We start from the raw sequence: 107,698 nt of genomic DNA on the forward strand, positions 1-107,698 counted from the left end.
TCTTTTACCCATTTAGCAGCAGTAATAACTTGTTTTGCTAACGCTTCATTGATGGTTAGCGCTGTGTTTGCGGCAATATTGGCTTCAAAACGTAGATTACATTCCACTTTACCGCGAGCAAGACGTTTACGGAAACGCTCACGTAATACTGGTTCTAAGCTACGGAATTGCTCAGGCATACGAATGTAGGTTTCAAGATAACGTTGATTTACTGAGCGGATCTCCCACACAGCAGTGCCCCAATCGCCTTTAATTTCGCGACGGGCATAAGCAGTCATACTATGGATCATGGCTTTTGGCCTTTTAGTTGAGAATGGTGCGACGACTAACTTACCGTTACCCACGATAAGTCTTAATTATTCATAACAGGTGCGTCGTTACCGGGTGTTGAGATTATATGCGATATTGGCCTCAAGGGGCTACTGTTTGTCAGCTTACGTTATCGTTTTCTCGTGCACTGAGATTGAGTTATCGCTATAATCGCCGGTTAATATCATCCAGCCAAAGGGAAATCCCGATGCGTCCAAGCGGAAGAAGTGCGACTCAAGTTCGTCCAATCACTATTACTCGTCAATATACAGCTCACGCTGAAGGTTCAGTACTGGTTGAGTTTGGTAATACCAAGGTTATTTGTACCGCGAGTGTAGAAGAAAATGTTCCGCGCTGGTTAAAAGGCAAGGGCCAAGGTTGGGTGACGGCTGAATATGGCATGCTACCTCGTGCTACGCATACGCGTAACCGTCGAGAAGCTGCGAGTGGCAAGCAAGGCGGACGTACGATGGAAATCCAACGTCTTATTGCACGTAGCTTGCGTGCTGCGGTTGATTTAAAAGTATTAGGCGAGCAGATGATCACCGTTGACTGTGATGTTATTCAGGCTGATGGTGGCACACGTACCGCATCTATTACCGGTGCGATGGTGGCACTGGTTGATGCAATTAATTACATGCTAGAAAAAGGCATGATTAAGAAAAGCCCACTGAAAGGTATGGTCGCTGCGGTATCTGTGGGTATCTATAAAGGCGAACCTATTTGCGATTTGGAATATCTTGAAGATTCAGCGGCTGAAACCGACATGAATGTGGTGATGACAGAAGAAGGCAAGATGATTGAAATCCAAGGTACTGCCGAGGGTGAAGCCTTTAGCCATGAAGAATTACTGGCAATGCTGGCTCTGGCGAAAGACGGTATAACCGATATTATTTCGATGCAGAAGCAAGCGTTAGCAAATTGATATTAAGCGGTTCCTATTGGGAGCCGCTTTTTTTTAGCTAAAACTGAATATCAAGTGGAGTACTTGTTGGTTTTAGTTGTTACCTGATGAGTGTTAGGTAACAGGTACATTGTTAAAACACAGAGAAGTAGTTTAAGGAGACACAATGAAAGCATATCAGCGTCAGTTTATTGAATTTGCCCTAGAGAAAGGTGTATTAAAATTTGGTGAGTTCACATTGAAATCCGGTCGTAAGAGTCCGTACTTCTTTAATGCTGGCTTATTTAATACCGGTCGTGATTTAGCACGTCTTGGTCGTTTTTATGCTGAAGCTTTGGTTGATGCCAAGATTGAATTTGATGTGTTGTTTGGCCCAGCGTATAAAGGGATCCCGATTGCAACCACAACGGCAGTTGCCCTTGCTGATCACCATGATGTTGATACGCCATATTGCTTTAACCGTAAAGAAGCAAAAAATCATGGTGAAGGTGGCAATTTAGTCGGCAGCGCACTAGACGGTCGTATTATGTTAGTTGATGATGTGATCACGGCAGGTACGGCGATTCGTGAGTCAATGGAAATCATTAAAGCGAATGGCGCAGATTTAGCTGGCGTTTTAGTGGCGATTGATCGTCAAGAAAAAGGGCAAGGTGAATTATCTGCGATTCAAGAAGTTGAACGTGACTTTGGTTGTGCGGTTATTTCAATTGTCTCGCTAGGCGATGTGGTGACCTACCTTTCTGAGCAAGCAGGCATGGAACAACATCTTGAAGCGGTAAAAGCGTACCGTGCCGAGTATGGTGTATAAGTACGGCTTAAGAAAAAAGAGATAATAAAAAAGCGAGGGCTGAGGCTCTCGCTTTTTTGTGTCCGTCAACTAAGTATTAGCCTAATTGCGCACTTAATAGCTCCCAGTATTCATCAAAGTTTGCCGTTGGCTTGTATTTGAAGTTAGAGCGAACATAGCGGTTTAAACTGCCTTCTACTTGACCTAGAAGTTGTGCTGCTAAAACTGACTCATCAACAGGAAAGCCTTTACCCTCACGAATTTTACGCTCTTTTAAGATCTGGCGAAGTTGCGATTCAACACGTTCGAACAGTTGATTAATACGAGATTGAAGACGATCTTGTTCAAACATCAGAGCATGGCCAGTCATGATACGAGTTAAACCTGGGTTACGCTCAGCAAACATGAGGATGAACTGCATCACCATACGTAAACGGTTCAGTGTATCTTTTTCATCATCTAAAATGCGGTTAATACGCGTGGTAATTGAATCTTCAATAAATTCAATTAACCCTTCAAACATACGCGCTTTGCTTGGGAAGTGGCGGTAGAGTGCAGCTTCTGAAACTCCAACATTCGCGGCTAGCATTTTGGTCGTGATGCGTTGACTGCCTTGGTTGGACTCCAGCATATGCGCTAAGCACTGAAGTATTTCCTCGCGGCGATTGTTCTTTTTGGTGCCTGCCATGAATTATCGTTCCTTTACAAAATGAGACTGTCCATGGACAGTATGAAACCCGCCTATCTTAGCGATGCCTTGGCGTTGTGAAAAGTAGCGCAATCGAAATGTACGTATTTTTATTCGCAAAAAAAGCGCAAGCTGAAGAGGTTGCGCTTTGCTTTAATATGTTGCCTTTATTTTATCATCAAAATTGATAATACATGGCTAATTAGATCACGCTTTTTTAACATCAATAGCGATTAGCTACGGCCTGAATGACCAAAACCACCTTCGCCACGATCTGTGCTATTAAAATTTTCAACGATATTAAACTGCGCTTGTACCACAGGTAAGAAAACCAATTGAGCAATACGATCACCTGGTTCAATAGTAAATGTGGTTTCACCTCGGTTCCACACCGACACCATTAATTGACCTTGGTAATCAGAGTCGATAAGGCCAACAAGATTTCCCAAAACAATGCCGTGTTTATGGCCAAGGCCTGAGCGAGGCAGGATGGTTGCCGCAAGATTTGAATCGCCAATATGGATCGCAAGACCTGTTGGTACAAGATGGGTCTCACCCGGTGCGACGGTTAATGCTTCATCTAAACAAGCGCGTAAATCTAAACCAGCAGAACCTTCGGTTGCATACGCTGGGAGTGGGAATTCATTGCCAACTCGTGGGTCAAGAATCTTCAGATCAATACTATTCATATTTTGCTCTATTGTTTCGCTTGTTGGTAAAGGTTAATAATTTCATTGACTAATTGCAGCCCAAGCTCTGATTTGGCAGCAAGAGGTAGTGCTTTATCACCGTTAGACCAGTAAAGGTGTAGCGCGTTGTTATCACTATTAAAGCCTTGGTCTTGTACCGACACATCGTTGGCGCAAATCATATCAAGGTTTTTCTTTGCCAGTTTACCACGTGCATATTGCTCAACATCTTGTGTCTCTGCTGCAAACCCGACCGTAAATGGGCGGTTTTCTGTTAAGGCCGCTACGCTGGCAACAATATCAGGGTTTTTCACTAACTGAATCACCATCTCATCATTACCGTCTTGTTTTTTCATCTTTTGAGTTGCGAGATGAGCTGGACGGAAATCTGCAACGGCAGCACAAGCAATAAAAATGTGGTGATTAACGGCATGTTCAAGTGCCGCTTGGTGCATCTCTTGGGCACTACTGACATTAATACGCGTTACACCATCAGGTGTGGTTAAATTTACTGGGCCACTGATTAGGGTGACGTTTGCACCACGCTTTGCTGCTGCTTGAGCAATGGCGTAGCCCATTTTTCCTGAGCTGTAGTTACTTAGATAACGTACTGGATCAATCGCTTCTCGTGTAGGACCTGCCGTTACCACAATATTTAGACCACTAAGGTCTTGTGGCTGAAAAAAGTCTTCGCAGCAATGTACCAGTTGCATGGGTTCTAGCATACGACCAGGGCCTACATCACCACAGGCTTGCTCACCACTTGCAGGTCCCCAAATACGGCAGCCGCGACGTTGTAAGGTGGCAATATTCTCTTGTGTTGCGATATTGCGGTACATTTGCTGATTCATCGCAGGGCTAACAGCGATTGGTGCATCGGTTGCGAGACACAGTGTTGTCAGTAAGTCATTGCCCATCCCCGCACTCATTCGAGCAATCAGATCCGCGGTCGCAGGAGCTAAGAGAACTAAATCTGCCCATTTAGCTAATTCAATATGACCCATGGACGCTTCTGCGGAAGGATCTAGCAAGCTATCTGAAATGGGGTGGCCTGACACGGCTTGCATGGTGAGTGGGGTTATAAACTCTTTTGCAGCTGTGGTCATGACAATGCGCACTTGCGCCCCACGTTCAATAAGTCGTCGGGTGAGCTCTGCACATTTGTAAGCAGCGATACCGCCGCTAATGCCGAGAAGAATTTTTTTTCCTGCCAGTGTTTGCATTCGTCTGCCTGTGTCTTGGGCTTATAAATTGGCAACAAGATACCACCAAAGTAATTTTTGATCATCGATTCGGATCAACTCTGAATTGAATGGGAAGTTGTATGCCTCGCATTTTGAGTACTGAATATTTTATTGATTACTTTTTCGCTGTGACTGTTTTCTAAAAAAGCGTCTTGTTAGGTTGTGATAATGGTGTCGGCTGTTTTGCTAGTGGCATATCAATGGGAGGGATTATGTCATTAAAGCAATTACCAGCCGCATCGCGACCGCGAGAAAAATTATTATCTCATGGCTCTGATGCATTAACCGATGCTGAATTATTAGCCATTTTTTTACGCACCGGTACTCAAGGAATGAATGCACTGGAATTAGCGACCCATTTACTGGATGAGTTTGGATCTCTTCGAGCACTGCTTGGTGCTGAAAAACAGATATTTTGTCAGGTTAAAGGTTTGGGACCGGCAAAATTTGCACAATTGCAGGCAGTTTTAGCACTGAATGAGCGGTATCTAGAAGAAACTTTAAAAAAAGATGATGTCCTCACAAGCCCGCAAAATACCCGTCGATATTTAGCGAGAAAATTACGTGATAAACAGCGTGAAGCCTTTTATATCCTGTTTTTAGATAACCAGCACCGAGTGATCACAGGAGAGGTTTTATTTGAAGGAACGATCGATTGTGCGAGCGTTTATCCACGTGAAGTTGTAAAAAGATCACTAGAACTTAATGCAGCAGCGCTCATTTTAGCGCATAATCACCCATCAGGCGTCGCTGAACCTAGTCAGGCTGACCGTCGAATAACGCGCAAAATCAGTGATTCGCTGGCTTTGGTCGATATTCGTGTTCTGGATCATTTTGTTGTTGGTGATGGAGAGATTGTTTCTTTCACCGAGCGTGGTTGGCTATAAAATAGCCGATTTTTCGATAAAAAAGTGAGAAAGGATCTGCTCGGGACTTGAGCAACTGGTTTTGACTTAGTATAATGCGCGACCTTTGATAGCTGTGGTTATCTGTGAAAATTATTTTTACAGTGAATTTCTACAGTAGATATCGAGCTGAAACGATTTGGAGAAGACAGTAATGTCCCGAGTATGCCAAGTAACTGGTAAGCGTCCTGTAACGGGTAACAACCGTTCACACGCACGTAATGCCACCAAGCGTCGTTTTCTGCCGAACCTGCAAACTCATCGTTTCTGGGTAGAAAGCGAAAAACGCTTCGTTAAACTACGCCTTTCTGCGAAAGGCATGCGTATCATCGATAAGAAAGGCATTGATGTCGTTCTTGGTGAAATGCGTGCTCGCGGCGAGAACGTTTAAGAGGATTTAAAGAATGGCTAAAGGCATTCGTGAGAAGATCCGTCTAGTATCATCTGCTGGTACAGGCCACTTCTACACTACCGACAAGAACAAGCGCAACATGCCAGGCAAATTTGAGATCAAGAAATTTGATCCAGTAGTTCGCCAGCACGTGCTTTACAAAGAAGCTAAAATCAAGTAATTGGTTTTATCAATCTTTGATAAAAACCCAGCCTAGCTGGGTTTTTTTATATCTATTACTTTTCTATTTAACACCGCTGACTTCCTTTTTGTTACTTATTTATCTGCCAATGGTGCAATGACCTTACCAGTGTTATCTTTATTCTCATTAAGATAAGACAGGAATGGATGAATGCGCTTAACTCGACGTGGCTGGAATAACATTATCATCATTGGTGTATTGTGCTTTATCGCGATAATTAAATTGCCCGATTTACTTCGCGAACGATTTACCCCCAAAGAAGCGGTGACACAAACTGTTACCGAGCAAGTAAATAATATTCCCAATACTGTTTTTGTCCTCTCGCCAGATCTTTTGATTCAGCGGGTTGTTTTTCCACATTTTACGCTTAAGCAAAGTAACGGGCAGTGGCAAAGCTCGTCTAAGTTATCGATTTCAGCCAGTGAGTTAATACAACGTTGGCAACATCTACAAGGCACTGTGGTGGATGAAGCAACAATATCAAAGTTAAGTTTACAGTTACCGCCTCCACAGACGATAGAAGTTTTGGGGGAGCAACAAATAGAACCGATTCGATTAACAGTTTATGCCTTACCTAAATTTTGGTTGTTCAATAATGGTCAACAATGGGTTGCTGTGTCTGTTGCTGCGGATTATCTGTTTCCGACGTCTGTATCAAATAACCAATAAAAACGAGATTGAGTCATGCCTGAATTACCAGAAGTAGAAGTGAGTCGAATGGGGATATCTCCTCATGTCATCGATCAAACGGTAAAACAAATTATTATCCGTAATCCTCGATTGCGCTGGCCTATTCCTGAAGCGATTAAAGCGATAGAAGGGCAAGTGATTCGTGGGGTGACACGTCGCGCTAAATACTTGTTACTAGAAACGGATGTCGGTTATGCGATTGTACATTTAGGGATGTCAGGCAGCTTACGCGTTTTACCCGTCGGAACCCCGGTTGAAAAACACGATCACGTTGATTTGGTTCTGACTAGTGGTGAAGTGCTACGCTATAACGATCCTAGGCGCTTTGGCGCGTGGTTATGGGAAGAGAAAGGGGTAATACACCCTGTGCTTGAGAAAATGGGCCCAGAGCCGCTGAGCGACGATTTTAACGTAGAATATCTACATGAAAAAGCACAGGGAAAACGGACAGCAATAAAACAATTTATTATGGATAATCATGTGGTTGTTGGTGTGGGTAATATTTATGCCAATGAATCTCTGTTTGCGGCTGGTATTCACCCTAAACGTGCGGCTGGCAAAATCTCACTTGCTCGTATGACGAAGCTGGTGGCAGAGATCAAATCGGTATTAGCCTTTGCCATTCAACAGGGCGGTACGACATTAAAAGATTTTAAAAACGCAGACGGAAAACCGGGATATTTTGCACAGGAGCTGCAGGTGTATGGTAAAGCAGGTAAACCTTGCCCTAAATGCGGTAAGGCTTTAAGTGAAGCCAAAATAGGTCAACGCGCGACAGTGTTCTGCAGTGATTGCCAGAAGTAGGTTCGATAATAATTAACCTAGGTATCATTATTATTGAGTCAGTTGGTTTGGGATTAACCTTTGTTGATTGTTCTAAAATGGTATTATGCCCACAGTATTTAGGTTGAGTAGCGCATAATGAAGCGTTATTGAGGATAGAAAAATGAAATATCTCATCACTGGTGTTGCTGGTTTTATTGGTAGTGCAATCACCGAACGTTTATGTGCTCAAGGCCATCAAGTCATTGGTATCGATAATCTTAATGATTACTACGATGTATCACTTAAACAAGCGCGTTTAGCTCGTATTGCTCATCCAAGTTTTACTTTTATCGAATTAGATCTAGCGGATCGTGAGGGTATTGCTAACTTATTTGCAGAGCAGCAATTTAACCGCGTTATCCACTTAGCGGCACAAGCAGGCGTACGTTACTCGATTGATAATCCATTGGCCTATGCTGATAGTAACTTGGTGGGACATCTCACGATTTTAGAAGGTTGTCGTCATAATAAGGTTGAGCATCTGGTTTATGCGTCTTCAAGCTCAGTGTATGGCTTAAATCATAAGACACCGTTTAATACGGCAGATAGCGTTGACCATCCCATTTCACTTTATGCTGCAACTAAAAAATCTAATGAGTTGATGGCACATACCTATTCGCATCTTTACGGTGTTCCAACGACGGGCTTACGCTTCTTTACTGTTTATGGCCCATGGGGGCGTCCAGATATGGCATTGTTTAAATTCACCAATGCGATCATGGAAGGTAAAGAGATCGATGTGTATAACCATGGCGATATGCGCCGCGATTTCACTTATATCGATGATATAGTTGAAGGTGTGATGCGTATTCAGGATGTGATCCCACAGCCCAATGCTGATTGGACAGTAGAAACTGGCTCACCAGCAACCAGCTCTGCCCCATACCGCGTGTATAACATCGGTCACGGCAGCCCTGTAAAACTGATGGATTATATTGAAGCGTTGGAAGAGGCATTGGGCATTGAAGCGAAGAAAAACTTCATGGACATGCAACCGGGTGATGTTTACATGACGTACGCAGATACAGACGATTTATTTAAAACGACGGGCTATAAGCCTGAAGTGAAAGTCAAAGAAGGTGTAAAAGCCTTTGTTGATTGGTATCGCGAGTTTTACAACAAATAAGGAAAGGCGCATAAAGCGCCTTTTTTAATGTCTATTTTACAAACTTTTCTAATAATGCTTCAGTAATGAGTGGATCAACAAACTGACTGACATCCCCTTTGTGTAATGCGACTTCTTTAACAATGGTTGAAGAAATGAAGGAATTTTCTTCTGCTGGGGTTAAGAAGACAGTTTCTAGTTCTGGCATCAAACGACGATTCATATTGGCGAGCTGAAATTCATACTCGAAATCGGATACTGCACGCAGACCACGGACTAGAATGTTGGCGTTGCGCTCTTTAGCAAAATCAACCAACAGCCCTGAAAAACCAACAATCTCTACATTATCTAGGTGTTTGGTAATTTTACCTGCTAGTTCTACGCGTTCATTAAGATCAAACAGTGGCTTTTTACTTGGGTTAAAAGCAACGCCAACAATCACATGATCAAACATTGCAGCTGCACGCTCAATTAAGTCTAAATGACCGTTGGTAATAGGATCGAAAGTGCCAGGATAAATTACTCGAGTTGTCATAATTGTCGTTACTTCTTGTGCTTTAGGTGAAGACCTAAGTATTTATTTAGGACGTATTGGGCGTTTATACAAGCAATAATAAACCCATGCTTACCGTCTAGAAACCCAGCTTTAAGAATGTAAGTTCGAATAAAGCTAAACATAGAGTGGATAACAGCAGAGGCAATAGATGATTTTTTGCCTTTTAAAAACTTTTCTTCAGCCCAAAGCTCTGCATACTTTTGTTGTTTGCGCTGAAACTCAAAGAAATCTTCAAAAGTGTAATGTTCTAAATTACCCGTTAGTTTTTCGACTTTGCCATTAGCAGGGATCACAATAGACTCATGTACTTTGACGTCATTATATTGGGTTTCATTGCGACGATGTAAACGCGAGATCCAATCTGGATGCCAACCAGAATGATGAATAAATTTACCAAATGCTGTGCTGAGTCTATTAACTTGATAAACCGTATTGATGTGATTGCTTGCGACAGCTTGTTGAATCGATAGACGTAGCTCTGGCGTTACTCGTTCGTCAGCATCAAGCCATAAAATATAATCGCTCTCAACATATTGTTGAGCACGTTGACGTTGCATACCAAAACCAGGCCAATCATGACTGACAAAAAATTTGTCAGTATATTGGCGTGCAATGGCTTCTGTTGTATCGCTACTGCCAGAATCAAGGATCACGATCTCATCAACCCAATCTTTTACTGAGTTTAAACATGCCGCCAGATGCTTGGCTTCATTTTTGACAATCAGTGCAACAGCAAGGCTTGGTTTGGTGTTTTGCTGGTTCATTGTTTTCTCACTGTGATTGGGTCAAAGTTAAGGGGTCGATGATGGTATCAAGTTGGGTGATAACATCCTCAACAGAAATTGCAGCCATAATATCACTGCCTTTCACTCGTGCTCCCCAAGGAAGTTCTGAGACAGGTTTGCCATAATGCTTTTCTGCAAATTGTTGATACACACTGACGACATATTGTTGGCTAAGATAAGGGCCTGTGCGTGTTGGATTACTATGCCCGTACAAACCGATCACTGGAGTGCCCTGTGTGGTTGCTAAATGGGCTGGACCTGAGTCGGGAGCGATAACAACCGTTGCGTATTTTAGTAATGCGGTTAACTGGATCAGGCTTGTTTTACCAATAAGGTTAGTAATAGGGTGATGGCAATGTTGTATGATCTTCTCACCTAACGTTTGCTCACGTTGTGTCGGTGAACCACATAGGATGACATTTAATCCTTTGCTAACGGCATGATCTGCAACGGCAGCATAGCGCTCTATAAGCCAGTTACGCTCATCTTTACTAGCAGCCGGTGAGATGATCAATGTTGGTTTGTTAGTATATTGCTGAGCAAAGGCCATATCTTCACTTGATAATGGGATCTGCCAATCTGGAGTTGTAAAAGGTACGCCTATGTAGCGAGCAAACTCAGCAAAGTTATCAAGTACATGAGAAGCATTTGTTTGTGGCAGCTTTCTATTCGTAAAGAGCCATTGTCCCTCTTTGGCTCTTTGGCGTGAAAAGCCAACTTTATAACGTGCTTTAATTCCTAAAGATAATAGGCTTGCGCGTAGCGCTACTTGCATGTCGAGTAAGGCATCAAACTTTTGATCTTTCAAGGTATTCCAAACTTCCTTGATCCCTTGCCAGCCTGCTTTTTTATCAAAACTAACCACCTTAACATTAGGCAGTGTACCCACAAGCTGAGCTTCTGTTTTGCCCACTACCCATGTAATACTGGTTTCTGGCCAATGTTTTTGGATAGCTTGTACTACAGCGATCGCATGACACACATCACCAATAGCGGATAGCCGTAAAATACAGATGGATTGAGGCGCAGTGGTAAACAAAGCCATAGTGATACCTAATAAAAAGTGGTTAGCGAATTATGCAGTTAGCGCTGGTAATTGTAAAATAAACCAAAATAAACAGGAGAAAGACAACAGTGCAGAAAATTAGCCATGAACAGCAAATGATATGGTTTGATGACAATTATTTAACTGTTGATCCGCATTGTTGCTTTGAGATTGATTTTTGGCGTCAACAAAATGCAATTGTCGGTTCGGCGCAAGGACGGGGCACGACTTGGTTCGTTGCTGGCGATAAAATGGAAATGGCATTGCGTCATTATCGTCGTGGTGGCCTATTTGGTAAGTTGGTGAGTGACAGTTATTGGTTTACTGGTTGGGATAAGACCCGGAGTTATGCTGAATTGATGCTGCTAAAAGTCTTACGAGAAGGTGGGGTAAATGTTCCTCGTCCTGTGGCCGCAAAAGCGGAAAAGAAGGGCTGTGTTTATCGCGCAGATATTTTGGTTGAGAAAATTCCTAATAGCCGTGATCTCGTTGCGCTACTTATCAAGTCATCTTTGCCAAGTTCGGTTTGGCGTCAAATTGGTATTATGATCCGTAAGATGCATGATCTGCAGGTTTGCCACACCGACTTAAATGCCCACAACATCTTGCTTGATATGAAGCAGCAAGTTTGGTTGATTGACTTTGATAAATGCTATCAGCAACAGGGTGAAAGTTGGAAAAAAGATAACTTAGCCCGTTTAGAGCGCTCATTTATCAAAGAAGTGAAGAAGCGTAATATTCAATGGCAAGCTCAAGATTGGCAAGCGTTATGCGATGGCTATCAGCAAGGTTAGGGATGAAGTAGCGATGAGTGTGGGCTCTCATCGCTATAAATTTAATGCAGGTAGTCAGTAATGCTATCAATGGTGCGTTGCACTGCGCCCTGATTTTGCTCTACCACTTTTTTAGCGTTTTCTCCCATCACTCGCTGACGTTCTGGGTTATCAAATAACTCAATCACTTGCTGTGCTAGCTCGGTGCTATCTTGGCAGACTTCTATCGCGTTAGCTTGCAGTAGTTGCTCTGTAATATCGATAAAGTTGTAGTAGCTGGGGCCTGTGATAGCAGGTTTTCCTACTGCGGCAGGTTCGAGTAGGTTATGTCCACCGACTTTATCACCGATCAAACTTCCCCCGATAAATGCCACATCACTACTAGCAAGAAGTAATAGCATCTCACCCATGGTATCGGCTAAATACACTTGGGTTTGTGACGTAAATTCAGTGTTATTAGTACGACGATGAACGGACAATTGAAATTGCTGTTTTGCCAATATTTCAACATCATTGAAGCGTTCAGGGTGACGAGGAACGATGATGAGTAATGCATTTTCGTTGTGCTGCAATATCGTCTTAAAAGCCGTAAATACCTGCTCATCTTCACCTTTGTGAGTACTCGCAGCAATGAACACAGGGCGATCTTGACCCAGTTGTGAACGTAATTGTGCTGCGTGCTCAAAGACCGTTGGCGTAATAGTAAGATCGTATTTAATCGAGCCTGTTACCGTAACCTTCTCTTTGGCCGCTCCAATATCGATAAAGCGTTTTGCATCGTCTTGATGAAGACAAAGAATGCTATCGACATTATTGAGTAGTGGTTGGGTAAAAAACGCTGCCGATTGATAACGTTGAGCAGAGCGTTCTGATAAGCGAGCATTAGCTATTACAATTGGAATCTGCTGTTTTTTAACAGTTGCTAGCGTATTGAGCCAGAGTTCTTTTTCAACAATCAACATTAGTTTAGGTTGCACCGCTTTGAGAAAGCCTCGTACACACCAAGCAAAATCAATCGGCATGTAGCGGTGTTCAACCAAATCACCTAGCTTGGCTATTTGCTCGGCGCCAGTACTCGTTGTTGTCGTAACCACGATAGCTTGTGCTGGATATTGCTCTTTTAGCGCTTTGATTAGCGGCGTGATGGCAATCGATTCACCAACCGATGCGGCATGGACCCAAATAGGTTTCTGACCATTAACTGCTGGCGTAAAACCAAAGTGCTCTTTCCAACGCTTACCAAAACGAGGTTTCCCCAGCTTTTGTTTGTATAGCCCAAACAGAAGTAACGGGGAAGCCAGAGCAAGCAGTAAGGTATAAACGATTCTCAGTAACATATTCACTTACGCTTGTTGTAACTTATTGATCGCAGCAACCACTAAATCAGGTGTTAGCTCTGTTAAACACTTCAAATGACCTAATGGACACTCGCGCTTAAAGCATGGGCGACAACTGATATCGGTATTTAATACTTCAACATGCTTAGCTAGCGGTGGGGTATAACCCGGTGATGTTGAGCCGTATAACGCCACGATATTACAGCCAACAGCGGCTGAAATATGCATCAGGCCAGAGTCATTGCTAACGACGGTTTTACAGGCGGAAAGTAAATCAATTGCCTCGATTAAAGACGTATTACCAGCAAGATTTTGGCAATGCGTTTGCATTTCCTGCGGCAGGCTGGCTTTTATTTTATCGGTCACTTCACGATCTTTTGCTGAGCCGAATAACCATACTTGGTTACCTTGCTCTATCAGCGTTGCGGCAGCTTTTGCAAAATGTTGCTCCGGCCAACGTTTTGCTGGACCAAATTCAGCACCTGGACATAAGCCAATCACGGTTCTTTCTTTGTTTAAGCCGAATTTAGTTATCGCTTCATTTTGAGTTGTGGCGTCGATGGTAAGCTTTGGATGTGGCATATCAGTTAAACAGCCCGAGCCTGTCATTTCCGTTGCCGGATGCGCGAGTGCAATATAGCGTTCAATCATCAAATTGAATGATTTTTTGTTATTGCGCAGATCATTAAGTAAACCGTAACGCATCTCACCTTTCCAGCCGGTACGAACTGGGATCTTGGCAAATAAGGGGATTAATGCTGATTTGGCTGAATTAGGTAAAACATACGCATGATCATAGTTGTCATCGCGAAGAATTTTACCTAATTGATAGCGAGCAAACAGATTGAGATCGCCATGGCCAAGCGGCATTTCAATCGCTTGATTGACCTCAGGCATGCGTTCAAGCACGGGCTTACACCAGCCGGGCGCCATCACATTAATGATAGCGTCAGGGTGAAGCTTTTTAAGCTCGGTATAAAGACATTGCGACATTACCATATCGCCAACCCATGATGGGCCAATAATTAATATTTTCACATTACAACCGTTGGTTTATACGCTTTGAAAGAAGTTCAGCTGCTGCTTTGTTGTTTCTTGGATTGAAAAATGGGCTTTTAATCGTTGTTGTGCATTCTGTCCCATTTCAACGCGTACTGTTTTAGATTCTGCTAATTGTTTAATTTTATCAGCTAATGCTTGAGGATTATTGGTTTCAACCACAAATCCGGTTTTACCTTCTTCTACTAACTCTTTACTGCCGCCAGTAGTTGTGACAACGGACGGTTTTGCCATTGCCATCGCTTCGATAATTGTTTTGGGTAGACCTTCACCGCTAATAGATGGCTGCACTTGGATATCGGATGTCGCCATGATTTCAGGTACATCAGAGCGATAACCTAAAAAGTGAATACGATCCTGCATGCCACTGTTTGCTGCTAGTTGATCATTTTCTTCCGTATCCATATCACGACCAACGAGTACCAGGTGTAGATTGTCGATATCGGCTAATTGCTTAGCTGCATCAAGCAGAACATGCACGCCTTTGGATTTACGTGCATTGGCGACACAGGTAACAATAATATCATCATCGGTTAAGCCGATTTGCTCACGTGGCAGAGCATCTGCTTGATACCAAGCTAAGTCATGACCTTTGTAAATGGTTTGAACTTTTTCAGGTGCTAGCTTAACAACGCTTCGTACAGACTCTGTAACCGCTTCTGCGACGCAAGAAATACCATTCACGCGAGGATGAAGATGGGTTAAATATGATGATGGGTCATGACGGTAAATACCACCAACAGTGCCACGGTAGCTAATAAGTTTTGTATCCGGAAAACCAATACAAGCAAACGCAGCGTTAGGGATAGTTTTAGAGTTAAGCGCATACACCACATCATAATGGTGTTGGCGTAGTTCATGACGAATTGTTTTTATTGTGTTGAAGCAAATTTTACGACTTGGGTAGCAATCGATAACCGTTATTCCAGCTTCACGAAAACGCTCGACATAAGGCGCATCACCTTGGGTGATAATCGTGACTTCGTGACCTTGTTTGACCATCTCGATACACATTTCGGCTTCTGGTCTAACGCTGTTCCAAGCATCCATATAGGAGCTTATTATCATTATTCTCATTATTTTGCTCAGTCGATTTAAATGTTTATCAAAATAAACGAGTAGGTTTATATTCTACAAGCTTTAAAGTCATCATACTCACTAGGGATGCCACAAAAGATAACATCTTCGCGCTCGATTAGGTGGTAGTGAATTGATTGATTGTTCTTGATGAGAAAATTGTACATCGGGGCAATATAAAGCTCTCCCTTTTCCCATTCCTCTTGTGGCAAAGCAAGATAGTGCTGATAGGCCGTTTCAAAATCTTGCTGGTGGGCAAAATGATAAAGACCAGTACAGCATAAATTAGAGATTGCTCGTTTCTCTGCTGTTTCGACAACTTCAGTTGAGTGTGTTGAACGAGGCTTGGCAAAAGACCAGTTATCGCCGCTACCTTTAAATACTTCGAGATAGCCTTGACCTAATAAAGATAAATCGGGGTAAATGAAATCAGGTCTGAAGGTATCGATATTAAATATAGTGATTGGCTGGCTTTTATCTTGCTCAATTTGTTGTAAGCCAAGGTAGACGGTCTCCGCTTGCCCTCGGGTTTCTTGTGTCAAAGTCACGATGGAGAAAGATTGTATCCCTAGAGCTTTCGCACGTTGTTCCACAAAAATGGGTGTTTGGTAAACATCACGCACAATAAATAAAAAAGTCTCTGTTGAAAAATAGGCTTTGAAGCTGGTTACAGCATGGTCAAAAAGAGACATACCATGCGCATCTAGCATGTATTTAGGCTGCGTGTATCCAGCCTTAAAAAAGCGAGAGCTTAAGCCTGCCATCGGAATGATTATCATTGGGCATACCTTTTCAATATTTGGTAAAGTCTAAATGCGTTAGCAAAAAGTGCATCTTGGCGCTGCTGATCATCACTATGTAGCGGCAACATTGATAAAAATAATTGGATTTGCATCGCATACAAATTCATAGGGGTAAGATTAAATTTCTTTCCTACAATCTCAATGAATAGTTGTTGTAAATCTTGCTGTCTCTGAGTGCTTGGGATGTGCAGAGTAATATCTTTATTCGTTATATCAACGTGATAGTAGCCAGCGATGATCCAATCATAGAGTCCTAGTACCGAGTGGCTTAACTTTGCAATATCGTAACGAGTATCCCCATAAATGGTGAGCTCATTATTCGGTGTCAATCCTCGTGGATCGATGGTTTTTATTCGATTGGTTCTAAAATCATATAAAATATTGCTAAAACAAAAGTCGCCATGCATGACTGATGGTTGCGATTTATCTGTTGGTAGCCATTGTGATGAGGTGCTGAGAATATCATTTAATGTGATTTCTTCTCCATCAAACAACCAAGTATCTTCGAGTGATATGTGTCGGCTGGCACAGAACTCAATTAGTCTACTTGCTGTTTTCTCGCCAAAGAGATCATCTAGCGAAGAACAAGTGACGTCATGCGGTGCGGGAAATTCTTGGCACTGAGATATAAAGTTAATACAACTGTTAAAGATGTTGTTCCAAACAATTGTCGGTAATTCAGAAAAAACATACAGCTCATTTAATGCCGTGTGGTGTAAATATTCTAAACGATATTTATAGCGTCCTTGGCTTTCTTGTGATCCCATAAACTGAGGGATAAAGTGGCGCATCTCGAAAGGTAATAGTTCAAACCACTTTGCTTCGGCTTTAATCTTTATATTTTTTGAGCTTGATTTTTCAATCCAGTCTGGAGTGATGAGCAATTCGTTAAAAGCTCTTTGCGTCGTGAACTTTGCTTTTGAGCGGTAATACGTATTAACGTGTCCGAAATCAAGCCAATGATAAGTACTGATTGTTTGTAAGCCAATTTGGTTGTGGTAACGATTGAGAGCCTCAAGAAAGTCCCAATGACTTTGGGTGATAAGTCGAATTAATTGTCGCGGCTGATTAAATTTAAAATAGCCACAAACCATTTGATTACTCGATGTAAAGGTATTTTTTGCTGATAACCATGGAGAGTTCGGGCTATTGTTAATTGTGGCCCAATTATAACCGTCTTCTACCTCAGTGATTGCAACGAGATTATTACCGAGTGGTAATTGAGTAATTAGCGTATCGCCAAATAATACATGTAGAGGACTGTCGAAATTATCTTCGATAAGACTTATGGCAGCAACGAGCGATGCACCGAGCGATAAACCGTCAGGCGTTGATAATATCGTGAAGTTATTTTCTTCTAGCCAAGTCGCATCCGTTGGAGATATTGAATATGATTCAGGAAGTGAAATATATTTCTTTATACCTTGGGGAATAACAGTGTTTTGATGTTGAAATAAACGACGGTTACCAAGCGGAAGAAAACTTGGGGGAAGAGCACCAAACTCAGATTGTAATTCCATATCAACATAGGCCGCTGACATGATTAAGAACATACTTTCTCCTTTGCAATTAATGCATTGATTTCGTCGTGAGAGAGGGCTGCAAATTCAGACGGGCGAATTGCGCGATCATCAATATAAAAGCCGTCATGACCACACCAAGGCTTACCAACAATTATTTCATCGTAAGGAACATTGTATCTATCTAGCCATTCGATGATAAGTGGTAAAGTATGGATATTAATTTTACCGATATTCCCATTATGCGTACGCATATTGCGGGCAGTGAAAATAACGATTTCAAAGCCTTTTTCTTTGTAAGTGTATAAATTGTCGATAATTTCTTGTCGAGGTTTTACATTCCTATAATCAGAGGTATCAGCTTGCGTTAAGGTGCCATCTAAATCAACAACCAGTCTTTTCATTTTAGGTCAATCTTCATGTAGAATGTTTGCCCAATAGTTTATCTGATTAATATAATGAAGTCTTTTTTTGTCATAAATGATGACGAGGTATCCCTATTTTGGACTTGGGTTTAAAAATTAATAACAATTCTATACCGTTTGAAGAAATTACTGTCGTTGTTCAAGGACCGGTTCAGACATTTGCGGATAGACAACAAGAAGATGGCATAACCCAGCGTTGTTTAAGGTCAGTGCGACAGATGCTACCTGGCGCTCATATCATACTGTCGACATGGAAGGATCAAGATTTAGCGGGCTTAGATTATGATCAATTAGTCATAAGTGAAGATCCTGGCCCCAATACTCGATATTACAAGAAAAATGGAACTCCACAGTATTATAACAATAACCGTCAAATAGTATCGACGCTAGCTGGATTAAAGCAAGTACAAACCAAATATGCGGTAAAGCTGAGAAGTGATAATTACCTCGAATCGAATGATTTTATAAATATTCAACAGCAATATAAAAGTCGTTGCGATGCGTTTAAGTTTTTAAAAGAGCGGGTTGTTGTGCCAAATATTTTTACACGCAAATATGCGAAGGGGCATCGAGTCGCTTTTCATGTTAGTGATTTCTTTTATTTTGGTTTAACCGAAGATGTTTTGGCGCTGTGGCAGTTTGAATTAATTCCTGAATTTACCTTAACCAAGCCGGGGATGTTAAATGATGGCTATCCAGACTACCCTGTTGATTGTACACAATTACTCTTTCTTAATGCCTTAAAACAGTTTGATCCAACTATTCACTTAAATGGACTGCTAGATAATAACAAACATACCATTTATCAATCAGAGTTATGCATGGCGAATAATTTAGTTGTTGCTTCTGCAGAAGATATTGGTTTAGGACTATGTAAGAAATTTAAAGAAAAGGTGAGAGTTTCTAAGCCGAAAGGGAAGTGTGCTCATTATCAATATAGAGAGTGGCAGGAGCTCTATAAAAAATATTGTGATGCTAGATTTGATGTAAACTACCCTTTAAAAGAAAAGCTGGGTCTATTTTTTGAACGTTGTTTATACGTCTTTCCTGTGTATTTTGAAACGAAGATTAATTTATGTAGGCGTACTAAATTTTTTTTAAAAATAATAAGTTAAACTAAGTGTTCGGTTGAATTAACTGATGTGTTTGGTGTTGATAATATTGTCGCATTAATAGAATGAAGATATCGAATATCGTCATTGTATTTATGAAAAATGTTTAGTAAAGGTTATCAGATGAATTTGATTAAGCGACTAAAAGCAAAGTGGCGCACCGTTCGAAATACACAAAAAGCGATAAAACTTAAAGCGGCTTGTGCGCTTTATGATCATCGGGACTGTTCCGATGTTTTTTGCGCAGAAGATGTGAAGCATATAGTTATATTTCGTTGGGATGATAAGCTTGGTGATTGTATTATGGCTGGCATTCTTATCAATAACCTGCGTTTACATCGCCCAGACATAAAAATTACCGTTATATGTCGTAAAACAACTAAGTTATGGTTAAATAAAGTTTCTTTTATCGATGAATATATTTTATTAGGCAAGCATAATTTACGTAAAACATTACAGCCTTATAAAAATAAATATGACGTATTTGTTGATGTGTCAAATGGTTTTTCTTACAAAGAAATATTTATTGCGAAATACATAAATGCTAAACATTATTTAGGGTTCAGTGCGGATAGATTTAATATCATTGATGTTTCTATTGACAGTAATCAGATGCATTTTTATCAACGATATATTAATGCGACAAAAATTTTAACGAATAAAGATTGTTTGACTTCTGAAAAACCTCCTGTACCAAACTATAATAAAGAGCTTGAATTTCTTGACTCATTAATAATAGATAAAGATTATAAAAATATAGTTGGTATTAACTTTTTTGGTTCAGGTAAATATAGACGATTCAGTTTTGAAAAAGCAGCATCTTTGATGAAATATTGGTTGGAGAAGCATCCTGAAGACTTGTTGGTTTTATTACCAACGCCAGGTGAAGAGAAATTTTTAACGAAGCTGAACAGCCAATTTTCTTCGTCTAATTTGCTCTTACCGACAGATAAAGCGAGCCTTGAAATGTCTTTAGCTATTATCGATAAGGCTGATTTTACATTTACTCCTGATACCGCAGTAGTACACATGGCTTCGGCATTAGATAAACCTGTAATTGGTATATATCGTGAAAATAGAATGAACTATGAAGAGTGGAAACCATTAGGTAGACATTCTCAGACCATCTTTAATCGAGAGCCTATTTGCGATAATGATAGTGTATATGTATATGAGTTCGGATATGAGCAACTAGAAGAAGCCAGAGCAAATATATTGAAGGCAATACAATGAGAATTGGATTTTTTTTACGAGATCTGAAGGTTGAAGGGGTTCAGGTTGTCACTTTACGTCTTGCTGAAACTTTAACAGCAATGGGGCATCGTTGCGATTTAATAACATTAAATAGTGATCAAGAGTTACTATTACCTAAAAATGTTCAGTGTCATAATATGGCAATAGAAAAATATATTCCTTATAAAGATGCCAATAAATATACGAAATATTTATTATCATTCTTAAATAAAATTGAGAGTGATGAACCATTTAGGGCTGTGTTTTCTGTTCATGGTGAAACTAACGATATTATTTCATTCATTAATGATAAGCGTTTTGTTCATTGCATTCACAATTCTGATGAGCATTCTTACAATAATAAAGGTTGGGTTAAAAAGCTTAAATTTAAAAGAAAACTTAAACGAAAAATCAAAGATAAACATGTTTTATGTGTATCTCAAGGAATAAGAAAATTTGTTAAAGAACATGCTGCTAGCAGTTATTCTTCTCTCTCGACAATTTATAATTCATTTAATATAGAAAAGATTAATAGATTAGCAGGAAGTGAGTCTGTTTATCCACTGCCTAATGATTACATTGTTTTTGTTGGACGTCTTGAAAAACAAAAAAACTTATTATTACTTTTAGATGTCTTATTAAAAATGAAGAGTAATATTCCTCTGATTATTATTGGTCAGGGGAGACTCGAAGAAGCCATAATGAAAAGAGCAAGAGAGCTTGGAATTCAGGAACGTGTTGTCATTTATCCGTTTTGTCAAAACCCTTATCCAATAATAAAAAAAGCAAAAATACTTGTTTTAACCTCATTGCATGAGGGGCTCCCAACCGTTTTAATTGAAGCTCTAATTCTTGGTACTCCTGTTTTGAGCACAAATTGTCCAACAGGGCCATCTGAGATACTGGTTGATGATTTAAAAAAATATCTGGTAGATAGCTATGATGCAGAAATAATTGCCAAACGAGTTGATGATTTATTGTTAGATAATATTAATATTAATAAAGAAGTAATAAGAAATAAATTTGGTTCGGACTCTATCGGGAAAGAATATATATCATTTATTGAAGGAAAGGGGCTATAAAGCCCCTTTTTTATGACTCAAACTTCTCTCTGCTAAGAAATATTCCAATACATAAAAAATAGATTATAAATATTTGTTTATGGAAGAAAGGCACATCAGTTAGTCCCGACAATATCAATATAGATATAAAAGAATAGATACAGATGGCATTTAATGAAGATTTATTCCTAACAAAGAAAATGGGGATAAATATTAGGACTAATAAAAAAGCCAAGCCGAAAAGGCCACATTTTACAGCAATATCTATAAACTGGTTATGGAAGTGTGGTGGTTTATAATTAGCAGCAGCCTGAATAATAACTTTTTCTTTTGCTAACTGGTTTAATTGAGAATAGTAATTTTGACCATAACCAACAAACGGTGACTGTTCAATTAAGTTAATTCCTGCTATCCAAAAGTTTAATCTTAATCCTATAGAAGTATCAGTATTACCATCGTCTATTTGTGTGATCTCTTGTTGGGTTTGAATTATTCTATCTTTAATTATTGGATAGATCGCAGTAAAGATTAGAGTGATGCTTATTAAGCTAATAACAATGCTTTTCTTTAACGTTTTTCGTTGATATGCATAATAGAAATAAATGCTTATTAGTGTTGGTAATAATGCAACAAGAGCACCACGAGTTTCTGTTATAGCTAGACTCATGATAGAAATTATTAACGTTAAAGTAAGAGCGAATTTTTCTTTAACCGTCTTACTTGTGAGTAATAAGATGAATACAATAGCTGAAATAAAACAAATATAAGTAGCAAATGGGATTGCATTAATAGGCCAGAAACCTCTATTTACTGGATCTATATACGTAAAGTGAACAACAAAAAACAATGCATTAATACAACCAATAAAGCATGAGAATATTAAAACTTTTCTAGTGATTAATTGACAAGGTAAAAAGGTTAAAAATACACAGAGAATTGCAATAGCTCTTATATTTATTGGGTTATATAAATTTAGAATATCTGCGGTTATTGATATAAATAAAAGGCTGTACATTAACCAGACATATTTACTTTTTATGTTGATAACAATAGCCGATTTTTTATACTTAATAACTGATGCCAATGCTGAAATAAGCGTTAACACAACCAGAATTTTATCGCCATTATATAAATGGAATAAACCGGTAAAGCTCCAAAAAATCGGAAGTAAAATTAGAAAGTCGGCTAATTTATTAAAGAATTTATTACTATTCATACGGGTTCTCATCACTATTAGGTCGTGTCTTTAATAAACGCAGAATCCACATGTATTGTTCTGGACGCTCACTCACGTATTGCTCGATACATTCGTTCATCATGCGGGCATCTTGCTCTTCAGTGTCACTAGGGAAAGGCAGAGCAGGGTAGAAATCTAATTCATATTTACCTGATTCACTGTTGTACATCGCAAAAAGCGGTACGATCTTTGCGCGACTTAATTTAGACAGTCGGCCAAGACCTGACATTGTTGCTTTGGTGGTAGCAAAGAAATCGACAAATACGCTGTGCTCAGGGCCAAGATCTTCATCGGGTAAGTAGTAACCTAAGTACCCTTCGCGAATCGATTTAATAAACGGTTTAATACCACCACTGCGTTCATAAACACGGCCGCCGTATTGCACACGTTGACGATGCATCAACCAGTCTGAGACTGGGTTTTTCTGCTTTTTCGCCATTGCAGAAACAGGTAAACCGCGTGATGCAAGCAGTACCGCAGGAATATCAATCGCCCAAGTGTGAGGGACTAACAAAATCACGCTTTGCTGCTGATCGGTGAGAGTGGTGAGGTTCTCCATCCCGCGGATCACGGTATTATCTTCTAACCAAAATTTGCTACGTACACTTAACGATGCAAACCCCAGCAAGAATGTACCTGCGGTGGTGATACTTTGCAGTAGAATATCTTCACGTTCAGCATCGGTTTTGTCAGGAAAGCACATCTGTAAGTTTACGCGCGCACGACGGTTTGATTTGCTATTTAACTTGATAGCTTGTTTAGCAAAGGTACTCGCAATTGCGCGGCGTGCTTTATGGGGCAGCAAGCAAAATAGAGAAGCGAGGATAACGGCAAGCCATGTCCCCCAATATTTAGGTGCTAGAAAAGACCATTCAAATTGTGGGTTATAAGCTTGTTTATCGTAATGGTTATCAATCATATCGTTATTATTTGTTTAGGATTGTCATGTATTCTGCAACGCCTTCTGCAACAGATTTAAACGTTTCTGTATAGCCTGCAGCGCGCACTTTAGTCAGATCTGCTTGGGTGTAAGTTTGGTAACGACCTTTTAGGTGCTCAGGGAAGGGAACTGACTCAACTTCACCTTTGCCATGATATTTAACGACAGCATCAGCTACTGCTTGGAAAGATTCAGCATTGCCTGTACCACAGTTAAAAATACCGGATACACTATTTGCTAAGAACCATAGGTTCATTTTGCATACATCGCCAACATAAACAAAATCACGCTTAAAGGTTTCAGAGCCTTCAAATAGTTTTGGGTTGCCACCTGCGTTAATTTGAGTGTTTAGGTGAAAGGCGACAGAGGCCATACTACCTTTGTGTTGCTCACGCGGGCCGTACACATTGAAATAACGGAAGCCAGTAATTTGCGATAGTTTCTCACCATGTGCTTCAGCATCTTGCCAAATACGGCGAACATAGTTATCAAATTGTTGTTTCGAATAACCATAAACGTTCAGTGCACCTTCGTATGGCTTTTCTTCGATGAAGTCATGATCGCGACCACCATAGGTTGCTGCAGATGAAGCATAAAGGAACGGGATTTGGCGCTCTAAACAGTAATGTAATAGCTCTTTTGAGTACTCATAGTTATTGAGCATCATGTATTTACCGTCCCACTCAGTGGTTGCTGAGCAAGCACCTTCATGGAAAATGGCTTCAATATTTCCGAACTCATCTCCCGCCATAATCTGGGTGATGAAGTCTTCTTTGTCCATGTAATCGGCAATGTCTAAATCGACAAGGTTGGCAAATTTAGTCCCGTCTTTGAGGTTATCCACCACTAAAATATCGTTACAACCTTGCTCGTTAAGGGCTTTTACGATGTTGCTGCCGATCATGCCGGCGCCGCCAGTAACAATTATCATGGGAGAAAATCCTTCATTGATGAAATAACAACTTGTAGCTATGGCGCTACAGAGCAAAAAAAACGTTAACTTATGATACATTATATGTAGAAGAAGGGCGAAGGAAGTCAATCAAATGAAAACCCGAGACAGAATTATTCATGCCGCTTTAGCGTTATTTAATGAGCGTGGAGAGCCAAACGTAACGACGAACCATATCGCCGCCGATCTCGCGATCAGTCCGGGTAATCTTTATTATCATTTTAGAAATAAAGAACAGATCATCCACAGTATTTTTGATTTATATGCCACTGACTTACAAGTGAGCTTTCAACCGCGTAGTGAAGCGGAAACGACAGAAAGTCTGTTGAGTTACCTTGATGCTGTATTTTTGCTGATGTGGCGCTATCGTTTTTTCTACGCAAATTTGCCTGATATTTTACGTCGTGATCCTGAATTACAGCTTAAATATCTCGAAGCACAGGCGCAACTTCGCAGTAATATCGCGATATTGATGCAAAGCTTAAAAGAAGGTGGATTGGTTGATATCGATGATGAAGATTTGAAAACCTTGGCTGAGACGTTGTTGATGGTAGCATCAAGTTGGATTAGCTATCAAACGACCCAAGTCGCTGGTGCTAAAATAACCCCAACGGTTATCTATAAAGGTGTTATTCAGATACTTAATATTGTAAGGCCGCTGGCAACACCGTTAGGCTGCGAACGTGTAGAAGCATTGAAACAGTATTACGAGCAACAGGAACAGCAAGCAAAGCGTTAAAAATCCGTTGCGAAAGAAGCGATATTAAAAAAGGTTGGGATAATAACTATCACCAACCTTTTTATTTTAAGTATTAGAGTGGAGCTTAATCAAGCCAAGGTTTAGGATCTATTGGCTGGCCTTTACGGCGGATCTCAAAGTAGAGTCCGGGTTGGGTTTGGCCACCACTGTCACCGACTAAGGCTATTGGCTCTCCAGCTTGGACCGTATCACCGACTTTCTTCAGTAGTGTTTGGTTATAGCCATAGAAACTCATGTCACCTTTACCGTGATCAATACCAATCATCAAACCATAGCCACGTAGCCAGTCTGCAAAAATAATGCGACCAGAATAAATAGCTTTTACTTGGCTCCCCATTGGCGTGCTAAATACCATGCCTTTCCAGCGTAATTGCCCTTGCTGGTGCGAGCCGTAATTATGCAAAATAGTCCCTTTTACTGGCCAGTATAGTTTGCCTTTATGGCGAGCAAGGCCGTCCATCGGCACACGTGCCTGTTGGTTTGCATATTGTTTGTCAATCTCACGTGCTTCAGCTTCAGCTGCAGCACGCGCTTTGGCTTCTTTTGCCGCTTTTATGCGTGCTTGAGCTGCCGCTTTTTCACGAGCAATTCTTGCCGCTTCTTCACGGGCTCTTCGTTCCGCTTCCGCTTTCGCTTTGGCAATGGCAGCGAGCATTTGTCTTTCGTTGGCTTGTAGTTCAGCTAAATCTTCACTGCTGCTATCGATTTGACTTTTAATGCTAGATAGTGTTTTTTGACGTGATTGCTGCTGTTGATCGAGTGTTTGTTTTTGCTGTTTAAGAGTGTTGAGTGCTTGTTGCTGCTCTGTTTTTTGCTCGTTGAGCTGGTGCACTTTCATTTGAATTTCAGTTTGCGTGGCATCAAGGGCATCGATGGCATTAACACGGGCTTTACTGATGTACTCAGCATAGGTTGTCATTCGATCAAGGCGTGTTGAATCCTCACCGCTTAATAAACTGGCGATATCACTGTCTTGGCCTTGGCGAAATTGGGCATTTAATAGAGATGCAACAACGGCCTTTTGTTGTTTCTGTTTTTGTTCTAGTGCTGTTTGTTCCGTATTTAACTTATCAATAGCGCGTTTAATGGTTGCTAATTGATTGTTTGTCGCATGAATATCATTCGCAGCTTTGGCAATGTTCAGTTCGTGTTGTTTTAGATCTTGTTGCAAGCTGTTGTATTTCTTTTGCTTGCTTGCCAGTTGATTTTTTTGACGTGAGATTTCCTGTTTTACGCCATCGAGCTGGTTTTGACTGGACGCTGCACATGGAACGGCAAATGTCATGCATAAAAGAACGCCAGTGCATAATGCACTGGCGCGGATTTTTTTGTTTAGATGTTTTCTAATCATATCTCGCATGGAGATAATTATTTCAGATTGTATAGCACCTGACCAGACATCTCTGCAGGGATTTCCATATCTGTTAGTGAAAGCATCGTTGGCGCAAGATCTGACAGCTTACCACCTGACTTAAGTTCTAAGTCTTTGCTACCTACGTAGATAAGTGGCACTGGTAGATTAGTGTGTGCTGTGTGGATACCACCGGTTGATGGGTCAACCATCATCTCGGCATTACCGTGGTCGGCAGTGATCAGTAACTGACCGTCCATTTCTTTAATCGCTGCAACGACTTTACCTAGGCAAGTATCTAGTGCTTCACACGCTTTCACTGCAGCGTCGTAAACACCAGTATGGCCAACCATATCACCGTTAGGGTAGTTACAGATGATCATATCGAACTCACCACCTTTGATTGCAGCAACAAGCTTATCAGTTAGCTCTGGTGCACTCATTTCAGGTTGAAGATCGTAAGTGGCTACTTTTGGTGAAGCAACAAGTTGACGTGATTCACCATCAAACTCATCTTCTTTACCGCCATTGAAGAAGAAGGTTACGTGCGCGTATTTTTCTGTTTCAGAAATACGTAGCTGTTTTTTGCCTTTCTTCGATAGCCATTCGCCTAATGTATTGTCTAGGCTTGCTGGTTTGAATGCTGTTGTTAGTTCAATATCTGCTGCATATTGCGTTAGCATTACAAAGTCAGATAATTGTGGGAATTGTGCACGCGCAAAATCGGTAAAACCTGGCTCAAATGCACGTGTGATTTCACGCGCACGGTCAGCACGGTAGTTCATGAAAATAACGCTATCGCCATCTGCCACGATTGCAGCTTCTTGACCTTCAGCACGTACTTCTGTTGCTTGTACAAATTCGTCATTTTCATCACGCTCGTAAGCCGCAGCTAGACCGTCAACGGCATTAGCGACTGTGAACTCAGCTTTAGCGGCAGTGATAAGATCGTAAGCTTTTTCAACGCGATCCCAGTTATTATCGCGATCCATTGCGTAGTAACGACCAATCAGTGATGCGGTACGTCCTTTGCCTAGCTTGGCAAATAGTTCATTAAAACGAACCAGTGAATTCTTCGCGCTACGAGGTGGCGTATCACGGCCATCTAGGAATGCGTGAAGGTAGATTTTCTCTGCGCCACGTTTTGCTGCCATTTCAATTGCAGAAGCAATGTGATCTTCGTGGCTGTGTACGCCACCAGGAGATAGAAGACCTAAGATATGAACCGCTTTACCTGCGTTTACTGCTTTGTCGATAGCCGTTACAAGTGCTTCATTTTCGAAAAACTCACCATCGCTGATCGCTTTAGTAATACGAGTAAGATCTTGGTATACCACACGGCCTGCACCGATATTAGTATGACCTACTTCAGAGTTACCCATTTGACCGTCAGGTAGACCAACATCAATACCAGAAGCTGAAATTAGTGTGTTAGGGTTTTGAGCAAGCAGCCCATCCATTACTGGTGTTTGAGCGTTAGCAATGGCGTTATCCGCATTGTCTTCGCGGTAGCCCCAACCATCTAAAATAACAAGTGCAAGTGGTTTCTTCGCAGACATGTTCTGTCCCTCTTCGAATAAATGAAAATCTATATCAATTGCCTTAACTGCTTAATATAAAAGCATTTTTAAGGTAATTGTAATATCCATTAATGTGATTTTACTACAGAAAGTATTGAAAGCAGTAGGAGAAGTTCAAACTTACTGTCGAGCGTATTGTGACCTATTCGACAAAATATATGCATTTATTGTCTTGAGTGTAAGCCCTAGATCACAGTTTTTCTCTATTTCATTAATAGGTAAGTGCGAGATTCGCTTTTATACTGGGTGGTGCGCATCACTTATTAATAGCAACAAGTGAGTTAAAGCGCGGAATGAATACCCGTTGCTGTACATGATAGGTAACAACGGTATACTCAAAACCTTTAAAAATCCCGTTAATCTTGGCTGCCATTTAGCCATGAAACAGAGCGAAGCAAATGCAACAATATATTGAATTTTTAACCAGTAACCCTATTTTATCTCTAGTTTGGATCGGTTTAGTTGTGGCTATCATCGGTTCTATGGTCAAAGAGAAAACTGCAACGTATAAAACTATTGGTATTAACGATGCAACAGTTTTAGTCAATCGTGAAGAAGGAGTGTTTGTTGATATTCGCTCTCGTGACGAATACCGTAAGGGTCATATTGCAGGCTCACTTCACGCTTTACCAAGCCAAATTAAAGAACAAAACATTACAGAGCTTGAAAAACATAAAACAGCCCCAATCATTGTGGTATGTAAGACAGGTCAAACCGCTCAAACAACCGCAAATGATTTGAGTAAAGCGGGTTTTACCAATGTTAATGTACTAAAAGACGGTCTGATTGCTTGGAACGAAGCAAACCTGCCGTTAGTAAAAAGCAAAGGTAAAAAATAACGCATTGTTTGATGTGCGGTACGCGTAGTCATACCGCTGTCTATTTATTCAATACAGCCTGTGGTTAGCACTGTGCTGGCGCATTAAGTCTCGTAATAGCGAGCATCAAAAAGGACTCAGGAAATGGCTGAAGCAGCAAATACAGAAGCACAACAAAACTTTCAAATTCAACGTATCTTCCTAAAAGACGTTTCTTTTGAAGCGCCTAATTCACCTGATATGTTCCAAAAAGAATGGAACCCAGATGTGAAATTGGATCTTGATACTCAAAGCCGCGAACTAGCTGAAGGTGTGTATGAAGTTGTACTTCGTCTGACTGTTACAGTTAAGAATGAAGAAGAGAATGCATTCCTTTGTGAAGTTCAGCAGGGTGGTATCTTCTCTGTTGCAGGTATGGAAGCACCACAACTAGCGCATTGCCTAGGTGCATTCTGCCCGAACATCCTATTCCCGTACGCGCGTGAAACAATTTCAAGCTTAGTCGTTAAGGGTACATTCCCACAATTGAACCTAGCACCAGTAAACTTTGATGCATTGTTCATGAACTACTTACAAAACCAAGCAGAAGCAAACGCTGAAGCTTAATAAGCAAAGTAACAATTATGACTAAGAACGCAAATAATACGATTTCAATGGCAGTATTAGGTGCTGGCTCTTACGGCACAGCACTTGCTATTGCGTTATCCAGAAATGGTGCCAATGTTATTTTATGGGGCCATGACCCAGAACATATTGCACAATTGGAAATTGATCGTGCCAATGAAGCGTTTCTTCCTGGTGTGCACTTTCCTGAATCGTTAATTGTAACGTCAAACTTACAAGATGCTGTTGAAGGTAGCCGCGATTTACTTGTTGTTGTACCAAGTCATGTATTTGGTCAAGTATTATCACAAGTAAAACCTTTCTTACGCTCAGATTCACGTGTCTGTTGGGCGACCAAAGGGTTAGAACCAGAAACTGGACGCCTGTTAAAAGATGTCGCAGTCGATGCTTTAGGTAATGATATTCCACTTGCAGTGTTATCAGGCCCTACCTTTGCCCAAGAACTGGCTGCGGGTTTACCGACGGCTATTTCTGTTGCATCACCGGATGCGGAGTTTGTTGCTGATCTTCAAGAAAAGATTCATTGTGATAAAACCTTTAGAGTTTATAGCAATAATGATTTTACGGGGATGCAACTAGGCGGCGCGGTAAAAAATGTGATTGCGATTGGTGCAGGTATGTCTGACGGTATTGGCTTTGGTGCCAATGCACGTACAGCGTTGATCACCCGCGGTCTTGCGGAAATGTGTCGTCTTGGCGCGGCATTAGGTGCACAGCCTGAAACCTTTATGGGGATGGCTGGATTGGGTGACTTAGTACTCACATGTACCGATAACCAATCCCGTAACCGTCGTTTTGGTTTAGCACTAGGTGCAGGTAAAAGTGTAGAGCAAGCACAGCAGGAAATTGGTCAAGTTGTTGAAGGTTATCGTAATACCAAAGAGGTTTGGCAACTAGCGAAACGTTATGGTGTTGAGATGCCGATCTCTGAGCAAATTTATCAAGTACTTTATCAAGGTAAAGATGCTCGTGAGGCTGCTAAAGAATTACTCGCACGCGAGAAAAAATATGAATAACAGTAAGATATAAAGCTAACAACCTTATTATCTTCTGTTTCAACAACGCGAGCCTTGGCTCGCGTTGTTTTTTTTTGCAATCAGGTTAAAGTAATACCTGACTAATTAAGTATAGTTATAAGAAGAATAGATAAGTAAGCAGAGGATGACGTGAAGCAATGTCAACAACACCAGCTTTGGCCAGCGATCAAGCAGGAAGCACGAGAGCAGTCAGAGCATGAACCAATGCTTGCGAGTTTTTATCATGCCACGATTATTAAGCATGATGATCTTGCTGCTGCATTGAGTTATATACTTGCCAATAAATTGGCGACACCATCGATGCCAGCGATGGCTGTTCGTGAGGTCATCGAAGAAGCGTATGCTAGCGATTGTTCGATAGTTGAATCGGCAGCACGTGATATTTGTGCTGTTGTTGAACGTGATCCTGCTATTGAGATGTATTCTATTCCATTACTTTATCTTAAAGGTTGTCACGCTCTTCAAGGATATCGTGTGGCTAACTGGTTGTGGAAACAAGATCGAAAAGCCTTAGCGGTTTATCTACAAAACCAAATCTCGGTAGCTTGCCAAGTCGATGTGCATCCTGCGGCAAAAATCGGTCAAGGGATCATGTTTGATCACGCGACCGGTATTGTGATTGGTGAAACCGCTGTCATTGAAAATGATGTTTCAATTCTTCAGGACGTCACATTAGGTGGTACGGGGAAAGAGAGTGGCGATCGTCACCCGAAGATCCGTGAAGGGGTGATGATAGGTGCTGGCGCTAAAGTGTTAGGCAATATCGAAGTCGGTGAAGGGGCGAAAATAGGCTCTTGTTCGGTAGTGTTAAATTCTGTACCTCCCCATACCACTGTCGCTGGTATTCCTGCCAAAGTGGTTGGGCGACCAAATTCTGATAAACCATCGATGGATATGGATCAGCAATTTAATGGTAACTCGCAAACGTTTATTGAAGGTGATGGTATTTAGCCATCGTTATGTTCAATAAAAGACATATTGAATGTGAAAAAAGGCGATCATTGATCGCCTTTTTCTGTTTTATACCGCGCCGTTAAAATCCATTTGTCGCCATGCTTCAAACGCAATAATCGCAACTGCATTGGAAAGGTTTAAGCTGCGGCTATCGGGTTGCATTGGAATACGTAAGCGTTGCTCAAGGGGCTGGCTGGCAATAAATTCAGCCGGTAGGCCACGAGTTTCTGGGCCAAAAAGTAACACATCACCTTGCTTAAATTTCGCATTAGTATGGAAATTAGTGGTTTTGGTGGTGCAGGCAAAAATACGACGTCCTTCCATTGCTTGCATGAAAGCAGCAAAATCTTTATGACGATGGACATGCGCTAAATCATGATAATCCAAACCAGCACGGCGTACTTTTTTCTCGTCTAAATCAAATCCTAATGGTTCAATCAGATGCAAGTTAGCACCACAGTTCGCACTGAGGCGAATAATGTTACCCGTATTGGGGGCAATTTCAGGTTCATATAACGCAATATCAAACATAATTTATCGCTTTATTAGCAGCTAAAGATAACACATTGTGACAAGCTCAGTATAAACAAGCAAATGGCCTGAGCATAAAGATTATTTCCACTAAGAGTGTGTCTGTTTTTAGCTTTGTATATTGATCTGGACGATTTTAAGTCAATCAATGATCAATATGGTCATGCCAATGGAGATAGAGTATGAAAGCCTCGTTACTTTAATGACATGCAACGTTTTCGGCTCAAAAGTGTCGCTGGTTTATCAAGAGTATCTCTTTAATGGTGTTAACAGGCCAGAGGCAGAGTAATAGTAATATTCAATCCGCCAAGGGAGCTATTATTCGCTTTAATTGTTCCTCTATGTTGTCGAATCGCACTTTCTGTAATAGCTAAACCAAGCCCAGTGCCTCCGCTGTCACGATCTCGTGCGGTGGAGACGCGGTAAAAGGGCCGGAAGATATCATCTAATTCCGCCTCAGGCACACCGTCACCATTGTCATCAATCGTGATGGTGAGCAGGTACTGTTGAACCGTAAACTGTATTTCAATGACGTCATTGCCGTATTTAATCGCGTTACGTATTACGTTCTCTAGTGCGCTGATCAATAGGTTAGGATTGCCATTAATCGGCCAATCTTGCAGCGCGTTATAACGTAAAGTTTTATGGCATTGTTCAGCTTCAAAGCGAGCATCTTCAAGCATCTCATACCATAGTGTTTGGCTATCAAGCCTTTCATTTTGTTGATGGCTATCGACTTGCATTCTAGATAATTCAAGTAATTCGCCAATCATGGTTTCTAATCGTTCAGCCTCAGTATCAACGCGGGTTAGCTCACGGCTTTCCCCTTGTTTGCGTTGAGCTAATGCGGTAGCCATCCGTAAACGAGTGAGTGGTGAGCGTAACTCATGCGAAATATCTGACAGTAAACGTTGCTGTCCACTGATCATGGTATTTAATGCCCCTACCATTTGGTTAAAGCTTGCGCCAGCTTGTTTAAATTCTCGTGGTCCGGTTTCTAAATTTGGATCGGCGGTAAACTCACCTTGTGCGACACGCTCTGCGGCTTGTTGTAAACGTCTTGCTGGGCGTGTGACTGCCCAAGCGAGCCAGAGTAAAAAGGGTGTGCTGACTAGCATTGTCACGAGTAGGAGCTTAAATGGCTTATCCAAAATTTGAATGATAAAAGGGGAAGGGCCACGCCATACTTGGCCGCTATACATATAAATATCACCCTTCGGTGTATTGATCGTAAAGGGGCCAGCCATCATCCAGCGACCATATAAACGTTGCTTAGGGGCACTTGGGTTATCAGCAATAGTAATAAAGTTACGCAATGCTTTAGTGTGTTTTTGTGGTGAGATAATGTCGCCATCAAGAGTCGTAAAATAAATCTGGATATCATGATTATTTTTACGTTTTGTTAAGCGTTTGAGTTTTTGTTCTAGCTGCAATCTTTTAACGGTTTCGTTTCGTGGGGTGTTGAGCTTTTGGTTAATATTTTCTGCGGTATATTCTAGGCGTTTAAGGTGAGGCTCTGGGATCGCTTGCCCTGTTCGAGGATCGAGTTGAAATAATAAAACGATTGTCACGACGACAACAAAAAGGGTAAACCAGAAAATGGCAAAAATACGGCCATAAAGGCTAGTGAGCCCCGGAAATTTCATTATGCTTCCTCAACTAATAAGTAACCTTTACCGCGTAAGGTTTTAATCCTTGGCTTACCATCTAAGCGCTCTGGCAACTTTTTACGAATATTGGATACATGCATATCAATGGCGCGATCAAAACGAGCTAAACGTTTACCGAGTACATCTAGGCTTAAGGATTCTTTGGCAATAATCTGACCTGGGCGTTGAATAAAATAGCTTAATAAAGCGAGCTCTGTGCCCGTCATTTCGATTGGAATTTCCTGACAAAGCACCTCTTGTCGTCCGGGATAAATCGTAATGTCTTGATAGGTGAGTAGGTCTGATTTTTCAGTGGTTTTTTCATTCGTGGTTTGAGTACGGCGCAATACTGCGCGTATACGCGCTAACAACTCTCGGTCGCTAAAAGGTTTAGGCAGGTAATCATCAGCGCCGAGTTCAAGACCAAGCACACGATCAATTTCATCACCTTTAGCGGTTAACATCATCACAGGTGTTGAATGGGACTCTCGTAAGCGACGTAGCATTTCAGTGCCGTTCATTACTGGCATCATGACATCAAGTAAAATCAGATCGATACTGCTATCTACCTTTTCTAATCCTTGCTGGCCATTATTGGCTTCAATCACATCAAAGCCTTCTAGCTCTAGAATATCTTTTAATAATGCTGTGAGCTCAATGTCGTCATCGACAAGTAAAATTTTCGCCATGGTCAAACCTATGCAAAGATAAAGAGAGTGATGAAGTCTTGAGCCTAGTATCGCTAATGTCAGCGTGAACGCCAAGTTTCGTTATCATTGATTTACGTAGCTTTACGTTTACTCGACAACGCTTTACTTGTGATCCGTTATTATGATTACCAAGCACAATGGCACAGGTTGCCGCACCCAAATAGTTGGAGATACAAGCATGAAAATGTTCAAAAAAACAATGATGATGGCGATTGCAGTACCAATGGTATTAGGTTCGATGTCAGTAATGGCAGCTCCGAACTCACATGGTATGAAAGGGCATCATGGTGAGCGTGGCCTGTTTAAACAGCTAGAGTTGACTGATACACAAAAAGCCGAAATGAAAACCTTACGAGAGAAAGATCGTGAAGCGATGAAAGCGGAGCGACAGGCTAATCGCACTGAAATGCAAACAGATCACAAAGCACTCGATAAATTAGTACTGGCAGATAATTTTGATGAGCAAGCGGTACGTCAATTGGTCGATCGTATGTCAGAGAAACAAGCCGAGCACCGTGTTGAGCGATTAAAACAGCGCCATCAAATGTTGAATATTTTGACCCCAGAGCAAAAAGCAAAATATGTGGAATTAAAGCAACAGCATGCCGAAAAGCGATTTATGAAACTTGAGAAAAAAACACACTGAGTGTTTGGGTAATAAAGACAAAAAAAGAAAGCCATAACTTCTGTTGTGGCTTTTTTTTGATTTTTTACTCAGGAGTTAGAGCCCTCATAAAAAAATCACCTCGATGATCGTATTTTCTCGTAGGTTTTGTTATTAATTGTCATCATAAAACGGCTATACTGCGTGATATTGAACACACCATAGGCATATGGATCATCAAGTACACGAAAAATCGGGCTGATTATGTAGCAACGTCAGCTTAAAACGAAAGAGATAAGGTTAATTTTTGTGTAAAAAGAAGCTTGATTGAATCCCGACCTTGCGTGATATGAATCAACTAAATATTTTTGCAAACTTGTAATACTCCTACGTAAGTAGAAAAGTTTCAGTTTTTACACGCACAGCACGGGTGTTGCTGTGATATCGAGCAGGGGAACCTCGGTATAATCGTGTCGGATTTGATTTTCAATTCCCAAAGTCAGAGGGTAACCATGATTAAGAAGATTGGTGTTTTGACCAGTGGTGGTGACGCACCTGGTATGAATGCAGCAGTTCGCGGCGTAGTTCGAGCAGCGTTAACTGAAGGTCTAGAAGTGTACGGTATTTATGATGGCTACCAAGGTCTTTATAACAACTGTATCGAAAAGCTAGATCGTAAAAGTGTATCTGATGTGATCAACAAAGGCGGTACATTCCTAGGCTCTGCGCGTTTTCCTGAATTCCGAGAAGTGGAAGTGCGTGAAAAAGCGATTGAGAACCTAAAACTGCATGGCATTGATGCATTAGTAGTTATTGGTGGTGACGGTTCATACATGGGCGCGAAGAAGTTAACTGAGATGGGTTACCCATGTATCGGTCTTCCTGGCACTATCGATAATGACGTTGCAGGTACTGATTACACTATCGGTTACATGACAGCAATGAATACGGTTATCGATGCAATTGACCGTTTACGTGATACATCCTCTTCACACCAACGTATCTCTATTGTAGAAGTGATGGGTCGTCATTGTGGTGACTTAACCCTAATGTCTGCGATTGCTGGTGGTTGTGAGTACATCATCACACCTGAAACTGGTCTAGATAAAGAAAAATTACTAACGCATATCCGTGAAGGTATTGCTAAAGGTAAAAAACACGCAATTATTGCTATCACAGAGCTAATGACTGATGTTAATGAACTGGCTAAGTTCATTGAAGCAGAAACAGGTCGTGAAACTCGCGCAACAGTATTGGGTCACATTCAGCGTGGTGGTCAACCAACAGCGTTTGACCGTGTACTTGCTTCTCGTATGGGCGCATACGCAGTTGATCTTCTTCAAAAAGGAGAAGGTGGTCGTTGTGTAGGTATTCAGTGTGAGCAACTTGTTCACCACGATATCATCGATGCAATTGAAAATATGCGTCGTCCTGTTCGTAACGATCTTTATGAGTTAGCTGAGAAGTTATTCTAAGAGATTTATCGAGCGGTAAGAGAGAAAGAAGGTCGATTATTATCGGCCTTTTTTATTACCTTGAAATCGGTAAAGAGCAGTTTTTTTGGCGGTAAAAACAAAAAGGCCACCCGTAGGTGACCTCTTAGGCTAATCAAAAAGAATGATTAGTTTTTCGCTTCAGCTGCTGCTTTAGCGATAGCTGCGAAGCTTTCAGCATCAAGTGCTGCGCCACCAACTAGAGCACCGTCGATGTCTGGTTGTGCGAAGTATGCAGCTGCGTTTTCTGGCTTAACAGAACCGCCGTATTGGATAACAACGTTCTTAGCGACTTCTTCACTCTTCTCAGCGATGTGAGCACGGATAGCAGCGTGGATGCGTTGTGCATCGTCAGCAGTTGCTGCTTTACCTGTACCGATAGCCCAGATTGGTTCGTAAGCGATGATTGCGCCGTTCAGTGCTTCAACACCTTGAGTGTTGATAACAGCGTCAAGTTGACGTGCACATACAGCTACTGTTTCGCCAGCTTCGTTTTGTGCTTCTGACTCACCAATACAAAGAACTGGCGTTAGGCCATTTTCTTTTAGGAATGCGAATTTTTGAGCAACAAACTCATCTGATTCGTTGTGGTATTCACGACGCTCAGAGTGACCGATGATGATATGGCTAGCACCGAATTCTTTAAGCATTGCAGGAGAGATATCACCTGTGAATGCGCCGTTGTTGTGTAGATCAACGTTTTGAGAACCAAGGATGATTTTGCTGTTTGCTTTGCTTAGTAGCTGCTCAGCTAGATCCAAGTACATTACTGGTGGAGCGATGGCTACATCAACACCTTCAACACCGTTAAGTGCTGCATCAAGACCTTTGATAAGGCCAGAGACCATTTCCTTGCTACCGTTTAGCTTCCAGTTACCCATAACCACAGGATGGCGCATAGCTTTTCTCCAAATTTAAATGATGTAATTAACTTAACTTGATGTAGTAAAAATATACCAAGAATGGTTCATTTTTACTGTCCAAAATCATTAATGAGCTCGGTTGTACCTTTTTCAAGGTAAAAAGTGAACTCATAATTTCAAAATATTTCAAAATATAGTTAATTTCTTGCAGGAAACTGCGTTAGAAAGAGTTTTTCTCTGTGTTTTCGGATTGTTTGGGATGAGATGAAATCGGCGTGATCTCAGCATTTTCTTGGTTATAGGGGTGTTGGAGGGTTTCGGCAAAGCGAACTAATTGGCGCTGTAACTCATTTCGTAACAACATGGTGGTGTGAAGTGGGTTTTTTCCACGACTAATAATCAGATCGATATGACTTTGTTGTGCTTTTAGGCGTGGTTGCATGCTGTCATGTGCTTGGTTTATTGCGTCTTCTATTAATTGTTGACGTAGTTGTTCGAATTGTTCTGGATCTTCTTTTGCCATTTTTGCCATATCATCAAAATTGGGTAGCGTATCCATCGTCAACTCCATCCGTACAACTACCTTTAGTATATGAAAAGATAACGGGTATGGCGTCTTAGAGGTGAGATTAGTAGGAGATAAAGTGACAACTTTATGCATATATCTCCTATTTGATACAACTAAGCGGGTGTTAATAACTACCAGTAATGCTCCATAGTTATCTGTCCCGGTTTTCGACGTAAATTTTTAGCAAATCCTCGCGCTTCTAGCACACTTTTAGTCTCTTTTACCATTTCAGGGTTACCACACAACATAATTTGGCTTTGCTCTGGATGTAATGTTAGCCCGACATGGCGCTCTAGTTGTCCATCTGCAAGGGCTTGAGTGATCCTTCCTGTCAGGCAAAGAGGAGACGGTTCTCGGCTGACAAAAGGCTGGACGATAAGTTGATCGCCATATTGCTGCTTTAATTGTGTGATTTCTGCTTGATAACTTAAATCTGCGGCAAAACGAACCGCATGAACTAAGACGATTTTTCTAAACCGATGCCAGACATCGCCTTGCTGCAAAATAGACAGGTAAGGACCGATAGCCGTTCCTGTTGCAAGTAGCCAAAGGTGATCGCCTTGTGGAACCTCATCAAGAGTAAAAAAGCCATTGGCGCGTGCAGAGATCAAGACTGTATCGCCTTCTTCTAATTGGTGGAGTCGTGGTGACAATAACCCGTCTTGAACCCTTGTGGCGTAAATATCGATGGTTGGCTGCTGGGGAGGGTTAACAAAAGAATAGGCGCGTTGAACCATTTGGCCATCAATCTCTAAGCCGAGCTTGGTAAATTGCCCTGCTTTAAAAGGCTCGATGTTTGCCGCTAATGACAAACTGAATAAATTATTATTCCAGTGGCGGTTTGCAATAACTTGAGCAGGAATCCAATCAGCCATTATGGCCTCCTAATTCTATGATGTTATTCGATAAGTGCAGCGCCTTTGACCTGAAATGATATGTTCTTCACGTTCAATACGGATGTTTTCTCCAAGAAGGCGTTTAAATACCGTAAGTTCCGAGAGACATAGCGCAGGACAATGTTGTGCTGCTCGACAAATAGGGCAGTGATTTTCAACTAAGGTATACCCATCGTGCGTTGTTATAAGCTCTGCCATATACCCATCTTGTGTACGTAATTGAGCGAGGTGTTCGAGCTTTTCTTTGAGTGTTTCGCACGTTTGTAATGTTTGTTGATACTGTTCGTAAGTCTGCTGTTCGCGTTTTGCGATAACTTGCTCAAGCCCTGATGTTCCGAACAGATCTTCAACTGACTCTAACATGTGTACGGCTAAATCATGATGACGATCAGTAAAACGACGATGTCCTTGCTCTGTTAATTGCCAATGACGGGTAGGACGTCCGACTTTGACTTTGACATCGTTAAAATCAACCAGCCCTTCATCTTCTAAGCTTTGTAAGTGCTGACGAATTCCCATGGTAGTAACGGAGAACTTTTCAGCCAATACTTTTGCCGTGACAGGACCTTCATTTTTTAAGTGATAGAGGATTTTCTCGATGGTTTTCATAGCTACCTATATATTCATTTCTCTAGGTATTATGGGATCAGCTCATTAAATAAAGCAATCTCTTTACCATTCTAACGGGTTGCGTTGATTTTGCTTCTTAGGAGTGAGAGGTGGGAAAAAAAGCGTACCGAAGTACGCTTTATTACATGTGAATATCGTAATTAGATGATGTGCGATTTTACAATGTCATCTTTACGATCAAGGTAATGGGTCGACTTAATACGACGAATAGTACGGCATTGACCACGGATCAATAAGGTTTCCGTTGTCGCTATATTACCTTGACGATGAATGCCTTCTAGTAAGTCACCTTTGGTTATACCTGTTCCTGCAAAAATCACGTTATCGCTTTTTGCCATATCTTCAATACGCAATAATGTGTTGGTTTTAATACCCATTTCGTGGCAACGACGAATTTCAATTTCACCGAGTTCGCGGTTTTCTACGGTATCCCCTTTGACCTCATGACGAGGAAGTAAACGCGCCTGCATGTCACCGCCTAATGCACGGATCGCGGCGGCGGAAACAACACCTTCTGGCGCACCACCGATACAGTACATCACGTCGACTTCACTATCTGGCATGCAAGTTAGAATAGACGCCGCCACATCGCCATCAGGCACGGCAAAGACACGAATACCGATTGCTTGCATTTGCTTAATCGTTTCATCGTGGCGAGGCTTGGCAAGGGTGATCACCACTAAATCTTGCAATGATTTACCCAGAGCATTAGCAATAGCCGTCAAGTTATCAACAAGTGGCTTCTCAAGATCAATCACGCCTTTTGCTGCAGGGCCAACCACCAGTTTTTCCATGTACATATCAGGCGCCTTTAGAAAGCTTCCTTTTTCACCCGCGGCTAATACAGCGAGGGCATTATTTTGTCCCATCGCTGTCATGCGTGTTCCTTCAATGGGATCGACTGCAATATCAACAGCATCGCCACCGCAACCCACCTTTTCACCGATGTAGAGCATTGGCGCTTCATCAATTTCGCCTTCACCAATTACGATTTCGCCATTGATTTCAGTTTGATTAAGTAGAATACGCATCACTTCTACCGCAGCATTATCAGCAGCATTTTTATCGCCACGACCAAGCCATTTATGGCCTGCTAGTGCCGCCCCTTCTGTAACCCGTGAGAATGCCATTGCTAAATCGCGTTTCATGATAACTCCAGATATATAAAATCGATTAGATAAATAAACTGAGTCGATTTTAACATAAGGGATGGTGAAACGATTGCGCAAAATAAAGGGCAGTATTGCAATGTTCATAACCCGTATTAATCGCTGTGTATAAATTCTGGTTTTGATGACAAGCCACTATTATATCCTGCATGTGGTCATGCTAATGATTAGCGTTATTTTTAGTGACAGAATATCAATGAATGAATCGTGACAAAAAAGCAATATTGGTGGTATTGGGTCTAAACACTGTGTACAAATTAGGATATAAATAAGAAAGCGTAAGTTAGGTGACAGTTAAGCTTATTCGTTGATGTTTTTTTGACAGGGAAGAGAGCAAATAAAGCTGAGATTCGATTAAAAATGAACTTCGCGCTGTATTTGGTTGTCTCAGTGGGCGAATATTTTATCCACTTTGCAAAAATTATATCAGACTTGTGTGATTTTCATCCGTTTGCCCAAAAGCATTAGAATTGTGGATGTCAGATAGTCGCTGCCTCGTTAGAATAGAGGTGAATGTGAATTTAACTCGCGCGTAGGTGATTGGCTTAATGACTAAGCCAACATACGGGCTAAGATCAGGTAAACAATATGTCTCTAGAAATGTTAGAACAACTAGAAGCCAAAGTTCAGATGGCAATTGATACAATTTCTATTCTACAAATGGAAATTGATGAATTAAAAGAGCAAAACTCTCAACTTTCGATGGAAGCGCAAGAACTACGCTCTGGTCGTGAAAGTCTAAATGAAGAAAATGAAAAACTACGTCAAGATCATAATGCATGGCAGGAGCGCGTACGCAACCTACTAGGCAAAATGGAACACGTAGAATAATACTGATTTCAGTTTATCTGTTTCGGTTTTCGGCTTGGTATGTTGTTTTCAGGAACGACAGCATACCGGGCCGTAATTTTATTGATTGCTCGCAGTATGTCTAATCGATATCAAGAGGCTCAGGTGATAAAATAACCCCAGTGTTATCAGCATAGATATGATCTTCTGGTAAGAAGGTCACCCCACCAAAATTGACTGCAACGTCAACCTCACCGATATCACGTTGATCAGCGCCCACTGGGATTGAGGCAAGCGCCTGAATACCAAGATCTAATTCATCTAGCTCATCAACATGGCGAACACAGCCATAAATAATCAGCCCTTCCCATTGATTTTCTTGCGCTAAATGAGCTAAATCGATATCAATTAATGCACGTCGTAGTGAACCACCACCGTCAATTAATAACACTCGCCCTACGCCTGATTGTTCTAAGACTTGGCGAATAACACCGTTATCTTCAAAACATTTTATGGTGGTTATTTGACCGCCAAAAGAGCTGCGTCCACCGTAAGAGCTGAACATAGGCTCAACAACATCAACGTGTTCGAGATAGATATCACACAGTTCAGAGGTATTGTATTCCATAAGTGGACTTCTTATTTAGCGAAAGAAAAGAAAGGAAATCAATAAGGCTTATAACGAGGAGATACTCATCGTAAGCCTTGTTGAAATTATAACCAGTTGATCTGTCATTGCAATTCGCAATTATGACAAGATGATCCCAAGAGCAAACAATAAATTCGTCAGTAAAGCACATTTGACCATGGTTGCCATCATTGGGCGGAGTTCTTCACCATTTTTAGAATGATAAACAGCACGACCATGTTTAAATAGTAGTGGCACACTCAATAAAAATAGCCATCCGAATAGCGATTTTGTTTCAAATAGAGAAAAAAGCGTTAAACATACAACACTGGCTGCTAATAAGAAGAGGTGGTATTTACGACCCCATTCAGGTCCCATTCGTACGACCAAAGTTTGCTTACCATAAGCTCGGTCGTTATCAATATCACGTAGGTTATTAATATTAAGAACGCCCACTGCGAGCAAACCACAGGCCGTTGCCGGTAACATTATCACTGAATCAATGTTGCCAGCTTGTAGGTAGTAAGTGCCTGCAACACCCAACCAGCCAAAAAAGATTAATACTGATAAATCACCTAAGCCACGGTAACCGTAGGGCTTATTACCCACGGTATAGGCAATAGAAGCAACAATAGCTAGCGCGCCGAGTAGTATAAAGCCAATGATGTCATGGGGATTATGACAGGCAAAAAATATCAATGATAAGCCACTGATTGCTGTCAGAATAATGTTGACAAACATGGCAGTACGCATGGCTTTCGGGGTTACTAATCCTGATTGAATCGCACGTTGAGGTCCTAAACGATCATCATTATCGGTGCCTTTGACAGCGTCACCATAATCATTAGCAAGGTTAGAAAGAATTTGCAGCAAAAGGGCGGTTAATAAAGCGAGCGCTGCAATTAAAGCAGAAAAACTTCCATGCCATCCTGCCACTGCACTACCGCATACAATTGATGCGATGGCTAGTGGCAAGGTTTTCGGTCTTGCTGCATCTAACCAAATAGCAAGTGATGAAGATGATTTCATAATCTAGGTACTTAAATAATGAGGGAATAGCTATTATGGCGAAAATTTGGATTGGCGCAAATTTATCCCATTAATAGTTGCTAAAATGAAAAAAACGGTGCGCAAGGCACCGTTATTTCTGAAAGGCAATGTTATTACAGGATAAAACGGCTTAAATCTTCATCTTGTACGAATTCACCAAGACGCTCGCTAACATATGCGGCATCAATCGTGAATTTCTCACCAGACTTTTCGCTTGCATCATAGGAAATTTCTTCCATTAGACGCTCCATAACGGTATGCAGACGACGAGCACCGATATTCTCAGTACGCTCATTCACTTGCCATGCCGCATCCGCTAGGCTGTCGATACCGTCAGCCGTGAATTCGATTTCAACTGATTCTGTTGCCATTAATGCTTTGTATTGCTCTGTTAGCGATGCATTTGGCTCCGTCAGAATTCGTTTAAAGTCGTGACTTGTTAGCGCTTCAAGCTCAACGCGAATAGGTAAACGACCTTGCAATTCAGGGATCAAATCTGATGGCTTAGCCACTTGGAAAGCGCCTGATGCAACAAACAGGATGTGGTCTGTTTTAACCATACCGTGTTTGGTTGATACTGTGCTGCCTTCGACTAATGGGAGTAAGTCGCGCTGCACACCTTCACGAGAAACATCAGGACCGGAAGACTCGCCACGCTTACAAATTTTATCGATTTCATCGATGAACACGATACCATTGTTTTCAACCGAATGAATGGCTTGTTCTTTAAGCTCTTCTTGGTTGACTAACTTCGCCGCTTCTTCTTCGGTTGCAGCTTTTAGCGCGTCTTTGATTTTCATCTTGCGCTTTTTAGTGGTATTGCCAGCAAGGTTTTGGAACATGCCCTGTAGCTGGTTGGTCATTTCTTCCATACCAGGAGGCGCCATGATCTCTACACCCATCTGAGGTGCTGCAATGTCCATTTCAATTTCTTTATCGTCAAGCTTGCCTTCACGTAATTTTTTACGGAAAGATTGACGAGTCGACGACTCTGCAGGGGCTTCTTCATTTTGACCCCAAGCATCACGCGCTGGTGGTAGAAGGGCATCTAAAATACGCTCTTCTGCTAATTCTTCAGCACGGAAACGGACTTTCTCAGTCGCCTGTTGATGTGTCATTTTTACTGCTACATCAGTTAGATCGCGAATGATTGTTTCGACTTCTTTACCAACATAACCCACCTCGGTGAATTTTGTTGCTTCTACTTTAATGAAAGGCGCGTTAGCTAGTTTCGCTAAGCGGCGTGCAATCTCGGTTTTACCCACCCCAGTTGGGCCGATCATTAAAATATTTTTTGGCGTTACTTCAACACGCAACTCTTCAGGAAGTTGCATACGACGCCAGCGGTTACGTAGTGCAATCGCAACTGCTCGTTTCGCTTTGTCTTGACCGATAATATGGCGATTAAGTTCATGAACGATTTCGCGAGGAGTCATTTCAGACATTACAACTTCCTTACTTAGTTTCTAATTCTTCAATGGTGTGATTGTGGTTAGTGAACACACAAATATCACCAGCAATATTCAGGGCTTTCTCTGCAATTTCTCGCGCACCTAAATCGGTATTTTCTAGCAATGCTGTGGCTGCGGCTTGGGCGAAATTACCGCCAGAGCCAATCGCAATTAAGTCGTGCTCTGGTTGTACAACATCACCATTACCGGTGATGATGAGTGAGCCAGTTTCATCGGCAACGGCCAATAAGGCTTCAAGCTTACGCAGAGCGCGATCAGTACGCCAATCTTTGGCAAGTTCTACGGCCGATTTTAGAAGGTGGCCTTGGTGCATCTCAAGCTTACGCTCAAAACGCTCAAATAGAGTGAATGCATCAGCGGTACCGCCAGCAAAACCTGCCAGTACTTTATTGTTATATAGACGGCGAACTTTACGTGCGTTGCCTTTCATTACTGTGTTACCAAGTGATACTTGGCCGTCACCAGCAATGACGACTTTACCGTTTCGACGTACAGATACAATAGTTGTCACGGGGTTAACCTCTCTGGTTCTGCTCCGGCATAGCCGGTAACGTTAATGTGAAAAGATCTGGGGATGAAAGAAAGGCTTTTCAAGTATGAACTGTCAATTGGTCGCTATTATTACGTTTATCTAACATAAAAAAAGGACGTACATAGGTACGTCCTTCTGATTATTTGGCTAACCTTGGAGAGTTATTGCCAATGCCAAATACCACACGGTGAAACACCGCCATTTTGTAGTTTAGCTTTATCTTTTTCAGCACTGCTTTTTTGTGAGTAAGGGCCTAATACGACACGGTACCAGGTTCCTTTTGCATCACTGCTAATTTTAAGTTGGCTATTCATGCCTTGGAATGCAATTTTTGCTTTACGTTCATCGGCTTGTGATTTATTACGGTAAGCCCCACACTGCAATACAAAGCGCACACTTGATGTCGCCTCGGACTGATTTTTGGCTGGACTTGGTTTTGTGTCTACAGTAACCACAGGCTTAGCAGTTTGAGCGTTCTCTTTCGGTTTAGGTGTGTCTGTTTTTTTAGCTGCAGTTTCTGTTTCCACTGGCTGCATACGTTGGTTTTTCAAGTCGTCTGGCACGATGACTTTTTTATTTTCTAATTCTTGAATGTAACGCCATTTCTCTTCAGGTTTTGGCGGTAGAACTTCTTTATTAGCGGTTTTTTTTACCTCATTAGTGGGTTGAGGTTTTGCACTAATTAAAGGTTCATCTTTATGTGCTGGTTTTTCAGGAACATCAGTACCAGATAAGAAGAATAAACCAGTAATAAGTCCAAATACTAAAACAATAGCGGTGACCGCCCACTTGATTGGAAATCCACTAGAGGCGGGGGCTTTTTTTCGACTCGGACTGCTTTTTTTATTTGCCGGTTTCGGCGAGCGTCCGCGTTTTACATAATCTTTAGTAGCCACGATGATAGACAAATATGTTGAGAGAAGGAAAGAACTCTATGTTACAAAGTTGGAATGATACTGACTAGTTTTTATCACTATTAATGTGTGGGTTAAGGTCAATAGTATGTAAAAACTGTGAACTTATGATTATTTCATAAGCTCACAGTCTTTTTATGACTATCGAGATGGTGGGGCTGCACTTTCACGGATCACCAGTTTCGCATCAAGTAAGCGAGATCCTGCTTGTACTTCCTTGCCTTTAAGTAGTTCAAGTAACATCAACATTGCTTGACGACCAATCTCATAGCGTGGTTGAGAAACGGTGGTTAATGGTGGATCACAATATTCAGCAAATTGAATATCATCAAAGCCAACAATCGAAATATCTTGAGGAACACGAAGACCAAGACGTTTTGCCTGCTGCATTGCGCCAATCGCCATCACATCAGAATGACAGAACAGTGCGGTTGGTGGCTCAGGTAACGACAACAATGCGGTAACTGCGCGTGCGCCAGCAGCAAAGCTAAAATCACCCTTCACCGTATAGGCTGGGTTTAATGTAATCCCACCACGACGCAGTGCTTGTTGATAGCCCTGATTTCGGAACTGGGATAATGGCGCTTGGTCGGGGCCGGTAATTTGCGCAATACGCTTATGACCCATTTGTGTTAGATAATTAACTGCTTCAAATGCCGCGGTGAGATTATCAATATGGATGGTCGGCAACTCTAACTCGGGTGCGTACTCACAAGCCATCACTAAGGGGGGTAGGTTCTTCTGTTCTGGTTTACTGACATCAAAAGGTAAGTCTGTACCCAGTAATAACATACCATCAGCTTGTTTAGTAAAGACTAAATTAACAAATGAGTTTTCACGCTTTTTCTGTTGACCACTGTCGCCCAGCAATACAAGGTAACCGTACTCCATTGCAGCTTCTTCGATACCACGAATAATCTCTGTGAAGTAAGGATCACAAATATCAGGGACGATAGTTACGATCGTTTTTGACTCATTGCGACGTAAATTACGGGCAAGTGAGTTAGGTGAGTAGCCAGCTTCCATGACAGCCTGCTCAACTTTTTTACGAGTTGAAGCCGATACTTTTTCCGGGTTCATTAGCGCACGGGAAACCGTTGCAGTCGAAACTCCGGCTAGCTGGGCAACATCCTTCATTGTCGCCATATTGCTTTCCTCTTTTATCTAAATCTCTCTTATTGTGCGGCTGGTAGCTCGAGGTCAAAAGGACTGAGACGGAAACCAGCGAAGCAGTAAATGACTGATATTAGTCAATACTATTGATATTGTAGAGCGTATACACGGGATTAAACATGCCTCAAATAGCATAAATTACATTCACTATGTGAGTTTTGTCGCATTGTTGGTCTTAAGTTAAATCTTGTGGCTCTACATCAATCGACCAACGTACTTTTTTTGCTAACGGCAGTAATTGAATTGCAGGCTTGGCAACACTGAGTATCTGTTGCAAGGTTTTGCGATTAGGGGTTTGTAAAATTAATTGCCAACGATAACGTCCAGCACGACGGGCAAGAGGAGCGGGGTTTGGCCCTAATACACAGCAATCTTGATCATAAACGGGGCTGGATTCAAAAATGCCACGGATTTGCTGTAATAGTTGGCAAACAGTATCACTGTCATTCGCTTCCGCCCGTATTAAGACAAGGTGAGTATAGGGCGGTAACATAGCTTGCTGGCGTTCAACTAATGCGGTTTGTGAGAAAACGCCATAGCCTTTATGAAGCAATGATTGTAATAGTTGATGCTCTGGGTGATGAGTTTGCAATAACACTTCGCCCGGTTTACTCGCACGTCCTGCGCGTCCTGCAACTTGAATAAACAATTGTGCTAAACGTTCGGATGCGCGGAAATCGTTACTAAACAGTGCGCTATCAACATCAATTAAGGCGACTAAAGTGACATTTGGAAAATGGTGGCCTTTTGCTAGCATTTGAGTACCAATTAAAATTTGATACTCATTGTTTTTAATCGCTTCGAGATAGTTTTCTAAAGCCCCCTTGCGACGCGTGCTATCGCGATCAATGCGCACCGTCTTAAATTCAGGAAATAGGGTGGCGAGTTGATTTTCTAATTGCTCTGTACCGACACCGACGGGCAATAATTGCGTCGAACCACATTGCTCACATTGCGGCATGATAGGACGCTGAGTTGCACAATGGTGACAACGCAGTTCTCCAGATTGCTGGTGTAAGGTGTAATAAGCATCACAACGATGGCATTCAGCGATCCAACCACATTCATGGCACATCATCGCAGGTGAAAAACCACGACGATTAAGAAATAACATCACCTGATTACCCGCATTTAAGTGTTTACGCATCTCAGCGATAAGTGGTGCAGATAACCCAGCATCAAGATATAAACCTTTAACATCAATCACACCATGACGCGCCAATTGAGCGTTACCCGCACGTTTAGTTAAGGTTAAATGATGGTATTTGCCTGTTTTAGCGTTATGCAAGGTTTCTAATGCTGGTGTTGCAGAGCCTAAAATAATCGGAATGTTTTCTTTATTGGCGCGCATAACGGCAAGATCGCGAGCATGATAACGTAAGCTATCTTGTTGTTTATAAGATGCGTCATGCTCTTCATCGACAATGATGATGCCAAGGTTTGCAAAGGGGGTGAATAATGCAGATCGCGTCCCGATGATGATCCCCGCTTGATTATCTCGACCTGCAAGCCATGCAGCCATACGCTCGCTGTCGTTTAGCCCTGAGTGAACCGTTTCTAAAGGCACATTAAAACGACGGCGAAAGCGGTTAATCGTCTGAGGGGTTAAGCCAATCTCAGGTACTAAGATGAGTGCTTGTTTACCTGCGGCAAGCACCGGCTCTAGCAAGTTAAGATATACTTCTGTTTTGCCTGAGCCCGTTACCCCTTCTAAAAGATAACAGCCAAACTCAGGGTTACTATTCACGGTCGCAATTGCTAACGCTTGTTCTTCATTTAAACGTGGTTTTTCTTCAGTAACAGAAAACTGTTTCTGCCAGTTTTGGCTTTTGGGTTGTTGCTGTTGTTCAATGATCCAGCCTTTATTCGCTAACGTTTTTAAGGTCGTAGAGCTCACTTCTTCGCTCAATAGTGCATCATGACTGACAGCTCCGTTTTGTAGTAGACGCAGTATTTTGGCTTGTTTGGGCGCGCGGGTTAGGCCATTTAGCGGTTGTGATTTTCCCGCTTCTGTTAATGCCCAAAATTTCAGGGTGGTTTGTGAGGCTTCACGTCCTTTTCGCAATAATGCCGGCATTGCATTAGCCAGCGTATCGCCAAGTGGGTACTGATAATACTGACTAGCCCATTTGAGCAAATCAAATAATGGCGGCATCCACAGTGGTGCTTTATCAATGACTTTTTGAATAGCTTTTAGTTGTTCGATAGGAAACTCAGAGCTATTTGTCAGTGCGGTAACGATACCTATTAAACGTTGACGCCCGAAAGGAACCTGCACACGCCCGCCGACAATAGGTAGGTCGTTGGGTTTGATTAAATAATCAAAGGTTTTATCTAAGGGAATAGGGAGAGCGACTCGAGCGATATTCGGGATCATAATTTACTGCAGTCATTGAGCTTGTGTTGAATAATACCAGACCAAGTGATACTCGATAAGTGCTGTTAAGTCTGATAGGTGAAGAACGCGGTGTGGTACAAAGAAATTACGCGTGAAAAATCGGCATCTGTATTGATCTCCGCGGGATGATTGATTACTATACGCCGCCTGATTTGTCACATAATGTGACAAGCTATTTTTTAACGACGTGTGGTGCCCGGCTTTGGATCGGGAGAGCGACACGGCCTTTATTTTGAGGTTATCCCATGAAACAAGGTATTCATCCTGAGTACAAAGCAGTAAACGCACGTTGTTCTTGTGGCAACACTTTCGTATTTAACTCTACTATGGGTAAAGACATCAACCTTGATGTATGCGACAAGTGCCACCCATTCTACACTGGTAAACAACGTCAAGTTAGCTCTGGCGGCCGTGTTGACAAATTCAACAAGCGTTTCGGTGCGCTTACTAGCAAGTAATTACTTGCCAGATGAATTTAGAAAAAAGGGATGCGAAAGCATCCTTTTTTTATGTCTCAATAAAATATGTGAAGAATAACTGTTAGCTATCAGCTGGGAAATTAATACTTAATGGCATATGATTTAATAACAAATACGAATTACACATAGATGTAATTTGCCATTATAAATGTCAGCGTTGAGGCTCAAATATCACTATGACCGAAGATTTTCGTCAACAAGCTCTAGATTACCATTCCCTTCCTACTCCTGGAAAAATAGCCGTTGCACTGACAAAGCCAGCAAATACGGTTGAAGATCTTGCTTTAGCGTATAGCCCAGGTGTTGCTGAGCCCGTAAGGGAAATCGCTCAAGATCCTGATAACGTTTACAAATATACCGCAAAAGGGAATATAGTTGCGGTGATCACCAATGGCACCGCTATTTTAGGTCTTGGTAATTTAGGCCCGTTAGCTTCTAAGCCTGTTATGGAAGGGAAATCATTACTTTTTAAGCGCTTTGCAGGTATTGATTCGATTGATATTGAAGTCAAACATCGCACTATTGATGAGTTCGTTGATACTGTCGCAAATATTGCCGATACTTTTGGTGGTATTAATTTAGAAGATATTAAAGCGCCAGATTGTTTTGAGATCGAACAGCGCTTAATTGAGCGTTGTAATGTTCCGGTGTTTCACGATGATCAGCATGGTACGGCGATTGTCACAGCTGCAGGTATGATCAATGCCTTAGAGCTACAAGGTAAAGAAATTAGTGAAGCGGTGATTGTTTGTTTGGGAGCGGGAGCTGCTGCTGTTGCGTGTATGGAGCTCTTGATCAAATGTGGCGCGCAACGTGAAAAAATTTACATGCTCGATCGTAAAGGCGTTATTCATACTCGCCGTGATGATATAAATGAATATAAGCAGCTATTTGCTAACAATACCGATAAGCGCACATTAGAAGATGTGATTGCGGGAGCCGATATTTTCGTTGGTGTATCAGGCCCTGATTTATTACCACCTGAAGCGCTAGCACTAATGGCTGAAAACCCTATTGTATTTGCTTGCTCTAACCCTGATCCTGAAATAAAGCCTGAATTAGCTCATCAAGTTAGAGATGATTTAATTATGGGAACGGGACGATCTGATTATCCTAACCAAGTAAATAACGTTCTATGTTTCCCGTTTATTTTCCGCGGTGCATTGGATGTGCGTGCAAGTCAAATTAATGATGAAATGAAATTAGCAGCCGTTCATGCAATTAGAGAGTTAGCGAAAGAGCCAGTACCACAAAGTGTGCTTGAGGCTGCGGGTGTATCACAGCTTGAATTTGGCCGAGAATATATTATTCCAAAACCGATGGATCCACGTTTATTACCGCGTGTCGCAAAAGCAGTTGCACAAGCAGCCATTGATTCAGGTGTCGCGCGTATTGAGATGCCAATGGGATATATGGAAGTGTAATCGCGCTATTCTATTGATGACAAAAAAATAAAAACCAGCTGTTAGGCTGGTTTTTTTGTAGACATAGTACTGCAATAATTATTCATTAATGTCTTCGTAGCTAATGCCCATTGCGTCCATTAATGCTTTTGCTTCTGCAGGTAGATCGTCTGGGCGATCTTTACGAATGTCATCATCAGTGGGAAGCGGTTGACCTGTGTAGGCATGCAGAAAGGCTTCACAAAGTAATTCACTATTTGTTGCGTGGCGAAGGTTATTCACCTGACGACGAGTACGTTCATCAGTCAGAATCTTAAGCACCTTTAATGGAATCGAAACAGTAATTTTTTTTACTTGTTCGTTTTTCTTACCGTGTTCCGCGTAAGGGCTAATATATTCGCCATTCCACTTTGCCATGTTTTACCTTCTCAGCGATATTGGGTTAATAATGGTGGTAACAGGAATCAACATTTTCTGTTAGCAACGGGGATTGTAGGGCGGCGATATTACGTGAACATCGCGGTTTTGTCCCGTATTGAACAGAAAAATTACAGTAAGGTTGTTACCATTATTTTGTTATGGCTGAATTTTAGCGGGATTTACTGCCATAAGCAAAGACATATAGACGTCCAGATGTGTTGACGTCTTGTTTTGTAGTGGTTAAAGTTGTTATAAATTTATTATCTTGGGTTAAATCCTGCCCCGACAAGGAATGTTTGTATGAGTGATAAGCGACTGGCGACAATTGCAGTAAGAACCGGTATTGATGTTGACTCTCAATATAATGCTGTTGTTCCTCCTATTTATTTAACGTCGACCTATAGCTTTCCAGCTTTTGGCGAAGTACCGCAATATGATTATTCTCGTTCAGGTAACCCAACTAGAAATACGTTAGCTGACGCGCTTAGTGAGATGGAAGGTGGTGCGGGTGGTGTTGTCACCAGTTGTGGTACAGCTGCGATGAATTTATTGGTTACTGCATTATTAGGTCCTGATGATTTGATTGTTGCGCCGCATGATTGTTATGGCGGTACCTATCGATTATTTAATACTCGTGCCAATAAAGGTGACTTTAAGGTTGAGTTCGTTGACCAATCGGATCAAGAAGCACTTACAGCGGCTTTAGCGAAAAAACCTAAACTAATCTGGGTTGAAACGCCGTCTAACCCATTAGTGCGTGTGATTGATATTGCGGCGCTGTGTCAGCAAGCAAAAGCCGTGGGTTGTCTTGTTGCTGTAGATAACACTTTCTTATCGCCACTATTACAACAACCAATTGAATTAGGTGCCGACTTTGTTGTTCACTCAACAACCAAGTACCTCAATGGTCACTCGGATGTGGTTGGTGGGGTACTGATTTCAAAAGATGCCGAAATGGCAGAAAATATTGCTTGGTGGGCGAACTGTATTGGTGCGACTGGCGCACCATTTGATGCTTACTTAACTCTGCGAGGTCTACGTACATTATCACCGCGTATGAGAATGCATGAAGAGAATGGTACCGCGGTATTAAGTTACCTTCAGCAACAAGCGATGGTGGGTACTATTTATCATCCAAGCCTTCCATCCCATCCTGGTCATGAGATTGCCAAACGTCAGCAAAAAGGTTTTGGCTCTATGATGAGTTTTGAGTTTGCGGGTGATCAAACCCAACTAGAAGTGTTTGTGAAAGAGTTAAAGCTGTTTTCACTGGCAGAATCATTAGGTGGTACTGAGAGCTTAATTGCGCATCCATCAAGTATGACTCACCGTGCAATGTCTGATGAAGCACAGGCAGAAGCGGGGATCACCACCTCATTATTACGTCTTTCGGTTGGTCTTGAAGACCCTAGTGATTTAATAGAAGATCTTGATCAAGCCTTTAAACTCGCGGCGGAGGCTCACTAATGACAAAAGCATTACGCCAATTACATAAATTTGGCGGTAGTAGCTTAGCTGATCCTGAGTGCTATCGCCGAGTAGCGGATATTCTGGCGGAGTATTCAAACAATGAAGATTTAATTGTTGTGTCAGCCGCGGGAAAGACAACAAACCAACTTATATTATGGTTAGCGCAATTAGAAAAAGATGGTCGTCAAGCCCATGAAACCTTGTTATCTGTCCGCAGTTATCAGCAACAATTAATTGAGTCTTTGCTTTATTCGCCGACAGCAGAACGTTTGATTGAATTACTACATGATGATTTATCAACCATTGCTCGTTATGGTGAAAGCCCTATTAGCCCAGCACTTCGAGGCACCATTCAAGGGTATGGTGAAGTATGGTCTGCGCGATTATTAGCGGCATTACTGTGCCAGCGTGACTTACCCGCCACAGATTTGGATTCTCGGTTATTTTTACGTGCCGAACATGCCGCACAGCCAGAAGTCGATAGCCGATCGTCGAAGCCATTATTACAACAGCAGTTTGCACAACATAGCCATCACCGCTTAGTGATCACAGGCTTTATGGCTCAAAATGAGCAAGGGGAAACTGTCTTACTTGGTCGTAATGGTTCAGATTACTCTGCGACAATCATTGGTGCATTAGCAGATGTTTCTCGAGTCACGATTTGGAGTGATGTGGCTGGAGTCTATAGTGCTGATCCACGTAAAGTTAGCGATGCCTGCCTATTACCGTTATTACGATTAGATGAAGCTAATGAGCTTGCTCGCCTTGCTGCCCCTGTTTTGCATAGCCGTACGTTACAACCTGTGGCACAAAGTGCGATAGATTTAACATTGCGTTGTAGTCATCAACCTGAATCAGGCTCTACGCGAGTAGAGCGTGTTCTGGCATCGGGTCGAGGGGCAAAAATTGTCTCTTCGCTTGATGATGTGTGTTTGATTGAAGTTGATGTACCACGAGGTATGGATGTTCAACATGTACGTGAAGACGTTGAGCGTTTATTGTCGCGCCATCAATTAGCACCTTTAGCGCAAAGCCTAGAGCAGAGTAAAGGCCGTATTATGCTGGCTTATACTCGAGAGGTAGTGAATGACGTATTAAATTTACTGCAAGATAGCGGAACACCTGCCGAATTACGGTTGCGAGAAGGCTTCTCAATGGTTGCTGCTGTGGGCGCTGGGGTGATCAATAACCCTATCCACTGTCATGGCTTTTATCAGCAGTTAAAAGGCTTACCGGTTGAGTTTATGACAGAAGCGGATTCGGGATTAAGTTTGGTTGCTGTATTGCGCCATGTCGAAACTGAAAGCTTGGTTAGTGATATTCACCAAGCGCTCTTTCAAGCTCAAAAACGAGTAGGGCTAGTACTTTGTGGTAAAGGCAATATTGGCACCCGTTGGCTTGAATTATTCGACCGAGAGAAATCAGCGTTAGAAAAACGTCATGGTTTAAGTTTTACTTTAATAGGGGTACTCGATAGTCGTCGTTGTTGGATGAACTTTACAGGTATCGATCCTTCGCTAGCACTGACACAATTTGAACAAGAAGCCATAGAGTATCAAGAGGGTGCGCTTTTCTCTCATCTTGCGAGTGCTGATTATGACGATGTGATTGTGCTTGATGTCACTGCAAGTTCCGAGCTGTCAAAGCGTTATGCAGAAATAGCAGAACACGGTTTGCACTTAATTTCAGCCAATAAAGTGGCGGGTTCCGCGAGCAGTAAAGATTATCATGCGGTGATTGATGCGTTTGCGAAAAGTAGCCGTCATTGGTTGTATAACGCGACGGTTGGTGCTGGGCTTCCGGTGAATCATACTGTCCGTGATTTACGAGAGAGTGGCGATCAGATCATCGCTGTTTCTGGTATTTTCTCAGGCACCTTGTCTTGGTTGTTCCAACAGTATGATGGCAGCGTGCCATTTTCTGAGTTAGTAGAACAAGCGTGGCAACAAGGACTCACTGAACCTGATCCTCGCCATGATTTAGATGGCAGTGATGTGATGCGTAAGCTCGTGATATTAGCCCGTGAATCAGGCCTAGAAATTGAGCCTGAACAGGTTAAAGTTGAAAGCTTAGTCCCAAGCGAACTTGCAGCATTATCTGTTGAGCAGTTTTTTGAACAAACTCAAGTGCTCGATGAGATTTTAGCCGAGCGATTAGAAAGTGCGCGTGAGGAAGACAAAGTGCTGCGTTATGTAGCTCGTTTAGATCGCCATGGCAACGCTCATGTTGGTGTTGAAGCCTTACCCCAAGAGCACGCGCTAGCTAATTTGCTTCCGTGCGATAATATCTTTGCCATTGAAAGCCATTGGTACCGTGATAATCCGTTAGTGATTCGAGGACCTGGAGCGGGGCGTGATGTAACTGCTGGTGCATTATTATCAGATATAAATCGTCTGGCCTGTTTACTGTAACGGTTTGATAAAATTTTAAAGCCCGCTTATTGTTAGCGGGCTTTTTATTTTTTAAAAGCAGCGTTGCGATTGGTTTGTGTCGTAAAAAATAAACCGCAGTAAACTGCGGTTTATTTATTTTATGAGAGAGATAAAGAACTACAGCGCAACAGGGCTGCCGTTACTGTCCATATCTTTTAGCTCAATAAGCACTTCTTCAGCCCAGTCAATCCAAGCTTGGCGGTTATGTAAACCACGACGAAGCGTTAAACGATCTAAGCGTTGTTGGCGGTCCATTGACTTATAATCGCTGAAATGAATTTTTTCTAGCTCTTTGTAATGGCCGATCAGTGTTTGAGATTCATCGATCAATGCAGCAAGTTGCTTTTGCATTGGCTCTGAATTGTGAACACCACAAACTAACAGCTTTGCTGAGAACTCATCGCGAGTTGTGGGATTACGTGCAGGTTCTTCAAACCAATTAAAGAGTGCTTGGCGACCGGCATCTGTAATGGCATAGACTTTACGATCAGGTTTACCCTCTTGAGGCTCAAGTCGACATGTTACTTGATCATTAGTCGCCATCTTATTCAGTTCACGATACACCTGTTGGTGACTCGCTTTCCAAAAATAGCCAATACTATGAGAAAACTCTTTAGTTATATCATAACCCGTTGCTTCTCTGTTGCTCAGCACGGTTAAAATTACGTGTGGTAGTGACATCTCTTCTATCCGTTAAATACGTCAAATAAAAATAACAACTGAACTAGATTACATACGCTTCGTAATGGCGTTTTTTATTTATAATCTTAATATCTTATAGTTCGGTTGAGACCGCATACAATATCATTAATTTGCTTAATATCGATACATCAAGATGAAATATCTGATGTACGGGCTTGCAAATTTATTATCTTGTGACCTTACTTCGATAGCGAAAAATCACTCGCACCATTAAAGGCTTAAACAATCTTATACATCATTGCTCATATCGAAGTTATAACTATCATAGCTCTGTTAAGAAACTTTATGCTGTATCAATATTGAGACAAAAAAGATTTTTCTTAACATATCGATAAATAACGGGAAAAAAAAGGGCCATCAAATGACCCTTATTAATTATTGCAATTTGCTATCCAGTATTTCGCATACCTGTTGCAATACCAGCAATAGTAACCATTAAGGCTTCTTCAAGTGCAGGAGGCAACTCTTCCTGCTGTCGAGTTCGATATAACAGTTCTGCTTGTAGCATATTAAGAGGCTCAACATAAATGTTGCGTAATCGAATTGATTCTGCGCCCCAAGGGTCTTGTTCCATTAAGTGATCGCTATTTTCAACCGTTAATACGGCCTTAATATCTTTACCTAATTGATCACGAAGCTTTTGACCTAATGGCCATAGAGATTCATCTGTTAGACGCTCGTCATAGTATTTAGCAATACCTATATTGGTTTTGGTGTAAACCATTTCAAGCATACCTAGACGTGTCGAGAAGAAAGGCCATTCTCGGCACATCTCTTCTAACAATTTCGTGTGGCCGTTGTTGATTGAATACTGAATAGCTTCACCAGCACCCAGCCATGCGGGTAGCAATAGGCGGTTTTGACTCCATGCAAAAATCCATGGGATCGCACGTAAGCTTTCAACACCACCTTGCGGGTTACGTTTCGCTGGACGAGAACCAAGAGGCAGTTTACCTAATTCAAGTTCAGGCGTCGCAGCACGGAAGTAAGGAACAAATTCAGGATCAACACGTACAACATTACGATAAGCTTCACAAGAGACTTCAGACAACACATCCATCAGTTCACGCCATTCTTGTTTAGGCGCTGGAGGCGGAAGTAGATTAGCTTCCAGTGTTGCACTCGCGTAAAGGCTTAAACTATTGATAGCGACTTCTGGTAAACCTAACTTAAAGCGGATCATTTCGCCCTGTTCGGTTACACGTAAGCCACCTTTTAAGCTGCGTGGTGGTTGGGATAACAGTGCAGCGTGAGCTGGTGCACCACCACGACCAATACTACCGCCACGGCCATGGAATAGGGTGATTTCAACCCCAGCTTGTTCGCAAACATCAACCAGTTTTTCCATTGCGCTATATTGCGCCCAACCTGCAGACATTACACCCGCATCTTTAGCTGAATCTGAGTAGCCGATCATGACCATTTGGTGGTTTTGAATAAAGCCACGATACCAGTCAATATTCAGTAGTTGTTCAATCACATCTGCACCATTATTCAAATCATCAAGGGTTTCGAATAATGGACAGACATCCATTCTAAATGGACAGCCCGCTTCTTGCAGTAGTAAGTGAACAGCAAGTACATCAGAGGCCGTTCGCGCCATTGAAATGACGTATGAACCTAATGCTTCACGGGATTGTTCAGCAATAGTTTTACAGGTTTCAATGACTTCTTTAACTTCTGCCGATGGCTCCCAATCACGAGGAAGGAGTGGGCGTTTTGATGATAGTTCACGAACAAGGAAAGCAATTTTATCTTGCTCGCTCCATTGGTCGTAATCACCCAGTCCAAGGTAACGAGTAAGCTCTGAAATTACATCTGAATGACGAGTACTTTCTTGACGAATATCTAAACGGACTAAGTGTACGCCAAAACATTTAACGCGACGTAATGTGTCAAGCAGTAGACCATCAGCAATGATAGCCATGCCACACTCATGCAATGATTGGTAACACGCATACAGTGGATCCCACAGCTCTGCAATATCTTCAATAATAATATCGGAGGCGGGTTTTTGACCATGAATCTTCGCATCAAGATTGTCACGAGTGTGAAGCAGCTTATTACGTAGTTGCTTTAGAATCGCGCGGTAAGGTTCATGCTCTTCGCCTGCAAGCTCACGCACCGTCTCGTTACACTGAGTCATGGATAATTCGTTGATTAACTCTTGAATATCATTGAGGTAAAGATCTGCCGCTTTCCAGCGTGATAAAGCGAGCACTTCACGTGTCACTTTCGAGGTAACAAATGGGTTACCATCTCGGTCTCCACCCATCCAAGAAGAGAAGGTGACAGGTGATGCGTCAAGAGGTAGGGCTTCGCCAAGATGTTGCTGTAATTTTTCATCAAATAGGCGAAGAAATTCTGGTACAGCTTGCCATAGTGAATTTTCAATAACGGCATAGCCCCATTTGGCTTCATCAATCGGGGTTGGGCGTTGCTGACGAATAACATCGGAGTGCCATGCTTGGGCAATAAGCTGTTCCAGGCGCTGTTCGATACGCGCGCGTTCAGAGGTTGATAGCTCGCTAAGTTCTAATTGAGATAAACATTTATTAATCTGTACCAATTTGTGAATCATGGTACGTCGGGCGATTTCTGTTGGGTGTGCTGTTAGCACCAAATCAATATTTAGTTCACGAACCGCTTCAATAGAATCAAGCTGATTGACGTCATTATCGGTCAGCTTATTAAATAGCTCATCGAGTGCATTAGGGCTGCATAGTGTGGTTTCACATTGACGAGAGATAGTATGGTATTGCTCTGCAATATTCGTGAGATTTAGGAATTGGCTAAAGGCGCGAGCAACTGGAAGTAATTGATCATCGGGTAAGTTCTGTAGCTCATCGATAAGCTTTGCACGATCTTCTTCACTACCAGAATGTGCTGACTTAGATAGTTTACGAATAGTTTCGACTTTATCTAACAGTTCGTCACCATGTGCCGTTTTAATGGTATTACCAAGCAGGTGGCCTAGCATACTTACGTTACTTTTTAACGTGCTGTATTTCTCATTCATATCGCATCCATCTCGTAATTTAGTTACATCCAATTTAAACTTCTAACAGACAATCTAGCCGTGATCTCACTTTGAGGTCAACTATCATTACATTTATAAGTGTTAAAACCACTCTACTTTGATTTTGGTCATAAATGCGATTGAAGTCTGTAATTTTGTTTCATTATTGCTCGTTTGCTAACAAATAACAGTTAGTAATAATATTGTCTCAAACTGATGTCAAATCGATGAATGATGAAAATGTTACAAGAAGATGAATAAAAAGTTTTGAAAAGGATGGCGAAAGTGAGGTTTTTAAGGCTTTTCTGTTGACAGTACGTTAATTAATCAGTAAACATATAAATGCAACGCAAACGAATAATTTATTGCTTTATTTAGCCGTAACCTGAGCAAGGAATGCCGGGTCTCCATTGTTAATTTAGGATGTTTTAACATGAACCAAGCGAAGCTTTTTACTCATACCTTCCGACGACGCTAAGTCATATTCGCTTGGTGCGTATGCGCCCCTCATATTTGCTGTTTTCAGCACTCCTTGTTACACGTTACTGCTGCGAAAAATAAAGACTCAAGCCAGTTTTGCGCCTAAACGGTAACAACAATCATTAGACTAAAAATGGAATTTGTAATGTTAAAGACTTTAATTATCGGTGCAAGTGGCTATACCGGTGCAGAACTTGCGAAAATGGTGGTTAAGCATCCTCATTTAGAACTTGCGGGTTTATTTGTTTCTGAAAATAGCCTTGATGCGGGTAAACCGTTAAGTGATTTGCATGGTCAATTGAAAGGCATTGTTGATTTACCGTTACAACCGTTAATCAGTCCAAGTGATATTGCTAAAAATGCTGATGTTGTCTTACTTGCCACAGCCCACCAAGTCAGCCATGACCTTGCTGCTAGTTTCCTTAACGAAGGGTGTCAGGTTTTTGATTTATCCGGTGCGTTTCGTGTCAAAGGTGATGATTTCTATACCCAGTATTATGGTTTTGAACACCAGTACTCAAATTGGCTTGAACAAGCGGTTTATGGGTTAGCTGAATGGAATCATGATGCCATTGCTAAAGCTCAATTAATTGCCGTTCCGGGCTGTTATCCAACCGCATCACAATTAGCGCTTAAACCATTAATTGAAGCCGGTTTACTTGATACCGAGCAGTGGCCAGTGATCAATGCGGTCAGTGGGGTATCTGGTGCTGGTAGAAAAGCGACCATGACAAATAGCTTCTGTGAAGTAAGTCTCCAAGCTTACGGTTTATTTTCCCACCGTCATCAACCTGAAATCAGTACTCATCTAGGTCGCGACGTTATTTTTACCCCCCATCTTGGCAATTTTAAACGTGGCATTCTTGCAACGATTACAGCGAAGCTAGCACAAGGCGTTACGCTAGAGCAGGTAACGGAAGCATTGAACCTAGCATATGCATCTACAGCAGATAAACATGCGGTACGTCTTTTAGGAACACAAGCGGCACGTTTGCAAAATGTAGTGGGTACTTGTTTCTGTGATATTGGTTGGCAGGTGGATGGTCAACATATCATTTTAACATCAGCGATTGATAACCTTTTAAAAGGGGCTTCTTCGCAAGCGATGCAGTGCATAAATATTCGAAATGGTTTCCCACAATTAACCGCTTTAGTGTAGGAGTTCGATGATGAGTCAGGTTCCATTGGTCATTAAATTAGGTGGTGCAGTACTTTCATGTACAGAAACCTTAGAAAAGTTATTTTCGGCGATTGATCATTATCAAGCTAATTCGCAGCGTCCATTAATGTTAGTGCACGGTGGCGGTTATTTGGTTGATGACTTAATGACAAAACTGCAACTACCGACAGTAAAAAAACAAGGTTTACGCGTAACGCCTAGTGATCAAATTGCTGTTATTGCTGGTGCATTAGCAGGAACTGCGAACAAATTACTTCAAGGACAGGCGATTAAGTCTGGCGTAAAAGCAGTCGGGCTCAGTCTGGCCGATGGGGGGTTATGCCAAGTGACGCAATTAGATCCTGAATTAGGTTCAGTGGGTAACGCTAAGCCGGGTAATGGCGCATTGATCACACAAATCATGGCTTCGGGTTATATGCCGATCATTAGCTCAATTGGTTTAGATGGGCAGGGCGAGCTGATGAATGTTAATGCCGACCAAGCCGCCGTTGCCGTTGCCGCTGCCGTTGATGGTGAATTGGTATTACTCTCTGATGTGAGTGGTGTATTAGATGGTGAAGGGCAGTTAATTGAAGCGTTAACAGAAGCAGAGGCTGAATCGTTAATTGAACAAGCGGTGATCACCGATGGCATGATTGTCAAAGTACGCGCCGCATTTGATGCCGCAAAAGCGCTAGGCCGTCCTATTGAAGTGGCGAGTTGGCGTTCCCCTGAAAAATTAACAGCACTATTTGCTGGCGAGAGCATCGGTACCAAATTTACGTTGTAATTGAAATTAAGTTAACAATATTTAGCACATCGCCTAAACGGAATAACCGCAAGGCTGATAAGGAGAACAGCACATGAGCAAGATTAATAAAGTTGTATTAGCCTATTCTGGCGGTTTAGATACATCGGCTATCATTCCATGGTTGAAAGAAAACTATGACTGTGAAGTTGTCGCATTCGTGGCCGATGTGGGTCAAGGCGAAGAAGAGTTGGTCGGTATTGAAGAAAAAGCATTGGCTTCAGGAGCTTCATCTTGTTATATCGCCGATCTTAAAGAAGAGATGGTGAAAGATTATATCTATCCATCACTAAAAACTGGTGCGGTGTACGAAGGTAAATACCTACTGGGTACTTCAATGGCGCGTCCAATTATTGCTAAAGCACAAGTTGAATGTGCATTAGAAGTGGGTGCTGATGCGTTATGTCACGGTTGTACTGGTAAAGGTAACGATCAGGTACGTTTTGAAGGTGCATTTGCCGCACTAGCACCACAGCTTAAAGTGATTGCTCCTTGGCGTGAATGGGATCTACGTAGTCGTGAAGCACTGTTAGATTACCTTGCTGAGCGTGATATTCCATGTACCGCATCGCTTGAAAAAATTTACTCTCGTGATGCGAATGCTTGGCACGTATCAACAGAAGGTGGGGTGCTAGAAGATACGTGGAATGCACCAAACGATTTGTGTTGGGTTTGGACAAAAGATCCAGAGCAAGCACCAGATCAAGCTGAAACGGTAACACTTAAGATTGAACAAGGTGAAGTGGTTGCGGTTGATGGTGAAGCAATGACGCCATACAACGTGCTAACGTACCTCAATGAAAAAGGTATCGAGCATGGTGTTGGTCGTATCGATATCGTAGAAAACCGCTTAGTAGGTATGAAGTCTCGTGGTTGTTATGAAACACCAGGGGGCACAATTATGATGGAAGCGCTACGTGCGGTTGAGCAGCTCGTACTGGATAAAGAATCGTTCGATTTCCGTCAAACGTTAGGTCTTAAAGCGTCGCACCTTATTTATGATGGTCGTTGGTTTACGCCATTATGCCAGTCATTAATTGCAGCAGCTGATGAGCTAGCAAAAGATGTGAGTGGTGAAGTGGTTGTTAAACTGTACAAAGGTCAAGCAACCGTGATTCAGAAACGCTCAACTAACAGCTTATATTCTGAAGAGTTTGCGACCTTTGGTGAAGATGATGTTTATGATCACAGCCATGCTGGCGGTTTCATTCGTCTTTACTCACTAGCAAGTCGTATTCGTGCTTTAAATAGCCAAAAGAAATAACCAAAACAATCACGGGGCTCCCTACTTAAGCCCCGTTTGATCACGCCATAACAAGATAAGCAAGTCGATACGTAGAGCAAAGGAGAGGTACCATGGCATTATGGGGCGGACGTTTTAGTCAGGCAGCTGACACACGGTTTAAACAATTCAATGATTCACTGCGTTTTGACTATCGTCTAGCAGAACAAGATATTGTTGGCTCAATCGCATGGTCTAAAGCCCTACGTCAGGTCGATGTATTAACTGAGCAAGAGCAGCAAAAGCTTGAGTTAGCATTGAATGAACTAAAGCTCGCTGTGATGGAAGATCCGGAGCAAATTTTATGCTCAGATGCGGAAGATATTCATAGTTGGGTCGAGCAACAGCTGATTGCCAAAGTCGGTGATCTTGGTAAAAAGCTTCATACCGGACGTTCACGTAATGATCAGGTGGCGACCGATTTAAAATTATGGTGTCGTCAGCAAGGTCAGCAATTGCTATTAATGCTAGACCGCTTACAGCAGCAGTTAGTGACAGTCGCCCGTGCTCATCAAGCTACGGTTCTACCAGGCTACACTCACTTGCAACGTGCTCAGCCTGTGACATTTGCCCATTGGTGCTTAGCCTATGTTGAAATGTTTGAGCGTGATTATTCTCGTTTAACTGATGCCCTCGAACGTTTAGACACCTGTCCGTTAGGCTCTGGCGCATTGGCAGGTACAGCCTATCCGATTGATCGTGAAGTGCTGGCGCATAGCTTAGGCTTCCACCGTGCAACACGTAATAGCTTGGATTCAGTCTCTGATCGCGATCATGTGATGGAGCTGCTTTCTACCGCTTCTATTTCTATGCTGCATCTATCACGTATGGCTGAAGATTTGATCTTCTACAACTCAGGTGAATCTAACTTTATTGAGCTGGCAGATACGGTGACATCAGGATCATCTTTGATGCCACAGAAGAAAAACCCAGATGCATTAGAGCTTATTCGTGGTAAATGTGGTCGTGTTTATGGCGCGATGACTGGCATGATGATGACAGTGAAGGCGTTACCGCTTGCGTATAACAAAGATATGCAAGAAGACAAAGAAGGCTTGTTTGATGCCCTCGATAGTTGGCATGACTGTATGGAAATGGCGGCGTTGTGTTTTGATGGCATCAAGGTTAACAAAGACCGTACTTTAGAAGCGGCTATGCAAGGTTACTCGAATGCGACAGAGCTTGCAGATTACTTAGTGGCGAAAGGCATTCCATTCCGTGAAGCACACCATATTGTTGGTGTTGCTGTAGTTGCTGCCATTGCTAAAGGTTGCGCACTAGAAGAGTTATCACTTGAGGAGATGAAGCAATTCTCTGAAGTAATTGATGACGATGTATATCCAATTCTGACTATTGAATCGTGTTTAGATAAGCGTTGTGCACTGGGTGGTGTGGCACCCAATCAAGTGGATTACGCCATTGGTCAGGCTGAAAAAAGGTTAGAGAAACGTTATTCGCCAAGTGTGAAAGTGCGTGGTGCTCGTTTAACGGATCTTGATGCGATTGAAGGTATGGTGGTGTACTGGGCGGGGCTGGGTGAAAACCTACCACGTAACCGAAACGAATTAGTCCGAGATATTGGCTCATTTGCGGTTGCGGAGCATCATGGTGTCGTCACAGGTTGTGCGTCGTTATATGTCTATGATTCAGGGCTTGCGGAAATTCGTTCGCTAGGTGTTGAAGCGGGTTGGCAGCAACAAGGGCAAGGTAAAGCAATTGTTGAGCACTTGCTTGAAAAAGCCGAACAAATGGCAATTAAGAAAGTCTTTGTACTAACACGTGTTCCTGAGTTCTTTATGAAGCGTGGCTTTACCCCGACATCAAAATCATTACTGCCAGAAAAGGTAATGAAAGATTGCGATCGTTGTCCGCGTCAACATGCCTGTGATGAAGTCGCGCTTGAAGTGCGATTGGATCAAGAGCAGCGAATTCCGACGGTTAATGTTGCTTAACGATTACTATGCCAATTATCTAGATCAAAAAAAGCCCTCATTAGAGGGCTTTTTATTTGGAGAGTTGTTGCGGTTTTGTTTTGGCTCACCAATTAAACTGCAGGTTTTAATTGATGAACAATCTGGACCACAATCCAGACAATACTTCAAAACTTAGCCTAGGTAAGTTTCTAGCTCTTCGCTACCACCGATGTGTTTACCACCGATGAATACCTGAGGAACAGTACTACGACCCGTAATTGCACGTAAAGAAACGGTTGTCGCATCTTTGCCTAGAATAATTTCTTCATACTGTAGACCTTTGTCGATCAAGTTCTGTTTTGCTTTCACACAGAAAGGGCAACCAGGTTTAGAGAATACGGTAATTGATTCTTGTAGCTTTTGTTCTGGTGCGATGTACTTCAGCATAGTGTCTGCGTCAGACACTTTGAATGGGTCGCCTGGCTCTTCGTTTTCAACGAACATTTTTTCAACAACACCATTTTTAACTAGCATGCTGTAACGCCATGAACGCGCACCAAAACCTAGGTCATCTTTCTCAACAAGCATGCCCATGCCTTTCGTGAACTCACCATTACCATCGGGAATGAAAGTGATGTTTTCAGCGTGTTGATCGGCTTTCCATGCATTCATTACGAACGTATCGTTTACCGATACACATAGGATGTCATCCACACCATTCTCAGCAAATACTGGGGCTAACTCGTTGTAACGAGGTAAGTGGCTTGAAGAACATGTTGGTGTAAATGCGCCAGGTAGACTAAATACGACAACGGTCTTATTAGCGAATAAATCTTCAGTTGTTACGTCAACCCACTGATCACCTTTGCGTGTGTGGAAAGTAACTTGTGGTACAGCCTGACCTTCTTTAGATGCGAACATAATGTAATCCCTTAAAAATATAAATGAGTCTGATGTAATCGGAGTGCTTAATCACTTGCTCCGTTTACTGTAGTTATTATGTAACTTTACTCTTGATAGCTCCAATCGTTTACTGCTATGGTTTCAATAGTCAAATCCTATTATAAGACATGCTAATGAATATTCGTGATCTGGAATATCTTGTTGCTCTTTCTGAGCACAAACATTTTCGTAAAGCAGCCGAAGCCTGTTACGTCAGCCAGCCCACATTAAGTGGACAAATTAGAAAACTAGAAGATGAGCTAGGTGTTTCATTATTAGAAAGAACTAGCCGTCGAGTATTGTTCACTGACGCAGGTCTGAGTTTAGTCGCTCAAGCGCAGAAAGTGTTGCTTGAAGTCAAAATACTTACAGAACTTGCTAGTGTGCAAGGAGAAAGTATGTCGGGACCGCTGCATATTGGTTTTATTCCAACGGTTGGCCCGTACCTTCTACCGCAAATTATCCCAAGTTTGAAAGAAGCATTTCCTGAGTTAGAACTTTTTTTACATGAAGCGCAAACTCATCAATTGGTACAGCAGTTAGAAGAAGGCAAATTAGATTGCATTATTTTAGCTGCGGTAAAAGAAAGTGAACCGTTCATTGAGTTGCCGCTCTATGATGAGCCGATGATGTTAGCTGTGCCTGAAACACATAAATGGGCGAGTGAAAAAGATATTGATATGTCTTTGTTGCACGGCGAAAGTTTATTGATGCTAGAAGACGGACACTGTTTACGTAATCAAGCTCTTGGTTTTTGTTTTGCAGCAGGCGCGCGTGATGACGGTCGCTTTAAAGCCACCAGTTTAGAAACGTTACGTAACATGGTTGCAGCGGGCAGTGGCATTACGTTACTACCACAATTGGCAAGCCCGAAAGAGCATTGCCGTGATGGGGTGTGTTATATCGCAGCGAAACATCCTCAGCCAACGCGTTTGATCACATTAGCCTATCGTCCAGGCTCGCCACTTAAAGCGCGATATGAAAAGCTAGCTGAAGTGATCAAAGAAAAAATGCCAGAAGTTTTTGCCAAACATACTCAGCCATAATCTCTGTTTAGTTTACTGAAATAAAAAAGAGCGCTCAATGAGCGCTCTTTTTATATATGTAACAGCGTTTAGAACAGCTCTTCAGCCGTTTCTGTATCAAATTTTTGCTCTGATACCGCTTGCTGTACAGAGCGTGTCGGCTCAGTGCCTTTAATGAAATACTCATACATTGAGCTTGCATCATTACGGTTTGACAGTTGACCTGTTGCACGGTCGATACGCACTTTTACAATATCACTTGGAATTTGCTTTTCTTGTTCAGGGGTATTTTTCAACGCCTGACGCATAAAGTTAATCCATGCCGGTTGTGCAGCATTACCACCGAACTCACCACCGATTGTTTGGTTCTTACCCAGATTATTATTCCAGCTAGTGCGACCTAATTCACGGCGATGATCATCAAAGCCAACCCAAGTCGTTGCCACAATATTTGGGCCATAACCTGTGTACCATGCATCCTTCGCGTTATTGGTTGTACCTGTTTTACCACCAATATCATGACGTTTTAGTACTCTTGCACGCCAGCCTGTCCCATATAGATGCCCTGGCTCACCCCAAATGTTACTGTTGAGCATTTCACGTACAAGGAACGCATTTTGCTCGCTGATCACCTCTGGTGCGTAGCGAACGGGTGGCATAGATATTACTTTTTCAAGATCTGCCGGCGTTGGTTTTTCTGTTTCAGTCGGCGCTGTGGTAGTTACTGTTTTAGTTGCCGTAGTAGTTGCCGTAGTAGATGCTGTGGTATCTGTTGATTGATCGAATTTATGATCTTCAACAGCAGTTGCCATTGCCACTTGCATCTTCGCTTGTGGATTTTTAGCTTGGCATGCATCGTTACAAACAATGGCAGGATCAGCGTAGTAAATTAACTGGTCATCATTGTTATCAACCTTGTTAATTAAGAACGGTTCAACAGCATAACCACCATTAGCAAATACAGAGTAACCTTGTACAAGTTCCAGTGGCGTTAAACTACCAGCACCAAGCGCAATAGGCTCTGCGCGAGGTAAATCTGCACGCTTGAAACCAAAACGAGTAAGATAATCAATGGTGAAATCTAGCCCAGCAATACGTAGTGCACGAATTGCCATTACGTTAATTGAGCGAGCCAAGCCGATACGTGCACGGGTAGGACCACCATATTTACCATCAGCATTCTTAGGACGCCATGCCGTACCTTGCCACTTATCCCACTTAGTAATTGGCGCATCATTAATGAGAGTAGCAAGGGTTAAGCCTTTCTCTATGGCTGCAGAGTAAATAAATGGCTTAATACCAGAGCCGACCTGACGAATAGATTGCGTTGCACGGTTGAACTTACTTCGGGTGTAGTTAAAACCACCGACCATTGCTAACACGGCACCATTTTCGGGTGACATTGCAACAAAAGACGTATTTGCTGCAGGCACTTGGCTAAGTAGCCATTGATTCGTGGTGACTGTAGCACCGCCTGTTTTATCACTCACAACATTTTGGTTATGTTGAACCCAAATTTGTTGACCTGCAGTAAGAATGTCGCTGGCTTTTTGGGGAGCGGGACCCTGACTTGAGTCAGAAAGGAATTTGCGAGCCCATTTCATACCATTCCAATCGATAGTGGCAATATCACCATTTTTAGTCACGATAGCTGCGGTTTTACCATCAACTTTCGTTACGACAGCAGGGATAAGTTTGCCATAGATAGGCTGATTTTGAAGTTTATTTACAATTTGATTGGCATTTAATGCCGGCTGTCCTGGCTTCCAAAGAACCGCTGTAGGACCACGGTAACCATGGCGTTGGTCATAACTTAGCAGGTTGTTTACTGCGGCTTGCTGGGCATCAAGCTGAAGTTTGCTATTGATGGTCGTATATACCTTCATGCCTTTTTCATACGCAGCCGGACCATAGCGATCCACCATCCATGCACGAGCACGCTCTGCAACATAAGGTGCGTAAAGTTGAATTTCTGCGCCATGATAGTGAGAGACTATAGGTTCAGCGCGCGCAGCATCCATTTGTGCTTTGGTGATGTAGCCCTCTTCAAGCATACGTCCTAAAACAACATTACGACGAGTTGTTGCTCGGTCAATGGAATAAATTGGGTTCATTGTGGATGGCGCTTTTGGCAGGCCCGCAATAACTGCAATTTCAGATAACGTTAGTTGATCAACGGTTTTACCGAAATAGACTTGCGCTGCTGCACCTACACCATAAGCGCGATAGCCGAGGTAAATTTTGTTTAAATAGAGATCAAGAATTTGATCTTTAGTCAGTAGCTTTTCAATATGAATAGCAATGAAAGCTTCTTTGATTTTACGCATGATTGTCTTCTGATTGGATAAGAAGAAATTTCGTGCGAGCTGTTGAGTAATAGTACTGGCCCCTTGACGAGCAGAGCCTGATGTCAAGACGACAAAAGCTGCACGGGCAATACCGATAGGATCGACGCCTGGGTGCTCATAAAAACGACTGTCTTCTGTCGCAATAAAAGCTTCCTGCATGAGAAGAGGAATTTGATCTAATTTAAGAGGTATACGTCGCTTTTCACCAAACTGTGAGATCAGTTTACCATCTTCGCTATACACCTGCATCGGTGTTTGCAGCTCGACATTTTTTAACGTTGCTACATCTGGAAGGTCAGGCTTTACATACAGGTAAAAGCCAAAAATAGTACCAACTCCAAGAATTATGCAAATTAATGCAAGTATTAGTAATCGCTTTATGAACTTCACTTGAGATTTCCCGTTACGCCATCGTGCTAATTGTCATTATCCATTATCTTTTAATTACTAGTATAAAGATAACAAAAAGAAAATTAATGCCGTTGATGGTGTTTATTCGAAATAGTTTGTTTTTTCGCCACATGGGAGCATAACACGGATGTTTCGGAACCCATTAAGTATTGGGGTAGATATTGGTAGCCATAGCATAAAAGCTGTGGCGCTACAGCAGAAAAAAGATCAGTTTGAATTGGCTGCATACGCTGAAGTTGAATTAACCAAATCGGTAATCAATGAACAGCATAATGTAAATGCGACAGCGCTGTTGTCAGCAATACGTCAATTAAAGAAACAACTGCCGTGGCAAGCCAAAAACGTTACTTTAGCCTTACCTGATAGTGCTGTTATCAGCAAAGTTGTTCAACTCGATACCAGTCTCAATGAAGATGAGGCTGAGTTTGCTATCGTCCAAGCATTGGGCGCTGCGTCCCCTTTTCCTGTCGAAGAGTTGTGGTTTGATTACTTCCCCATGGTGAGTGAGCGTTTCTCAGAAGCTGCCACTACAGCACCATATCAAGTCTTTGCTTCTCGTAAAGAAACCATCGATAGCCGCGTTACTGTTTTAAAGAAAGTTGGCTTTAAACCAAAAGTCGTTGAATTACAGACCAACGCATTGTTATGGCTAACCGAATATTTAGCTGAGATAGGCAGCCAGTATACGCAGTGGGGACTGGTTGATGTCGGTAAATGCCATACGGAATTTTGCATGAAACCGGAAGGTAGCAATGCTTACCACCGTGAAATTCGCTTTGGTACTAGTCAATTTGAGGATTCACCATATCAACAAGAGGCTGAAGAAGAGAATACTGTTGAGCGTTTTACCGAACAATTTGCTGAACAATTAAAACGCCAAATCCAGCTTTATAACTCAACACATCCTCGCTGTAGCATTAAAGGGTTATGGCTTGCTGGTGGTTGTCAGTCCTTGATTTCAGATGCGCTATTAAAGCAGTTAGTGGGACTAGAGGTTGTTTGGATCAAACCGTTTGAACATTTTAGCCAGCCGAAGAAAGTGACATTACCGAGTGATATGTCGAGTCAATATGCTGTCGCGACCGGATTAGCGTTACGGGGGATGGCATGATCGATAAATTAAACCTTCTGCCATGGCGTGAAGAACGTCGTAAGCAACATAAACAGCGTTTTATTGGGCTTATGGCTTCTGCGGTGTTGGTTGCGTTTTTAGCGAATTATGGGGTAGTTCAATACCTAGATTTGCAGCAACAACAGCAACAAGCCCGTAATGACCAATTTCAACAGGAAATTGATTTACTCGAAAAACGATTAGCCTTTCTACCTAAGTTAGAAGAGCAGCGTAAAGCGATTCAGCTGAGGCTAAACGTGATTGCTGATATTCAACAATCACGTAATCGCGCAACGCAGTTATTGAATCAATTACCGAATGTTGTACCTGGCGGTGTCTATCTTGAATCATTAAATTTGAACTCACAACGAGTCGGCATTAAAGGGGTGGGGGATTCTAACGGTCACTTAGCCGCATTACTGGGTGGGGCAGAGCAATCTAAATGGTTCATTAATGTTGATATGCATTCATTGGTGACAACCAAAGGTAGTCAGTCTGAACAGCTTTCTCAGTTCAATGCTTCTTTTGATTTAACTGTGCCTTCTTTTGCGCAACCAAAAGTAAATAAAGTCGCAAAAAAAGACATTAATAAGGGGAAGTGATATGGCTGATTGGCAAGAACTTGAATTAGATGAAATCACTGAATGGCCTTTGCTGCCTCAATGTATTGTGGCAACGGTCTTGGCTGTGGCGTTAAGCGCGTTTGGTTATTGGTATTGGGTTAGCCCTAAAAATGATCAGCTTGAGCAAATGAAACAAAAAGAGCAGACCCTTAAGTCCCAGCTAGTCAGTCGAGCTTCACAAGTCGCTGCACTGCCTCGGGTTAAAGAGCAAGTTGCAGAATTAAACCGTCGTTACAATGAAATGATTGAGCAGTTGCCGGAAGAGCAAGAACTTGCGAGTTTGCTCGCGGGAATTAATGATATCGGTGTCAACAATGGTTTGGTGTTTCAATCAATCAAATGGGCACCCAGAGTTGAGCACGAGTTATATTACGAATTACCTATCAATATGCAGTTGACGGGGAATTACGAGCAAATTGGTAAGTTTGCGGAAGCTATTGCGCGCTTGCCTCGTATTGTGAACTTAAACAATGCTGAGTTAAGTCGCGTTAAGCCGTTAGGTCAGCCTGATGAAACCTTGTCTTTGAAAGTCTCTGCAACGACCTATCGTTTCAAGACACCAAGCCAAGAAAAGAACAATAGTGATGAGGGCTAAGCTATGAAAAAAGTAGTGTGGTTATTACCTATTGTTATTGGTTTAGTAGGGTGTCAGGCCAATGATGATTCTGTCGCAGAGTTTATCGCAACGACCCATAACGAAGCAAAGGCGCGAGTTAAGCCTTTGCCTGAGCCTTTTGTCTTTGAGGCTGAAAAGTTTGTAATGACCAGCAAACGAGTACCGTTTGTTAAACCAATTCCAGAGCAGTTGCTGGCCAAGAAAGAGACGGGCGAGTGTTGGCAACCACAACTTGATCGTCAACTCAGTAAACTTGAAAACTTTGCGTTAGAAAAACTCTCAATGAAAGGGGCAATTGGAAACAAAAAGCAACTTTGGGGACTAGTTTTTACACCTGAAGGCGACTTGATGAAAATTAAGCCCGGTCAATATATTGGTCTTAATCGCGGCAAGGTACTTACAGTTAGCGACAAAGTAATTGAAATCGAAGAAACATTACCAGATGGCAAAGGATGTTGGCTTAAACGACCGACTAAACTGGCGCTAGTTCAGCAGTAATCAAGGATAAGTTATGAAAGGGAATGTGTGGATGTTAAGCCGCCAGTATCTAGCAACACTTTGGCTGTTATGCTGTGGGGTATTAGCTTTTCCGAGTGTTGCTGCTATACCTGCAGCTGGAATGATTGATAATCAGATTCAAGCTATTGATTTTCGTCGTGATGGAAAAGGACGAGGGGTATTAACCGTTCGTTTAGATAAGCCGCAGTCGTTAGTTGATTTACGTCGTAATGGTAACAAACTGCAGTTAGATATTTTTGATACTGTACTTAAAGATGACATGATTTATACGCTTGATGTCGTTGATTTTGCAACGGTTGTTAATAGTATAGAAACTATGCGTGTATCGAACGGTGCGCGCTTAATTTTCACTATGAAAGGCAGTTACGATTATGATTACAATCTTCGTGGTAAGCGTCTTGAAGTGATCATTGAAAAGCGTGTGAAAAAAGCGGTAAAAGGCACCAGCTCTAACGCCAAGATCAATTACAAAGGCAAGCCGATTTCAATTAACTTCCAAGATATCCCTGTGCGTAATGTTCTGCAGCTAATTGCTGATTATAACGACTTTAACTTGGTTGTCTCGGATTCGGTTAGTGGTAATGTCACGCTACGTCTTGATGATGTACCTTGGCCGCAAGTGTTAGATATTATTCTGCAATCAAAAGACTTAGATAAGCGAGTGCGTGGTTCTGTGTTATTGGTTGCCCCTAAAGCGGAACTTACAGCAAGCGAACATCAGGTAATGGAAGCGAAGCGTAAGCAACAAGAGTTGTTGAGCCTGCGTTCTGATTTGATTCAAGTGAACTATGCGAAAGCAACGGACATTGCAGAGCTTTTAAGCGGCAGTACTGATGGTGTTGGGATGCTCTCTGAACGTGGTTCATTGCATGTTGATGAGCGTACCAATGCACTTATCATCAAAGATACCCCTGATAATATTCGTAGTATCAAAGATATTGTGTCATCACTTGATATTCCGGTTAAGCAGGTACAAATCGAAGCGCGTATTGTCACCATTAATGAAGGTGATATTGATGAGCTTGGTGTGCGTTGGGGGGTCTCGAAAGTGAATGGCGATACCACTGTTGGCGGTTCAATTGAAGGTAACTTAGCAAGCTCTGGCCTATTGGGTGAAGATGCAAGCGTTGATGATTTTCTTAACGTTAATCTAGGTGCTGGCGCTGGTGCCGCTTCAATAGCGTTCCAGGTTGCAAAGTTAGGTAATATCTTACTTGATTTAGAGCTATCGGCCTTACAGACTGAAAATAAAGCAGAAATTATCTCTAGTCCTCGTTTGATGACCACTAATAAGAAGACGGCGTATATCGAGCAAGGTACAGAAATTCCGTATTTAGAAGCGTCATCCAGTGGTGCAACATCGGTATCGTTTAAAAAAGCAGTACTGAGCTTAATGGTTACACCACAAATTACACCGGATGATAAACTCGTGTTAGATCTTGAAGTGACTCAAGATAACAAGGGTGAAGATGTCCCTACCGGTACGGGCACTGCGATTTCTATTGATACTCAGCGTATTGGTACTCAAGTACTGGTAAATAATGGCGAGACAGTGGTTTTAGGCGGTATTTACCAACACAGTATGACCAACGTGACACGTAAAGTACCGTTATTGGGTGATATTCCAGTATTAGGTGCATTATTCCGTCATAAAATGGAACAAATGGGTAAGCGTGAATTACTTATCTTTGTGACACCTAAAATTGTTATTCAGTAGTCTTTACTGGTAATCAACAAACCTTAAAAATTTAGCTACACTGTTATAGCAGCGGATGGATCCTTATTAAATTAGTTCCATCCGTTGTTTTTTTGGACTATATAATTATTATTTTGCCATATTCATGCTCAGCAATAGCGGAATTACAAGGTTATTACGATTGACCTTAGACCGCTGCTGAGCCATTATGGCGACCTCTTTGGGTAGGACAGGCATAATAAAATACTGATTAGGAGTGACTAGCGCTTGCAATGTAGCTATCAGTCCTGAGATAATTTTCTGTCTTATCACGAATTATATGTGAGGAACTTGGCGCCTCGGGCTTATTAATTAAATAGAGCCTGCGGGTGGTGTCGTTTTATTAACCGCGCGTAAAATTGCTAAAAATGGCTGAAAAACGAAATATTTTCTTGGTCGGCCCAATGGGTGCCGGCAAAAGCACTATTGGTAGACACCTTGCACAGCAGCTGCATATGGAATTCTTTGACTCAGATACAGTTATTGAAGAACGTACAGGTGCTGATATTAGTTGGGTCTTTGATGTGGAAGGTGAAGACGGGTTCCGTGTTCGCGAAGAAGCCGTTATCGACGATCTAACACAAGAGCAAGGCATTGTTCTGGCAACAGGTGGTGGTTCTGTTAAAACTAAAGAGAACCGTAATCGCCTTTCTGCACGTGGTATCGTAGTTTATCTAGAGACGACTATCGAGAAGCAACTTGCTCGAACTCAACGCGATAAAAAGCGTCCTCTACTTCAAACTGATACGCCTCGTGAAGTGCTGGAAGCACTTGCAGAAGAGCGCAATCCATTATATGAAGAAGTCGCTGACTACGTTGTTCGCACTGATGATCAAAGTGCGAAGGTAGTGGCGAACCAAATCATCAAAATGCTAGAAGAGCGTTAATCAACAAAAAGAGAGAAGCTGACCATGGAACGGATCAATGTCAATTTAGATGACAGAAGCTACCCTATTTCAATTGGCGCCGAGTTGTTTTGCAACTCGGCGTTGTTTGCATCTGCGATTCCTGCGGGAAAGCGGGTGGTAGTGGTCAGTAACGAAACTGTTGCCCCGCTGTATGCACAGCAGGTAATGGAAACCATCAGTTCATTAGAGTGCCAAGTGGCATTACTTTCTCTCCCTGATGGTGAACAATACAAAACGTTAGAGACTTTTAATCAAATCATGACTTTCTTACTTGATGGTAATTATGGTCGTGATGTTGTGATTGTAGCGCTCGGTGGCGGCGTCATTGGTGATGTCGTGGGCTTTGCTGCTGCAAGTTATCAACGTGGCGTAGATTTTATTCAAGTACCTACAACATTACTTTCTCAAGTGGACTCATCTGTTGGCGGCAAAACCGCAGTGAATCACCCATTGGGTAAAAATATGATAGGCGCTTTTTATCAGCCCAAAGCGGTAGTGATTGATAATCACTGCTTACAAACCCTACCTGAACGTGAGTTTGCAGCGGGAATGGCTGAAGTGATCAAGTATGGCATTATTGCCGATCACGACTTTTTTGTCTGGTTAGAAGACAACATTGAACGCTTACAAGCACTCGATAACGATGCATTGTGTTATGCCATTGCACGTTGTTGTCAAATTAAGGCAGATGTTGTTGCGGCTGATGAAAAAGAATCAGGTGTACGAGCTTTACTTAATCTCGGTCATACATTTGGTCATGCGATTGAAGCAGAGATGGGCTATGGTAACTGGCTGCACGGCGAAGCGGTGTCGGCAGGCACAGTACTAGCGGCTAAAACTGCGGCAATACAAGGCCTTATTAGTGATGACGATGTAGCGCGAATTATTCGACTGCATGAGCGAGCAAAGCTACCGGTAATCGCACCTGAAACAATGGGCTTCGATGATTTTATTAAGCACATGATGCGCGATAAAAAGGTATTATCAGGCCAGCTACGATTGGTTCTACCGACATCCATTGGCAGTGCTGAAGTCGTGTCTAACGTGACACATGAAGTATTGCGGGATGTGATTAATCACTAAGTCGTGGTTATTCATGCGTAGCACACTAGAGGCAAAAAACTTGGATCTGGATAGCCAGATCCAGTTGCTCTCTCGAGTACAATTTATTACTCGATTTAGCTCTCATCTTATTTTATTGAATGGTACGCAGGGCTCAGGAAAAACATGGCTTGCACATCAATACCTCGAAAACTATGCCCAACATGCTGAACAAGCATTGCTGACGTGCACAGATGATCAAACACTGCTGCAACAACGAACACTGCTACTGCAACAATTTCATTCAACCCCAATGTTTAACGAGCAAGATTCGTTAAGTCAAAGTGCTGAGCATTTACTGCCTGAAAAGATCAACTTCGTTATTATTATTGATAATGCACACTTTTTAGCGCCTGAATTACTTGCTGAATTATGGGCACTGGTTCGTCAAACAGAAATGCATTCTGGTTGGCAAATTAATGTATTGCTCTTTGCTGATCCTAATGCCATCACTCAGCCATTCGGCGATATTGTTCGTACAATAGGGCCGGCCTTACTTGAGTTAGACATTAGTGAGTTAAGCCCTAATGAAATTAGTCAGTTTAGCGAGATGTTACTCAATGATGAGCAACTCGGAAGTCAGCATCGACGAGACATTAAGTCACGATTAGCTAGAGTTGAACCTCGCCCTGGTGCATTACAACAATTACCACAACAGGACGTGACTGCGATGAGTCAAGGATCACGACGTTTACCCCCGGCGCAACTGTTAATAGGGTTGATTGCCATAGTGTGTATCAGCATTGTGGGATGGTTTGGATTTAAGGCATTACAAGGCACAAAGACAACAAAAGTTACGTCTGGTGAGACTTTTCTTGCATCTAAGGCTGAGCCTATTGTGGCCGATACCATCGAGAGTACAGGTAGTGGTATTGTTATTGATGAAACGCCATTACCAACAGAGATCCATAGTGAAGGGCTGACGGTGGGACGTGCTGAAAATGAAGCGCAACGGGTAGTTGTACCATCACCACTGATTGATGCGATACTTGATGAGCAACGTGTTGGTGGTACAGGCGAAAGTGCTGCCAAAGAATTTACCCAAGAGGTGCTAGACGTACCTGCTCAAAGTGAGCCTGTTATATCTGATGGTGTAGCGACACAGACTCGTCAGCAAGCCACTACAGGCAATGCGGTAACACTCGAAGATGAGACTGACGTAAAAGCCCAAAGCACGTCAGCGATTAGTATTAAGTCACATGATTCAAGCGCTTTACCTGCATCTGCTGTTAAGATAACAGAGCCCAAACTAAAGCTCTCTGCAACGACAATGATTGCAAAGTCAGATAGTAAACCGCGACTGCCGAAAAAAGAGGGGGCTGTTCAAACGCCGATTAAGCTTGCTAATACGGCCTCTATACTCGCGATAAATAAAAGGCATTATGCTATTCAATTGTCAGCTTCGATGAGCTGGAATGAAACTAAAGCCTTTGTTGAAAAGAATAAAATCCAGTCTTCTGCTCGTATTTATAAAACACGTCGAGACGACAAAATATGGTTTATTGTAATTTCGGGTGATTACACAACAGCGACTCGGGCACGCTCGGCAATAAAAGCCTTACCGAAGCAATTAAAAGCGTTAAGCCCGTGGCCTAAATCATATCGAAAAATTCAACAAGAAATAGAACGTTGAAAATAAAGCTGTGAGGGCAGTTATTTACGTGAATTGGTATCGGTAGAGGGTAGAAATGAGGTACAATCCGCGACCTTTCGTGACAATATTGCTAGTGTTGGTGGGTTTAGCTTAATGAAAAAGCATCGTGCATTCCTAAAATGGGCTGGGGGTAAATACTCTCTCGTTGAGGATATTAAACGACATCTACCGCCTGCGCGTAAATTGGTTGAGCCTTTTGTTGGGGCGGGGTCGGTTTTTCTTAATACCGATTACGACCATTACTTATTGGCCGATATCAACCCTGATCTGATCAATCTTTATAACATCCTCAAGCATGAGCCTGAACGCTATATTGAAGATGCACGTAAACTTTTCACGCCTGAATACAATAATAAAGAAGCGTATTTGAAAATTCGTGAAGAATTTAATGCGAGTGATGATCCGTATTTACGCTCATTGTATTTCTTATACATGAACCGCCATGGTTTTAACGGCTTATGTCGTTATAACAAAAAAGGTGGCTTCAATGTGCCGTTCGGCTCGTATAAAAAACCTTATTTCCCTGAAGCTGAAATGTATTATTTCTCGGAAAAAGCAAAACGAGCTACGTTTGTCTGTGAAGGTTATCTCCAAACATTTTCACGCGCGAGAAAAGGGTGTGTGGTGTACTGCGATCCGCCTTATGCGCCATTATCTAGCACGGCTAACTTTACCTCTTATTCTGGTAATGGCTTTAGCTTAGATGATCAGGCCACCCTTGCTGACGTTGCAGAAAAAGCGGCAGCAGAGCGAGATATAGCGGTGTTGATTTCTAACCACGATACAGCACTAACGCGTCGTTTATACACAGGAGCAGATCTTTCTGTGGTTAAAGTAAAACGTACCATTAGCCGCAATGGTAGTGGGCGCAATAAGGTCGATGAGCTGTTAGCTTTATTCTCTGTTTCAAGCACAGAGCAGGCGCCCGCGTTTGCTTCTGAAGAAGAATAATTAGATCGCCGTTGCCCATTGCGCAACGGCAATGATTGCCATAATCATTGCGCCAATAACTACAATCCCCGCAACAATAAATGACCATGGGCTTGATTGTTTAAAATCATGCTGCCGATTATTATCTGATTGAACGCCAAATAACGCCGCTAACACACTCACAATAACTTGTAATGGTGTGCTTTTCTTTGACTTAGCTATATTCATCTAGCCTCTTCTTCTTCCCCTTTTTACTGAGTGTAGTGGCTTGTCTCATCATTTTGATCAACTGAAGTAATAAATAAATCCATTGGGACAATATTTCACGGTTCGGGTAGAATTATGGCAATTTATTGAGCTTGGTTTTCCAAGTATCAGGTTTTGTGTATCGAAGAGAGGCAAGTACATGAAGGACTTCTTGATTGCTCCATCTATCTTATCGGCTGATTTTGCACGTTTGGGTGAAGATGTTGACAAGGTGTTAGCTGCGGGTGCAGACGTTATTCACTTTGATGTTATGGATAATCATTACGTGCCTAATTTAACGTTTGGTGCGCCTATCTGTAAGGCTCTTCGTGACTACGGTATTACCGCACCGATTGATGTGCATTTAATGGTAAAACCGGTGGATCGCATTATTCCTGATTTTGCTAAAGCTGGCGCAACGATGATCACGTTTCATGTTGAAGCGTCAGATCATGTTGACCGTACTTTACAACTGATCAAAGAACATGGTTGTAAAGCGGGTGTGGTTTTTAATCCGGCAACGCCACTCCACCACCTTGATTACATTATGGATAAAGTCGATATGATTTTATTGATGTCAGTGAATCCAGGTTTTGGTGGTCAATCTTTTATTCCAGCAACACTTGATAAACTACGTGAAGTTCGTAAACGTATTGATGCATCAGGCCGTGATATTCGTCTTGAAATTGATGGTGGCGTCAAAGTTGATAATATTCGAGAAATTGCAGCTGCTGGCGCAGATATGTTTGTCGCGGGCTCTGCCATTTTTAATGAACCTGATTATAAAGTCGCGATAGACAAAATGCGCGCAGAATTAGCTGAGGCTAAATGCTAATGGTATTTGAAAACATCAAGTTTATAGCGTTTGATTTAGATGGCACATTACTCGATAGCGTACCTGATTTAGCGGATGCTGCTGATAAAACGATGCGTCACCTTGGACGAGAAGGCGTGACCGTAGAGCAAGTTACCACTTGGATCGGTAATGGTGCTGATATTTTAATTGGTCGCGCATTAAGTCGAAGTGTTGATGTCGATCCAACGATTGATCCAGAGCTGCAAAAAGAAGCTCGCCAATTATTTGATCACTACTACGAGCTTGGCGGTCATGTAAAAAGTGCATTGTATGCAGATGTAAAAGCGACACTCGCTGCATTTCATCAAGCGGGTATGTCAATGGCGATTGTAACCAATAAACCGTCGCAATTTGTCCCGCATTTACTTGAAGAGCATGGCATCAGCGAGTATTTTGTTGATGTGATTGGTGGCGATACTTTCCCACTGAAAAAACCAGATCCTTATGCACTGCATTGGTTAATGGAAAAACACAATATTGCCGCGTCTGAGATGTTAATGGTGGGTGATTCTCGCAATGATATCTTGGCAGCAAAGGCTGCAACATGTCATTCGTTGGGTTTAACCTACGGCTATAACTACGGTCAGCCTATTGCAGAGAGTGCACCTGATGTTGTGTGCGATCACTTCAAGCAATTAGCAAATGTGGTTAAACTAGGCGACTAGTACATTCCAGTGTACACTGGCTAACAAAGTAAAAAGCGGGAGTATGCCTCTCGCTTTTCTATGAATAAGAAACTAACAGGATTGTCTGATCATGAGTAAACCCATTGTATTAAGTGGCGTACAGCCTTCTGGTGAATTAAGTATTGGTAACTACCTAGGTGCGCTGCGTCAGTGGGAACAGATGCAAGACGATTACGATTGCCAATACTGTGTGGTTGATTTGCATGCCATTACAGTACGTCAAGATCCTAAAGCGCTGCATGAAGCAACATTAGATGCATTAGCGATTTGTTTAGCGGTGGGTGTTGATCCACAAAAGAGCACGTTATTTGTTCAGTCACATGTGCCGGAGCATGCTCAACTAGGCTGGTTATTAAACTGTTACACCCAAATGGGTGAGCTAAGTCGTATGACGCAGTTTAAAGACAAATCAGCGCGTCATGCGAATGATGTAAACGTGGGCTTATTCGGTTACCCAGTATTGATGGCAGCTGATATTTTATTATATGGCGCACATCAAGTACCTGTAGGTAGCGATCAGAAGCAGCACTTAGAGTTAGCTCGTGATATTGCTACACGTTTTAATAATTTGTATGGCACAGAAGAAAGTCCAATTTTCCAAATTCCTGAGCCGTACATTCCATCGGTTGGTGCGCGTGTCATGAGCCTACAAGACGCGACTAAGAAAATGTCGAAGTCTGATGATAACCGTAAGAACGTGATCACTTTGTTGGAAGATCCAAAATCGATTCTTAAGAAGGTTAACAAAGCACAAACTGATGCAGAAACACCACCACGCATTGCATTTGATACCGAGAACAAAGCAGGGATCTCAAACCTAATGGGTCTGTATTCAGGCGCAACAGGTAAGACGTATGCTGAAATTGAAGCACAATATGCAGGCGTTGAAATGTATGGCCCATTTAAGAAAGATGTTGGTGAAGCATTAGTTGCTATGCTTGAGCCAGTACAAGCAGAATACCATCGTATTCGTGCTGATCGTGCTTACCTTGATAGCGTAATGAAGCAAGGTGCTGAAAAAGCCTCTGCACGTGCGGCTGAAGTACTGAAAAAAGCATACCAAGCGGTAGGCTTTGTTGCTCGCCCTTACTAACGAGTAACGATAGATAGATTAAGCAGGGCATTTGCTCTGCTTTTTTTATGGTTTGCGTTTCTAGTGATGTGTTGCACAATAGGGCGCAGAATAGAAAAGGTCGCTGTAGATATATGCTGTTAATTATTGATAACTATGATTCATTTACTTATAACCTGTATCAATACTTTTGTGAGTTAGGCGCTGAGGTTAAGGTTGTCCGTAATGATGAGATTGATCTCGCAGGTATTGAGTCGCTAGCACCCACCCATTTAGTCATCTCTCCTGGACCTTGTACCCCAAATGAAGCGGGTATATCACTACAAGCCATTGAATACTTCGCAGGTAAATTGCCTATTTTAGGTGTGTGCTTAGGTCATCAATCGTTAGCACAAGCTTTTGGTGGGGATGTGGTACGAGCAAGGCAAGTGATGCATGGTAAAACCTCTCCGATCAAGCATAATAATACCAGTGTGTTTGAAGGGTTAAATAATCCATTAACAGTGACTCGTTATCATTCCTTAGTCGTTAAACAAGATACGCTGCCAGATTGCTTTAACATTACAGCATGGACTGAGCGTGAAGGGGAACTTGATGAAATTATGGGGATCGCTCATAAAACATTGCCGTTAGAAGGGGTGCAATTTCATCCCGAGAGTATTCTAACGGAGCAAGGGCACGCCTTATTAGCCAACTTTCTTAAGCGCTAGATTTCGAATTAAATCGCGATTTTTATTATATTCCTGTCTTAAAATCGCGATATCAACCACACATCTTCTATTTTTATATTTCCAACTCTCATTTGTTGAAATTGCAAAGCTATTCACTAGCATATTTCTCTGTGCTATTCATTTCCTGATAGGAAACACACCTTTTTGTCTTTGTTGGTTAATAAACTTGCCGAGATAACGCATAACTATGTCAGTTTTATTAAAAAAAGCATCGTTGCCAAAGAGCAAAAAAAATATTCTGCTATTGGCAAAGGTTAATAAAATGTAAATACTATGATTATAGCGTTATACACAGAAGGATAATGTGATGACTACAGAGCAAAGAGTAGAACGTAATTTATTTGATGAGGTAATGGTACCTTGTTATTCACCTATGGCTGAGATCCCAGTACGTGGCAGTGGTGCGCGAGTATGGGATCAACATGATCGTGAATATGTCGATTTTGCCGGTGGAATTGCGGTGAGTTGTCTGGGTCATTGCCATCCAATTATGGTTAATGCATTAAAAGATCAAGCCGATAAGTTATGGCATTTAAGTAATGTGTTAACTAATGAACCTGCATTGCGTTTAGCGAAAAAACTCACTGAGTTATGTTTTGCTGACAAAGTCTTTTTTGCTAACTCGGGAGCTGAAGCTAACGAAGCGGCACTGAAATTGGCTCGCCGTTATGCGGTCGATAAGTTTAGTGCTGAAAAAGATCAAATTATTGCCTTTCATCAAGGTTTTCACGGTCGTACTTTTTTCACCGTTACTGTTGGTGGGCAAGAAGCTTACTCAGATGGTTTTGGCCCTAAACCTCAAGCGGTAACGCATATTCCTTATAATGACTTATCAGCTTTAGCTGAGATTATGTCTGAGCGAACTTGTGCGGTGATGATGGAGCCATTGCAAGGTGAAGGTGGTTTGGTTAGCCCGAGCGTTGAGTTTGTTCAGGGCGTGCGTGAGTTATGTGATAAGCACCAAGCCCTATTGATATTTGATGAAGTCCAAACTGGCAATGGTCGTACCGGTGATTTTTATGCCTATCAAGGCTTAGGTGTAACACCTGATATTTTAACGACGGCTAAGTCACTGGGTGGTGGTTTCCCAATTGGCGCAATGCTTACCACAACAGCATTAGCAGAACATTTAAAAGTCGGTACTCATGGTTCAACGTATGGCGGTAATCCGTTAGCATGCGCTGTCGCAGAAGCGGTAATTAATGAAGTGAGTAAACCCGATGTTCTAGCTGGCGTGAAAGAGCGTGAACAGTGGTTCCGTGAAGGGCTGACAGCGATTAATGCTAAATACCCAATTTTTGCTGAGATCCGCGGTAAAGGTTTACTGCTGGGAGCGTCTCTCACAGAAGAGTGGCAAGGTCGTGCACGTGACATTCTTGTTCAAGCTGGCAAAGAAGGCTTAATGATGCTAGTTGCTGGTACGAGTGTTGTGCGCTTTACGCCATCGCTAGTGATTGAAAAAGCCGATGTGGATGAAGGTATGGCTCGTCTAGAACGCGCTATCGCAACACTCTATAACGCCGAGTAATTCTACTTTGCATTGCTGCTGGCAGTTGAGGAACGACTGCCAGTTATCTTATAAGACTTATTGTTATCCATCTAGTTAGTGACAATAGTCACTACCTGCATCAGGAGGGAAGTCGATGCTGGTTATTCGTCCTATCATCGCTGATGATTATTCTGCACTCATGCAGTGCGCTGAAGAATCAGGTCATGGTTTTACTTCATTACCTGTTAACGAAGAAATGCTTCGTAACCGCATTGCTCATTCAGAGCGCAGCTTTGCCAAACATGTCGTTCGCCCAGAGGATGAAGGCTACCTGATGGTCGCTGAAGATACAGATACCGGCGAGATAGCAGGCACCACAGCCATTGAAGCGGCGATTGGCTTAGAAGCCCCTTTTTATAACTATCATCTAAGTACTGTGGTTCATGCCTCGCGTCGATTAGGGGTACACAATACCGTACAGTTACTGACATTAGGTAATCACTACACCGGAGATACCGAGCTTTGCACGTTATTTTTACGTACACCATGGCGTGAAGGTTTAAATGGTCGTCTATTGTCTAAAGCGCGCTTTTTAATGATGGCAGAGCATCGTCATCGTTTCGCCGATGTGGTATTTGCTGAAATGCGCGGTGTTTCCGATGCAGAAGGGAACTCACCTTTTTGGCAATGGCTAAAAGATAACTTTTTCTCGATTGATTTTATTCATGCTGACTATCTAACGGGGATCGGAGCAAAAGGCTTTATTGCGGACTTAATGCCTAAACTTCCGATATACGTCAATTTACTGAGCAAAGAAGCCCAAGCGGTTATAGGTCAAGTTCATGACAACACGCGTCCTGCATTACGTTTGCTAGAAAATGAAGGTTTTTCATGCCGTGGTTATGTCGATATTTTTGATGCAGGCCCGACGGTTGAATGTGATGTACGTAATGTTGAAACGGTTCGCCACTCAAAGCGTTATATCGTTGAAATTAACGATCATCAAAGTGAACAGCAGTGCCTAGTGGCGAATACATCATTTACTGATTTTCGTGCGGTTGCGAGCCCACTGGAAATCAATGATAAAGCGCAAACCGTGGTTATGACGCAAGAGGTCGCTGATACTCTCATGGTTAATACCGGTGAGCCTGTGCGCTTTATTGAGCTGTAAAACTACGAATATAAAGAGGGGAGAAAAGTATGAGTCAATGGATTGCGGGTCAATGGGTTGATGGTTTAGGTGATGAGATGGCATCGCTCAACCCCTTTACTGATGAAGTGATTTGGCAAGGCCGAGCCGCGACAAGTGAGCAAGTCTCGCAAGCGGTGAATGCCGCGCGTGAAGCATTACTTCAATGGCGTCATACTTCCCTTGTTGAGCGCCAAACCATCGTGGAAAAATTTGCTGAGCTGGTGAAAGCCAATAGTGAAAATATTGCCATTACGATAGCAGAAGAAACGGGTAAACCGTTATGGGAGACGCGAACAGAAGCAGGAGCAATGGTGGGGAAAGTGGCGATTTCTTTACGTGCTTATCATGAACGGACAGGCCAACGCGAGAAAGATATCGCAGGTACGACAGCAGTTGTACGTCATCGACCATTAGGGGTGATGGCTGTATTTGGGCCTTATAATTTCCCCGGTCATTTACCCAATGGCCACATCGTACCTGCATTGCTTGCAGGTAATACGGTGGTATTCAAACCTTCTGAATTAACGCCTAAAACGGCTGAAGTTGTAATGAAACTCTGGCAACAAGCCGGATTACCTGATGGGGTTATTAATCTTATGCAGGGAGCTCGCCCAACTGGAGAGGCACTCGCCGCTTCAAAAGATATTGATGGTTTATTATTTACGGGCAGTGCCAATACTGGGCATATTCTGCATCGCCAATTTGCAGGTCAACCGGGCAAGATGCTGGCATTAGAAATGGGGGGGAATAACCCGATGGTGATCTCCAATGCTTATGGTGATCTCAATGCTACCGTTTATACCATTTTACAATCTGCTTTTATCAGCGCAGGACAACGGTGTACTTGTGCTCGCCGACTATACTTACCCTTGGGTAGCGAAGGGGATGCGTTGTTGGCAGCTTTAGTGGAAGCAACCAAAGCTATTGTTGTCGATGGACCATTTGCCGAGCCTGCGCCGTTTATGGGGCCTCAAATCTCCCGCCAAGCCGCAGACAATATTGTGCAAACTCAACGACAATTAGTATCGCTTGGTGGCGAAGTATTGGTAGAGGCAAAGCGCGGACAGGGAGCGGTGGTTACACCTGGGATCGTTGATGTTACGAATATCGAAAATTTACCCGATGAAGAATATTTTGGCCCATTATTGCAGGTAGTGCGTTATCAAGATCTTGCTCAAGCCGTGTGTCTTGCGAACGACACCCGTTATGGCTTATCAGCCGGGCTTGTATCAACCGATGATAGTGAATGGCAATATTTTATTGATCATATTCGCGCGGGGATTGTAAATCGTAATCGCCAGTTAACGGGAGCGAGTGGAGATGCACCGTTTGGTGGCCCAGGAGCATCTGGTAATTTACGCCCAAGTGCTTACTACGCTGCTGATTATTGTGCTTACCCAATGGCATCAATGGAAGGTGAGGCAACATGCTTACCTGAGCAGTTATCTCCGGGTATTTCACTCTGAGACTAATAGGTTCACTGTATTACTTACAGTAAGGATTGTGCAGCATGGAACAATTATTTACCGCGTTATGGCAAGATTATACTCAGCGATTATGCCCTTCAGCGCTGAATATTCGGCAATTACTTACCGAAGATGCGCCACTTAGAAATGATCATATTGCGTTGCGTACCTTTGCACTACCTAAATGTGGTTTAGCAAGATTAGCGGCTCCATTTATTGCGTTAGGTTATAAACCCAAAGGTCGATATCATTTCAAAGCGAAAAAGTTATATGCAGAGCACTTTGAACACCCCGATCCCGCTGCGCCTAAAGTATTTATTAGTGAACTGCAATTAGGATTATGTTCAACAGAGTTACAAACAGAAGTACGTCAGCTTGTCGATCAAGTTGATGATGCTTATTTTGCTGATCCTGCTTTTCTTTCTCAAGGTAAACCATGGCAATTAAGCCGTGATAGTTATCAGTTTTTAAATGCAGAAAGTGAATATGCAGGGTGGGTGGCAGCGCATGGTTTTGGTGCTAATCATTTTACTGTTGATATTAATCAGCTTGAGCAATTTAATGAAATTTCTGAAGTGAACCATTTTCTCGAATCAAGTGGTTTTGACATTAATCAGGCGGGAGGTGCGGTAAAAGGCGATCCTACTGTGATGTTAGAGCAATCAGCAACCATGGCTGATAAAGTCATGGTCACGTTTTCTGATGGTGAGATGTTGGTCTCTGGCGGATTTTATGAGTTTGCTAAACGTTATTTACAGCCAGATGGTGAGATTTATACCGGATTTGTAGAAGCTTCGGCAGATAAGATCTTTGAAAGTACTTATAACTCTTGAACAGTGTAAACAATGCAATAAAAAGCAGCCAATTGGCTGCTTTTTTTAAATCTGTTAATTATCTAGGGGAGATCCCCAAATACCACTGTCTTCAACAGGACAGCGACGTAAACCTGTTTGCTGTTCTAAATAACAACGACGGTCACTAAAGCCTGTCATCTCAATAGTTGTAGGTTGAGGAGCGATAGCGCCAGGTACAGTGGTGTAGCTATTCGGGGCAAAACGTTCAATATCCATATAAAAACCAAAAAAAGATGAAGTCCATTCATTGCTTGAATTTAGCATTTAATTTGAGCAATACAAGTTAATTAATGGCACACTTTTTAAAGGTATTTATGGGGGGGATTATTAATCAATCAGAAATAAAAAAGCCGCAACAGTGTGCGGCTTTTTTCGTACGGTTAAAGACGTTAAAAATTAACGCGTACCGTAAACAACAATCGTCTTACCGTGAGCAGAGATTAGGTTCTGCTCTTCAAGCATTTTCAGAATACGACCCACTGTTTCACGAGAACAGCCAACAATTTGACCGATTTCTTGACGAGTGATCTTAATCTGCATGCCATCAGGGTGCGTCATTGCATCTGGTTGTTTTGCAAGATTTAGCAATGTCTGTGCGATACGACCTGTAACATCTAAGAATGCCAAATCACCTACTTTCTGGCTTGTCACTTGTAGGCGACTTGCCATTTGAGCAGATAAGCGCATCAGAATATCAGGGTTAACCTGAATTAACTGACGGAATTTTTTGAATGAAATTTCTGCTACTTCACAAGGACTTTTCGCACGAACCCAAGCAGTACGCTCTTGATCTTCTTCGAATAAGCCAAGCTCACCAATAAAGTCACCTTGGTTTAGGTAAGAAAGGATCATCTCCTTACCTTCTTCATCCTTGATTAGTACAGCAACAGAACCCTTCACAATGTAGTACAACGTTTCTGCTTTCTCACCTGCGTGGATCAGCGTACTTTTCGATGGGTACTTGTGAATATGACAATGGGAAAGAAACCACTCTAAAGTTGGATCTGTTTGCGGTTTACCTGGAACCATATTACTAACTTCCTCTGCATTTGTTGCCCAACAGCATTGGTTTCTTTTCTAACTTTTATCACGAGAAAAAAAACTGCCTACTGATAGGGTATCCATTCAGCCGCTGGGCTGCAAGCTAACTTGAATAAGTTAGAGTGTATCCTTTTTCTGCGCCTTTTTCTTGATATTGATCTAGTAGATTCGTTCATTTCATATGGATAACTGTGCACAGGATCACAATGCGGCGAGATAATTTTAAGTGGTGCGATAAGTAATGATTATTACGACGATTTTTAGAGAGGAAAAAAGTTGTTATTAAGGCGGAGAATTAGGATTTACATTCATTATTTAATCAATAAGACTAGAGACAATTATTGGGCGTTTGAATAAGGATTAAGCGATGCAGTCCCGAGTAAAATGGGTAGAAGATATGACTTTTTTAGGTCAATCTAGCTCCGGTCATAGTGTAGTCATGGATGGTAATGGAGGGGATAAAGCTCCAAGTCCAATGGAATTGGTATTAATGGCGGCGGGAGGGTGTAGCTCAGTAGATGTTGTCAGTGGTTTACAATCCCAAGCGCAAAATATTGTGGGTTGTGAGGTTCTTATTTCAGCTGAGCGTCGAGAGCAAGCGCCACGTTTATTTACCGCAGCCAATTTGCATTTTATTGTTTCAGGTTTTGATTTAAATGAAACCTTAGTGGCTAACACCATTGCTGATTCTTTAGAGAAATATTGCTCTGTATGCTTGATGATTGGTGAAAAGGTTAAGTTGACTCATTCGTATGAAATCATCACTGCTTAATAATGATTGAGATGAAAAAGGTTGGTGTTTGTGCCAACCTTTTTTCTATTTATTTTCGTTTGTGCAAACTTAACTGATTTTCCCTGTATTAATCAGTTTCTCGATAAGGGGGCGCATGATCAATTCCATTGCAAAACTCATTTTTCCACCAGGGACGACAAGCGTGTTATGACGTGACATAAATGAGCCTTGGATCATGGAAAGTAAATACGGAAAATCGACATTATTTAAACCGCGAAATCGGATCACAACAAAGCTTTCATCTAAGCTTGGGATCCCTTTGGCACTCACCGGGTTTGAGGTATCAACGGTTGGTACACGTTGAAAGTTGATATGTGTGCGTGAAAATTGCGGAGTTAAATAATTTAAGTAATCGTCCATGGAGCGAACGATTGACTCCATCACCGCTTCGCGAGAGTGCCCTCGATCTCTCGTGTCACGAACAATTTTTTGGATCCACTCCAAGTTAACAATGGGTACCATGCCAATAAGAAGATCAACATGCTGTGCGACATGGATCTCGCCATCGACAACCCCACCATGTAAGCCTTCATAAAAGAGTAAATCAGTGTTTTCTGCTAACTGTTGCCACGGAGTAAACGTTCCGGGCATTTGGTTGTAGGGTACGGCTTCGTCAAATGTGTGTAGATAACGGCGAAAGCGGCCTGTGCCATCTTCACCATATTGTTTGAAAAATTGCTCTAATTGGGCAAAGTCATTGGCTTCTGAGCCAAAATAGCTGATATGTCGACCTTGCTCTTTAGCTTTGCGGATCTCAGTGTCCATTTCAGGGCGGGTATAGCGATGGAAGCTATCGCCTTCTAGCCATGCCGCATTAATGTTCATCATATTGAACATCTTTCGGAATGCTTCAGAAGTCGTCGTGGTTCCTGCTCCTGATGAACCAGTAACTGCAATAATAGGATGTTTTGCAGACATGACTAACCTTGTCGTTGTTGATTATCGAAAGATAAATGAGAAAGCAGGCAATAATAAAATTACCTGATCGGGCAACAATGCTACTACAAGTTAACAGGGATGTCGGGATTGAAAAGTGAAACTGCTAGCGGAGGCAAGTTTTGAGTCGTAACTCTCTGGGCACGACTCACATTAATAAAACTTATTGCAACTGATTGCGTAATTTTATGTCGACAGATTCATGCAATTCAGAAAATACAATCACAGCATCACCGGATTTCAGTTGCTGCATCACATAATTCACTTTGTTTTCTAAGCTCATTTCAACTTCACCGTAATCAGTGCCTTCACGTAGCACAAATTGTTCAATCAGGTTAGTCAGTGTTTCTGGGGCGATATCTTGCCAAGGAATGATCATTTTATGTCTCGTCGACTGCGTTACTGATACGCGCAGTATATGATAAAAATATCACTAGCCCTATTGAGGAGTGGTGAGTTTGGTTTTAAACCATGTTGGAACGCTGTGTTCGAGCCAAAACGTCGGTTTAAAAATAGAACCACTAACGAACCCAACATGGCCACCTTTTTCATATAAGTTGTAGTCGATATTACTCGGCAATGGTTGTGATGGGATCACCGATTCGGTCATGAACGGATCGTCTTTGGCATGGATAATCCGCAGTGGTGTACTGATCAAGTTGAGCTGTTGAAGGCCACTACAACGTTGATAATAATCGTCAGCATCAATAAAACCATGGAGAGGGGCGGTAATGTGCTGATCAAATTGCCATACCGTATTTATCGCAGCTAATTGCTGGTGGGTGATAGGCATTTTATCTTGATGAAGTGTTATTCGTTTTGCCATTGTGCGCTTCATCGAGTTGAGTAGATATTGCTGATAGATCTTAGAAAAACCTTGTTGAATACGTGCCGAGCATGAGGTTAAATTTAATGGGGGAGATACCGCTTGAGCGGCAACGAGATCACTGTCATCACCATATTTTGCAAGATAGTTAATCAGCATATTACCGCCAAGGGATACTCCCACTGCGATAAAAGGCCGTAGGGGGAATTGCTCACGTAACCATGTAATGAAAAAGCGAGCATCATTGACTTCACCTGAGTGATAGCCTCTAGGTTGACGGTTTAGCTCACCACTGCAGCCTCTAAAATGCATCATAACCCCAAGCCAACCTTGTTGTTTTGCAGCATATAATAGTCCATTGGCATACGGACTATGGAAGCTGCCTTCTAAACCATGGAATAGGATCATTAATGGTTTGCTATCGTCTGTAGGAGCTTCTGTCCAAGCGAGATCAAGAAAGTCATCATCAGGTGTGGTCAGTCGTTGCGTCACAGGTGTGAATAGTGGCTGGCGACGAACAAATCGCGGTAATAAGGTTTGAATGTGTGGATTTTGTAATCCTGATGCTGGCGTAAATTGAGACATGAATATCCTCTGTTACAGCGAAAAATGGGATAAAGGGGGGTGGCGTAATAACTCGGCAATGGTTTTTAAGCCAAAGATCAATTGCTGTTGGTTTAGCGGTGAGCTAATGGCGAGCCGTACTGCTGGTTGAATATGATTACCTCTAGGAGTAAATAATTCTGCTGATTTAACTATAACCCCACGGGCTGTTGTTGCCGCCATAAAATCACTTAAGCGCCAGTCTTCTGGTAATTGCAGCCAAACATGAAAACTAAAAGTCTGGGTTGTAATGGCAAACTCACCAAGGTATTGCTGTACCAATAATTGCCGTTGTTGTATTTCAGTACGAACGGTCGTTAATACCCGATCGGCATCACCTTGAACAATTAATTCACAAGCGATAGCAGAGAGCAGTGGGCTGATCATTAAGCTGTGGTTATAGAGTGCTGCACTTAGATGTTGCTGCCACTGTTTCGGCACTTGGATGTAACCTAAGCGAAGTCCTGGTGCGAGGCATTTTGATAACCCTCCGATGTGGATTACATGTTCAGGTGCTAGGTTGATTAAAGGCGGTGGCGGTGAGGGCGGCAGTAATCCGTTGACGTCATCTTCCGCAATTAACACATTATGCTCACGACACACGCTAATCACTTCTTCACGACGAGAGAGCGGCATTGTTACCGAAGTTGGGTTTTGCTGGGTTGGTGTTAAATATATTAGCCGTGGTTGGTAGAGTTCACAGGCCGATGCGAGACTGGCAGGGATCACCCCATCTTCATCCATCTCAACACTTTTTAGGGTAATACCATGTTGACGAGCAAGGGTTAGAAAGCCGGGGTAGCAAAAGTATTCGACTAACACGGTATCACCAGCACGACAGAAAATACTCAGCAATAATTCCGCAGCATGTTGTGCGCCTGAGGTGAAATACATCTGCTCTGATGAAACATCAATGCCTTTTTGATTTAACCATTGGCAAACGATATGACGATGATTATCGATCCCTTGTGGTGGCTGATACAACATCATGTCATTTAATTGCGAGGGATTAGCACTAATTTTTGCCATGGCGTTGCTTATCATCTCACTGCGATCAAATCGCGGAGGAATGTTATAGCCGAAATTACATTCTTCAGTCTGTAACTCTTCTAATTGATAGATCCAGTGATGGTTTTTATTGTTATCACAGACATACGTCCCAGCCCCAATACGTGCTTCGACAAGATGACGTCGTTCCGCTTCTGCATAAGCACGTGTCACTGTACCGACGGTAACCTGTAATTGATCGGCAAGTGCGCGGTGTGTGGGGAGTTTCTCCCCAATTGCGATGTCACCTTGCTCGATAGCTCGTGCAATTCCATCTGCAATTTGACGATAAAGTGGTTCTTTAGTTTTAGCGATAAGTTGGATATTTAATAACTTTTTCTCGATTGTCATGGTGACAATAAATCCTTTGATCTTAATAACTTCCCTTGTTAGGTTAAATTGTGCGCACAAAACAACCGTATTGCCAGAGATTTTTTATGTTGTCGCGAAATAACTAAAATTGTATCGGTACAATTTCGTGAGGGATGATCTGGATAGTTTTATTTCTATCGTTTATTAAGGAAAGTGTGTGGAAGGATCAACAATCATCTCAGTTATTTTATTTGCCATATTAATGACAGGCACGCCGGGGCCTAACAATATGATGGTGACCGCCTCTGGAGCAAACTTTGGTTATTGGCGTAGTGTTCCGCATATTACGGGGATCAGTGTGGGTATGGCGAGCATGATCAGTTTACTGGCGGCAGGGCTCGGCATTATTTTTGAACGTTATCCTATGGTTCACGAGGTATTAAAAGTTGTTGGGTGTGCGTACTTATTGTATTTAGCATGGAAAATAGCCACCGCTGGCAGCATGAGTAAAGCAGAGCAAACAGTGAAGGCGAAACCGATGAGTGTATTCTCTGCTGCTCTGTTTCAATACGTTAATCCTAAAGCATGGATGATGTCAGCAACGGCAGTAAGCACCTTCGCCGTTAGCGGGGAGCACTATTGGTTATCGATATTAATGATTGTATCGGTATTTTTCGTGGTGGGTTTTGTTTGCGTTTCGCTATGGACTGCAACTGGAGTGGTGATACGTCATTGGCTAACATCAGAACGTCGCACGATTCGGTTTAATCAGACGATGGGAGCACTAACGGCAGCATGCGTGATGATGATTTGGTAGTGGTTGCCCTTTGTTCTAGATAACTAAAAATAACAACGCCAACGAAGTACTCGTTGGCGTTATAGGTGTTAGGCGATATTATTCGGCACTAAATTGAGATTCCATCTCTTCTAATTGCTCTTGTAACTCCATCCAAGCAACTTCTACATCTTCCAAATCCGATTTTGCATCGCCTTGCAGTTTTAATTGCTCATTCATACGGACTTTGTTCTCGGCCTCATAAATACTGCTATCGCTTAATGCGGTTTCAGCATCGGTGATGATGGCATTGAGCTTATCCATTTGCTTTTCAAGCTTGGTGATTTCTTTACGAATAGGGGCTGTTTGTTTACGGAACTCTGCCTCTAAACGTTTTTGCTCTTTACGCGATGCCGCGCTGTTATCTTTGTTGGTTTCAGGTTTTGTTGCTTGTTGATCACGGCGCTCATTACGCTGTTGCTCGGTAAGCCATTTGTGATAATCATTTAAATCACCATCAAACGGTACGACTTGGCGATCATGTACTAAATATAAGTCATCGGTTGTCGCACGTAGTAAGTAACGGTCGTGACTGACAATAACCATTGCACCTTCATAAGATTGCAGTGCCAACGTTAGTGCTTGGCGCATATCTAAATCAAGGTGGTTGGTTGGCTCATCGAGCAGTAATAGGTTAGGACGTTGCCATACAATCAGTGCTAGCACTAAGCGGGCTTTCTCACCGCCAGAAAACGGACCGACTTTTTCTAGTGCTTTATCACCAATAAAACCAAAACTACCTAAATAATCACGGAGTTGTTGCTCGGTTGCTTGTGGCGCAATACGTGCCATATGCTGAACTGGGGTATCATCAAGGTACAAGGTTTCTAATTGGTGCTGGGCAAAGTAACCAATTTTAACCCCTTGCGAATACGCCATATCACCGGCTTTCGCTGGTAAATCACCCGATAGCATTTTTATCAGAGTCGATTTACCGGCACCATTTCGACCAAGTAGGCCAATACGACTACCAGGAACAAGATTCAGGCGAATTTTTTCTAAAATCAGTAAGTCGTCATAACCTGCGGCAACTTGATCCATCATTAAGATTGGGTTCGGCAGAGCACTTGGCTCGCGGAATTCAAAACTGAATGGGTTATCAAACTGAGCCGGTAACACTTTTTCCATACGTTCGAGGGCTTTAATACGACTTTGCGCTTGGCGTGCTTTACTGGCCTTGTAACGGAAACGTTCAATGTATGACTGCATGTGCGTCATTTGCTTTTGTTGTTTCTGGTACATCGCTTGTTGTAGCACCAGTTTTTCGGCGCGTTGTACTTCAAACGATGAATAGTTACCGGTGTAACTGTGCATGGTTTGATTTTCAATATGGATAATGCGGTTAACCACAGGATCTAAGAAATCACGGTCATGGGAAATTAACACTAAGGTACCACGGTAGCTTTGGAGCCATTTTTCCAGCCACATTACGGCATCTAAATCTAAGTGGTTAGTTGGCTCATCGAGTAGTAGCAGATCAGAGCGGCATAATAGCGCTTGAGCAAGGTTAAGACGCATACGCCAACCACCCGAAAATTGGGTCAGGTTCCATTGCATCTGGTGCTGTGAAAAGCCTAGGCCGTCAAGTAATTCAGCCGCACGAGCATTGATACTATAGCCACCAATGGTGTCCATTTTACCGTGAAGCTCTGCGACTTTAGTACCATCATCAGCTTGTTCTGCGGCAAGGAGTTGGCGTTCAAGTTCACGGTATTCACGGTCGCCATCAATGACATACTCAATAGCTGCGCGCTCTAACGCAGGTGTCTCCTGAGCAACCCATGCCATTTCCCAGTTACTCGGAAATTGGCAGTTGCCAGCATCTAAGCTGAGCTCATTTTTCAGTAAAGCGAACAGGGTCGATTTACCACAACCGTTTTTACCGACAAGACCGACTTTGTCGCCCGGGTGGATCGTTGAAGTGGCGTTTTCAAGTAATACTTTGCCACCACGTAGAAGTTGGATATCTGAAAAGATAATCATCAATATTGCCGGGGTCTTGCCCGCTCCACTAAATAAACTGGACTTATGGGCGGAAGTCTAACTCAAACAGCGCAGAGTGGCTAACATCTCTCTATTGCTTTAGGTTACGTTTTGCTGAACAAATGATAAACAAAAGATCATGTTTGTTAACAATTAGGTATGATGGAATAATACTGAGCAAGTCCTTATTGTTGCACATGATGAATATGAACGATTGTCAAAGGATGTTATGACACGACAAAACTTACCATCAATTCTCATTATTTTTGCTCATCCTGATCCTGATGAGTCCGTTGCTAATCGCGCAATGTTGCAAGACATTGAGCTATTAGGTCACGTTACTGTGCATGATTTATATGCCACGTACCCCGATTTCTTTATCGATGTTGTCGCAGAGCATGAGCTGATCGCGAGTCACGACATCATTATTTTCCAGCATCCGCTCTATATGTATTCCTGCCCATCATTGTTGAAAGAGTGGTTTGATAGAGTGTTAAGCAAAGGCTTCGCTCACGGTGACGGTAATGAAACCGTGGGTAAATATTGGCGCTCGGTGATCACGACTGGCGGTGGAGCAGAAGCTTATAGTCCAGATGGTTATAACCGTTATGGTATTGATACCATTTTAAAGCCATTTGAAATTTGTGCTGATCTTTGCCAAATGCATTGGTTACCGCCACTTATCTTGCACTGGGCAAGACGCGTCACGCAGGATGAATTAAACCAACATGCACGCGCATACCAATCATGGTTAGCGAACCCTTTGATTATTGAGCCTCGAATTAGCTTAACGAAGAAGGAGACCAACAATGACCAATGATTTCCTTGTTCTAAGTGTGGTTTTTTTGGCCGCAGCTATTATTGCCGTCCCTTTGGCGCAAAAGCTTGGCTTAGGTTCAGTGTTAGGCTATTTGATTGCGGGTATTGCCATTGGCCCTTGGGGCTTAGGCTTGATCTCCGATGTTGATGCTATCCTCCATTTCTCTGAATTTGGCGTTGTGTTGTTACTGTTTCTGATTGGTTTAGAGCTTAATCCGAAAACACTGTGGCAAATGCGTAAACCCATTTTAGGGTTAGGTGGTGGACAGGTGGTGATCACCAGTGGGGTTATTGCCGTAGTGGTTATGAGCCTTAATGGCTTTTTACCTTCGCTGACGTGGCGCGATTCAGCCGTGATTGGCATGGGGCTGGCGTTATCTTCAACAGCAATTGCACTGCGTGTAATAGAAGAGCAGCAATTATCAGGAAGTGAAACGGGGCAATCGGGTTTTGCGGTACTGCTATTTCAAGATATAGCGGTGATCCCAATGCTTGCTTTACTCCCAGCTCTCGCTGGTGGTAAAGGGGGGAGTTGGAATGATGCATTTTGGATGTTAGGGGGTATCGCCGTACTCCTTGTCGGTGGACATTTTTTACTTCGTCCACTGTTTCGTTATGTGGTGATGAGTGGTGTTCGTGAACTGTTTAATGTTGCGGCATTACTGTTAGTGCTTGGTATTGCATTGATTATGCAGGCGCTTGGATTATCCATGGCGTTAGGGGCATTCTTAGCGGGGGTGCTATTAGCTGAGAGCGAATATCGCCATGAATTAGAAATTGCGATAGAGCCGTTTAAAGGGTTATTACTGGGGCTGTTTTTTATCTCAGTGGGTATGGCGGTAAATATTGGGTTACTGTGGCAATATCCATTACAGATTTTAGCCGCGGTATTAGCATTAATCGCAGTAAAAGGCATCGTGCTCTATCTTTTAGCCCGGATATTTGGCGTAAGAGAAAAGTCACGTAGTCAGATGGCGGCGATTTTAAGTCAGGGTGGTGAGTTTGCGTTTGTCTTGTTTACTGCCGCTCGTGCTGAAGGTTTACTCGATGCGCAATTATTAGCTTTCTTGCTGGTGGTTGTAAGTATATCAATGATGACAACGCCGCTCGTATTAACGCTTCAAAATCGCTGGTTTGTGCGAAGCTTCAAAGCGAGTGAGCAACCTGAGCCAGAGTCGGATATTGTTGATCGTGCCCCCCGTGTCATCATTACGGGTTTTGGACGCTTTGGACAAGTTATAGGACGATTACTGTTTGCTAATAAAATTAAAGTAACCGTACTTGAGCGCGATCCGAGCCAAATCCAATTTTTACGCAAGTTCGGTTATAAAGTTTTTTACGGTGATGCTACTCAGTTAGATTTGCTCCGCGCAGCAGGGGCAGATAATGCGGAAGCAATTATTATCTGTACTGATGCACCGACAGAAGTCATGGAAGTGGTGGCTATGTGTCAGCAACATTTCCCGCACTTAAAAATATTAGCGCGGGCGAGAAGTCGTGTTGAAGCGCATCAATTACTAGGTCAAGGCGTTGAATGTTTCTCACGTGAAACTTTTGCTGGTGCTCTTGATTTAGGTCGCCAAGCCCTCATATCTTTAGGTATGCATCCGTATAAAGCGAAACGTGCTGAGGCACATTTTCGTAAAATAGATACACAAGCCTTACGGGACCTATTGCCGCAGCATAGTGAAGACGTCAATTTAGCATCAAGGCAAAAAGAAGCCCGTAAAGAGTTAGAAGAAATTTTCGATCGTGAAATGCGAGGTGAGGAAGAGCGCCATCATGGTTGGGATTAAGCTAGCGCTTGTGTGATGATCAAGGAAAGAGCAGGATGATAAAAAAACGATTTATCGCAGGGGCTGCATGCCCTAGTTGTCAAACCATCGATACTTTACGCTGGTGGCAACAAGATGATGTTGAATATGTCGAGTGTGTGGCTTGTGATCATGCAGATACACGGGTGCCACAATCGGTACAAGAAAGTGAACAACTTTCGTCAACGACCAAACAACAAGTGATAGGTGTTTTCAAGCCTGACTAATACGGAATTAGCATCATTGCCATATTATCCTGTATGATGTCGAGCAAAACTTATCACCCCAAGCTCAAATTTTGGAGTAAACATGAAAGTCGCTAAAGACACAGTAGTAAGCCTAGCTTACCAAGTGAAAACTGAAGATGGTGTAGTTGTAGATCAATCAACAGTTGAAGCTCCACTTGATTACCTTCACGGTCATAACAATCTAATTCCTGGCCTTGAAGCAGCGCTTGAAGGTCATGTAGCTGGCGACAAGTTCGAAGTAACTGTTGCTCCTGCTGACGCTTACGGCGAGCACATGGACGAAATGGTTCAACGTGTTCCTGCAAACGTATTCCAAGGTGTTGATGAAATTACTGTTGGTATGCGTTTCCTAGCAGATACTGATCAAGGTCCAATCCCTGTTGAAGTAACTGAAGTTGATGGCGATCACGTAGTTGTTGATGGTAACCACATGCTTGCTGGTCAAACGCTAGGTTTTGATGTTGAAGTTGTTGCAGTACGCGCAGCGACTGAAGAAGAAATTGCACACGGTCACCTACATCAAGGTGGTGGTTGTTGTGGCGGCGAAGGCGGTTGTGGCGATCACGGTAACAGTGACGAAGGTTGCTGCGGTGGCGAAGAGAAAGGCGGTTGCTGCTCTCACTAATATCATCAAATGATATCAATAAAAAAGGAAGCTTAGGCTTCCTTTTTTATTTTCATTTTTTAGTCAAACACGATTAATAGTGTGGCGGCGGAGTTTCTTCCGACTCGCTAGCCATATTTGGTGCTTGCATGCCTTTTACCTTACCCACTAAAAATCTCATCTGAACTTCCATGCGGTCAATCATGAACTGTTGTTTGGTAAGGGCATCATTAAGATCATCAATAGTTTGCTCTTGAAAGGCTTGTTTCATTTCAAGTTCATCAATACGGTGTTGTAATTGTTCAATCTCAGTCATGGTCGTTTTCAATCGGTTGACCAGGCTTGGGCAAATCCAGATGATGATCCAGAGATGACGTTACCTGTTGGGCTAATAGCGACATCATACACCACTGCTGTAGCGGGTCGAGTGTCTTGCTGACGTTCCGCCTTCCAACTACCGATATTTTTCCCATCCGATGTTTGCCATAACTCCACTCGGCGTGAGGGAGTGCCAGTTGCTACCATTGAACCATCATCAGAAAAACGCGCACTCGAAAGGGTTTGTTGGCGAAGGGTAATGTCTAGCTCTGATACTTTCTTGCCGTTGGTTAAATCCCAAATAAAGACGTCATTGGTGCCATCGGCAGTCAGGGCAAATTTTCCATCTCGTTGTAGTGCGACTCGAGTAATGCGACTTTTATGAGGGAAACCATACAAGATTTGTCCTGTTCGGGTATCCCATAAATAGCCATTATGATCATTGCCGCCGGATAGCGCGTAACGGCCATTAGGAGAGAGAGCGACACTATTAACTTTCTCTTGATGAGCTAAAAACTCAAGTCGTCTTCCTGTGCTAATATTGATAAATAAGGCCTTACCATTACTTAGCGCTAATAAGATGTCGTCGCCATTATTGGCAATAGCGACATCTCTAATGGTAGTGTCATCAATCGACCATAAACCTTGTGCTTGGGACCAGCCAAGATCCCAAATAGCAAAATTTTGTGCTGTGGCCGTGATAGCAAAACGTTTATTGTCAGAAATATGGCTACTTATCACCGTACTGTGATGTTGATCTTGAGAACCAAAATCAGCTAACTTTTTGTTTTGATGTAAGTCCCATAGCACGATACCTTGTTCTATTGCAGCAACTATTGCAAAACGACCATCTCGGCTAAGGCTAAAACTGGTTGCACCTTGTGGGGCTAATTGCCAGCGTTGGACTTCTGAGCCAGAAAAGAAACAACCACTCAAGGTTAAAGTGGATAAAAATAAACAAAATGAAAAAAAAGTTTTATACATTAAGCTCTTGTTCCGCTTGCATAGGGTAACTAGTAGAGTAAATTAGTCTGATTAAATAACTGAACTGACATGCTTTTTACAGTTACTTAATCAAATGCTAGTAGTATATTGTTATAACTTTATTTTCATACTCATTCTAAAAAGTACAGTTAAAAAATGAGGCATTGCCTCACTGACTGATGGAGAAATACATGAAACCTGTTCTAAAGATGTCTGTATTGGCAGCAACAATTTTCCTCGTTGTTGGTTGTCAGGATGATAATAAAGCAGACACCAATAAGCCTGCTGAACCTGCGAAAGTAGAGCAGGTTGCTGCTAAGACTCCAGCTGCTGATGCTAAAGTTGAATTTAAAACTGAAAATCAAAAAGCAGCTTATGCAATTGGTGCATCACTGGCGCAATACCTATCAGCCAACCTTGATCAGCAAAAAGAGCTAGGTCTAGACCTAAATCGTCAAGACGTACTTCAAGGTGTTGAAGATGTATTTGCGGGTAAGAGTCGTTTAACGCAAGAGCAAACCCAACAAGCGCTTCAAGAACTTGACCAGCGCGTAGCTAAAATTGTTGAAGAAAAAGCAAAAGCTGAAGCTGAGAAAAACATAAAAGCTGGTGAAGAGTTCCGTACTAAGTTCTCGAAAGAAGCGGGTGTTGTAACAACTAAAACCGGCCTAATGTACAAGATTGAGAAAGAAGGTACAGGTCCAAAACCAACAGCAACCGATACAGTTGAAGTAAATTACAAAGGCATGCTAACTGACGGTACCGTATTTGACAGTTCTTACCAGCGTAATCAACCTGCCACTTTCCCTTTAAATCAAGTAATCCCTGGTTGGACTGAAGGCGTTCAGCTAATGCCTGTAGGTTCAAAGTTTGAGTTTGTTATTCCGCCACAACTTGCTTACGGCGCTCAAGCAAACCCAAGCATTCCAGCTAATTCAACATTGGTATTCCAAGTTGAGCTACTAAGTATTAAAGGTGATAAAACTGCAAAACCTGCAGCGGCACCAGCTGAAAAACCAGCAGCTACAGAGACAAAAACACAATAGTTGAGCAATATTTACCAATAAATATGCTGATAAATATCAAGACCCGACTTATGTCGGGTCTTTTCTTTTTAATTATCTGATAAACTTACTAGCAATATTTTAAATTTTATTGATTCTATTTAATACATAAGTTGAATGTATAAGTCGTATTAATAGTATTGATTGCAACATGGAAGATTGAAAAGTGGTTTCAACTGATAACTTTGGTTCAGAGGTGATGGTCGACAGTGATATCGTCGATAGCCGAATCTTCTCTGAGCATGATTATATTATTCTTCGCTCTTATGAAGCCGTTGTTGATGGTTTAGCAGCGTTAATTGGTCCCTTTTGTGAAATCGTGCTCCATTCATTAGCCGATCTCAACACCTCTGCGATTAAGATTGCTAACGGAGAAAATACCGGCCGTAAAGTTGGCTCGCCAATCACTGATCTTGCATTACGCATGCTACGCGATATTGAAGGTTCTGAGCGCAATTTTTCTCGTGCTTATTTCACCCGTGCTAAAGGTGGTGACTTAATGAAGTCAATCACGATTGCCATTCGTAACGGTGAAAATAATATCATTGGCCTGCTGTGTATAAACGTTAATTTAGATGCCCCTTTCTCTCAAATTCTGCAGTCGTTTATGCCTACTGATGAAGCTAAGCAAGCGGCATCAACGGTTAACTTTGCCAGCGATGTTGATGAGCTCGTTGATCAAACGGTAGAACGTACTATCGAAGAAATTAATGCAGATAAAAACGTATCAAATAATGCCAAAAACCGTCAAATCGTGATGGAGTTGTTTGATAAAGGCATTTTCGATATTAAAGATGCAATTAATCGTGTTGCAGATCGTTTAAATATCTCCAAACACACTGTGTATCTGTATATTCGTCAGCGAAAAACCGAGGATGGTGAGAAGTGAGTTTAACTTACGCTATCGTGGTCAATGGTCCTGCATACGGAAATCAAACATCACGTTCAGCTTATCAATTTGCAAGAGCATTAATTGAAGAAGGACACGTATTACAACGCGTGTTTTTTTATCAAGATGGCGTGTTAAATGGCTCTGCATTAACGGCACCAGCATCCGATGAATTTGATCTTGTGGCGGCATGGCAAGCATTAGCTAAAATGCATAATGTTGAATTGCAAACCTGTGTGGCTGCCGCATTGCGTCGCGGTATTGTCAGTGAACAAGAAGCAGAGCAAAACCAATTATCTGCTGTCAATCTTGCAGATGGCTTTGAACAGGTAGGGCTTGGTGGTCTTGCTGAAGTCTTGTTAACGGCAGATCGCGTCATACAATTTTAGTGGTATAGATATGAATTCACTGGGCTTTATCTTTAGAACTTCACCACATGGCAACAATAGTGGGCGAGAAGGGCTAGATGCTGTATTGGCAAGTTCGGCTTATACTGAAGAGTTGTCACTGTATTTTATTGATGATGGTGTATTTCAGTTATTAAAACAGCAGCAGCCACAAGCAATTTTAAGTCGAGATTATATTGCGACATTTAAAATGCTTGAACTTTATGATGTTGAAAATATCTATGTGAATGCAGAATCACTCCGTGCGCGCGGACTAACAACAGATGATTTGATCATCGATGTGATTGTTTGTGAACAAGCACAATTAATAGAAAAAATGCATCAATGTCGACAACTTCTTACATTTTGAGGTCGTAATGCTTCATACCGTTACTCGCTCACCCTATCAAAGCCAATCTTTGGCCCAATGTTTAGCATATGTTGCCGCTGGTGATGAAATATTGCTGTTAGAAGATGCAGTGATCGCCAGTTTGGCAAAAAATAATTATTTAAATGTAATAAAAAATATTGGCGTAAAAATTTATTTACTTGAGGCTGATCTCATTGCACGTGGATTGCAAGGTAAATGTGATGAGAATCTTAATGTTATTGATTATAAAGGCTTTGTTTCGTTAACCGTTAAGCATGAGCAGCATATGAAATGGGCGTGAATAAGTATGATATTAGCCTTAAAAGTGATAAAAAACGGATTGTTTAAGAAATGATCACTTGATTGATCGTTGGTTAGATCTTGACACCCTAGGGTGCGATGCCTAAAATTTCGCGTCCTCCTGTTGTTGGGAGGCAGATTTTTCACCTTACGAAAGTAATATTCAGGAGCTATTTAATGGCAACTATTAACCAGTTGGTACGTAAGCCACGTGCTAAGCAAGTTGTAAAAAGCAACGTGCCAGCACTAGAAGCGTGCCCACAAAAACGTGGTGTATGTACTCGTGTTTACACTACTACACCTAAAAAACCGAACTCAGCATTACGTAAAGTATGTCGTGTTCGTCTAACAAACGGTTTCGAAGTAACATCATACATCGGCGGTGAAGGTCACAACCTTCAGGAGCACTCAGTTGTTCTTATCCGCGGTGGTCGTGTTAAAGACTTACCGGGTGTTCGTTACCACACTGTTCGTGGTGCACTTGACTGTGCAGGCGTTAATGACCGTAAACAAGGTCGTTCTAAGTACGGTGTGAAGCGTCCTAAGTCTTAATGGATTCCGTTAAGTAAGGCCAAACACTAAAATTATTTAATTTTGAAGAAACTGAAAAGTTTTGGATAACCTGAAGAAGACAACGGAGATAATCCATGCCACGTCGTCGCGTAATCGGTCAGCGTAAGATCCTTCCAGATCCTAAATTCAAATCAGAATTGCTGGCAAAATTCGTTAACATCCTTATGGTTGACGGTAAAAAATCTACTGCAGAAAAAATTGTTTACTCTGCACTAGAAACTATGGCTGAGCGTTCTGGTGAAGAACACCTAGCTGTATTTGAAAAAGCTCTTGAAAATGTACGTCCAGCGGTAGAAGTTAAGTCTCGCCGTGTGGGTGGTTCAACTTACCAGGTGCCTGTAGAAGTACGTCCAGTACGTCGTAATGCACTAGCTATGCGTTGGTTAGTTGAAGCTGCGCGTAAGCGTGGTGAAAAATCTATGGCTCAGCGTCTAGCAGGCGAAATGCTTGATGCGGCTGACAACAAAGGTTCTGCTGTTAAGAAACGTGAAGACGTTCACCGTATGGCAGATGCGAACAAAGCGTTCGCACATTACCGCTGGTAATATAGCTGGTAATACCGCTTGGGCACGGCAGGTTTTCCTGCTGTGCCTAAACCATATTCTAAGGTTCACCTTAGTAAGAGGATACAACCGTGGCACGCAAAACGCCTATCGAGCGCTACCGTAATATTGGTATCTGTGCTCACGTTGACGCCGGTAAAACAACAACGACCGAGCGCATCCTGTTTTATACAGGCCTATCTCACAAGATTGGTGAAGTACACGACGGCGCTGCTACTATGGATTGGATGGAGCAGGAGCAAGAACGTGGCATCACGATCACCTCTGCTGCAACAACCACCTTTTGGCGCGGTATGGACAAGCAGTTCGACGAGCACCGAATCAACATCATTGATACTCCAGGACACGTAGACTTCACCATTGAAGTTGAACGTTCACTACGTGTATTAGATGGTGCTGTTGTTGTGTTCTGTGGTTCTTCAGGTGTAGAGCCTCAGTCAGAGACTGTATGGCGTCAAGCTGATAGATACGAAGTACCACGCATGGTTTTCGTTAACAAGATGGACCGTACTGGTGCCGATTTCCTTCGTGTTATCGAGCAAATTAAAACCCGTCTTGGCGCAAACCCAGTACCTATTCAACTGAATATTGGTGCTGAAGATGAATTTAAAGGTGTAATTGACCTGATCAAAATGAAGGCCATTAACTGGTCAGAAGTTGATCAAGGGACTAGTTTTACCTATGAAGACATTCCTGCTGAGTTATTAGAAGAAGCAGAAGAATGGCGCATGAATTTAGTTGAGTCTGCCGCTGAAGCGAATGACGAACTAATGGATAAATACCTTGAAGAAGGCGAACTGACTGAAGCTGAAATTAAAGCTGGTCTTCGTCAACGTACACTCAACAACGAAATCGTACTCGCGACTTGTGGTTCTGCATTCAAGAACAAAGGTGTTCAGGCAGTACTTGATGCAGTTGTTGATTTCCTTCCTTCACCAACAGAAGTAAAAGCAATTACTGGTGAAGATGAAAACGGTAACCCTGTTGAACGTCACTCAGATGACAATGAACCTTTTGCAGCTCTTGCGTTCAAAATTGCAACAGACCCGTTTGTAGGTACGTTAACATTCATGCGTGTTTATTCTGGTGTTGTAAATTCAGGTGATACTGTCTTTAACAGCATTAAAGATAAACGTGAACGTTTAGGTCGCATTGTTCAAATGCATGCGAATAAGCGTGAAGAGGTCAAAGAAGTGCGTGCTGGCGATATCGCTGCAGCTATTGGCCTTAAATTTGCGACAACAGGTGACACCCTATGTGATCAAAATCATAAAGTGATTCTTGAGCGCATGGACTTCCCTGAACCAGTAATTCAGATCGTTGTTGAGCCTCGTTCAACAGCCGATCAGGATAAGATGGCAATCGCGCTAGAAAAATTAGCGATGGAAGATCCATCTTTCCGAGTAGAAATTGATAATGAATCTGGCCAGACATTAATTTCTGGTATGGGTGAACTTCACCTTGATATCATTGTTGATCGAATGAAACGTGAATTTAGCGTTGACTGTAATGTGGGTAACCCACAAGTTGCTTACCGTGAAAGTATTCGTGGTACAACGGAAGTCGAAGGTAAATTCATTCGACAAGCTGGTGAAACGGGTGGGCGTAATCAATATGGTCACGTTTGCTTACGATTAGAACCAACTGAGCCTGGTGAAGGTTTCGTATTCGTAGATGAAATCGTGAATGGTAGCGTGCCGAAAGAGTATATCACGGCTGCTGCGATTGGTATCGAAGAACAAATGAAGAGTGGTGTGCTTGCTGGCTACCCAATGGTTGATGTTAAAGCAACGCTGTTCGACGGTTCATTCCACGAAACTGATTCTAACGATATTGCATTTAAAATCGCAGGTTCAATGGCATTAAGACAAGGTGCGCTACAAGCAAACCCTGTATTGCTTGAGCCTATGATGAAAGTTGAAATTACCACGCCTGAAGATTGGATGGGTGATGTTGTTGGCGATCTTAACCGTCGTCGCGGCATGATCGAAGGTATGGACGAAGGCAATGCGGGTATTAAAATTATTCGTGCACAAGTTCCATTATCGGCAATGTTTGGCTATGCAACTGATTTGCGTTCAGCAACACAAGGCCGTGCGTCTTATTCTATGGAGTTTAGCGAGTACGCTGAAATGCCAAAGAATGTTACTGACAAAATTATTGCAGAACGTAACTAATTTCATTATTGCGTCGATGGCTATTGACGCATAAAATACAAACTTCAGAGCCGTCCCCGACCTAGTAGGGGGCGTATCTTAACTAGGAAGGAACACAATTGTGTCTAAAGAAAAATTTGAACGCGTAAAACCGCACGTAAACGTTGGTACTATCGGTCACGTTGACCACGGTAAAACAACTCTAACTGCTGCTATCTGTACTACACTTTCAAAAGTGTACGGTGGTGCTGCTCGTGACTTCGCATCAATCGATAACGCTCCAGAAGAGCGTGAGCGCGGTATCA

At 42.3% G+C, this 107,698-nt stretch carries 110 protein-coding genes (1 of these 110 running past the window's edge); 62 read left to right on the forward strand and 48 right to left on the reverse strand.

The window, feature by feature from the left end; genetic code table 11:
* Positions 1 to 290, reverse strand: the beginning of a protein-coding gene (locus C9J40_RS12455) for a YicC/YloC family endoribonuclease (RefSeq protein WP_107207520.1). It extends 574 nt beyond the left edge of the window; the window shows 290 of its 864 coding nt (coding positions 1–290); it begins with the start codon at positions 288 to 290; its stop codon lies off the left edge, out of view.
* Positions 291 to 517: 227 nt separating this feature from the next.
* On the opposite strand from C9J40_RS12455, the gene rph reads away from it, so the two are divergent.
* Positions 518 to 1,234 (forward strand): ribonuclease PH, encoded by a 717-nt coding sequence (rph, locus tag C9J40_RS12460; RefSeq protein ID WP_105061152.1) that lies wholly within the window; start codon positions 518 to 520, stop codon positions 1,232 to 1,234.
* Between the two features lie 145 nt (positions 1,235 to 1,379).
* Positions 1,380 to 2,021, forward strand: coding sequence for an orotate phosphoribosyltransferase (pyrE, locus tag C9J40_RS12465; RefSeq protein ID WP_045083819.1), 642 nt, complete (start codon positions 1,380 to 1,382; stop codon positions 2,019 to 2,021).
* Positions 2,022 to 2,097: 76 nt separating this feature from the next.
* Here pyrE and slmA read toward each other — a convergent pair whose 3' ends face one another.
* The 3 genes from slmA to coaBC form a co-directional block, all read right to left on the reverse strand.
* Entirely contained in the window at positions 2,098 to 2,688 is a 591-nt protein-coding gene (slmA, locus tag C9J40_RS12470; RefSeq protein WP_005371955.1) for a nucleoid occlusion factor SlmA, read from the reverse strand.
* A 233-nt stretch (positions 2,689 to 2,921) separates the two neighbouring features.
* Complete coding sequence (gene dut, locus C9J40_RS12475) at positions 2,922 to 3,377, reverse strand: dUTP diphosphatase (RefSeq protein WP_107207441.1); 456 nt, start codon at positions 3,375 to 3,377, stop codon at positions 2,922 to 2,924.
* A gap of 8 nt (positions 3,378 to 3,385) precedes the next feature.
* Positions 3,386 to 4,600: a bifunctional phosphopantothenoylcysteine decarboxylase/phosphopantothenate--cysteine ligase CoaBC gene (gene coaBC, locus C9J40_RS12480; RefSeq protein WP_107207442.1), complete on the reverse strand. Its 1,215-nt coding sequence runs from the start codon at positions 4,598 to 4,600 to the stop codon at positions 3,386 to 3,388.
* 233 nt (positions 4,601 to 4,833) lie between these two features.
* Between coaBC and radC the strand changes: the two genes are divergently transcribed.
* The 6 genes from radC (at position 4,834) to C9J40_RS12510 (ending at position 8,760) form a co-directional block, all read left to right on the forward strand.
* Positions 4,834 to 5,508, forward strand: coding sequence for a DNA repair protein RadC (gene radC / locus C9J40_RS12485; RefSeq protein WP_107207443.1), 675 nt, complete (start codon positions 4,834 to 4,836; stop codon positions 5,506 to 5,508).
* A 172-nt stretch (positions 5,509 to 5,680) separates the two neighbouring features.
* Positions 5,681 to 5,917, forward strand: a complete 237-nt coding sequence (gene rpmB / locus C9J40_RS12490) for a 50S ribosomal protein L28 (protein ID WP_005371944.1) — start codon at positions 5,681 to 5,683, stop codon at positions 5,915 to 5,917.
* Positions 5,918 to 5,930: 13 nt separating this feature from the next.
* Complete coding sequence (rpmG, locus tag C9J40_RS12495) at positions 5,931 to 6,098, forward strand: 50S ribosomal protein L33 (RefSeq protein ID WP_005371942.1); 168 nt, start codon at positions 5,931 to 5,933, stop codon at positions 6,096 to 6,098.
* A gap of 171 nt (positions 6,099 to 6,269) precedes the next feature.
* The gene (locus C9J40_RS12500) at positions 6,270 to 6,788 is read left to right on the forward strand and encodes a hypothetical protein (protein WP_107247051.1); all 519 of its coding nucleotides are present in this window, start codon (positions 6,270 to 6,272) and stop codon (positions 6,786 to 6,788) included.
* A 15-nt stretch (positions 6,789 to 6,803) separates the two neighbouring features.
* Complete coding sequence (mutM, locus tag C9J40_RS12505; protein ID WP_107247052.1) at positions 6,804 to 7,613, forward strand: bifunctional DNA-formamidopyrimidine glycosylase/DNA-(apurinic or apyrimidinic site) lyase; 810 nt, start codon at positions 6,804 to 6,806, stop codon at positions 7,611 to 7,613.
* A gap of 142 nt (positions 7,614 to 7,755) precedes the next feature.
* Entirely contained in the window at positions 7,756 to 8,760 is a 1,005-nt protein-coding gene (locus C9J40_RS12510) for an NAD-dependent epimerase (protein WP_107247054.1), read from the forward strand.
* Positions 8,761 to 8,791: 31 nt separating this feature from the next.
* On the opposite strand, the gene coaD is transcribed toward C9J40_RS12510, so the two are convergent.
* Genes coaD through C9J40_RS12525 form a run of 3 tightly spaced genes read right to left on the reverse strand, consistent with a single transcriptional unit; the run spans position 8,792 to position 11,125 of the window.
* Positions 8,792 to 9,274 (reverse strand): pantetheine-phosphate adenylyltransferase, encoded by a 483-nt coding sequence (coaD, locus tag C9J40_RS12515; protein ID WP_107207447.1) that lies wholly within the window; start codon positions 9,272 to 9,274, stop codon positions 8,792 to 8,794.
* Positions 9,275 to 9,282: 8 nt separating this feature from the next.
* Positions 9,283 to 10,059, reverse strand: a complete 777-nt coding sequence (locus tag C9J40_RS12520; protein WP_107207448.1) for a glycosyltransferase family 2 protein — start codon at positions 10,057 to 10,059, stop codon at positions 9,283 to 9,285.
* Positions 10,060 to 10,066: 7 nt separating this feature from the next.
* On the reverse strand, positions 10,067 to 11,125 hold the full coding sequence (locus C9J40_RS12525; protein WP_107247055.1) for a glycosyltransferase family 9 protein: 1,059 nt from the start codon (positions 11,123 to 11,125) through the stop codon (positions 10,067 to 10,069).
* An 89-nt stretch (positions 11,126 to 11,214) separates the two neighbouring features.
* Between C9J40_RS12525 and C9J40_RS12530 the strand changes: the two genes are divergently transcribed.
* Positions 11,215 to 11,919: a 3-deoxy-D-manno-octulosonic acid kinase gene (locus tag C9J40_RS12530; protein ID WP_107247057.1), complete on the forward strand. Its 705-nt coding sequence runs from the start codon at positions 11,215 to 11,217 to the stop codon at positions 11,917 to 11,919.
* Positions 11,920 to 11,960: 41 nt separating this feature from the next.
* Here the strand turns inward: C9J40_RS12530 and waaA are convergent, their stop codons facing one another.
* From waaA to C9J40_RS12560, 6 genes are read right to left on the reverse strand one after another with little or no spacing between them, the layout of a single operon-like run.
* Entirely contained in the window at positions 11,961 to 13,235 is a 1,275-nt protein-coding gene (waaA, locus tag C9J40_RS12535) for a lipid IV(A) 3-deoxy-D-manno-octulosonic acid transferase (protein ID WP_107247059.1), read from the reverse strand.
* A gap of 6 nt (positions 13,236 to 13,241) precedes the next feature.
* On the reverse strand, positions 13,242 to 14,273 hold the full coding sequence (gene waaF, locus C9J40_RS12540; RefSeq protein ID WP_107247060.1) for a lipopolysaccharide heptosyltransferase II: 1,032 nt from the start codon (positions 14,271 to 14,273) through the stop codon (positions 13,242 to 13,244).
* Positions 14,274 to 14,288: 15 nt separating this feature from the next.
* Positions 14,289 to 15,371, reverse strand: coding sequence for a glycosyltransferase family 4 protein (locus tag C9J40_RS12545; protein ID WP_107247062.1), 1,083 nt, complete (start codon positions 15,369 to 15,371; stop codon positions 14,289 to 14,291).
* 47 nt (positions 15,372 to 15,418) lie between these two features.
* The gene (locus C9J40_RS12550) at positions 15,419 to 16,150 is read right to left on the reverse strand and encodes a glycosyltransferase family 2 protein (RefSeq protein WP_107247063.1); all 732 of its coding nucleotides are present in this window, start codon (positions 16,148 to 16,150) and stop codon (positions 15,419 to 15,421) included.
* Positions 16,147 to 17,727 carry a capsular biosynthesis protein gene (locus C9J40_RS12555; RefSeq protein ID WP_107247065.1) on the reverse strand — a complete coding sequence of 527 codons (1,581 nt, stop codon included), beginning with the start codon at positions 17,725 to 17,727 and terminating at the stop codon, positions 16,147 to 16,149. The genes C9J40_RS12550 and C9J40_RS12555 overlap by 4 nt, the downstream gene beginning before the upstream one ends.
* Positions 17,718 to 18,098, reverse strand: a complete 381-nt coding sequence (locus tag C9J40_RS12560; protein ID WP_107207456.1) for an HAD-IIIC family phosphatase — start codon at positions 18,096 to 18,098, stop codon at positions 17,718 to 17,720. The genes C9J40_RS12555 and C9J40_RS12560 overlap by 10 nt, the downstream gene beginning before the upstream one ends.
* A gap of 98 nt (positions 18,099 to 18,196) precedes the next feature.
* Between C9J40_RS12560 and C9J40_RS12565 the strand changes: the two genes are divergently transcribed.
* From C9J40_RS12565 to C9J40_RS12575, 3 genes are all read left to right on the forward strand, one after another.
* A complete protein-coding gene (locus C9J40_RS12565) occupies positions 18,197 to 19,234 on the forward strand; it encodes a WavE lipopolysaccharide synthesis family protein (protein ID WP_233220320.1) in 1,038 nt (345 codons plus the stop codon).
* Positions 19,235 to 19,354: 120 nt separating this feature from the next.
* Positions 19,355 to 20,464: a glycosyltransferase family 9 protein gene (locus C9J40_RS12570; protein WP_158259554.1), complete on the forward strand. Its 1,110-nt coding sequence runs from the start codon at positions 19,355 to 19,357 to the stop codon at positions 20,462 to 20,464.
* Positions 20,461 to 21,546, forward strand: a complete 1,086-nt coding sequence (locus C9J40_RS12575) for a glycosyltransferase (protein ID WP_107247069.1) — start codon at positions 20,461 to 20,463, stop codon at positions 21,544 to 21,546. Before C9J40_RS12570 ends, C9J40_RS12575 begins: the two co-directional genes overlap by 4 nt.
* A gap of 10 nt (positions 21,547 to 21,556) precedes the next feature.
* Here C9J40_RS12575 and C9J40_RS12580 read toward each other — a convergent pair whose 3' ends face one another.
* The 3 genes from C9J40_RS12580 to rfaD are packed head-to-tail and all read right to left on the reverse strand — an operon-like array spanning position 21,557 to position 24,633.
* Entirely contained in the window at positions 21,557 to 22,741 is a 1,185-nt protein-coding gene (locus C9J40_RS12580) for an O-antigen ligase (protein ID WP_158259555.1), read from the reverse strand.
* Positions 22,734 to 23,681 carry a lauroyl-Kdo(2)-lipid IV(A) myristoyltransferase gene (gene lpxM / locus C9J40_RS12585; RefSeq protein ID WP_107247072.1) on the reverse strand — a complete coding sequence of 316 codons (948 nt, stop codon included), beginning with the start codon at positions 23,679 to 23,681 and terminating at the stop codon, positions 22,734 to 22,736. The genes C9J40_RS12580 and lpxM overlap by 8 nt, the downstream gene beginning before the upstream one ends.
* Positions 23,682 to 23,688: 7 nt before the next feature.
* A complete protein-coding gene (gene rfaD, locus C9J40_RS12590) occupies positions 23,689 to 24,633 on the reverse strand; it encodes an ADP-glyceromanno-heptose 6-epimerase (protein WP_045083840.1) in 945 nt (314 codons plus the stop codon).
* A gap of 115 nt (positions 24,634 to 24,748) precedes the next feature.
* Between rfaD and C9J40_RS12595 the strand changes: the two genes are divergently transcribed.
* A complete protein-coding gene (locus C9J40_RS12595; RefSeq protein WP_107207462.1) occupies positions 24,749 to 25,393 on the forward strand; it encodes a TetR/AcrR family transcriptional regulator in 645 nt (214 codons plus the stop codon).
* An 85-nt stretch (positions 25,394 to 25,478) separates the two neighbouring features.
* Here the strand turns inward: C9J40_RS12595 and envC are convergent, their stop codons facing one another.
* Positions 25,479 to 26,774, reverse strand: coding sequence for a murein hydrolase activator EnvC (gene envC, locus C9J40_RS12600; RefSeq protein WP_107247074.1), 1,296 nt, complete (start codon positions 26,772 to 26,774; stop codon positions 25,479 to 25,481).
* 8 nt (positions 26,775 to 26,782) lie between these two features.
* Positions 26,783 to 28,324 (reverse strand): 2,3-bisphosphoglycerate-independent phosphoglycerate mutase, encoded by a 1,542-nt coding sequence (gene gpmM, locus C9J40_RS12605; protein ID WP_107247075.1) that lies wholly within the window; start codon positions 28,322 to 28,324, stop codon positions 26,783 to 26,785.
* Positions 28,325 to 28,743: 419 nt separating this feature from the next.
* On the opposite strand from gpmM, the gene C9J40_RS12610 reads away from it, so the two are divergent.
* From C9J40_RS12610 to cysE, 4 genes are all read left to right on the forward strand, one after another.
* Positions 28,744 to 29,184 (forward strand): rhodanese-like domain-containing protein, encoded by a 441-nt coding sequence (locus C9J40_RS12610; protein ID WP_005371904.1) that lies wholly within the window; start codon positions 28,744 to 28,746, stop codon positions 29,182 to 29,184.
* A 123-nt stretch (positions 29,185 to 29,307) separates the two neighbouring features.
* On the forward strand, positions 29,308 to 29,769 hold the full coding sequence (secB, locus tag C9J40_RS12615) for a protein-export chaperone SecB (protein WP_045083845.1): 462 nt from the start codon (positions 29,308 to 29,310) through the stop codon (positions 29,767 to 29,769).
* A 17-nt stretch (positions 29,770 to 29,786) separates the two neighbouring features.
* Entirely contained in the window at positions 29,787 to 30,803 is a 1,017-nt protein-coding gene (gene gpsA, locus C9J40_RS12620; RefSeq protein WP_107247077.1) for an NAD(P)H-dependent glycerol-3-phosphate dehydrogenase, read from the forward strand.
* A 150-nt stretch (positions 30,804 to 30,953) separates the two neighbouring features.
* Positions 30,954 to 31,775, forward strand: a complete 822-nt coding sequence (gene cysE / locus C9J40_RS12625) for a serine O-acetyltransferase (RefSeq protein ID WP_107207466.1) — start codon at positions 30,954 to 30,956, stop codon at positions 31,773 to 31,775.
* Positions 31,776 to 31,844: 69 nt separating this feature from the next.
* Here cysE and C9J40_RS12630 read toward each other — a convergent pair whose 3' ends face one another.
* Positions 31,845 to 32,309: a tRNA (cytidine(34)-2'-O)-methyltransferase gene (locus C9J40_RS12630; RefSeq protein ID WP_107247079.1), complete on the reverse strand. Its 465-nt coding sequence runs from the start codon at positions 32,307 to 32,309 to the stop codon at positions 31,845 to 31,847.
* A gap of 96 nt (positions 32,310 to 32,405) precedes the next feature.
* Here C9J40_RS12630 and C9J40_RS22390 point away from each other — a divergent pair, with 96 nt between their 5' ends.
* Positions 32,406 to 32,495, forward strand: coding sequence for a diguanylate cyclase domain-containing protein (locus C9J40_RS22390; protein WP_107247081.1), 90 nt, complete (start codon positions 32,406 to 32,408; stop codon positions 32,493 to 32,495).
* 80 nt (positions 32,496 to 32,575) lie between these two features.
* On the opposite strand, the gene cpxA is transcribed toward C9J40_RS22390, so the two are convergent.
* The gene (gene cpxA / locus C9J40_RS12640; RefSeq protein WP_107247083.1) at positions 32,576 to 33,955 is read right to left on the reverse strand and encodes an envelope stress sensor histidine kinase CpxA; all 1,380 of its coding nucleotides are present in this window, start codon (positions 33,953 to 33,955) and stop codon (positions 32,576 to 32,578) included.
* Positions 33,955 to 34,647: a response regulator gene (locus tag C9J40_RS12645; protein WP_107247084.1), complete on the reverse strand. Its 693-nt coding sequence runs from the start codon at positions 34,645 to 34,647 to the stop codon at positions 33,955 to 33,957. The genes cpxA and C9J40_RS12645 overlap by 1 nt, the downstream gene beginning before the upstream one ends.
* Positions 34,648 to 34,846: 199 nt before the next feature.
* On the opposite strand from C9J40_RS12645, the gene C9J40_RS12650 reads away from it, so the two are divergent.
* Together C9J40_RS12650 and pfkA are read left to right on the forward strand one after the other, a co-directional pair.
* The gene (locus C9J40_RS12650; RefSeq protein WP_105061129.1) at positions 34,847 to 35,314 is read left to right on the forward strand and encodes a Spy/CpxP family protein refolding chaperone; all 468 of its coding nucleotides are present in this window, start codon (positions 34,847 to 34,849) and stop codon (positions 35,312 to 35,314) included.
* A gap of 470 nt (positions 35,315 to 35,784) precedes the next feature.
* Entirely contained in the window at positions 35,785 to 36,747 is a 963-nt protein-coding gene (gene pfkA / locus C9J40_RS12655; protein ID WP_107247086.1) for a 6-phosphofructokinase, read from the forward strand.
* Positions 36,748 to 36,893: 146 nt separating this feature from the next.
* On the opposite strand, the gene tpiA is transcribed toward pfkA, so the two are convergent.
* From tpiA to glpX, 5 genes are all read right to left on the reverse strand, one after another.
* Positions 36,894 to 37,664 carry a triose-phosphate isomerase gene (gene tpiA, locus C9J40_RS12660; RefSeq protein WP_105061127.1) on the reverse strand — a complete coding sequence of 257 codons (771 nt, stop codon included), beginning with the start codon at positions 37,662 to 37,664 and terminating at the stop codon, positions 36,894 to 36,896.
* Positions 37,665 to 37,848: 184 nt separating this feature from the next.
* Positions 37,849 to 38,289 carry a DUF3135 domain-containing protein gene (locus C9J40_RS12665; protein WP_233217672.1) on the reverse strand — a complete coding sequence of 147 codons (441 nt, stop codon included), beginning with the start codon at positions 38,287 to 38,289 and terminating at the stop codon, positions 37,849 to 37,851.
* A gap of 38 nt (positions 38,290 to 38,327) precedes the next feature.
* A complete protein-coding gene (locus C9J40_RS12670; RefSeq protein WP_107247088.1) occupies positions 38,328 to 39,071 on the reverse strand; it encodes a ferredoxin--NADP reductase in 744 nt (247 codons plus the stop codon).
* A 15-nt stretch (positions 39,072 to 39,086) separates the two neighbouring features.
* Positions 39,087 to 39,701, reverse strand: coding sequence for a metalloregulator ArsR/SmtB family transcription factor (locus tag C9J40_RS12675; RefSeq protein WP_107207474.1), 615 nt, complete (start codon positions 39,699 to 39,701; stop codon positions 39,087 to 39,089).
* A 161-nt stretch (positions 39,702 to 39,862) separates the two neighbouring features.
* The gene (gene glpX, locus C9J40_RS12680) at positions 39,863 to 40,870 is read right to left on the reverse strand and encodes a class II fructose-bisphosphatase (RefSeq protein ID WP_107247089.1); all 1,008 of its coding nucleotides are present in this window, start codon (positions 40,868 to 40,870) and stop codon (positions 39,863 to 39,865) included.
* Between the two features lie 609 nt (positions 40,871 to 41,479).
* Between glpX and zapB the strand changes: the two genes are divergently transcribed.
* Positions 41,480 to 41,722 carry a cell division protein ZapB gene (zapB, locus tag C9J40_RS12685; RefSeq protein ID WP_107207476.1) on the forward strand — a complete coding sequence of 81 codons (243 nt, stop codon included), beginning with the start codon at positions 41,480 to 41,482 and terminating at the stop codon, positions 41,720 to 41,722.
* A 100-nt stretch (positions 41,723 to 41,822) separates the two neighbouring features.
* Here zapB and rraA read toward each other — a convergent pair whose 3' ends face one another.
* The 7 genes from rraA to priA all read right to left on the reverse strand — a co-directional run bounded on the left by rraA (position 41,823) and on the right by priA (position 49,826).
* Positions 41,823 to 42,308, reverse strand: a complete 486-nt coding sequence (rraA, locus tag C9J40_RS12690; protein WP_107207477.1) for a ribonuclease E activity regulator RraA — start codon at positions 42,306 to 42,308, stop codon at positions 41,823 to 41,825.
* 120 nt (positions 42,309 to 42,428) lie between these two features.
* Positions 42,429 to 43,337: a 1,4-dihydroxy-2-naphthoate polyprenyltransferase gene (locus C9J40_RS12695; protein ID WP_107207478.1), complete on the reverse strand. Its 909-nt coding sequence runs from the start codon at positions 43,335 to 43,337 to the stop codon at positions 42,429 to 42,431.
* 134 nt (positions 43,338 to 43,471) lie between these two features.
* A complete protein-coding gene (gene hslU / locus C9J40_RS12700; RefSeq protein WP_107207479.1) occupies positions 43,472 to 44,803 on the reverse strand; it encodes an HslU--HslV peptidase ATPase subunit in 1,332 nt (443 codons plus the stop codon).
* 10 nt (positions 44,804 to 44,813) lie between these two features.
* Positions 44,814 to 45,341 carry an ATP-dependent protease subunit HslV gene (gene hslV / locus C9J40_RS12705; RefSeq protein ID WP_005371875.1) on the reverse strand — a complete coding sequence of 176 codons (528 nt, stop codon included), beginning with the start codon at positions 45,339 to 45,341 and terminating at the stop codon, positions 44,814 to 44,816.
* 182 nt (positions 45,342 to 45,523) lie between these two features.
* A complete protein-coding gene (locus tag C9J40_RS12710) occupies positions 45,524 to 46,258 on the reverse strand; it encodes an SPOR domain-containing protein (protein WP_107247091.1) in 735 nt (244 codons plus the stop codon).
* Positions 46,259 to 46,417: 159 nt separating this feature from the next.
* The gene (cytR, locus tag C9J40_RS12715; protein ID WP_289844205.1) at positions 46,418 to 47,440 is read right to left on the reverse strand and encodes a DNA-binding transcriptional regulator CytR; all 1,023 of its coding nucleotides are present in this window, start codon (positions 47,438 to 47,440) and stop codon (positions 46,418 to 46,420) included.
* 184 nt (positions 47,441 to 47,624) lie between these two features.
* Positions 47,625 to 49,826, reverse strand: coding sequence for a primosomal protein N' (priA, locus tag C9J40_RS12720; protein ID WP_107247093.1), 2,202 nt, complete (start codon positions 49,824 to 49,826; stop codon positions 47,625 to 47,627).
* A 266-nt stretch (positions 49,827 to 50,092) separates the two neighbouring features.
* On the opposite strand from priA, the gene rpmE reads away from it, so the two are divergent.
* A complete protein-coding gene (rpmE, locus tag C9J40_RS12725; protein WP_105061118.1) occupies positions 50,093 to 50,305 on the forward strand; it encodes a 50S ribosomal protein L31 in 213 nt (70 codons plus the stop codon).
* A 197-nt stretch (positions 50,306 to 50,502) separates the two neighbouring features.
* Positions 50,503 to 51,750, forward strand: coding sequence for a malic enzyme-like NAD(P)-binding protein (locus C9J40_RS12730; protein WP_107247094.1), 1,248 nt, complete (start codon positions 50,503 to 50,505; stop codon positions 51,748 to 51,750).
* A gap of 78 nt (positions 51,751 to 51,828) precedes the next feature.
* On the opposite strand, the gene metJ is transcribed toward C9J40_RS12730, so the two are convergent.
* A complete protein-coding gene (gene metJ, locus C9J40_RS12735) occupies positions 51,829 to 52,146 on the reverse strand; it encodes a met regulon transcriptional regulator MetJ (protein ID WP_005371859.1) in 318 nt (105 codons plus the stop codon).
* A 303-nt stretch (positions 52,147 to 52,449) separates the two neighbouring features.
* Here metJ and C9J40_RS12740 point away from each other — a divergent pair, with 303 nt between their 5' ends.
* On the forward strand, positions 52,450 to 53,616 hold the full coding sequence (locus C9J40_RS12740; RefSeq protein WP_107247096.1) for an O-succinylhomoserine (thiol)-lyase: 1,167 nt from the start codon (positions 52,450 to 52,452) through the stop codon (positions 53,614 to 53,616).
* Positions 53,616 to 56,030 carry a bifunctional aspartate kinase/homoserine dehydrogenase II gene (locus C9J40_RS12745; RefSeq protein WP_107247098.1) on the forward strand — a complete coding sequence of 805 codons (2,415 nt, stop codon included), beginning with the start codon at positions 53,616 to 53,618 and terminating at the stop codon, positions 56,028 to 56,030. The genes C9J40_RS12740 and C9J40_RS12745 overlap by 1 nt, the downstream gene beginning before the upstream one ends.
* A 138-nt stretch (positions 56,031 to 56,168) precedes the next feature.
* Here C9J40_RS12745 and C9J40_RS12750 read toward each other — a convergent pair whose 3' ends face one another.
* Positions 56,169 to 56,732 (reverse strand): PadR family transcriptional regulator, encoded by a 564-nt coding sequence (locus C9J40_RS12750; protein ID WP_107207485.1) that lies wholly within the window; start codon positions 56,730 to 56,732, stop codon positions 56,169 to 56,171.
* A 409-nt stretch (positions 56,733 to 57,141) separates the two neighbouring features.
* Positions 57,142 to 59,772, reverse strand: coding sequence for a phosphoenolpyruvate carboxylase (ppc, locus tag C9J40_RS12755; RefSeq protein WP_107247099.1), 2,631 nt, complete (start codon positions 59,770 to 59,772; stop codon positions 57,142 to 57,144).
* Positions 59,773 to 60,397: 625 nt separating this feature from the next.
* On the opposite strand from ppc, the gene argC reads away from it, so the two are divergent.
* The 4 genes from argC to argH all read left to right on the forward strand — a co-directional run bounded on the left by argC (position 60,398) and on the right by argH (position 65,453).
* Positions 60,398 to 61,411, forward strand: a complete 1,014-nt coding sequence (gene argC, locus C9J40_RS12760; protein ID WP_107247101.1) for an N-acetyl-gamma-glutamyl-phosphate reductase — start codon at positions 60,398 to 60,400, stop codon at positions 61,409 to 61,411.
* Positions 61,412 to 61,421: 10 nt separating this feature from the next.
* Complete coding sequence (argB, locus tag C9J40_RS12765) at positions 61,422 to 62,201, forward strand: acetylglutamate kinase (protein ID WP_107207488.1); 780 nt, start codon at positions 61,422 to 61,424, stop codon at positions 62,199 to 62,201.
* A 73-nt stretch (positions 62,202 to 62,274) separates the two neighbouring features.
* Complete coding sequence (locus C9J40_RS12770; protein ID WP_045083862.1) at positions 62,275 to 63,483, forward strand: argininosuccinate synthase; 1,209 nt, start codon at positions 62,275 to 62,277, stop codon at positions 63,481 to 63,483.
* 92 nt (positions 63,484 to 63,575) lie between these two features.
* Positions 63,576 to 65,453 (forward strand): argininosuccinate lyase, encoded by a 1,878-nt coding sequence (gene argH / locus C9J40_RS12775; RefSeq protein WP_107247102.1) that lies wholly within the window; start codon positions 63,576 to 63,578, stop codon positions 65,451 to 65,453.
* Between the two features lie 153 nt (positions 65,454 to 65,606).
* Here the strand turns inward: argH and C9J40_RS12780 are convergent, their stop codons facing one another.
* Positions 65,607 to 66,335: a glutathione peroxidase gene (locus C9J40_RS12780; protein WP_107207490.1), complete on the reverse strand. Its 729-nt coding sequence runs from the start codon at positions 66,333 to 66,335 to the stop codon at positions 65,607 to 65,609.
* Between the two features lie 155 nt (positions 66,336 to 66,490).
* Here C9J40_RS12780 and oxyR point away from each other — a divergent pair, with 155 nt between their 5' ends.
* Positions 66,491 to 67,402 (forward strand): DNA-binding transcriptional regulator OxyR, encoded by a 912-nt coding sequence (gene oxyR / locus C9J40_RS12785; protein WP_005371846.1) that lies wholly within the window; start codon positions 66,491 to 66,493, stop codon positions 67,400 to 67,402.
* A 68-nt stretch (positions 67,403 to 67,470) separates the two neighbouring features.
* On the opposite strand, the gene C9J40_RS12790 is transcribed toward oxyR, so the two are convergent.
* Complete coding sequence (locus tag C9J40_RS12790; RefSeq protein ID WP_107247104.1) at positions 67,471 to 70,119, reverse strand: penicillin-binding protein 1A; 2,649 nt, start codon at positions 70,117 to 70,119, stop codon at positions 67,471 to 67,473.
* 148 nt (positions 70,120 to 70,267) lie between these two features.
* Here C9J40_RS12790 and pilM point away from each other — a divergent pair, with 148 nt between their 5' ends.
* The 9 genes from pilM (at position 70,268) to dam (ending at position 79,358) form a co-directional block, all read left to right on the forward strand.
* Positions 70,268 to 71,251: a type IV pilus biogenesis protein PilM gene (pilM, locus tag C9J40_RS12795; RefSeq protein WP_107207492.1), complete on the forward strand. Its 984-nt coding sequence runs from the start codon at positions 70,268 to 70,270 to the stop codon at positions 71,249 to 71,251.
* Positions 71,248 to 71,853 carry a PilN domain-containing protein gene (locus tag C9J40_RS12800; RefSeq protein ID WP_107207493.1) on the forward strand — a complete coding sequence of 202 codons (606 nt, stop codon included), beginning with the start codon at positions 71,248 to 71,250 and terminating at the stop codon, positions 71,851 to 71,853. Before pilM ends, C9J40_RS12800 begins: the two co-directional genes overlap by 4 nt.
* A 1-nt stretch (position 71,854) precedes the next feature.
* Positions 71,855 to 72,469 (forward strand): type 4a pilus biogenesis protein PilO, encoded by a 615-nt coding sequence (locus tag C9J40_RS12805; protein ID WP_107247105.1) that lies wholly within the window; start codon positions 71,855 to 71,857, stop codon positions 72,467 to 72,469.
* 3 nt (positions 72,470 to 72,472) lie between these two features.
* Complete coding sequence (locus C9J40_RS12810) at positions 72,473 to 72,988, forward strand: pilus assembly protein PilP (protein ID WP_107207495.1); 516 nt, start codon at positions 72,473 to 72,475, stop codon at positions 72,986 to 72,988.
* A gap of 31 nt (positions 72,989 to 73,019) precedes the next feature.
* Complete coding sequence (locus C9J40_RS12815) at positions 73,020 to 74,726, forward strand: type IV pilus secretin PilQ (protein WP_107207522.1); 1,707 nt, start codon at positions 73,020 to 73,022, stop codon at positions 74,724 to 74,726.
* A 386-nt stretch (positions 74,727 to 75,112) separates the two neighbouring features.
* A complete protein-coding gene (aroK, locus tag C9J40_RS12820) occupies positions 75,113 to 75,631 on the forward strand; it encodes a shikimate kinase AroK (RefSeq protein ID WP_105061105.1) in 519 nt (172 codons plus the stop codon).
* Positions 75,632 to 75,655: 24 nt separating this feature from the next.
* Positions 75,656 to 76,735 carry a 3-dehydroquinate synthase gene (gene aroB, locus C9J40_RS12825; RefSeq protein ID WP_045083869.1) on the forward strand — a complete coding sequence of 360 codons (1,080 nt, stop codon included), beginning with the start codon at positions 75,656 to 75,658 and terminating at the stop codon, positions 76,733 to 76,735.
* A 13-nt stretch (positions 76,736 to 76,748) separates the two neighbouring features.
* On the forward strand, positions 76,749 to 78,386 hold the full coding sequence (locus tag C9J40_RS12830; RefSeq protein ID WP_107247107.1) for an AAA family ATPase: 1,638 nt from the start codon (positions 76,749 to 76,751) through the stop codon (positions 78,384 to 78,386).
* 114 nt (positions 78,387 to 78,500) lie between these two features.
* The gene (gene dam / locus C9J40_RS12835) at positions 78,501 to 79,358 is read left to right on the forward strand and encodes an adenine-specific DNA-methyltransferase (RefSeq protein ID WP_107207497.1); all 858 of its coding nucleotides are present in this window, start codon (positions 78,501 to 78,503) and stop codon (positions 79,356 to 79,358) included.
* Here dam and C9J40_RS12840 read toward each other — a convergent pair whose 3' ends face one another.
* On the reverse strand, positions 79,359 to 79,565 hold the full coding sequence (locus C9J40_RS12840; RefSeq protein ID WP_107207498.1) for a DUF2970 domain-containing protein: 207 nt from the start codon (positions 79,563 to 79,565) through the stop codon (positions 79,359 to 79,361).
* A gap of 178 nt (positions 79,566 to 79,743) precedes the next feature.
* Here C9J40_RS12840 and rpe point away from each other — a divergent pair, with 178 nt between their 5' ends.
* From rpe to C9J40_RS12880, 8 genes are all read left to right on the forward strand, one after another.
* Entirely contained in the window at positions 79,744 to 80,418 is a 675-nt protein-coding gene (rpe, locus tag C9J40_RS12845) for a ribulose-phosphate 3-epimerase (protein WP_105061101.1), read from the forward strand.
* On the forward strand, positions 80,418 to 81,104 hold the full coding sequence (locus C9J40_RS12850) for a phosphoglycolate phosphatase (protein WP_369918984.1): 687 nt from the start codon (positions 80,418 to 80,420) through the stop codon (positions 81,102 to 81,104). The genes rpe and C9J40_RS12850 overlap by 1 nt, the downstream gene beginning before the upstream one ends.
* Before the next feature lie 91 nt (positions 81,105 to 81,195).
* Positions 81,196 to 82,218 carry a tryptophan--tRNA ligase gene (gene trpS / locus C9J40_RS12855; RefSeq protein WP_107247110.1) on the forward strand — a complete coding sequence of 341 codons (1,023 nt, stop codon included), beginning with the start codon at positions 81,196 to 81,198 and terminating at the stop codon, positions 82,216 to 82,218.
* A gap of 113 nt (positions 82,219 to 82,331) precedes the next feature.
* Entirely contained in the window at positions 82,332 to 82,907 is a 576-nt protein-coding gene (locus C9J40_RS12860) for an aminodeoxychorismate/anthranilate synthase component II (protein WP_107207501.1), read from the forward strand.
* A 328-nt stretch (positions 82,908 to 83,235) separates the two neighbouring features.
* Positions 83,236 to 84,456 carry an aspartate aminotransferase family protein gene (locus C9J40_RS12865; protein WP_105061097.1) on the forward strand — a complete coding sequence of 407 codons (1,221 nt, stop codon included), beginning with the start codon at positions 83,236 to 83,238 and terminating at the stop codon, positions 84,454 to 84,456.
* 115 nt (positions 84,457 to 84,571) lie between these two features.
* Entirely contained in the window at positions 84,572 to 85,588 is a 1,017-nt protein-coding gene (gene astA, locus C9J40_RS12870) for an arginine N-succinyltransferase (RefSeq protein WP_107207503.1), read from the forward strand.
* 29 nt (positions 85,589 to 85,617) lie between these two features.
* The gene (astD, locus tag C9J40_RS12875) at positions 85,618 to 87,075 is read left to right on the forward strand and encodes a succinylglutamate-semialdehyde dehydrogenase (RefSeq protein WP_107247112.1); all 1,458 of its coding nucleotides are present in this window, start codon (positions 85,618 to 85,620) and stop codon (positions 87,073 to 87,075) included.
* 44 nt (positions 87,076 to 87,119) lie between these two features.
* On the forward strand, positions 87,120 to 87,908 hold the full coding sequence (locus C9J40_RS12880) for a DUF1338 domain-containing protein (protein WP_107247113.1): 789 nt from the start codon (positions 87,120 to 87,122) through the stop codon (positions 87,906 to 87,908).
* A 54-nt stretch (positions 87,909 to 87,962) separates the two neighbouring features.
* On the opposite strand, the gene C9J40_RS12885 is transcribed toward C9J40_RS12880, so the two are convergent.
* Both C9J40_RS12885 and crp read right to left on the reverse strand, forming a co-directional pair.
* The gene (locus C9J40_RS12885) at positions 87,963 to 88,145 is read right to left on the reverse strand and encodes a hypothetical protein (RefSeq protein WP_008988108.1); all 183 of its coding nucleotides are present in this window, start codon (positions 88,143 to 88,145) and stop codon (positions 87,963 to 87,965) included.
* A 180-nt stretch (positions 88,146 to 88,325) separates the two neighbouring features.
* On the reverse strand, positions 88,326 to 88,958 hold the full coding sequence (crp, locus tag C9J40_RS12890; RefSeq protein WP_005371802.1) for a cAMP-activated global transcriptional regulator CRP: 633 nt from the start codon (positions 88,956 to 88,958) through the stop codon (positions 88,326 to 88,328).
* Between the two features lie 379 nt (positions 88,959 to 89,337).
* On the opposite strand from crp, the gene C9J40_RS12895 reads away from it, so the two are divergent.
* Positions 89,338 to 89,742: an OsmC family protein gene (locus C9J40_RS12895; protein WP_107207506.1), complete on the forward strand. Its 405-nt coding sequence runs from the start codon at positions 89,338 to 89,340 to the stop codon at positions 89,740 to 89,742.
* A gap of 69 nt (positions 89,743 to 89,811) precedes the next feature.
* Here C9J40_RS12895 and C9J40_RS12900 read toward each other — a convergent pair whose 3' ends face one another.
* The 4 genes from C9J40_RS12900 to C9J40_RS12915 form a co-directional block, all read right to left on the reverse strand.
* The gene (locus C9J40_RS12900) at positions 89,812 to 90,681 is read right to left on the reverse strand and encodes a phosphoribulokinase (protein ID WP_005371800.1); all 870 of its coding nucleotides are present in this window, start codon (positions 90,679 to 90,681) and stop codon (positions 89,812 to 89,814) included.
* Positions 90,682 to 90,862: 181 nt separating this feature from the next.
* Positions 90,863 to 91,078, reverse strand: a complete 216-nt coding sequence (locus C9J40_RS12905; RefSeq protein ID WP_005371799.1) for a YheU family protein — start codon at positions 91,076 to 91,078, stop codon at positions 90,863 to 90,865.
* A 60-nt stretch (positions 91,079 to 91,138) separates the two neighbouring features.
* Positions 91,139 to 92,110 carry a hydrolase gene (locus C9J40_RS12910; protein ID WP_107247115.1) on the reverse strand — a complete coding sequence of 324 codons (972 nt, stop codon included), beginning with the start codon at positions 92,108 to 92,110 and terminating at the stop codon, positions 91,139 to 91,141.
* A gap of 12 nt (positions 92,111 to 92,122) precedes the next feature.
* Complete coding sequence (locus tag C9J40_RS12915; RefSeq protein WP_107247117.1) at positions 92,123 to 93,526, reverse strand: PLP-dependent aminotransferase family protein; 1,404 nt, start codon at positions 93,524 to 93,526, stop codon at positions 92,123 to 92,125.
* 178 nt (positions 93,527 to 93,704) lie between these two features.
* Here C9J40_RS12915 and C9J40_RS12920 point away from each other — a divergent pair, with 178 nt between their 5' ends.
* A complete protein-coding gene (locus C9J40_RS12920; RefSeq protein ID WP_107247119.1) occupies positions 93,705 to 94,304 on the forward strand; it encodes a LysE family translocator in 600 nt (199 codons plus the stop codon).
* A 78-nt stretch (positions 94,305 to 94,382) separates the two neighbouring features.
* On the opposite strand, the gene C9J40_RS12925 is transcribed toward C9J40_RS12920, so the two are convergent.
* Positions 94,383 to 96,305: an ABC transporter ATP-binding protein gene (locus C9J40_RS12925; RefSeq protein WP_107207510.1), complete on the reverse strand. Its 1,923-nt coding sequence runs from the start codon at positions 96,303 to 96,305 to the stop codon at positions 94,383 to 94,385.
* Positions 96,306 to 96,534: 229 nt separating this feature from the next.
* Between C9J40_RS12925 and kefG the strand changes: the two genes are divergently transcribed.
* The 4 genes from kefG (at position 96,535) to slyD (ending at position 99,811) form a co-directional block, all read left to right on the forward strand.
* Positions 96,535 to 97,125, forward strand: a complete 591-nt coding sequence (kefG, locus tag C9J40_RS12930) for a glutathione-regulated potassium-efflux system ancillary protein KefG (protein ID WP_107207511.1) — start codon at positions 96,535 to 96,537, stop codon at positions 97,123 to 97,125.
* Entirely contained in the window at positions 97,115 to 98,920 is a 1,806-nt protein-coding gene (kefB, locus tag C9J40_RS12935; RefSeq protein ID WP_107247120.1) for a glutathione-regulated potassium-efflux system protein KefB, read from the forward strand. The genes kefG and kefB overlap by 11 nt, the downstream gene beginning before the upstream one ends.
* A gap of 35 nt (positions 98,921 to 98,955) precedes the next feature.
* Positions 98,956 to 99,165 carry a YheV family putative zinc ribbon protein gene (locus tag C9J40_RS12940; RefSeq protein ID WP_107207513.1) on the forward strand — a complete coding sequence of 70 codons (210 nt, stop codon included), beginning with the start codon at positions 98,956 to 98,958 and terminating at the stop codon, positions 99,163 to 99,165.
* Between the two features lie 82 nt (positions 99,166 to 99,247).
* On the forward strand, positions 99,248 to 99,811 hold the full coding sequence (slyD, locus tag C9J40_RS12945) for a peptidylprolyl isomerase (RefSeq protein WP_107207514.1): 564 nt from the start codon (positions 99,248 to 99,250) through the stop codon (positions 99,809 to 99,811).
* A 73-nt stretch (positions 99,812 to 99,884) separates the two neighbouring features.
* Here slyD and C9J40_RS12950 read toward each other — a convergent pair whose 3' ends face one another.
* Both C9J40_RS12950 and C9J40_RS12955 read right to left on the reverse strand, forming a co-directional pair.
* On the reverse strand, positions 99,885 to 100,106 hold the full coding sequence (locus C9J40_RS12950; RefSeq protein ID WP_005371779.1) for a SlyX family protein: 222 nt from the start codon (positions 100,104 to 100,106) through the stop codon (positions 99,885 to 99,887).
* An 8-nt stretch (positions 100,107 to 100,114) separates the two neighbouring features.
* The gene (locus C9J40_RS12955; protein WP_107247122.1) at positions 100,115 to 101,092 is read right to left on the reverse strand and encodes a WD40 repeat domain-containing protein; all 978 of its coding nucleotides are present in this window, start codon (positions 101,090 to 101,092) and stop codon (positions 100,115 to 100,117) included.
* A 191-nt stretch (positions 101,093 to 101,283) separates the two neighbouring features.
* On the opposite strand from C9J40_RS12955, the gene fkpA reads away from it, so the two are divergent.
* The 9 genes from fkpA to C9J40_RS13000 all read left to right on the forward strand — a co-directional run.
* On the forward strand, positions 101,284 to 102,138 hold the full coding sequence (gene fkpA, locus C9J40_RS12960) for an FKBP-type peptidyl-prolyl cis-trans isomerase (protein WP_107247123.1): 855 nt from the start codon (positions 101,284 to 101,286) through the stop codon (positions 102,136 to 102,138).
* Between the two features lie 184 nt (positions 102,139 to 102,322).
* Entirely contained in the window at positions 102,323 to 103,045 is a 723-nt protein-coding gene (locus tag C9J40_RS12965; RefSeq protein ID WP_005371773.1) for a transcriptional regulator, read from the forward strand.
* On the forward strand, positions 103,042 to 103,434 hold the full coding sequence (gene tusD / locus C9J40_RS12970; protein WP_107247125.1) for a sulfurtransferase complex subunit TusD: 393 nt from the start codon (positions 103,042 to 103,044) through the stop codon (positions 103,432 to 103,434). Before C9J40_RS12965 ends, tusD begins: the two co-directional genes overlap by 4 nt.
* 10 nt (positions 103,435 to 103,444) lie before the next feature.
* Positions 103,445 to 103,801 (forward strand): sulfurtransferase complex subunit TusC, encoded by a 357-nt coding sequence (tusC, locus tag C9J40_RS12975; RefSeq protein WP_005371769.1) that lies wholly within the window; start codon positions 103,445 to 103,447, stop codon positions 103,799 to 103,801.
* Positions 103,802 to 103,808: 7 nt separating this feature from the next.
* Positions 103,809 to 104,102 (forward strand): sulfurtransferase complex subunit TusB, encoded by a 294-nt coding sequence (gene tusB, locus C9J40_RS12980; protein WP_107207518.1) that lies wholly within the window; start codon positions 103,809 to 103,811, stop codon positions 104,100 to 104,102.
* 176 nt (positions 104,103 to 104,278) lie between these two features.
* Positions 104,279 to 104,653, forward strand: a complete 375-nt coding sequence (rpsL, locus tag C9J40_RS12985; RefSeq protein WP_004399892.1) for a 30S ribosomal protein S12 — start codon at positions 104,279 to 104,281, stop codon at positions 104,651 to 104,653.
* A 95-nt stretch (positions 104,654 to 104,748) separates the two neighbouring features.
* Complete coding sequence (rpsG, locus tag C9J40_RS12990) at positions 104,749 to 105,219, forward strand: 30S ribosomal protein S7 (RefSeq protein ID WP_005371760.1); 471 nt, start codon at positions 104,749 to 104,751, stop codon at positions 105,217 to 105,219.
* 89 nt (positions 105,220 to 105,308) lie between these two features.
* Positions 105,309 to 107,414 carry an elongation factor G gene (gene fusA / locus C9J40_RS12995; protein ID WP_107207519.1) on the forward strand — a complete coding sequence of 702 codons (2,106 nt, stop codon included), beginning with the start codon at positions 105,309 to 105,311 and terminating at the stop codon, positions 107,412 to 107,414.
* A gap of 100 nt (positions 107,415 to 107,514) precedes the next feature.
* Positions 107,515 to 107,698, forward strand: a 184-nt coding sequence (locus C9J40_RS13000; protein ID WP_233217677.1) for a GTP-binding protein, incomplete at its 3' end; no start/stop codon positions are given.

This window comes from Photobacterium sp. GB-72 (assembly GCF_003026095.1).
Taxonomy (GTDB): domain Bacteria; phylum Pseudomonadota; class Gammaproteobacteria; order Enterobacterales; family Vibrionaceae; genus Photobacterium.

What these genes read in the sequence shown, in the direction of transcription:
- rph (WP_105061152.1), top strand. Translation starts at nt 518, where the DNA reads ATGCGTCCAAGCGGAAGAAGTGCGACTCAAGTTCGTCCAATCACTATT.
- pyrE (WP_045083819.1), top strand. Translation starts at nt 1,380, where the DNA reads ATGAAAGCATATCAGCGTCAGTTTATTGAATTTGCCCTAGAGAAAGGT.
- slmA (WP_005371955.1), bottom strand. Translation starts at nt 2,688, where the DNA reads ATGGCAGGCACCAAAAAGAACAATCGCCGCGAGGAAATACTTCAGTGC.
- dut (WP_107207441.1), bottom strand. Translation starts at nt 3,377, where the DNA reads ATGAATAGTATTGATCTGAAGATTCTTGACCCACGAGTTGGCAATGAA.
- coaBC (WP_107207442.1), bottom strand. Translation starts at nt 4,600, where the DNA reads ATGCAAACACTGGCAGGAAAAAAAATTCTTCTCGGCATTAGCGGCGGT.
- radC (WP_107207443.1), top strand. Translation starts at nt 4,834, where the DNA reads ATGTCATTAAAGCAATTACCAGCCGCATCGCGACCGCGAGAAAAATTA.
- rpmB (WP_005371944.1), top strand. Translation starts at nt 5,681, where the DNA reads ATGTCCCGAGTATGCCAAGTAACTGGTAAGCGTCCTGTAACGGGTAAC.
- rpmG (WP_005371942.1), top strand. Translation starts at nt 5,931, where the DNA reads ATGGCTAAAGGCATTCGTGAGAAGATCCGTCTAGTATCATCTGCTGGT.
- C9J40_RS12500 (WP_107247051.1), top strand. Translation starts at nt 6,270, where the DNA reads ATGCGCTTAACTCGACGTGGCTGGAATAACATTATCATCATTGGTGTA.
- mutM (WP_107247052.1), top strand. Translation starts at nt 6,804, where the DNA reads ATGCCTGAATTACCAGAAGTAGAAGTGAGTCGAATGGGGATATCTCCT.
- C9J40_RS12510 (WP_107247054.1), top strand. Translation starts at nt 7,756, where the DNA reads ATGAAATATCTCATCACTGGTGTTGCTGGTTTTATTGGTAGTGCAATC.
- coaD (WP_107207447.1), bottom strand. Translation starts at nt 9,274, where the DNA reads ATGACAACTCGAGTAATTTATCCTGGCACTTTCGATCCTATTACCAAC.
- C9J40_RS12520 (WP_107207448.1), bottom strand. Translation starts at nt 10,059, where the DNA reads ATGAACCAGCAAAACACCAAACCAAGCCTTGCTGTTGCACTGATTGTC.
- C9J40_RS12525 (WP_107247055.1), bottom strand. Translation starts at nt 11,125, where the DNA reads ATGGCTTTGTTTACCACTGCGCCTCAATCCATCTGTATTTTACGGCTA.
- waaA (WP_107247059.1), bottom strand. Translation starts at nt 13,235, where the DNA reads ATGTTACTGAGAATCGTTTATACCTTACTGCTTGCTCTGGCTTCCCCG.
- C9J40_RS12545 (WP_107247062.1), bottom strand. Translation starts at nt 15,371, where the DNA reads ATGAGAATAATGATAATAAGCTCCTATATGGATGCTTGGAACAGCGTT.
- C9J40_RS12550 (WP_107247063.1), bottom strand. Translation starts at nt 16,150, where the DNA reads ATGATAATCATTCCGATGGCAGGCTTAAGCTCTCGCTTTTTTAAGGCT.
- C9J40_RS12555 (WP_107247065.1), bottom strand. Translation starts at nt 17,727, where the DNA reads ATGTTCTTAATCATGTCAGCGGCCTATGTTGATATGGAATTACAATCT.
- C9J40_RS12560 (WP_107207456.1), bottom strand. Translation starts at nt 18,098, where the DNA reads ATGAAAAGACTGGTTGTTGATTTAGATGGCACCTTAACGCAAGCTGAT.
- C9J40_RS12570 (WP_158259554.1), top strand. Translation starts at nt 19,355, where the DNA reads ATGAATTTGATTAAGCGACTAAAAGCAAAGTGGCGCACCGTTCGAAAT.
- C9J40_RS12575 (WP_107247069.1), top strand. Translation starts at nt 20,461, where the DNA reads ATGAGAATTGGATTTTTTTTACGAGATCTGAAGGTTGAAGGGGTTCAG.
- C9J40_RS12580 (WP_158259555.1), bottom strand. Translation starts at nt 22,741, where the DNA reads ATGAATAGTAATAAATTCTTTAATAAATTAGCCGACTTTCTAATTTTA.
- lpxM (WP_107247072.1), bottom strand. Translation starts at nt 23,681, where the DNA reads ATGATTGATAACCATTACGATAAACAAGCTTATAACCCACAATTTGAA.
- rfaD (WP_045083840.1), bottom strand. Translation starts at nt 24,633, where the DNA reads ATGATAATTGTTACTGGCGGCGCCGGCATGATCGGCAGCAACATCGTA.
- C9J40_RS12595 (WP_107207462.1), top strand. Translation starts at nt 24,749, where the DNA reads ATGAAAACCCGAGACAGAATTATTCATGCCGCTTTAGCGTTATTTAAT.
- envC (WP_107247074.1), bottom strand. Translation starts at nt 26,774, where the DNA reads ATGCGAGATATGATTAGAAAACATCTAAACAAAAAAATCCGCGCCAGT.
- gpmM (WP_107247075.1), bottom strand. Translation starts at nt 28,324, where the DNA reads ATGTCTGCGAAGAAACCACTTGCACTTGTTATTTTAGATGGTTGGGGC.
- C9J40_RS12610 (WP_005371904.1), top strand. Translation starts at nt 28,744, where the DNA reads ATGCAACAATATATTGAATTTTTAACCAGTAACCCTATTTTATCTCTA.
- secB (WP_045083845.1), top strand. Translation starts at nt 29,308, where the DNA reads ATGGCTGAAGCAGCAAATACAGAAGCACAACAAAACTTTCAAATTCAA.
- gpsA (WP_107247077.1), top strand. Translation starts at nt 29,787, where the DNA reads ATGACTAAGAACGCAAATAATACGATTTCAATGGCAGTATTAGGTGCT.
- C9J40_RS12630 (WP_107247079.1), bottom strand. Translation starts at nt 32,309, where the DNA reads ATGTTTGATATTGCGTTATATGAACCTGAAATTGCCCCCAATACGGGT.
- cpxA (WP_107247083.1), bottom strand. Translation starts at nt 33,955, where the DNA reads ATGAAATTTCCGGGGCTCACTAGCCTTTATGGCCGTATTTTTGCCATT.
- C9J40_RS12645 (WP_107247084.1), bottom strand. Translation starts at nt 34,647, where the DNA reads ATGGCGAAAATTTTACTTGTCGATGACGACATTGAGCTCACAGCATTA.
- C9J40_RS12650 (WP_105061129.1), top strand. Translation starts at nt 34,847, where the DNA reads ATGAAAATGTTCAAAAAAACAATGATGATGGCGATTGCAGTACCAATG.
- pfkA (WP_107247086.1), top strand. Translation starts at nt 35,785, where the DNA reads ATGATTAAGAAGATTGGTGTTTTGACCAGTGGTGGTGACGCACCTGGT.
- tpiA (WP_105061127.1), bottom strand. Translation starts at nt 37,664, where the DNA reads ATGCGCCATCCTGTGGTTATGGGTAACTGGAAGCTAAACGGTAGCAAG.
- C9J40_RS12665 (WP_233217672.1), bottom strand. Translation starts at nt 38,289, where the DNA reads ATGCATAAAGTTGTCACTTTATCTCCTACTAATCTCACCTCTAAGACG.
- C9J40_RS12670 (WP_107247088.1), bottom strand. Translation starts at nt 39,071, where the DNA reads ATGGCTGATTGGATTCCTGCTCAAGTTATTGCAAACCGCCACTGGAAT.
- C9J40_RS12675 (WP_107207474.1), bottom strand. Translation starts at nt 39,701, where the DNA reads ATGAAAACCATCGAGAAAATCCTCTATCACTTAAAAAATGAAGGTCCT.
- glpX (WP_107247089.1), bottom strand. Translation starts at nt 40,870, where the DNA reads ATGAAACGCGATTTAGCAATGGCATTCTCACGGGTTACAGAAGGGGCG.
- zapB (WP_107207476.1), top strand. Translation starts at nt 41,480, where the DNA reads ATGTCTCTAGAAATGTTAGAACAACTAGAAGCCAAAGTTCAGATGGCA.
- rraA (WP_107207477.1), bottom strand. Translation starts at nt 42,308, where the DNA reads ATGGAATACAATACCTCTGAACTGTGTGATATCTATCTCGAACACGTT.
- C9J40_RS12695 (WP_107207478.1), bottom strand. Translation starts at nt 43,337, where the DNA reads ATGAAATCATCTTCATCACTTGCTATTTGGTTAGATGCAGCAAGACCG.
- hslU (WP_107207479.1), bottom strand. Translation starts at nt 44,803, where the DNA reads ATGTCTGAAATGACTCCTCGCGAAATCGTTCATGAACTTAATCGCCAT.
- priA (WP_107247093.1), bottom strand. Translation starts at nt 49,826, where the DNA reads ATGATCCCGAATATCGCTCGAGTCGCTCTCCCTATTCCCTTAGATAAA.
- rpmE (WP_105061118.1), top strand. Translation starts at nt 50,093, where the DNA reads ATGAAACAAGGTATTCATCCTGAGTACAAAGCAGTAAACGCACGTTGT.
- C9J40_RS12730 (WP_107247094.1), top strand. Translation starts at nt 50,503, where the DNA reads ATGACCGAAGATTTTCGTCAACAAGCTCTAGATTACCATTCCCTTCCT.
- metJ (WP_005371859.1), bottom strand. Translation starts at nt 52,146, where the DNA reads ATGGCAAAGTGGAATGGCGAATATATTAGCCCTTACGCGGAACACGGT.
- C9J40_RS12740 (WP_107247096.1), top strand. Translation starts at nt 52,450, where the DNA reads ATGAGTGATAAGCGACTGGCGACAATTGCAGTAAGAACCGGTATTGAT.
- C9J40_RS12745 (WP_107247098.1), top strand. Translation starts at nt 53,616, where the DNA reads ATGACAAAAGCATTACGCCAATTACATAAATTTGGCGGTAGTAGCTTA.
- C9J40_RS12750 (WP_107207485.1), bottom strand. Translation starts at nt 56,732, where the DNA reads ATGTCACTACCACACGTAATTTTAACCGTGCTGAGCAACAGAGAAGCA.
- ppc (WP_107247099.1), bottom strand. Translation starts at nt 59,772, where the DNA reads ATGAATGAGAAATACAGCACGTTAAAAAGTAACGTAAGTATGCTAGGC.
- argC (WP_107247101.1), top strand. Translation starts at nt 60,398, where the DNA reads ATGTTAAAGACTTTAATTATCGGTGCAAGTGGCTATACCGGTGCAGAA.
- argB (WP_107207488.1), top strand. Translation starts at nt 61,422, where the DNA reads ATGAGTCAGGTTCCATTGGTCATTAAATTAGGTGGTGCAGTACTTTCA.
- C9J40_RS12770 (WP_045083862.1), top strand. Translation starts at nt 62,275, where the DNA reads ATGAGCAAGATTAATAAAGTTGTATTAGCCTATTCTGGCGGTTTAGAT.
- argH (WP_107247102.1), top strand. Translation starts at nt 63,576, where the DNA reads ATGGCATTATGGGGCGGACGTTTTAGTCAGGCAGCTGACACACGGTTT.
- C9J40_RS12780 (WP_107207490.1), bottom strand. Translation starts at nt 66,335, where the DNA reads ATGTTCGCATCTAAAGAAGGTCAGGCTGTACCACAAGTTACTTTCCAC.
- oxyR (WP_005371846.1), top strand. Translation starts at nt 66,491, where the DNA reads ATGAATATTCGTGATCTGGAATATCTTGTTGCTCTTTCTGAGCACAAA.
- pilM (WP_107207492.1), top strand. Translation starts at nt 70,268, where the DNA reads ATGTTTCGGAACCCATTAAGTATTGGGGTAGATATTGGTAGCCATAGC.
- C9J40_RS12800 (WP_107207493.1), top strand. Translation starts at nt 71,248, where the DNA reads ATGATCGATAAATTAAACCTTCTGCCATGGCGTGAAGAACGTCGTAAG.
- C9J40_RS12805 (WP_107247105.1), top strand. Translation starts at nt 71,855, where the DNA reads ATGGCTGATTGGCAAGAACTTGAATTAGATGAAATCACTGAATGGCCT.
- C9J40_RS12810 (WP_107207495.1), top strand. Translation starts at nt 72,473, where the DNA reads ATGAAAAAAGTAGTGTGGTTATTACCTATTGTTATTGGTTTAGTAGGG.
- C9J40_RS12815 (WP_107207522.1), top strand. Translation starts at nt 73,020, where the DNA reads ATGTTAAGCCGCCAGTATCTAGCAACACTTTGGCTGTTATGCTGTGGG.
- aroK (WP_105061105.1), top strand. Translation starts at nt 75,113, where the DNA reads ATGGCTGAAAAACGAAATATTTTCTTGGTCGGCCCAATGGGTGCCGGC.
- aroB (WP_045083869.1), top strand. Translation starts at nt 75,656, where the DNA reads ATGGAACGGATCAATGTCAATTTAGATGACAGAAGCTACCCTATTTCA.
- C9J40_RS12830 (WP_107247107.1), top strand. Translation starts at nt 76,749, where the DNA reads ATGCGTAGCACACTAGAGGCAAAAAACTTGGATCTGGATAGCCAGATC.
- dam (WP_107207497.1), top strand. Translation starts at nt 78,501, where the DNA reads ATGAAAAAGCATCGTGCATTCCTAAAATGGGCTGGGGGTAAATACTCT.
- C9J40_RS12840 (WP_107207498.1), bottom strand. Translation starts at nt 79,565, where the DNA reads ATGAATATAGCTAAGTCAAAGAAAAGCACACCATTACAAGTTATTGTG.
- rpe (WP_105061101.1), top strand. Translation starts at nt 79,744, where the DNA reads ATGAAGGACTTCTTGATTGCTCCATCTATCTTATCGGCTGATTTTGCA.
- C9J40_RS12850 (WP_369918984.1), top strand. Translation starts at nt 80,418, where the DNA reads ATGGTATTTGAAAACATCAAGTTTATAGCGTTTGATTTAGATGGCACA.
- trpS (WP_107247110.1), top strand. Translation starts at nt 81,196, where the DNA reads ATGAGTAAACCCATTGTATTAAGTGGCGTACAGCCTTCTGGTGAATTA.
- C9J40_RS12860 (WP_107207501.1), top strand. Translation starts at nt 82,332, where the DNA reads ATGCTGTTAATTATTGATAACTATGATTCATTTACTTATAACCTGTAT.
- C9J40_RS12865 (WP_105061097.1), top strand. Translation starts at nt 83,236, where the DNA reads ATGACTACAGAGCAAAGAGTAGAACGTAATTTATTTGATGAGGTAATG.
- astA (WP_107207503.1), top strand. Translation starts at nt 84,572, where the DNA reads ATGCTGGTTATTCGTCCTATCATCGCTGATGATTATTCTGCACTCATG.
- astD (WP_107247112.1), top strand. Translation starts at nt 85,618, where the DNA reads ATGAGTCAATGGATTGCGGGTCAATGGGTTGATGGTTTAGGTGATGAG.
- C9J40_RS12880 (WP_107247113.1), top strand. Translation starts at nt 87,120, where the DNA reads ATGGAACAATTATTTACCGCGTTATGGCAAGATTATACTCAGCGATTA.
- C9J40_RS12885 (WP_008988108.1), bottom strand. Translation starts at nt 88,145, where the DNA reads ATGGATATTGAACGTTTTGCCCCGAATAGCTACACCACTGTACCTGGC.
- crp (WP_005371802.1), bottom strand. Translation starts at nt 88,958, where the DNA reads ATGGTTCCAGGTAAACCGCAAACAGATCCAACTTTAGAGTGGTTTCTT.
- C9J40_RS12895 (WP_107207506.1), top strand. Translation starts at nt 89,338, where the DNA reads ATGCAGTCCCGAGTAAAATGGGTAGAAGATATGACTTTTTTAGGTCAA.
- C9J40_RS12900 (WP_005371800.1), bottom strand. Translation starts at nt 90,681, where the DNA reads ATGTCTGCAAAACATCCTATTATTGCAGTTACTGGTTCATCAGGAGCA.
- C9J40_RS12905 (WP_005371799.1), bottom strand. Translation starts at nt 91,078, where the DNA reads ATGATCATTCCTTGGCAAGATATCGCCCCAGAAACACTGACTAACCTG.
- C9J40_RS12910 (WP_107247115.1), bottom strand. Translation starts at nt 92,110, where the DNA reads ATGTCTCAATTTACGCCAGCATCAGGATTACAAAATCCACACATTCAA.
- C9J40_RS12915 (WP_107247117.1), bottom strand. Translation starts at nt 93,526, where the DNA reads ATGACAATCGAGAAAAAGTTATTAAATATCCAACTTATCGCTAAAACT.
- C9J40_RS12925 (WP_107207510.1), bottom strand. Translation starts at nt 96,305, where the DNA reads ATGATTATCTTTTCAGATATCCAACTTCTACGTGGTGGCAAAGTATTA.
- kefG (WP_107207511.1), top strand. Translation starts at nt 96,535, where the DNA reads ATGACACGACAAAACTTACCATCAATTCTCATTATTTTTGCTCATCCT.
- kefB (WP_107247120.1), top strand. Translation starts at nt 97,115, where the DNA reads ATGACCAATGATTTCCTTGTTCTAAGTGTGGTTTTTTTGGCCGCAGCT.
- C9J40_RS12940 (WP_107207513.1), top strand. Translation starts at nt 98,956, where the DNA reads ATGATAAAAAAACGATTTATCGCAGGGGCTGCATGCCCTAGTTGTCAA.
- slyD (WP_107207514.1), top strand. Translation starts at nt 99,248, where the DNA reads ATGAAAGTCGCTAAAGACACAGTAGTAAGCCTAGCTTACCAAGTGAAA.
- C9J40_RS12950 (WP_005371779.1), bottom strand. Translation starts at nt 100,106, where the DNA reads ATGACTGAGATTGAACAATTACAACACCGTATTGATGAACTTGAAATG.
- C9J40_RS12955 (WP_107247122.1), bottom strand. Translation starts at nt 101,092, where the DNA reads ATGTATAAAACTTTTTTTTCATTTTGTTTATTTTTATCCACTTTAACC.
- fkpA (WP_107247123.1), top strand. Translation starts at nt 101,284, where the DNA reads ATGAAACCTGTTCTAAAGATGTCTGTATTGGCAGCAACAATTTTCCTC.
- tusC (WP_005371769.1), top strand. Translation starts at nt 103,445, where the DNA reads ATGAATTCACTGGGCTTTATCTTTAGAACTTCACCACATGGCAACAAT.
- tusB (WP_107207518.1), top strand. Translation starts at nt 103,809, where the DNA reads ATGCTTCATACCGTTACTCGCTCACCCTATCAAAGCCAATCTTTGGCC.
- rpsL (WP_004399892.1), top strand. Translation starts at nt 104,279, where the DNA reads ATGGCAACTATTAACCAGTTGGTACGTAAGCCACGTGCTAAGCAAGTT.
- rpsG (WP_005371760.1), top strand. Translation starts at nt 104,749, where the DNA reads ATGCCACGTCGTCGCGTAATCGGTCAGCGTAAGATCCTTCCAGATCCT.